The sequence below is a fragment of the Streptomyces sp. NPDC047049 genome (assembly GCF_040643995.1).
Taxonomy (GTDB): Bacteria; Actinomycetota; Actinomycetes; order Streptomycetales; family Streptomycetaceae; genus Streptomyces; species Streptomyces mooreae.
In genome coordinates this window covers 1-112274 of sequence record NZ_JBEYVM010000012.1, presented here as the reverse complement: position 1 = coordinate 112274, position 112274 = coordinate 1, and the positions used below count along the sequence as shown (strand labels likewise).

Here is a 112274-nt window from a genome sequence, read left to right as displayed (position 1 = left end):
TCCCTCCCCCGCCCGGACGAGCCCTGGTACGCCACCAACGGCGACATCTGGACCCGCTTCCCGCTCCGGGAGATGGCCGCCTTCCACCACGAGCGCGATGCCGAGGCCACCCTCGCGCTGGCCCGCCCCCGTATCCCCTGGGGCGCCGTGGAGACCGACGCGTTCGGACACGTCCTGGACTTCATCGAGTCGCCGCCCTCGCCGTATCTCATCAACGCCGGCGTCTATGTCTTCTCCGTCGCGTTCACGGGGCTCCTGCCCGACCGCGGCGACCATGAGCGCACCACCTTCCCGCGCCTCGCCCGCGAACGCCGGCTAGCCGGTTTCCCGCTCCCTCAGGGCGCCTACTGGCGTGCCATCGACACCGCCAAGGACCTCAGCGAGGCCGCCAAGGAACTGAGCGCGCACGGAGGTTGAGGAGGAGGGGCGCCCAGCCCCCCAACCCCAGCACCAGGGCACCAGCTCCCCCAGGCCCTCTCAGGCCCTCTCAGGCCCTCTCTCTGGCCCCCCAGCCCCCGCATGCAGGCCCCGGCAGGCCCCGTCCCTCCCCTGCCGCCCGTCGCGCTCTCCGCACCCGCCCCACACGCGCCTGTCCCCGACCGCTCCCCCTCCCCGTCACGGCCGGTGGATCCGAACCGTGCGGAAAGCGGGGCGATCGGGGACAGGTACAGGAACGGGCAACAGGCGCAGGGCCCCGTCAGCCCAGAAGCCCGCCGAGGCTCCCTCCCCCGGAGTCGCCGCCGGAGCCGCTGGAGCCGGTGCTTCCGGTGCCGGTGGTGCCGCCGCCGGTGCCGCCCGCCGAGGTCGGCACGTGGGTCGGTACCGGGTGGCGGGTCGGCACGGTCTGCTGGGGTGCGCTGGTGGTCGCTCCCGGCTGCTGGGAGAGGCCGCTGCTGCCCGCCGACCGTCCCGTGCCGGAGGTCGACGCGGACGGGGTGCCGGGCTTACGGGGCTTGTGCGAGGCGTTCGCCGAGGGGGTGCCGGGGCGCGGTGCGGCGCTGCCCCTGTGGCGCTGGCCGGGCCGGGCGGTGTGCTTGCCGGGGCGGGGCAGCGGGGAGCCGGGGAGGTTGTTGATGGCGGGCTCGCCGGGCCGCGGGACGGTGGCGACCGTCGCGGAGCGTACGGCGCCGCCGAGCAGCGAGCCGATCAGCAGGGTCAGTCCGGCCACCACCGCCGTCATCACCGCGCCGCGGCGCAGCACCCGGCGCCGCAGGTCGGCGACCTCGACGCGGGGGCCGAGACGCCGCCAGGCCTCGCCGGCCAGCCGCCCGTCCATGGAGTAGACGGGCGCACCCGCGATGATCAGCGGGCTCCAGGCGGCGAGGTAGATGATGTCGGGAGCGTCGTAGGCAGGGAGGGTGCGCCAGCTGACGGTCATCAGCAGCACCGCGGAGAGCAGCGCGCCGATGGACGCGGCGACCCGCTGCCACAGCCCGCAGATGGTCAGGACGCCGACGACGACCTGGAGGAAGGCGACGGTCAGACCGGCGCCGACGGGGTGCGAGACGGCGAAGTCGCGGAGCGGCACGGCCAGCGCCCAGGGGTCGAGCGACTGCAGCCACTTGACCATCGAGCCCCGCTCACCGCCCTCGAAGTAGACGGGGTCGCAGAGCTTGCCCATGCCGGCGTAGACGGAGATCAGTCCGAGGAAGATGCGCAGCGGCAGCAGGACGACGCCGAGGTTCATCCGGCGGCCGGGGTAGTACGCGTGCCGCACGCTGTCGGTGCCGCGCCGCTTGGCGCCGGGGTCGTAGCCGTCCGGTGCCTGGAACCGGTCGTCGTACCCGTCGTCGGTGGGGCCGCGGTCGCCGTAGGGGCTGCGGTAGGGGTGGTCCTGGTAGGTGTCGCCGTACGCGCTGCCCACGGGGCGTACGCCGCGCAGCAGCGGGGTGCGGTCGGAGTCGGCGGGGCCGCGCTGGCCGATCACGGTCGTGGCGGGGGCGGCGTCGCCGAGGCGGACCCGGGGCAGGACCTGGGTCGTGCCGACGTCCTCGCCCTGGCCGCCGTCGAGGCCGACGCCCGCGTCGCGCACCGCGTGCAGGAGTTGGGTGGTGGCGCCGGCCGCGCCGCCCGGTTCGGTGCGGCCGCTCCACACCACGGGCGCCCGGCGTCTGGCGCCGGCGGCCGGGCCGCGGAGGGCGGGGATGTGCGCGGCGTCGGCCAGGGCGCCGCGCGCCGCGGGCGCGGCGAGCTGTACGCGGAAGCTGGCGTGGTTGACGATGACCTGCGCGGGATCGCACGGCACCTTGACCGAGCTCAGGCCCGGCTCGTCATCGAAGCCCGGCGAGCGTCCCCCCGTAGGTGTGCGGGGTGTTCTGGTGTCCACGCTCATCTAACCGAGTGACCCCCGGTTAAGACACTGCCTTGACCGGGTCGATCTGTCCGAGACCCGTCAAAGGGTCACGCGAGACGGCACGGGCGCCCCACGGGACACGGGGAGGACACACGGAGGGTCAGGTCGTGCCCCGGGGTGTGGCACGGCTACGCACCGGCCCCGGGGCAGCCGGGGACTCAGCCGCGGCGGCGCGCCGCTTCCCACAGGACGACACCGGCCGCGACACCGGCGTTCAGCGACTCTGCGCCGCCCGGCATCGGGATCCGCACCCGTACATCACAGGTCTCGCCGACCAGCCGCGACAGGCCCTTGCCCTCGCTGCCGACCACGATAACGACCGGGCCGTCCAGCGCCTCGACGTCCTGCAGCTCCAGCTCGCCGTCCGCGGCCAGCCCGACGACCGTCAGGCCGGCCTTCTGGTACGACTCCAGGGTCCGGGTCAGGTTGGTGGCGCGGGCGACCGGTGTACGGGCCGCGGTGCCCGCCGAGGTCTTCCACGCGCCGGCCGTCATCCCGGCCGCTCGGCGCTCCGGCACGACCACGCCATGGCCGCCGAAGGCACACACGGAGCGGACCACGGCGCCGAGGTTGCGCGGGTCGGTGACGCCGTCGAGCGCGACGATCAGCGGGTCGTCACCGTCGTCGAAGGCGGCCGCGGCCAGGTCCTCGGGGTGGGCGTAGTCGTACGGCGGGACCTGCAGGACCATGCCCTGGTGGTTGAGGCCGTTGGTCATCCGGTCCAGTTCGGGGCGCGGCGCCTCCATCAGGTTGATGTCGCCGCGCTCCGAGGCGAGCTGCAGTGCGGCGCGCACCCGCTCGTCGGTGTCGATGAACTGCTGGACGTAGAGGGTGGTCGCGGGCACGCCGTCGCGCAGCGCCTCGAAGACCGGGTTACGCCCGACGACCAGCTCGGCGGTGCCCTTGGCGCCGCCGCGCCGCGGGGCCGGGCGGCGCGATGCGGCCTGCTTCGCCTGGGCGTTGGCGACGCGGTTCTTGACGTGTCCCTTGCGCGCGGAGGCGGGCGGGGTCGGGCCCTTGCCCTCCAGGCCCCGGCGCCGCTTACCGCCGCTGCCGACCTGCGCGCCCTTCTTGTTGGACGTGCGGCGGTTCCTGCGCTGGCTGTTGCCGGCCATGGGTCACCTGTTTCTTCACTGCTCTCGACGTCTCGCGACGTGGAGTGGGTACGTACGTATGGATTGAGTGTCGCCCGCGGCCACCGTGCGAGGCGAATCCGGGTGGCCGGCGGGGCGCGGGGCCGGGGTCAGGACAGCGACCAGCGCGGGCCCGAGGGGGTGTCCTCGATGGCGAGTCCGGACTGCTGGAGCTGGTCGCGGATGGCGTCGGCGGTGGCGTAGTCCTTGCGGGAGCGGGCTGCCTGGCGCTGTTCGAGGACGAGGCGGACCAGGGAGTCCACGACGCCGTGGAGGTCTTCTCCGCGGTCGGTGCCGCCGCCGGACCAGCGCTCGTCGAGCGGGTCCAGACCGAGCACCCCGAGCATCGCCCGCAGCTCGGCCAGCCGGGCCACCGCGGCTTCCTTGTCGTCGGCGGTCAGTGCGGAATTGCCCTGGCGGACGGTGGTGTGCACGATCGCCAGCGCCTGCGGGACGCCCAGGTCGTCGTCCATCGCCTCGGCGAAGGCCGGCGGGACATCGGCCGCGGGCTCGACGACCCCGGCCTTCTCGACGACCCGCTGGATGAACCCTTCGATACGGGCGAACGCCGCCTCGGCCTCACGCAGCGCGTCCTCGCTGTACTCGATCATCGAGCGGTAGTGCGGGGTGCCCAGGTAGTAGCGCAGCACGATCGGGCGCCAGCGCTTGATCATCTCCGAGACCAGCAGGGAGTTGCCCAGCGACTTGGACATCTTCTCGCCGCTCATGGTCACCCACGCGTTGTGGGTCCAGTACGCGGCGAAGTCGTCGCCGAAGGCCTTGGCCTGGGCGATCTCGTTCTCGTGGTGCGGGAAGATCAGGTCGATGCCGCCGCCGTGGATGTCGAAGGCGGTGCCCAGGTACTTGTGGGCCATCGCCGAGCACTCCAGGTGCCAGCCGGGCCGGCCGCGGCCCCACGGGGTCTCCCAGCTGGGCTCGCCCTCCTTCGCCGCCTTCCACATGGCGAAGTCGCGCGGGTCCCGCTTGCCGGTCTCCCCCTCGCCGGACGGCTGGAGGAGGTTGTCCAACTCCTGGTTGGACAGCCGGAGATAGTCCGGGAAGGACCTGACGTCGAAGTAGACGTTGCCGTCGGCGGCGTAGGCGTGACCGCGCTCGATCAGGCCGCGCATCATCTCGATCATCTCGGGGATGTGGCCGGTGGCACGCGGCTCGTAGGTCGGGCGCAGGCAGCCGAGAGCGTCGTACGCCGTATTGAAGGCGACCTCGTTCTCATAGCCCACGGACCACCACGGGCGGCCCTGTTCGGCCGACTTGTTGATGATCTTGTCGTCGATGTCCGTGACATTGCGCACGAACGTCACGTCGTAGCCGCGGTGCTCGAACCAGCGGCGCATGATGTCGAAGTTCAGTCCCGACCTGATGTGCCCGATGTGCGGGGCGGCCTGCACGGTCGCACCACACAGGTAGATCGAGACACAGCCCGGCGTGAGCGGGGTGAAATCGCGAATCTGCCGGGCGCTGGTGTCGTACAGGCGAATCGTCACGGAACCAGGGTAGTCGGAACGAGGCAGTGCCCCGCGACCCATTGGGCCACAGGGTGACGTATCCGTCATCGGCGTCCGGTTCGCCGGACGTGTCACCGCCTCCTGCGCGGACGGCGGGCTGCGTCAGATACTGCCGACCACCTTACGCGGCGTGATCCGGACGACCACCCGCTCGGCGTCCTTGCCCGCCTCCGGGTTGAACTCGGCGTACGGCTTGCCGGTGTACTTCCGCGACAGCTCGTCGATCAGCTCCTGCCCGCCCTCGGTGGTGAGGGAGGCGGCGCCGCGGACCTCGGCGTAGGTGTACGGGGCGTCGAAGGGCTGGACGACGACCGTGACCCGCGGATCGCGGCGGAGGTTGGCCTCCTTGCGCCGGCCGACGGTCGTCGAGATCAGCAGGTCGCCGCCGTCCCGCTTCACCCAGACCGGGGAGACCTGGGGGCTGCCGTCGGGCTGGATGGTCGCCACGGTCACGAAGACCGGAGTGTCGAGGAGCTGCTTGAGGTCGTCGGACAGGGTGGCAGTCACGAGCGGTCCTTCCTGCGGGCCTTCCGGGGACACGGATACTCCGATCCTCCCCTCAACACCCGTGCGGCGCCCGGCATTCCCACGCCATACGGGGGATGCCGGGCGCACACAGGCGCCGCGCACGCAAGGACGGACGCGCCCGCCGGTTACGTGCCCGCCGGTTCAGGCGGTACGGAAGACGATCGCCGTGGCGATCGCGGCCAGGCCCTCGGCGCGGCCGGTCAGCCCCAGCCCGTCCGAGGTCGTGCCGGAGACCGCGACCGGCGCGCCGACGGCCGCCGACAGCGCCTTCTGGGCCTCGTCCCGCCGCTTGCCGACCTTCGGGCGGACGCCGATGACCTGCACCGCGACATTGCCGATGGTGAAGCCCTCGGCCCGGACGATCCGGGCAGCCTCGGCGAGCAGCGTCACCCCGGAGGCGCCGGACCACTCGGGGCGGCCGGTGCCGAAGTGCGCCCCCAGGTCGCCGACGCCGGCCGCCGAGAACAGCGCGTCGCAGGCGGCGTGTGCGGCCACGTCGCCGTCACTGTGCCCGGCCAGGCCGTAGCCGTCGCTCTCCTTCTCGTCCCAGAGCAGTCCGGCGCACCACAGCTCGCGGCCCTGCTCGAAGGCGTGCACATCCGTGCCGATGCCGACGAGGGGGACGGCGACGGGCGCGCCGCCGGCCGGGGCGGCCCCGGCGGACTCGGGTCCGGTCTGCTCAGACATAGCCATCGGTGGCCCTCCTGCGGGCGAGTACGGCCTCGGCCAGGACCAGGTCCAGCGGCCGGGTCACCTTGAACGCTTCCTCATGCCCCGGGACGACCACGACCGGCGACCCGAGCCGTTCGACCAGCCCGGCGTCATCGGTGGCACCCTCGCCCTCGACGACGGTGTCATGGGCCTTGCGCAGGGTCGCCAGGTCGAAGCCCTGCGGGGTCTGCACGGCGCGCAGCAGGGCCCGCTCCGGGGTGCCGACCACCGGCTCCGGGGCGCCCTGCGGCTGCGGGTCGACCTGCTTGACGGTGTCGGCGAGCGGCAGCGCCGGGACGACGGCGGGCGCACCGTCGCGTACGGCGGCGATCACCGCGTCGACGGTCTCGACCGGGACCAGCGGGCGCGCGGCGTCATGCACCAGCACGACGTCGATGGTGTCCGGCAGCGCGGCCAGCCCGAGCTGTACGGACTCCTGGCGGGTCTGGCCGCCGGGGACCACCTGGAGGTCGGTGCGCTCGGCGAGCGGGTGCTCGTGGAGGAGGTGGCTGACCTCGGCGGCTCCGTCGGGCGGGGCGACCACCACGATGAGCGAGACGGCACGTGAGGCGGCCATCGCACGGACGGCGTGCACCAGCATGGGGGTGCCGCCCAGCGCGCGCAGCGCCTTGGGGGTGCCGGGACCGAGCCGGACACCACGGCCGGCGGCGGGGATCACCACGGCGGTGCGGATCGGACGGGAGGAATCTGGCATCGATGGCTCCGGAGTCCGGGGCGAGCCCGGAATTGACGCAGACAGGTTTGTTTCCTCGGGAGAGGTGGGTATGGCCCTGGGGGTAGCCCCGGCCGGAGGCTGGGGACGTGCCGGGCGCGACGCCTTGACCGGCCCCTTCCGTGACACCGGTCGAGGCAACTGCCCGGGCCCGGCACACACCGCAGGGGCCGGCAGTTGCCGGTCCCCGCAGGTCACAACCTCATAAGTCAAGGTCGCACAGCTCATGACCCGGTGCATGAGGCTCATGACGCAGCAGCTCACGACACAGCAGCTCGTGACCGACACAGCAGCAGATATGCCGCAGCGCCCGGCGACAGGCCGCTTCACTGGGAAACGGTCGTCACTCGGGCACCGCGGCATTGCTACGTCGTCGCTGCGCCGGATCTCGCCGGCGCATACGTCGTCAGGACGCGAGTACCTCGTCGAGCAGGGCCTCGGCCTTGTCCTCGTTGGTGTTCTCCGCGAGAGCGAGCTCGCTCACCAGAATCTGGCGCGCCTTCGCGAGCATCCTCTTCTCACCGGCGGACAGTCCGCGCTCCCGCTCACGCCGCCACAGGTCACGCACCACTTCGGCGACCTTGATGACGTCACCGGAGGCGAGCTTCTCGAGGTTTGCCTTGTAGCGACGGGACCAGTTCGTCGGCTCCTCGGCATACGGTGCGCGAAGCACCTCGAAGACCCGGTCCAGCCCGTCCTGGCCAACCACGTCGCGTACGCCGACGAACTCCGCATTGTCCGCTGGAACACGAACAGTCAAGTCGCCCTGGGCGACCTTCAGCACCAAGTAGGTCTTGTCCACGCCTTTGATCTGGCGAGTTTCGATGGCCTCGATCAGCGCGGCCCCGTGATGGGGATAGACCACGGTGTCGCCAACCTTGAACGTCATGTGACAGGTACCCCTTCCGTGGCTATCCATGCTAACACGGGAACGGACCGTTCTGAATGGCGTTTTCGCAGGTCAGGGCATATCTCGGGGCTTGACAACCACGACCGGAACGTGCTGCAAAGGGTCCCGGAAGGCGGGTATTCGCAGGTCGGAGGGGCTGCACGGGTGAGCGGAAACCCGCCCGCCACATACCGGGAGTGCGGAGATCGACAGGCGGAATGCCCCGCTTTGCGTAGATCCAGATGAGCGAGTTCCGCTACTCCGTTCGGCTGCCCCCGGCCCTTCGCGGACGATTCCTGAATTGATCACGATCCGGCATCCCGAAGAGTGTGATCAATTCCGCGAGGCCTTCACATTCCCTGCGAATACTGCTTTTCCCCGGCGGGAAACGCACGGGCCTGCACCCGAACGGCCGCTTGCCGAATATCCCTTCCCCGTTCCAGGGGCGATCCCGGTTCTTGAGAACGATCTCGGGGGATCTCGGCGGGTGATCGCAGCCGGTGATCACAGCGGATGCCCGCAGTGGGTGATCGCGGTCGCAGTCCGGCGTGCGGCCGGGCGTGTTGTCCGGCGGGTCCTCCCGGCCGCTGCCCGGCGGAGCTTGCGCCACCGCTCTTGATCCACCGTCAGTTTTCCGTGCTGGCATCCGCTTCGGGGGCCGGAAGACCGGGGCCGGACGGCGGTGGCGGGCCGTCGAGCGCGCTGGGGGCGGGTCGGGTGCGGCGGCGCGAGGGCGGCTCGGTAACCTAGCGGCGCTGACACACCCTTAGGGCGGCTTTACGCACCCGTCGTCATGACGCGTACGCAGGGCCGTCCCAGCCGCCCATCCGCGACCGGGCACGCACGTTCGGCCGCCGTAGCTCGTCAAGGAGATGCCGCCGCCGTGAGCCGCAGCCTTCGACGCGGCGTCCTCGCCGCCACCGTCCTTTCGCTCTCGATCGCCACGCTGTCCGCCTGCGGGGCCGGGAACGAAGCCCAGACGCTGCAGGTCAAGCCGGACAACGCCGCGACCACCGTCGACGGCATCAAGATCCAGAACATCAACGTGATCACGCAGCCCGACGTGAACGCCAAGGGCCCGGCCGTGGTGGCCGCGACGGTGTTCAACAACGGCGACAAGGACCAGAAGCTGACCGGGATCTCGGTCGACGGCACCGGCCAGTCGGCCAAGCTCTCGCCGGCCGGCGGTGGCTCGGGTCCGATCACCGTGCCGGCCGGGGGCTCCGTGGTGATCGGCGGCCAGGACAACGCCTCTGCCGTCCTGGCCAGCGGCCGCGAGGCCGTCAAGGACGGGAACGTGCAGCCCCTGACGTTCACCTTCACCTCGCTCGGCAAGGTGAAGGCCAGCTCCTACGTCGTCCCCGCGAAGAACTTCTTCCAGGGCTACGGCCCCTCGCAGCTGCCGCAGCCGTCCGGCTCGGCGTCGCCGTCCGGCTCCGCCAAGCCGTCGCCGTCGGGCAAGCCGTCCGGTTCGGCCTCCCCGTCCGGCTCCCCCTCGTCGTCGGCGCACAGCGGTCACTGAGACCGCCCGCGCGACGCGCGACGCAACGCCTCAGGGGCGCCCGTCCGATCCGGAGGGGCGCCCCTGAGGCGTACTCGGGCAGAGCGCGCGGGCGCGGCGGCCGGTGAGTGCCCGGCCGCTGCGCTGTGCGGCTCCGTGCTCGTACGGCTCGTGCGCTGTGCGGCTCCGTGCTCGTACGGCCCGGGTTTTACGGCTCGAACTTGTAGCCCAGGCCGCGGACCGTGACGAGGTAGCGGGGCGCGCCCGGGTCGGGTTCGATCTTGGCGCGCAGTCGCTTGACGTGCACGTCCAGGGTCTTGGTGTCGCCCACGTAGTCGGCACCCCAGACCCGGTCGATGAGCTGCATCCGGGTCAGCACGCGCCCGGCGTTGCGCAGCAGCATCTCCAGGAGGTCGAACTCCTTCAGAGGCAGGTCGACCTTGCCGCCGGAGACCGTGACGACATGGCGGTCCACGTCCATCCGGACCGGGCCGGCCTCCAGGGCCTGCGGGGTGACCTCCTCCGGCTCGCCACGGCGGCGCATCACCGCGCGGATGCGGGCGACCAGTTCGCGGGAGGAGAAGGGCTTGGTGACGTAGTCGTCGGCCCCTATCTCCAGACCGACGACCTTGTCGATCTCGCTGTCCTTGGCGGTCACCATGATGACCGGGACGTTGGAGCGGCCACGCAGCTGGCGGCAGACCTCGGTGCCGGGCAGGCCCGGCAGCATCAGGTCAAGGAGGACGAGGTCGGCGCCGTTGCGCTCGAACTCGTCGAGTCCGTCGGGGCCCGTAGCCGCGATGGCGACCTCGAAACCCTCCTTGCGGAGCATGTACGACAGTGCGTCGCTGAACGATTCCTCGTCCTCGACGACAAGCACTCGGGTCACGGAAGGACCTCCGGGGCTGGGTGAGCAGGGAGCGGATCGTTGAAGGTCTCGTACGGGCGGTCCTCGTCGTCGAGGCCCTCCGCGGAGGGGTCGGCGGGCCGTTCGCGGTCGCGTACGGCTCCGGCTTCCGGGAGACGCAGGGTGAAGGTGGAGCCCTGTCCCTCAGCGCTCCACACCGTGACCTCCCCGCCGTGCGAGGCGGCCACATGCTTGACGATGGCGAGGCCGAGACCGGTCCCGCCGGTGGCGCGCGAGCGCGCCGGGTCGACACGGTAGAACCGCTCGAAGACGCGGTCACGGTCCTTTTCGGATATCCCGATGCCCTGGTCGGTCACCGCGATCTCGATCAGGTCGCCGCCGGGCGCGGAGACCCGGCGCCCGGCGATCCCGACGCGGGTGCGCGCCGGGGAGTAGTTGACGGCGTTCTCGACGAGATTGCCCAGGGCCGCGGCGAGCTGGCCGCGGTTTCCCCATACGTGCAGGTCAGCGGCGCCGCCGACAGCCATGGTGATCTGCTTGGCACCGGCCTGCTGGCGGCAGCGGTCCATCGCCTCGGCGACCAGCTCGTCGACCCGGACCGGCTCGGCGTCCTCCAGCGGGTTGTCGTTCTGCACCCGGGAGAGGTCGATGAGCTCCTGGACGAGGTTGGTCAGGCGGGTCGCCTCGTTCTGCATCCGGCCGGCGAAGCGCTCGACGGCCTCGGGGTCGTCGCTGGCGTCCATCACGGCCTCGGAGAGCAGCGACAGGGCGCCGACCGGCGTCTTGAGCTCATGGCTGACGTTGGCCACGAAGTCGCGGCGGACCGCCTCTATCCGGCGGGCCTCCGTGAGGTCCTCGACCAGCAGCAGGACGAGCCGGGAGCCGAGCGGGGCGACTCTGGCGGAGACCGCGAGTGCTTCGCCGCGGCCGGTGCCGCGGCGCGGCAGATCCAGCTCGACCTGGCGTATCTCGCCGTCCCTGCGGGTGTCGCGGGCCATCGCCATCATCGGCTCGACGGCGAGCTTGCCGCCCCGGACCAGCCCGAGGGCGTAGGCGGCGGAGCTGGCCTTGACGACGGCGTCGGCCTCGTCGAGGACCACGGCCGAGGAGCGGAGCACCGACAGGACGGTGTCGACCCCGGGTGGCAGCACGGCTTCGGTGTGCAGGGAGGTACGGGTGGGTTTGGCCTGGTCGCGCTCGCTCCAGCGGAACGCCAGCATGGCGAAGACACCGGTACAGAGCCCGGCGATCGCAGCCACTGCGGCGACGGCCGCGTCCACGTTCATGACTCCAGGTTATGCGCCGGGTCGGACACTTCCCCAGCCTTGCGGGGCTCTGCTCGAACAGCCGTCGCCCAGAGTTCACCGTGCCGTCCGTGCTGGTTCACTCCGGAGGCCGGGGCGGGGCGGGCACCTGCCCGGCGGATGTCCCTAGGGGGACCGGCGCGAGCGCCCTGCCGCTCCGGCGCCCGGCCAGGTGAACCGCACCCCCGCCCCCGGGGCCGTGGATGCGTCGCCCAGAGTTCACCTTCACGTCGGCGCCGGTTCACCCCCGGTGGCACCGCAGGTCGCGCGGTGCCCGCAGGGTGACGGTGCGGGTGCCACGCGGTGTGCACCGGCACCCGGCCGGACACCCTGAGCGACCGCGGGGCCACGGCCCTCCGGACCACCGGCACCGCGGCGGGCCGGCCCCGTGGAGCACCGCCCCCTCCGGGCACGGGCCGCGCGGGCACCGGCCGTGAGAGCGTGGGCACAGGTCACCCTGCACCCCGTTCCACCTCCCACCACGCCACACCACCACATCGATGCGAGAGAAGGTCACAGATGCGGGACGCGTACCACGAGGAGCTGGATTCGATCGGCGAGGGCCTGGTCGAGATGGCCCGGCTCGTCGGCTCCGCGATCGGGCGCGCCACCACGGCGATACTCGACGCGGACCTCAAGCTGGCCGAGAACGTCATCGCCGCCGACGAGAAGGTCGACGACCTCCAGCGCGATCTGGAGGCCCGCGCGATCGCCCTGCTGGCGCGGCAGCAGCCGGTCGCCACCGACCTGCGGATCGTCGTCACCTCGCTGCGGATGAGCGCCGACCTGGAGCGCTCCGGCGACCTGGCCCAGCATGTGGCCAAGCTGGCCCGGCTGCGCTTCCCGGAGTCGGCCGTTCCGCAGGATCTGCACGCCACCATCCTGGAGATGGGGCAGCTGGCGCAGCGCCTGATGGCCAAGGCCGCCGAGGTCATCATCACCAAGGACGTCGATCTCGCGCTGCAGCTGGAGCAGGACGACGACGCGATGGACATGCTGCACCGCACCCTCTTCCAGCACCTGATGGACGACCGCTGGAAGCACGGCATCGAGACGGCCGTGGACGTGACGTTGCTGGGCCGCTACTACGAGCGCTTCGCGGACCACGCGGTCTCCGTCGCCAAGCGGGTCGTCTACCTCGTGACCGGTGAGCACGCCGACGAGATCGCCCCGCCGACGACGGTGGAAGGCGCGTAGTCGCGGAGGCGAGAGGGGTCGCCGCGGCGGCGGGAGGCGCGGCCGCGGCGGGGTAGGGAGGCGTGGCACCGGCTGCTCCCTGCGGCTGTCGTGCAGCTGATCACGGCAGCGCGAGGAGGGCATGGGCCCGCCCCGTGAGCCGTCGTGCGCCGTTGACGTGTGCCCCCACGCGCCGTTGACGCGCCTCGGCACCCGGGCTTGCAATGGGCACCAGGTGACCCCTAGGAGGCAATGCATGGCACCCATGGCGGACTCCCCCAACCCCGCGCTCCAGGACGCCCCGACAGCCGTCGGGCGTCCGCTGCTCCCTCTGCTCGGCGCCTGCGGCTGCGGCTCCGGCTGCAGCTGCGGCTGTCAGTCGGGCGGCCCGTGCCAGTGCGGCGGCGGCTGCTAGCCACCCTGCACGGCGTGGCGCCGCTGCGGCACACAGCGCCATTGCGACACAGCGCCATTGCTGCCCCGGCTGGATGCTCTTCCGGCCGGGGCCGTTGCTGATCGGTTGCTGATCGGTTGCTGATCGGTCGGAAGACCTGTCGGTCCCTCGGCGGCCGGTCAGAAACCCGGCCGCCCCGTGGCCCCGGTCAGCGGTAGGTCAGAGCGAGACCGACAGCCGATGGATCTCGTCGGCCTTGTGGCCGGCCCGCTCGTGAATGCGCTGCACGGCCCCCGCCGACGGCGCGTCCGACAGGCAGAAGACATCGCCGGACTCGGTGTCGGCCCAGGCGTGCTCGAAGGTCACGCCTTCCTCGCTCTGAATGGCGAGATCGGCCTGGTGCGCCGCCTTGATGTCATCGGGGCCGAGACCCTTCATACCGTGATGAACGTCCATGAATTTGGGCATCGGACTCATCCTTCCGTTCGCGGACGATCAGTACCCCCGGTGCTCCCCGCACCCCTCCCTCCATGCTGCATCCGGACGCCGCGGTCCTCGCCCCGACCTCAGCGGCTCACCTTCCGTGGTGCGACCGCGGCCGGCCCGGTCCGGCTCGGTTCGGCACGGCTCGGCACGGCACGGCTCGGCACGGCTCGGCTCGGCTCGGCTCGGCCAGAGGGGACCCGTACGGCCGGACTCCCCTGCCCCGACCGTTGAGAAAAAGCACTCATCGGGCCCCGTCGCCGGCCCGTAAGCTTCCGATGCGCCGGGCAACTCGGCCCGCGAGGCGGGGCCGAAGCCCTCCCCGCCGGGTGGGCCCTCCCCTCAGGACGGTCCCTCTCCGCAGGGTGGGGGGCCGGCGCCCTGCTTCGAGCGCCCTCCACGTGTACGGGCCGCCTCCCGACACGATCGCGGAGATCCGCATGCCCCTCGAAGGACCGCGCTACCTCCTCGTCCAGGCCCGCTCCGAGCCCTCCCCTCTGTACGAGCCGTACGAGCGCGGCACGTACGAGGACATCGAGTCCTTCACCGGCAACGTCCCGCTGGACGCCCCCTCCCTGGACCTACCGGAAGAACTGACGCACGCGCTGCGCTCATGGTCACTCTCCCGTCCACCGGCCGGTTTCCCCTCCCGCCCGGACCTGCGGAAGCACGTCAAGCAGGGCCTGGTGGCGGCTCGGCAACTGGCCACGCACCTCGGTCCGTCGTGGGCCGTGCGCTACTGGGACGAGCGCCACCGGACATCGAAGTGGGTGTGCTGGGGCTGCGAACGCCTGCACTGGGAGCGCGACAGCCACGGCACGCCTCCGCACCCGCTGGACCTCATCGTCGAGGGCGAGTTCCACTACGGCCCGCTGCGCTCCGAAGGATTCGGGGACTTCTTCCCCGATGACCCGACCGCCGCCCTGCATTTGTCCGACGGCCTCGTCACCGCTCTGTACGGCTGGGCGGACGAAATCGACACCACCCTGAACCTCCACATCCGCGACCGGGTGGAAGGCAAGTTACGACGACACCTGGCAGCGCCTGTTCCACGAGGGCAGAACCCTGTCCACACAGCTCGCCCACGAACTCGGCCCCAGCTGGACCGTGACCTACAAGGGCCTGGCGAACGGCGGCCTGGCCGCCATGACGTATGAGGTGTGGCAAGGGGACAGGGAATTGCCGGCGTGAGACGGGAGTGGCGAGCGTGACGGAGGGAGAACGGAGAGCGGACCCGTATACCGCCGCTTCACCAGTCCTGCCATGCTATGTCCCCGGATTACGGGACTGCGGGCATCCGGCCCAGCCCGACCCATCGGAGCCTCAGCTCCACTCCCGCACTCATGCGGGCTGGTAGTCCCGAAGAGCAATAAGCACACGCGCCATGCCCTCCCCAACCGCCTCGGTCAGCGCCGCTCGACGACTCCCATCATGCTGGGCCTACTGAGGCACACAATCTTGAGGCGATTTTCGGTCACATTTACGTCCGAGGTCCGCTGGCCGAGTTGAGATGCATTGAACTCACCTCGACTTACGCCACGTTGTGGAAACAAGCGTTCCACTGCAGCACGGAAGAGCGGCGGGAATGTTACACCATGCGTATGACACCAACGCAGATCACCGCTAACCTGACAGGTCGCAGGCTTGGGCCGTGACATCCGGGGGAGTCCTAATGCTGCATGGGCAGATGCTCTGCTACGGCGCTGCCGGTGGGGCACTGGTGTCACTCGTGACGCTCTATAAGCACCTGCAGATGCGGAACCAATGGCCCTGGCAGGTGAAAAACGGGCCAACAAAGCCGATGTACTTCACTGGCGAGATCATACGGGTCTTATTAGGCGCTGGCGTTGCATGGGGAATCGCCGCAACGGATCAGTTGGGCGTCTTCGGAGCAATCGTGGTTGGCGCGGGGGCGCCAGCCATCCTTGACAAGTGGCAGCGAGCAGCGCCCGGGCTCGCAATGACTCAGCACGCGGCAATGACGGAAACATCTCAGCAGTCAGGAGGAGCTAACCCTGGCGTAACGAGGATGACCGTAGGTCGTTCAACCGCTGAGGAAGGTGGCGTGTAAGTATGGGAACTCGTTTCTTAGACGCCCTGACCCATAGTGGGCCAGGGTACGAATTACCTCAAGATGACGTCTGGACTGAAGCACGCACGAGTTCCAGTCGTTTCATCGACGCATTAACTCACAGCGGTCCGGGCTACTCATTGCCGTCTGCGGCAGAGATGAACGAGATTGCCGAACTGAAGCGACGTAAGGCAAATGACCTAAACATCGCCTTGCTGGAGGGATTCGAGCACTTCCTCTACGCAAAAGGGCACTTGGAGGCTGCGTCCCGGGCAGAGGGTGCGGAAGAGAAAAAGAGTCAGCTTGAAGCAGCCGTGGCATGCCTGCGCGTTTACCTACGTCATGCCGATGGACCGATGGGCCTGGCTTTAGAGGCAGCACGGGAGGATTTAGGCCCTCTCGACCTGCGATCGAGGCTCATGATGCACCGTCTCGACCACGTCCTCCGGAGGCTGAAGGGCGCCGTCCAGAGCCTCTTGGGCGCCCTAGAGAGGCCAGGGAAGCCTAGAGAGCGGATAGCCCACCAGTCGCAAGTGGCCGTAAAGAAGGCAACGCGATCCATGGAGGTCCTCTGCCACGCTGTAGCCCGGTAATAAGCAGGAGCACCTACCCGCAGGTTCAACCACGGGGTCGGCCAGGGAAATTTCGGGGTCGACCCCACGAGCTTTATATGGAATATCTGGGAGCCAGTGGCCTTGCTGAGTGCGGCGAAACGGCTTTGAGGCGGCGCTGCTTTGGTGCGAGTGATCAGGCCCCGTAAGCTTTCGGCGCGTCGGGCAATCTGTGGACCTACCCGGTAAATAATGACGTTGGGACCGTGATCTTCGGGCGTCGCATCTAAGTGATTACCTACGGCCATGGAGCCGAGCGCCCCAACCACGACGTACTGGAGTCGGCTCCGGAAAGTGCGGCGCTGACCGGCTGCTGATCGTTGCTTTAAACGTCCCATCGAGGTATTGCCCCGCTCCCGTCACGTGCAGAGGTAGGGCGCTTCGTTGTCCTTTGCGGGTTGCGCCAGAGGGGACGAGCACAGATGGCGGCAACGCGCACGGCGGGCGGCTGATCGTCCTGGGACGCGCAGGCTGGGGCAGAGCACTCGGCTCTCGCGCAAAGGCATGTGAATCAGCCCGCCGTAGGCTGCCTGCATGATCCGTGTGGTGGCGTTCGACGTGGGAGAGACGCTGATCAGGGACGACCGCGGGTGGGGTGCGTGGGCTGACTGGCTCGGCGTCAACCGGCATACGCTGTCCGCCCTGGTGGGCGCTGTGGTTGCCCAGGGGCGGGACAACTCCGACGCGCTGAGGCTCGCGCGTCCGGACATCGACATCGGGGCCGAACGGGCGGCGATGGAGCGGGCCGGCCAGGGGGAGTTCCTGGATGAGTCGGATCTGTACCCCGATGTGCGCCCGGCACTGGCGGCGCTCCGGACGGCCGGGATGCGCGTGGTCGTGGCCGGCAACCAGACAGTCAGGGCGGGTGAGTTGCTGCGCGGGCTCGAACTTCCGGTGGATGGCCTTGCCACGTCTGGTGAGTGGGGCGTGGCCAAGCCGGACCCGGAGTTCTTTGCGCGTGTTGTCGAGCTGGCAGGCGTTCCGGCGGGGGAGGTGGTGTACGTAGGCGACCACCCCCAGAACGACGTCGTGCCGGCCCATGCTGCCGGCATGCGGGCGGGCCACCTGCGCCGTGGCCCCCTCGGGCACCTCTGGGCGGACAGCGATGCTGCACAGACCGCGGACTATCGGTTCACGGACCTGTTCGAGCTGGTGGACGTACTGAGGACGTGATGACTCAACTGCACTCGTCCACACATGAGATGCGAGGAGGGCTGATTGCACTCCCGGAGCGTGACGGTGAGGGTACGGTGCGGAGTGGCTGCACCGAACGGAGGCCGTATGGCCAGCATCGTGTACCACGGGGTGGGCCCACGCATCGCCTACGAACGTCGGATTGCCTGCCTGAGCCAGGCCGGTCTTGCCCGCGGCGCCCGTGTCTCGCTCGGAACGATTCGAAAGGTGGAGCGCGGTGAGCGGGGGGTGTCGGATGCGGTCCTGGAAGCCATCGCCGGTGCGCTCGGCATCGACCCCACCAGACTCTTACCGGAGCGGGCACTGCCGGACGATCGCGTGCATCAGGCGATGCCGGGGCTGTCGGCCGTACTCGCCGCATACGAGGAGCCGGGCGACGGGCCGTGCCGCGACCTGCCCGAGCTGCGCGAAGCTGCGTCCACGGTCGTCGGGCACAGACTGAGCGCGCAGTACGCGCGCATCGCCCGGTCCTCGCCGGGGCTGCTCACCGAGCTGTGCCGCGCGTTGGGCACCGCGGCGCCCGGCGACCGGCCCGAGGTGGCGCGGCTGGTGGTGGACGCCTGCCGAGCCGTGGACGCGGTGGCGTTCAAGCACGGGGCGAATGATCTCTCCGCGCGACTTCTCGACCTGATGAAGTGGGCCGGGGCGCAGACCCACGATCCGATCGTGGACGCGACGGTGGCCTACGTCCGGGCCGAACTGCACTTCGGCGCCGCGACACACGCGGTCGGTCTACGGGCCCTTGAGCGTGCGCTCGAACGCGCTCCGCTCACCGACTCGGCGGAGGCGCTGGCGGCCCGTGGCGCGCTGCACATGCGGGCCGCGGTTCTCGCCGGTCGCGCCGGTGGCGGCGACGCCGCAGACGTTCACCTCGACGATGCGCGGAAGCTCGGCGACCGGGTGCCGGAGGGTGTCTACCGGGGCACCGCATTCGGCCCGGACAGCGTCCGCGTACACGAGGTGTCGGTGGCCGTGAGCCTGGGCGACGGCCATGTGGGGCGCGCGCTGCGGTTGGCTCGCGAGTGGCGGCCGCCACTTGGTCTGCCGGCCGAGCGCCGGTCGGGTTTCTACATCGAGCTCGGCCGCGCCCAACTCTGGTCGGGCCGGCCCGATGCTGCCTTCGAGTCGCTGAAGATGGCCCGCCGGATCGCGCCGCAGCACGCCCGGGAGCACCGGTGGGTGCGCGAGGACGCTGCCACCCTGCGCCGCCTGAAGCGTGCGGATGCAGCATCTCTCAGCAGCTTCGCCGAGTGGTGCCACGCCGGGGCAAGCTCCTGAACGTACCCCTGGCAGGGGTACTTGAGGGGCAGCCGCGGGACCACTCTCTCCTTGAGCCCAACGGCACAGGGAGAAACCTTGACCGCAACGACAGCCCCAGCTGCCACCCGTCCCGACGCAGGAAGCACCGTCCGGCTGCAGAACGAGGCGGGTTGCAGGTGCCACGCTGCCCACAGCACACCCTTCATCATGTCGGCGAGAACGGTCACCACTCCGATCGGAGGAGGCATGCCGGCCCGGTTCGTGGGCTGCCCGCAGCACCAGCACCGGAGGTCGCAGTGACTGCGGCAACCGGCACGCCGGGCCGACGCGAGATCCAGGAAGCGATCCGGCATGCGCTGCGCCCCGGGCCGCCTCCGCCCTACCCCGAATTAGTTGTACTGGAGCGGACCTTTCTCCTTGTCATCGCCGAGCTGTACGGCGTGGTCGAGCGGCAGCAGCGCGGCCAGGCCGCGGACGGCCAGGGACGGGCCCGGCTGAACTCGATCCGGTACCAGACATCTGTCGGTCTGGGCGACGGCCTGATGTCTGCCCACATGCAGGTGCGCGCCCTCGCCCGGGACTGTCAGTGGCTGGCGGAGCAGCACAGCGCAGGGACCGCCGGCATCTCCGGAGGTGGGCAGTGACCACCGACTCCCCCCGTTGCGGCTGCGGCAGCAACCTCGACCTGCGGGACGTGATCCTCGACTCCGCCTCGGGGCCGTGCATCGTCATCACCTTCTGCGGCCGGTGCGCCCCCGGCGCGGTGCCACCGATACCGCCCGGTGTCGCGAAGATCCTCGCCCGGCGGGCCGGTGTCCACCTGCCGGACGGCCCGCCGACGAACCGTCCTTGAACTCCCACGGCGATGCGACGTCCGCTGGTCGTGGGAAGCGACTTCACCGCGTGGCTTCGGCAGCCGGCGGTCCCTTTGGTCTTGTGTGGCTCACCCGCTCCTCACAGGAGCACGCCGACCCGGCATTCACCAGGGCCGTCACACTCCGCCTGCGGCCCGGGGCCGTAGGTGGTGGTGCAGCAGGGCCGCCGCGCACACCACGACGGGGGCCGCGACGGCCGGTACGGTCCACCACGGGATGCCGGTCCACAAGGCCGGGAGCCCCGTCCCGACGCAGACGGCGGTGCTGGTGGTGAGCAGGATCCTGCCGTACGGATTCCAGGTGAACGGCTCGTAGCCGCGCGGTCTGACAAGGCGTGCCGCGCCGAATGTGAATGCCTGAGCTGCGAGGAGCGCGGCGAGCGTGCCGAGGGCGGCGTTCATCTGAAGCTCGTCACGGGGCGCATCGGCGCTGTTCTGCCGGACCCCGTCCTTGCTGAGCACCACGATGACACGGCGCCAGACAGTGGCGGTGACCCGGTCGCCCGGCTCCAGCTGCTCAAGGAGCGGTCCCGCGTCACCGAAGGTCACGGCTCCCCGCCAGAAGTCCTCGTCCTTCAGGGTCGCCTCGTAGGTGGAATTCTTCCCGGTCTTGATGACTGTCTTCACGACGGTGAAAGGCCGGGTGCTCAGGCAGTCAGTCGCTCCCTGCGCCGTGGCGGGAGCGGGACAGAACTCGGCTGCCCGGTAGTCCCGGTAGCGCTCTCTGTCGGCGGGCAACCACGCGGCGAACGCGACGAAGCAGAACGCCGCCGGTATCAGAGACAGCAGGATCAGCAGCACGCCCATGAACCGCGTCCGACCCGGCGACCGCCCGCCGGCACCGTCCTTGCCCGGCGGTCTGCCCGCGCCGTGAGCCCTCGCCCGCGCCGTTGTCATCGCCCGGCTCCCTCCGCCCAGCCTCCATCAACCAGACAGGGATACACCCAGCTCGCACGGCGTTCCGCGAGAATGCCGGCTTCCGTATTCCGGCAAACCCGGCACGGTGCTGTACGTCGCTGCCGCGCGGCACGGCGAAGCCCTCGTCCAGGTATCCCGGCGTGGGCTCGACCTGCCGTGCGCCCGGCAGGGTTCGAACCTGCCGTCTTCTGATCCGTGGAGCTCCGTGCGGGGCCGAACTCCCGTCCCTCGATGCTGACTTGTGGCAGCGTGCGGAGGGCCTTCTTCCGGTGGGCGGGGCCGAAAGATCATGCGAGAGTGGGCGCATGACGGCACCAGAGGTCACGGATGTGGCGGTCGACGAGGCCGAGGGGCTCGCGGTGGAGGGCCTGCGGTGGCTTACCGGGGCGGCGCGGGAGACCGCCGGCGGAGGCCTCGCCTGGGCGACCAGGCCCTCGGACGACGCGCTCAACCCGATGCTCTACAGCGGTACGGCCGGGATCGTCCCCGTACTCCTGGAGGCGTGGCGGCACTTCGGCGATGACGCCTACGCCGACACCGCCCTGCGCGCGGCCCGCAGCCTCGCGGAGTCTGTCGGCGGCATCGACGACGACTCGCTCTACTTCGGCCGCACCGGAATGGCCCTCGTCCTGCGGTCCGTTCATGACGAACTCGGCGACACGGCCGCCGGCGCCGCCGCGGACCGCGCGCTGGAACTCGTGCGGTCACGCTTCGACGGGGAGCGCTGGGGCGAGCTGTACGAGCTGATGGGCGGCAACGCGGGGATCGGCCTGGGTGCGCTCGTGGCCGGCGACGCCGAACTGGCCGTTCGCGCCGTGGAGCCGTATCTGCGGACGGGTGAGCAGACCCCGGCCGGTGTCCACTGGGCCCACCGCACCGGCGTCGACGCCCGTTTCCACCACCTCTCGCACGGCACGCTCGGCATCGTCCTGTCGCTTGCCAGGGTCGGCCGGGCCACCGGCCGGGCGGACCTGGTCGAGCTGGCGCTGGCCGGTGCCGCGGACGTAGTGGCGCGTGACGAAGCGGGGCCCGAGGGCTTTCTGGTGCTGCACTCCACTCCGCAGTTCCGCCCCGATGTGGTCGAGCCCATCAGCTACGGCTGGTGCCACGGACCGGCCGGCGACGCCCAGGTCTTCCGGCTGCTGCGGGACCTCACGGCCGACCCCGTCTGGCCCGCCTTGGCCGATCGCTGCTGGCACACGGTCACCCACTCCGGCCTGCCCCGGCGGCTGCGCCCCGGCTTCTGGGACAACAACGGCCGCTGCTGCGGCACCGCGGGCGTTCTGGCCCTGGCCTGCGACCGGCTCGTCGAACAGCAGGACCGGTACGACTTCGCCCACGTCCTCGTCGCGGACCTCGCCGCCCGCGCGATCCGGGACACCGACGGCGCCCGCTGGTCCAGCTTTGACCACCGGGCCACCCCGGGCGACCTCGAACCCTGCACCGGCTGGGCGAACGGCAACGCGGGCATCGTGCGCGAACTCCTGCGCTTCGTACGGCTGAGCCGCGGGGGCGATCCCCGATACGCGTTCGCCTGGCCGGACCAGCCTCCGGTGCGCGCTTAAGGGCTGTCCCGTAGGCGACGGTCCGGCGCTGGGGAGCCGACGCCGTGTCGTGTCGGACCGCAGCGAAAAGCCCCCTACTCGCGGAACACCGCAGGCAGGAGGCTTCTTGCGGGGGCCCTACTTCTTCTTGCCCTGGTTCTTCACTGCCTCGATGGCGGCCTTGGCGGCCTCCGGGTCGAGGTAGGTGCCGCCGGGCTTGAGCGGGCGGAAATCGGCGTCCAGGTCGTAGGCGAGCGGGATGCCGGTGGGGATGTTCAGGCCGGCGATGTCCTCGTCGGAGATGCCGTCGAGGTGCTTGACCAGGGCGCGCAGCGAGTTGCCGTGGGCCGCGACCAGGACCGTCTTGCCGGCGCGGAGGTCCGGGACGATGCCGTCGAACCAGTACGGGAGCATGCGGACGACGACGTCCTTCAGGCACTCCGTCTGCGGGCGCAGCTCCGGCGGGAGGCCGGCGTAGCGCGGGTCGGAGAACTGCGAGTACTCGGCGTCACGGTCGAGCGCGGGCGGCGGGGTGTCGTACGAGCGGCGCCAGAGCATGAACTGCTCCTCGCCGAACTCGGCCAGCGTCTGCGCCTTGTCCTTGCCCTGCAGCGCACCGTAGTGGCGCTCGTTCAGCCGCCAGCTGCGGTGGACCGGGATCCAGTGCCGGTCGGCGGACTCCAGGGCCAGCTGCGCGGTGCGGATGGCGCGCTTCTGGAGGGAGGTGTGCACTACGTCGGGGAGCAGGCCGGCGTCCTTCAGCAGCTCTCCGCCGCGGACTGCCTCCTTCTCGCCCTTCTCGTTGAGGTTGACGTCCACCCAGCCGGTGAACAGGTTCTTCGCGTTCCACTCGCTCTCGCCGTGGCGGAGGAGGATCAGCTTGTACGGTGCGTCGGCCATGGCGTCGAGCGTAATCCAAGTCGGCGCGGCACCTTGCGTGGGTCCAGGACCTGGGCATTCCGGCGTCGTTTGACGCTTCCCGTCAATTGGCTGGTGGCGGGGACCGGGCCCTGTGTAGGTTGCGTATGCGGCTTGAGCCACTTACATGAGCTGCTTGCGTGAGCCCCTTACGCGGCGGCGCGATCGGCTCGTCGTCGCTTCCCGCCCTCCCACGCCCCTTCCATGCACCGCGTCGCCGCCATCACCACTCCACGGGGGAACTGTCATGTCCGCATCCGTAGCGAAACCCTCCGGGACGGCGGCCCGTCTCAAGCGAGCCGCCCTCGAAAGCGTCTCCGGTCTCCCCCGGCAGTTCTGGTGGCTGTGGACCAGCACCTTGATCAACCGGCTGGGCGCCTTCGTCGCCACCTTCCTCGCCCTCTACCTGACCGTCGAGCGCGGCTACTCGGCCTCCTACGCGGGCCTGGTCGGTGCGCTCTACGGCCTCGGCGGGGTGATCTCGTCCGTGGGCGCCGGGGTGCTGACCGACCGGCTCGGCCGGCGGCCCACGATGCTGGCGGCGCAACTGTCGACGGCGGCGTCCGTGGCGCTGCTCGGCTTCATGGCGGACCCGGTCGCGATCGCGGCGGTGGCGGGCGTGGTCGGTATGACGACCAACGCCTCCCGGCCCGCCGTACAGGCGATGATGGCGGACATCGTCGCCCCGGAAGACCGCGTCCGCGCCTTCTCCCTCAACTACTGGGCGATCAACCTCGGCTTCGCCGTCTCCTCCACCGCCGCCGGACTCATCGCCCAGCACGGCTACCTGTCGCTCTTCCTGGGCGAGTCCGCGCTGGTGCTGGCCTGCGCGCTGGTCGTCTTCTGGAAGCTCCCCGAATCGCGGCCCGCCGCGGGGGCACCGGACGACCCGGATGGCCTGGACGGCCCGGGTGGCCCGGACGGCGGCGGCCGTGCGGCCGCAGCCCCCGTCTCGATGCTGACCGTCCTGCGCGACGGCCGCTTCATGACCGTCGTCGGCCTCAACCTGCTGCTCGCCCTGCTCTTCCAGCAGGCGTATGTCTCGATGCCCGTGTCGATGGGCCGGGACGGCTTCTCCAGCGCCGACTTCGGCCTGGTCATCGCGGTCAACGGCGTTCTCGTCGTGCTGTTGCAGATCCCCGTGACGCGCTTCATCGAACACCGCAGCCCGGCCATGCTCCTCATCGGCTCGGCACTGCTCACCGGTTACGGCTTCGGGCTGACCGCGCTGGCGGACTCGGTCGCCCTGTACGCGCTCGCGGTCACCGTCTGGACGCTCGGCGAGATCATCAACTCCCCGACCCAGATGGGCCTGGTGGTGCGCCTCTCGCCGCTGCACGGCCGCGGCCGCTACCAGGGCATGTACGCGCTGTCGTGGTCCATCGCCTCCCTGACCGCCCCTCTCCTCGGCGGCATGGTGATCGACCACTACGGTGCCGATGCGCTGTGGGCCGGCTGCGCGGCCGTCGGCACGGTGGCGGCCATGGGTTACGGGCTGCTGCTGCGGAGCCTGCCGGGGCAGCAGGCGGCGGTGGTCCGCTCGCCGCGGCCCGCGGATACGGGATCGTCCACGGAGGCGGAAGCGCCCCTGCGCCCGGGAGCCCGCGCGGACGCGGACGCGGAAGCGCCCACACGCGTGTAGGGCCGCGGCGGTGCGGAGGCGTTTGCACCCCCGCTGAGCCCGCGCGGATGCGGCCACGCCCTCGGTCGCGCCCTTCGCTGCCGCCGACCGGCCGACGGTCACGCCCGCGGCCGTGCCGCCCACCCGTGTGGCTGTCGGTGTCGCCGCCGTAGGTGCCGTCGTTGGTGACGGTGATGCGCGTGCGGGCCTCGGCCGAGGGCGGCACGCGCCCCTGACGTGGCATGGAGGAGCTATGAGGGTGCGCGGTTCAGGGGGGCGGAGGGCCCGGCGGTTCGTGGTGGCCGGGGCGCTGGTGGTCGCGGGGGTGCTGGTCGCGGTGCCGACGGGGGTCCGGAAGGCTGCCGGGGTGGCAGCGGCGGACGGGGCTGCCGGGGCGGACAGGGTCGCCGGAGCGGACGGGGTGGCCGGGCCCGGGGGCGGGGCTTCCCGGGTACCGGCCGACGGGCCCTCGGCCGAGGCCATGACGCTGCCCGCGCCCACCGGCCGGTACCTCGTCGGTACGGTCGCGCTTCACCTGACCCACCGGTCGCGCACCGATCCATGGGCCGGCCGGCGGACGCACCGGGAGTTGATGGTGAGCGTCCGGTACCCGGCGCGGGCGGGTGCCGGGCGGTATCCGACCGCGCCGCAGCTGTCGGCGCGCGAGGCGGCGGCGTTCGACGCGCGGAACAACTTCTCGGAGCAGGTGCCGCCGGGGAAGGTGCGGTGGGCGGCAACCCGCACCTCGGCGCACGTGGGGGCGCCCCTGGCCGCGGGCCGGTCTTCCCGGCGGTGGCTGCCGGTGGTGCTCTACTCCCCCGGCGTCGGCGATCCGCGCTCGTTCGGCAGCACGCTCTGCGACGAACTGGCCTCCCGCGGCTACGCGGTGGTCACCATCGACCACACCTACGAGGCGCCCGCCGTGGAGTTCCCGGACGGACGGCTGGCGCGCAGCGTGCTGGCGACGGAGTTGGCGAAGGCGCAGAAGAGCGGGCGGATCACGGAGTTGCTGAGAAAGGTCAGCGGGGTGCGGGTGGCCGATGTCCGCTTCGTCCTCGATGAGTTGGCCGAGCGGGGAGCCGCCTCGCCGGTGCCCGCCGGCCTCCGGCGGGCGCTGGATCTGCGTGCCGTCGGGATGTTCGGGCAGTCGGCCGGCGGGTTCACGGCGGCGCAGACGCTGCATGACGACCGGCGGATCAAAGCCGCGGTGAACCTGGACGGGGTGATGGGCTACACCCAGCGGGACGACGACCCCGCGAACCCGTCGACGGTCGGACGCGAGGGCGTGGACCGGCCGTTGCTGCTGATGGGGATGGCGGGGAACACCCATCACACGGTGGCGTCCTGGGGCGCGGTGTGGCGGCACAGTACGGGCACCTGGCTACGGGACCTGACGCTGCGCGGCAGCAGGCACGCCAGTTATACGGATGCGGAGGCGCTGGTGCCGCAGATCGCGCGGCGGGTGGGGCTGCCGCGCACCGAGGTGACGGCGCTGATCGGGACGGTCGACCCGGCGCGGGCGGTCGCGGCGCAGCGGGCGTACGTTTCCGCGTTCTTCGACCGGTGGCTGCGCGGGCGGGACGACGGCGGGCTGCTGGACGGGCCCTCGGGACGGTTTCCGGAGGTGCAGTTCGTGCCGTGAGGTGCAATTCGCGCTGTGCGGTGCAGTTCGTGCTGTGAGGTGCAGTTCGTGCCGTAGACGGCGGTGCGAGTCGGGAAGGGGCCGGGGGCCGGCCGGATTACCGGTCGGCCCCCGGGGACGCGGGAGCGCAAGGGCACGGAGCCGCAGCGCTCAGGCGGCCGTCCCGAAGTGCACGGTCTTCGCGGTCAGCAGGAACAGATCGGTGCGGCGGTCGATGCCTGCCGGGTCGGCCGGGTCGAGGAGCCGGTCCAGGGTGGACCGGTCCTCGGCGTTCAGGGTCTCGGCGAGCGTCTGGCGGGACCGTTCCAGGGACTGCCGCGCGAACCGCCGGGGCCCGTCGGCCAGGGGCGCGGGATGGTCCACGAGGAAGGTCCTGCTCCGCGCGTCGGTGAGCCCCGCGGCGCGCAGCATGCCGGGCCAGTCCTCGACCACCGCCATCGAGCCGGGCAGCTCGGCCCGCATCCGGCTGAAGCGGTCCGCCTGCGCCGCGTCGAGGCGTTCCTGCAGCCCGGGGCGTCCGAAACCGAGGTCCCGCGGGAGCCAGCGAGCCGGCAGGCCGCCCTCGACGACGGCCAGGACCCCGCCGGGTTCGAGCAGCCCGGCCAGCTGCTTCACCACGCCCTGCTGGTCGCCTACGTGGTGGAGCGCCTGCCCGGACCACACCAGGTCCGCCGGCCCGAGACCGGCCAGCCCCGCGGGGAAGTCGGCCTGCTGCGTGCGCAGCCGGACGCCGAGCCGTCCGGCCCGGTCCCCGGCGCGGGCCAGCAGTTCCGGGGCACCGTCCACCGCGGTGACCTCGGCCTGCGGGAACGTCGCGGCCAGTCGGCAGGCCGCGACGCCCGGGCCGCTGCCGACGTCCAGGATCCGGCGGGGGGCGAGGTGCGTCAGCTCGGCGAGGGCCTGCTGGACGTAGGGGCTGTGCGTCTCGCCCTCCAGCTCCAGCAGGTCGGCCATGGCGGCCCAGTCGAAGTCGGGGTCGGGGGTGTGGCCGTGGGTGTGGCCGTGTCCGTGAGCGTGGCCGTGGGTGTGGTTACCGCTCTGGGTGTGGTTACCGCTCTGGGTGGGGTTGCCGTCGTGGGTGTGGTCGTTGTCGGTCATCGCACCTTCTCCAGTTATTCGTGCTCCGCCGGCGCTTCCTCGGTCAGGTCCGCGTTCACCGCGGGAATTTCCTGGCGCCGACCATGCGCCAGGACCTTCGAGTCCGGCAAACATTGTTGCCGTTTCCGCAAAAGGTGCGGTGCACCCCGTTACACCTGGTCCTCCCCCGCCCCTGACTCAGCACCGCAGGCTCATACGGTGGTGGTACGACGCCACACGTCAGCACGGAACAAAGGAGCCTTGTGACCACTCCCCCGGGCGCTCATGCCGACCTCCACTACACCGACCACGGCAGCGGAAGCCCAGTGGTCCTGGTACACGGGGTGGCCGGCGGCATCACCACCAGCTGGGGGAGCTTGCCGGAGCGGCTGGCCGAACACCACCGCGTCATCGCCGTGGACAATCCGGGCTCGGGCCACAGCCCGCTCCCCGACGGCCCCCTGCAGCTGGACACCCTCGCCGACAGCATCGCGCTGACGGCCGAGCGCGCCGGTCTTGAGCGCTACACCGTCGTGGGCTACTCGATGGGCAGCGCCATCGCCGTACGCCACGCCACCCGGCACCCCCACCGCACAGCGGCCCTCGCTCTCCTCGCCGGTTTCGCCCAACCCGACCCCCGCCTACGCCTGGCCCTCCGCATCTGGCGTGACCTGCTGGACGTCGACGAGCGATTGCTCGGGCGCTATCTCCTGCAACAGTCGTGCGGCCCGGCCGGCCTGGCACAGCTGAACGGCACGGACATCGATCGCCTCGCGGAGGAGACGGCGGCCGGGCTGCCGCCCGGCACCCGGCGGCACATCGACCTCGCGCTGCGTCTCGACGTTCGCGATGACCTCCCCCGTATCGATGCGCCTGCTCTCGTCGTCGCCGCGTCCGAGGACATCCTCGTCGCCCCCAGCCATTCCGACGCCCTTGCCCAAGGCATCAAGGGCAGCCGCCTCGTCCGTGTACCGGCCGGCCACGACGCGCCGGCGGAACAGCCGGCGGCCATCGCCGCACACATCCACACCCTCACCCACCGATGACCCGACAGCTTGTCAGCCGCTCCTCGAACTCAAGCGGCCAGGCCGTTTCTGCCACCAGCGGGCGCCACGGTGGAGCCGCCCGTCCCTGGGGTCTGAGGGCTTTCAGAAAGTTGGGAGTCCGCGCGCCCTGCCGGCATGCAGCGGGCGAGTGGGAGGAGACCTACGACTCCCCGGCGCTCCCCCGCGTCAGATGCGTGAACGCGTCCAGGTTGCGGGTGGACTCGCCGCGCGACACCCGCCAGGCGTACTCCTTGCGGATGGCGGTGGCGAAGCCCATTTCCAGCAGGGTGTTGAAGCTGCCGTCGGCGTTCTCCAGGACCGTGCCGAGGATGCGGTCGAGCTCGTCGGGCGTGACGGCGGCCAGCGGGAGCTTGCCGACGAGGTAGACGTCGCCGAGCTTGTCGATCGCGTAACTGACGCCGTAGAGGCGGGTGTTGCGTTCGAGGAGCCAGCGGTGCACGGCCTCGTGGTTCTCGTCGGGGTGCCGGACGACGAAGGCGTTGATGGAGAGGGAGTGCCTGCCGACGATGAGCGAGCAGGTCGTGGAGAGCTTGCGGGTGCCGGGGAGCTTGATGACGTAGGTGCCGTCGGAGGGCGATTCCCATTCGAGCTCGGCGTCGGTCAGGGTCCGCTCGATCACGGCCTGCGCCGCCGGAACCGTCCCGGCAGCCGAGTTGCCGTTGCCGTTGCGGTTGCCCACTGCCCCGCTCGTCTCTCGCTCGTCACCCATGGAGGGATCGTAGGTGACGGCGGTGCTCCTGCATGGCGGCGGTGTAGACGTCACCCGTGGCCGCGGCGGCGGTGTCCCAGCCGAAGGACTGGGCGTGCCGGGCGGCGTCGGTGCCCATCCGGGCGGGCAGGGCCGGGTCCGCGACGAAGCGGCCGAGCGCGCGGGCGTAGTCGGCCGGATCATGGCCGTTGACGAGGAAGCCGCTGACGCCGTCGCGCACGGCCACCGGCAGGCCGCCGACCGCGGCCGCGATGACCGGGGTCCCACAGGCCTGGGCCTCGATGGCAACCAGTCCGAAGGATTCGCTGTACGAGGGCATGACCAGCACGGATGCGGCGCGGTACCAGTCGGCGAGCTGTTCCTGGCCGACCGGTGGGCGGAACTGCACCAGGTCGGCGATGCCGAGCCGGGCGGCCAGCTTCTGCAGCCCCTCGGGCTTGGCCAGGCCGCTGCCGCTGGGCCCGCCGACCACGGGCACGACCATCCGGGAGCGCAGCGAGGGGTCCTCGTCCAGCAGGGCGGCGGCGGCCCGCAGCAGGATGTCGGGCGCCTTCAGCGGCTGTATTCGGCCGGCGAACAGCGGGATGACCGCGTCCTGCGGCAGGCCGAGGCGGGCGCGGGCGGCGGCCCGGCTCTCGGCGACCTCGCCGCCGGTGGGCCGGAAGCGGTCCAGATTGACCCCGGGGTGCACCACGGCGACCTTGCCGGGCTCGGCCTCGTAATGCCGGGCGAGTTCGTCCGCCTCCTCGGCGGTGTTGGCTATCAGGCGGTCGGCGGCCCGGACGATCTGTGTCTCGCCGATCACCCGGGCGGCCGGCTCGGGGGCGTCGCCGGCGGCCAGCGCGGCATTCTTGACCTTGGCCATGGTGTGCATGGCGTGCACCAGCGGAACGCCCCAGCGCTCGGCGGCCAGCCAGCCGACATGGCCGGAGAGCCAGTAGTGGGAGTGCACCAGGTCGTAGTAACCGGGGCGGTGACCGGCCCAGGCCTGCATCACGCCATGGGTGAAGGCGCACAGCTGGGCGGGCAGCTCCTCCTTGGCCAGGCCCTCGTACGGGCCGGCGTCCACATGCCGTACGAGGACGCCCGGGGCGAGCTCGACGGCGGGCGGGAGGGTGCCGGTGGTGGCGCGGGTGAAGATCTCCACCTCGATGTTGATCGAGGCGAGCTTCCTGGCCAGCTCGACGATGTAGACGTTCATACCGCCGGCGTCGCCCGTACCGGGCTGGTGCAGCGGAGAGGTGTGGACGCTGAGCATCGCCACCCGGCGCGGGCGGCGTGCGCTGCCGGGCAGGCGCAGGCGGGCCTGCCCCGGGAACTGGCCGTGCGGCCGACTGCGGAGCCGGGACACGTGTGGGCTCACGTCGAGCTACCTCCTAGGCGGGGCGGACGGCACGCCTCCGAACCCCTGCAACAATGCACCGCGGCCATCCATTTCCGTCCGGCATGCCCTGGCGGCACTTTGCCAAAGCGTGACCAAGCGCGGGCCATGGGTGCCGCAGCGGGGCGGGGGGCCGAGGGTGCCTCGGCGGACGGCGTTCCGGCGCCCACCCCCTACCCTCAAGGACATGGCCCGCCGCCCCAGCGTCTCCCCCGTCCCCCAGATATCTCCCGGCTCCCCCGCCTCTCGGGTCTCTCCCGTTTCCCCCGGCTCCGCCGCCGCCCTGATCCCCGCGCAGTCCCGGTCCGCAACCGGGCAGGCCCGGCCCGTACCCGGGCAGTCCCGGACCGCAACCGGGCAGTCCCGGACCGGCCCCGGGCAGTCCCGGACCGGCCCCGGGCGCTCCCGGCCCGTGGGAAACGCCACCCGCGGGACCACCAACCCCAACCGGCTGCGCCGCATGGACCGCTGGATAGCCGCCGAGCACGGTGCCGTGCTGCGCCGCGCCGCCGACCCCGTGGCGGTCGATCTCGGCTACGGCGCCGCGCCCTGGACCGCGGTGGAGCTGCTGGGGCGGCTGCGGACGGTGCGCCCGGACGCCCGGGTCGTCGGCATAGAGATAGATCCGGCGCGGGTCGAGGCCGCCCGGCCGTACGAGCGGGCGGGGCTGGACTTCCTCCACGGCGGCTTCGAGGTACCGCTGCCGGGGCAGCGCAAGCGGGCGCCGGTCCTCATCCGGGCCGCGAATGTGCTGCGGCAGTACGACGAGGAAGAAGTGGCCGCCGTGTGGCAACGGCTCTGCGCACGGCTGGCGCCCGGCGGGCTGCTGGTCGAGGGCACCTGCGACGAGATAGGGCGCCGGCACGTCTGGGTGGCGCTGGGCCCCGAGGGCCCGCGCACGGTCACCTTCGCCGCTCGCCTCAGCACCCTCCACACACCCTCTGAACTGGCGGAACGCCTCCCCAAGGCGCTGATCCACCGCAATGTGCCGGGCGAGCCGGTGCACGCCTTCCTCCGGGACTTCGACCGCGCCTGGGCCACCGCCGCCCCGCTCGGCGCACTCGGCGCCCGCCAGCGGTGGCGCGCCGCCGTACAGGCCCTGGCCACGGACTGGCCGCTGACGGGTGACCCGCGGCGCCGGCGGCAGGGGGAGGTCACGGTGCGGTGGGAGGCACTTGCGCCCAAGGGGAGTGGGATGGGGAGTGCGCGCTGATCGGTCAGCAGCGCGGCCTTCGCCACGCGGTCGGTCAGCAGCGCGGCCTTCGCCACGCGGTCAGTCGCAACGCAGCCGTCCCTGCCCGTTCAGCAACACAGCCTTCGCTACGCGCTCAGCACCGGGTCCCCGAGGGCAAGGGCCCCCAGCTCCCGCAGCCGCCCCTCCGTCTTTGAGCCGCGCTCGGCCGTATACGTCACCAGCGCCTGGTCCGGGTCGGCGCTCAGCCGGAAGCTCTCGAAGGTGAGGACCAGTTCGCCGACGCGTGGATGCAGGAGGGACTTGGTGCCGCACAGGCACTCGGACACCGACTGGGTCTCCCAGATCCGCCGGAAGTCCCGGCTCCGTGCGAGGAGTTCATTGACCACCTCGCAGATCCGCGGGTCCTCGGGATGCCGTCCGCTCTCGGCGCGCAGATTGCCGACCACCTCCAAGGCCTTCGCCTCCCAGTCCGCGTGCAGGGCGCGGGCCGCCGGGTCGAGGAAGACCAGCAGCGCGGTGTTGCGCCGGTCCGGGGCGAGCGCCGGGAGGTCGAAGGAGATCCGGCCGCCGAGCGCGTTCCAGGCCAGGATGTCCAGGGCGCGGCCGAGGACCACCGCCGGAACGGTGGCCTCCATCGCGTCCAGGAGCCGCTGGATCTCGGGGCGTACGGTCTGCCGGGGCACGGCGCACGGGCCACCGTCCGGGCCCGGGGCGGCGACGCAGTCCGCCGGGCGCCGCCGGGGCGCCGCGACATTGTGCAGGTACGTCATTTCGCCGTCGGACAGCCGCAGCGCCCGCGCGATCGCGTCCAGGACGGAGTCGGAGATGGCGGGCGCGCGGCCCTGTTCGATCCGGGTGTAGTAGTCGACGCTGATGCCGGCGAGCTGCGCGACCTCCTCGCGCCGCAGGCCGCGCACCCGGCGGCGGTTGACCCCGTCGGGCAGGCCGAGCTCCGCCGGGTCGAGCGCCGCCCGGCGCACCTTGAGGAACGAGCCGATCTCGATTTCCGCGTGCAGCATCGGTCCAGTATGCGACGCACCGCGGACCGGGCGATTCCGCCGGCCCCAGGCCGGCAGCTGTCCCGTCCCCCTCCTTCTGTCCCACAATGCACCGCAGCGGCGGCGACGCTCGGATTGTCCCCGGAAAAGAATGGCTTCTCGATTGTTCCTTTCCATTCCCGCGACACCGGGCAGCCGCCCGCTACGGGCAGGGCGCGGCCTTGCCGGAACCGGACACAAAGAAGCCCCTCACACACGGCGAGGGGCTTCCGGTTTATCCAAAAAATTCACTTGGCCTTTTGGTACGCCTCACGAATCTCAGCGGGCACCCGCCCGCGGTCGCTGACGTTGTAGCCGCTCGACTTGGCCCAGGCCCGGATCGCGGCAGTGTCCTCATTGCTGGCCGCCGCCTTACGCGGCTTACGACCCTTCCCGGTCTTGCGACCGGCCTTCAAGAACGGACCGACGGCTTCCAGCAGCTGGTCGTAGCTGTCCGGACTCAAATCGATCTCGTAAGTCACACCGTCAAGAGAAAGCGTGTGGGTGGCAGCCTCGGTGGACTCTTCGCCCGTGAGGTCGTCTGTGAAGATGGTGATTACTTTCTGTGCCATGCAGGCAGTGTAAACCCATGAAATAGACCCACCGGCACTTTCCCCCGCCTGCTGGTGCGACTAACGGGTTGACGGGAAAAAATCCTCGGGCCGGCGCATCCTCATCTCCAGGAGGTACCCCGCGGCTCCCCGTGCGTTGATGGTCCCGTCCGCCATGGTCACCTCCGGTGTTCGCCATGGTCACCTCCGGTGTTCGCCATGGTCACCTCCGGTGTCGGTGTCACGCGGTCTTGAGGCGCGCCACCTCCCGCGCCCGTTCGGAAAGCTCCCGTACGGCGGGAAGCCGGCGATAGGGGCGCAGGCCGTCCCGCAGGGCGGCGAAGTGCTCGTCACCGCGGGAGCTGGAGACCCCGGTGTAGTCGTCCAGGAACCGTCCCCACACCTCGCAGGACTCCTCCACATGACGCATGGCGAGGAGACGTCGGGCCAGAAGCCCATTGCCGTGCACACGCCCTTGGCGTTCCGTCGCCGGACGGCAACGGTTCGACCGGCGCAGCGCCTTGACCGATGCGGGCCGGTCGCCCAGTTCCCACAGCACATGAGCGACGTGAAATGCGTAGGCGGCGCCGTCATAGCCACCGATGTGATCGTTGCAGCCATCCGCCCGCGAGAGCGCCACTTCAGCCTCCCGCAGCCGGGAGAATGCCTGGCGGCGGTCCTTCACCATCGCGGCGCCGTGTGCTTGTTGGCCCCGAAGGAACGCTGTGAGGCGAGGGCCCGCCACAGGGGCGGTTTCGGCGGCGGCGTCGGCCAGTTCCAGGGCTTTCGCGCCGTGGCCGAGGTGCGAGGCCTGTAAGGCCATACCCCGCAGGGTGCGGCAGTAGGTGAGGTGGTCCTCGGCGGCGCCCGCGAGCTTGAGGGCCTTGACGTAATACTTCTGCCCGATGCGGTGTTCCCGCTCGAACATGGCCATCCAGCCGGTGAGGTAAACAAGGTCGGCGGCAGCCGAGCGCATCGCCTTCTGGGCTTCCTGCGTGCCACCGGCTTTGAGGTAGGGGCCGACGGTATTGACGAGGAATGCGGCTGCCATCGGCCGCGCGTGACCTCCGCCGAGATCATCGAGGATGTCGGCGACCTTCTCCGTCATTTTCCGGACGGTCTGAACCTCGCCCCTGCCGATTCGGACGGTGACCCCGGCGGACGTCGCTTCGGTTCGCCCGGCAACGGCAACGTCCTCGAAGCTCGGCACGACCAGCACTGCCGAGTACAGGCCGGCGCCGAGTACCGCGCGCCGCGAGGGGTCCATGTCGGCCCGGCCCAGGTCCATCACCCCGTCGACCACGCCCAGCGGTTCGCCCGGCCCGGTGCTGTCACCGAGACCGGCCTCGTCCCACGCCACGGGGCGCTTCAGGAGCCGGGAGAGCGCTTCGGCGACCGCGCCGCGCGCCTCCTTCTTCGGCACAGATCCCTTCAGCCAATGGGACACCGCCGTCTTGTCGTAGTGCAGCGTCACGCCCCTCTCCGCGGCAGCCCGGTTCACCGCCCGCGCCAGCTGCGCGTTTCCGATGCCCCCTTCCCGCATGAGGCCCGCGAGGGCGAGGTTCGGAGTCCTTGACCGTGACGCCATCTCGTTTACCTCCGAGCCTTCAACCGGTTCAACCGTCTCTCCACTCTGCTCCCTTACCCCTTGGGCCGTAGGGGAGTTGAGTGAATATCGGCCGTCCGGAGCATCGCGCTTCGGCTGATTGACGGCCCCCCCTCACGCCCGTCCCCGAAAAGGCGGAGGGGCTACCGCACTCTGATGAGGAGATACACCGTGATCTCACACGTCACCATCGATCAGCGCGATATCGCCTACGACCCCCGCGCCCAGCAGGCCGCTCTGTCGGTCACCGTCCACCACCGCGACGGCGAGACCGAGCCGTCCGTCCTCGTCATGAGCCCGGGGCAGGTGGAGCTGTATGCGATCCAACTGGAGCAGGCGAGGGAGAAGCGGAAAGCTGCGCAGGAAGCCGCCTCCTGGTGAAACCCCCTTCTTCCCGCCCGAGTTCCTGCGCCTCAAGGGCTCCCACGGCGACCGCCACTTCGCTTCGTTTTCACCACGCCCGAAAAGGCGGCCGTGCTGCGCAATGAACCTGGCCGGGAGCTGCGCTGAACGCATACGATCCGGCACTTGAATCGTGAACTATCTCCCCCAGATGGTGGATGTACCTCCGGCTGCCCGCCCCTACCTTGATGGCGCCACGGCGGCCCGGGAGCACGGGGTGAACCGGTGTCCGGCCAAGGCCTTCGGCTTCGGGCCGGAGGCCGTGCCGCGGGTACCGCTCGTGGTCGCCCGACCCGGCTCGGCGCCAGGTGGTCGCGGTGCCGGAACCACGAAGAAAAGAAGAAGGGGAAGTGGCTCATGCCCACTGAACAAGTCCCGCGAAATGTGACGCGAAGAATGTCTGCGTTTCTTGCGGTCGCGCTCACCGTGCCGCTGTCACTGCTGGCCACCACGCCGGCTCATGCAGAAGACCCCTCGTGTGACAAGAGTTCCAGCACCGGGTGCATGACCCTCACCCCCGTGCAGCACGAGGTCGGGGGTCTGGGGAAAGTCGCGAGCCCGAATGGCAGCGTTGATCTCCTGAACGACGGCTCGTCGGACAGCAATGACGTCGTCCTGCGGCCCACGGACAAGGGCACGGTGCCGAGCGATCAGTGGAGCTTCAAGCCCAACCCCAACAACGACGGCAGCTTCCAGATCGCCAACAACATTCCCGGCAAGAGCGGCTGCGTCGAAATCGACGACAACGGCTACCTCACCATGACCACCACCTGCGATGCCTCAGACCAGAAACAGCTGTTCTACGCCCAACCGGTCAGCAACACCCCGGCCCATACCTACCTGATCCGACGCGTCGACAACGACCAATGCATCACGTCGCATTGGGACCAGTACGCCGTCCCCTTCGCCGGCGGTGACGCCCTCCAGATGAATTCCGTTGGCTGCGCCGATGGAGTGGGCGCCGGCGGAGGAGCCACCAATGAGCAGTGGACCGCGACTGCGGCCCCCGGTGACGGTGCAAGCGGCCCGACCGTCGATGACCTGGCGACGCAGTACGCGCTGACCCAGCGCAACAAGGGATCCGGCGTCATCACGCAGAGTTCGTACACCATCACCGATGACTCCCAGCCCGCTCACCTCGGGGACTACCAACTCGTTTCCACATCGAGTGACCAGGGCGGCCCCTCCCCCGTCTGCAAGAACTCCAGCGGACCCAGCGGCGGCAATCTGAGCTGCGCCTTGAACTGGTCGCAGGCCACAGCGGACACCATCACCGACACGAACACCCTCGGCGTCAGCCTCACGCTCGGACCGGGCAAAACCGACAGTGGCGATCTGAGCCCACTGAAGTCCGACGTCCAGATTGGCTACCAGCACACCTGGACCAAGACTCAGACCAGCACTGAGACAACGGGCGCCAGCCAGACCATCGATGTTCCGCCCGGCCAGACAGCGTGGCTGGCGCGAGCCTTGGCGATCAAGACGACCACCGGCGACTGGACATTCTCCACCGACACCGGGGCGACGTGGACGCACCACATGACCGTCAATCTGCCGGTGGAGGGCATCGACGGTGTTTACAGCGTCTTCGCGAAATGCACCACGGACTCCACGGACGCCGGGTGCATAGCCTCCAAGCCCGGTGGGGTGTAGTCAGCCGGAGCACGCCGCCGGTGTCCTTGCGGGCTGACTGATCCCGGCTGCCTCGGAGGTCCGAGGCAGCCGGGACCGGTGTGTGCGCGCGGCTTCCCCAGGGTTCCGGCTCAGGCATCACGCCAGATGCAGCGCCGCGAGCAAGGCGTCCACCAGGGGACGGTCCCGTTCCTGGGTGAGGCGGAGGCGGGCGTCGGTGGGCGAGAGCCAGACCATGCGGTCGACCTCGCTGTTCGGGGTGAAGGCTCCGGCGACCGCTTCTGCCGCCCAGTAGCGGACCTGCTTGGGGCGGCCGTCCACGAGGTAGCAGGAGGTGGGCAGCGGGGCTCCGGGGCGGCACTCCATGCCGGTCTCCTCCGCCACCTCGCGCACCGCGCCGGCCAGCGGGTCCTCGCCGCGCTTCAGCTTGCCTTTGGGGTGGGACCAGTCGTCGTACTTGGGGCGGTGGACGAGCGCGATCTCCAGCCCGTCCTCGGAGGCCGCGCGGCGCCAGAGGACGCATCCCGCTGCTCGAATGGGCTTCTGAGGCACTGTCACATCATCGCTCCTCTTCCCCTGCCCGGCCGTCAGCCGGCCCGTGTCCTCGGCGCTTCCGTCCGTTCTCAGCTCGTCCGTTCCGGTGTCCTGGGCAGCCACACGCGGCCGAAGGCGAAGCGGGCCGCCTCCACTTCGTGCCGCTGGTCGGCGTGCAGCACTCCGAGGGCGTATGCCGTGGCCGGGGCGATCCGGGGGGTGCGGGCCGCGGCGGCGGCAGCGGCGGCGGCCTCCGCGGCGTCGCGGTGCCACTCCAGCGCCCGGCCGGCCTCCGCCAGCCGGAAGCCGTCGTACTCCGGCGCCAGCACCTCCCGGGCGTAGCGGCTCAGTCGCACCAGCAGCCGGACCTGGTGCCAGGGCGCGTCCTGGCGCTGGTCGGCGGCGAGCGCGGCGGCGTTGTACGGGTAGCCGGCGCGGGACAGCGGCAGTGCGGCGGCCGCCTCCGCGAGCCGGCGGTGGGCCTGCTCGGCGAGTGGCGGCAGCGCCTCGGCGGCGGGCAGCTCGCCGGTCGTACGGGCGAGCGGCGCCTCGGAGGCGAGTACCGCCACGGAGTCGGCGACGGCGTGGAAGCGGGAGGAGCCCAGGGCCTGCAGCGCGGCGGTGTGGGCGCGGGTGCGGGCGAGGGTGAGCTGGCGGTCCAGCAGGGCTCCGGCCCGCGCCGCACCCGCCGCCAGGGCGCCGTCGGGATCCGGATCGGTGGCGGAAGTCGCGGCGGAACCGGTGGCTGTAGCTGCGGTGGAAGCCGCGGACGACGCGGTGGGCAGGGCGCCGCGGCCGGTGGCGGGACCCGTGGCGGTGGCCCTGACCGGGCCCGTGGCGGCGCCCGTACCCGGGCCCGTGGTCGTGCGGTCTCCCCGTTTGCCGCGGTCCGGACGGCGCTGTCGGTCGCCCCGGTCATCCCGGTCGGCGCGGCCATTCCCGTCGCCCCTGTCGTTCCGGTCGGCACGGCCATTCCGGTCGCCCCGGTCGTTGCGTTCCGTGCGGCCGGTCAGGCGTTGCAGTGCGGTCATCAGCCGTTCGCGGCGTGCGGCGCAGGCCTGTTCGCGGGCCAGGGCGCCGGACAGCCAGCCCAGTTCGGCGGTGAGCTGGTCGGCCCAGACCTCCTCGGTCAGCGGGCGGAAGGTGTGCAGGGTGGCGCTGATCCGGCGGGCGGCTCGGCGCAGCTGACGGGCGGCCTCGCCGGCGCCCTCCGCGTCCGAACCGCTCTCCCGGTGCAGGCGCAGGCTGCGCAGGAATTCCGCCGACTGCTGGTGCAGATAGCCGGCGAGGACTTCCTCGGCCGTACGCCCGGCGAGGGCGGCGCCGATGTCGGCGAGGTCGTCCGTCATCAGCGGCCGGTACGCCGCGCCGTCCCGGCCGCGGCCGGGGTCATCATCCACCCGTGGTGTGCCGTCGGCTCCTGGGTACGAGCCGTCCGCTCCTGGGTACGGGCCGTCCACCACTGCCGCACGGGCTCCGGGCGCTGGGCCGGGCTCGTATCCGGTGCCGAGGAGACCCGCGGGCCCTCCGGTCGGCTGGTCATGTCGCTGGGCCACGCCGGCGCCTCCGGGCGTCGATGAGCATTTCCTGAATGTTGCGCAGCGGCGCGCCGTCGGCGTCCGCCGCATGCCGGGTCCAGTCGCCGTCCTGGTCGAGGTGCCAGGAGGACGTGGTGTCCGACATCCCCGTCTCCAGCATCCGGTTGAGGGAGGCGCGGTGCGCCGGGTCGGTCACCCGTACCAGCGCCTCGATCCGGCGGTCGAGATTGCGGTGCATCATGTCGGCGCTGCCCAGCCAGACTTCGGGTTCGCCGCCGTTGCCGAAGATGAACACCCGGGAGTGTTCCAGGAAGCGGCCGAGGACGCTGCGGACCCGGATGTTCTCGCTCAGGCCGGTGAGCCCCGGGCGCAGCGCGCAGATGCCGCGTACCCAGATGTCGACCGGGACGCCGGCCTGGGAGGCGCGGTAGAGCGCGTCGATGACGGCCTCGTCGACCATCGAGTTGACCTTGATGCGGACGTAGGCGGGACCGCCCGCCCGCTGGTGCGCGATCTCCTTGTTGATGCGCTGTATCAGGCCGTCCCGCAGGGACTTGGGGGCGACCAGGAGACGGCGGTAGGTCTCGCGGCGTGAGTAGCCGGAGAGCCGGTTGAAGAGGTCGGAGAGGTCGGCGCCGACCTGCGGGTCGGCGGTCAGCAGGCCCAGGTCCTCGTAGAGCCGGGCCGTCTTGGGGTGGTAGTTGCCGGTCCCCACATGGGAGTAGCGGCGCAGCATCTCGCCTTCCTGGCGGACGACGAGCGAGAGCTTGGAGTGCGTCTTGAGGCCGACCAGCCCGTAGACGACATGGCAGCCGGACTCCTCCAGCTTGCGCGCCCACTTGATGTTGGCCTGTTCGTCGAAGCGGGCCTTGATCTCGACGAGGACGAGCACCTGCTTGCCGGATTCCGCGGCGTCTATCAGGGCGTCCACGATCGGCGAGTCACCGGAGGTGCGGTAGAGCGTCTGCTTGATGGCGAGGACGTCCGGGTCGGCGGCGGCCTGCTCCAGGAACGCCTGCACGGAGGTGGAGAAGGAGTCGTAGGGGTGGTGGAGGAGGACGTCGCGGGCGCGCAGGGCGGCGAAGATGTCCGGCGCGGACGCCGACTCCACCTCGGCGAGGTCACGGTGGGTGCCGGCGACGAACTTGGGGTACTTGAGCTCGGGACGGTCCAGCGCGCCGATCCCGAAGAGGCCGGTCAGGTCCAGCGGGCCGGGCAGCGGATAGACCTCGGCGTCGGAGATCTTCAGCTCCTGGACGAGCAGGTCGAGCACGGCCGGGTCGATGGACTCCTCGACCTCCAGGCGGACCGGCGGCCCGAAGCGGCGCCGCATCAGCTCCTTCTCCAGGGCCTGCAGAAGGTTCTCCGCGTCGTCCTCCTCGACCTCCAGGTCTTCGTTGCGGGTCACCCGGAACATGTGGTGCGCCCGCACCTCCATCCCCGGGAACAGCTCCTCCAGGTGCGCGGCGATGACGTCCTCGATGGGGACGTAACGCTGCGGGGAGGCCTCCAGGAAGCGGGAGAGCAGCGGCGGCACCTTGACCCGGGCGAAGTGGTCGTGGCCGCTGACCGGGTTGCGTACGACGACAGCCAGGTTCAGCGAGAGGCCGGAGATGTACGGGAAGGGGTGCGCCGGGTCCACCGCCAGGGGCGTGAGCACCGGGAAGATCTGCTGGCGGAAGAGGGTGAACAGCCGGGCCTGTTCCTTCTCGGTCAGCTCCGGCCAGCGGATCAGATGAATGCCCTGGTCGGCGAGTTCGGGGGCGATGTCCTGCTGGAAGCAGGCGGCGTGCCGGGCCATGAGTTCGCGCGAGCGGGTCCAGATCAGGTCCAGCACCTCGCGGGGCTGGAGACCGGACGCGGAGCGGGTGGCGACGCCGGTGGCTATCCGCCGCTTGAGTCCGGCCACCCGGACCATGAAGAACTCGTCGAGGTTGCTGGCGAAAATCGCCAGGAAGTTAGCCCGTTCGAGGAGGGGGGTGGCCGGGTCCTCGGCCAGTTCGAGCACCCGCTCGTTGAAGGCCAGCCAGCTGCGCTCCCGGTCCAGGAAGCGGCCGCTGGGCAGCTCCTCACCGTCCGCGCCGACCACGCCCTCGTCCTCGTAGGCGTCGGGATCGGCGTCCAGGTCGGGCTCCAGGCCGGGCACCGTGCCCCGGACCGCCTGCGGGCGGTGCGCGGCGATGGAGCCCACGGACGGCTGGGCCGAGGGCGCCGCGGCCCGCGGAGGCTGCGGGGTGGGCACCTCGGGCTGGGCCTGGGCGCTGGGCTGCTGGTTCATGAACCTATTCTTCCGCGTCCGGGGGGTTCCAGGCGCGTCAGACGGAGGCGGCGGCGCGAGATGGAGCCTCGGGTGGGGGCCGGTCGGCACAGCGGGCTGCATTCACCGATGCTCGCAAGCGACGTTGAATCACCGGTAACGCGGATATGGCGGCCAGGCAAGCGGGGTGCTACTCCCCGGCGTTGGGCGTGGTGCGTCGTCGGGGGCGGGCGGGGGCCGTTGCCGGGCCGGGACCAGGAACCCCGGCCGGGCGGCTCCTGCGGCGGTGTGCCCCGGAAACCGGGCCCGGGGGCCGCCGCCGGGGCGCGTCCCCCTGTGCCTCCCCCGGGGCAGCCTTTGTCACACGCATGGTGCCGCCCGGGTTGCGGGCCGCGCGAAAGGCGCCCGTGTGCCGGTGGGCCCGTGCGCCCGGTTCAGCCGTGCCGGCGCCGCATCACCCGGAAGGCGATCACCGTCAGCACCGCCGCCACCGCCAGCACGACGCCGGCCTCGATCCACGCCAGCGGCCAGTGGTGCGACGCCGGGTGGTGGTCCATGTACTGGCCGGCCACGTCGTGCTGCCGCAGACAGGTCTGGTAGCTGGGGGCCGGCTCGCAGGGCACGTCGGGCAGCCGCTCGCCGGAGCGGGTGTAGTGGCCCTGGCCGACGAGCCAGGCGTCGTCCGGCAGCTGGGCCGGGCGGCCGCCGGGGAACTTGGCCGTCTCGACCGGCAGCAGGTAGGGCCTGAGCTGGGCCAGCACCACCTGCAGCGCCACCACGGCGCCGAGCGTGACGCCCATCGACAGCACCGTACGGCGCAGCAGCAGCCCGGCCAGTGCGCCGACCGCCAGGGCCAGCAGGGAGTAGGCGACCGGCACCGGGCCGAGCGCGTGGAAGCCGAGGGTCGAGTACCAGTAGAAGCCGGAGACCTCGTCGCCGGCGACCTGCCAGAGCCAGCTGTAGGCCAGCGAGAGCCCCGTGGCGGCGGTCAGGACGACCAGCGCGGGCAGGCCGGTCTTCGCCGCCAGCCAGCGCAGCGGGCCGACCGACTGGGTCAGGACGAGCTTGTGGGTACCGGCCTCCAGCTCGCGGGCGATCAGCGGGGCGCCGAGGAACAGCCCGACCAGGACGGGCAGCAGCACCAGGCCCATCTCGACGAGCCGCAGGGACGGCCCGTAGGTGTCGCGGAAGGTGGTGACCGCCTCCTGGGTGTGGGCGCAGCGCGGATCGAGGGAGATCTGCGAGCAGCCGGCGATGTGGTGGGCGTCGATGAATCCGGCCATCTGGCCGCGCAGCACCGCGCACCAGACCGCGCCGCCGGCCGCCGCGGCCAGCAGCACGCCGAACACCAGCCGGTGCTGGCGCCACACCAGCCAGGCGAGGCCGCCCAGCGGTGCCAGGCCCGCCTCCCGGGTCCCGCCCGGATCGCCCGCTGTGCCGCGCCCGTTCGTGCCGGGGTGTGCCGTGGTGGTCATGCTGCCGCTCCCTTGCCGCTGTGGTGGTCGTGCCGTGTGCCCGCCGCGCCGCCCGGCAGGTCGTGCCGTGTCCCGGCCGCGCCGCCCGCCGGGCTGTTCCATCCGCTCCATTCGCTCCGTCCGCCCGTACGGCCTGCCGGGCGGGGCGGTCCGTTGCGCGGCATCCCGGGGATGCCCGGATTGCTGCCGGGCCGGCGCCGCCGCCGCGCCGGGGCCGGCTCCGCGCCCGGCTCGATCAGCGCGGGCGCGGCGGGCGCGTCGGGCGCGCGCAAGTAGGCCAGCAGAAGTTCCTCCAGGGACGGTTCCGCGGTCTCCCAGGGCCCGGCGTCGACCGGGCCCTTCCGCCGTACGACGGTGGTGAAGTGACGCCCTGACGTCTGGGTCTCGACGACCGTGTGCGCGGCGATCGCGGGCGGCAGCGCGCCGGCCCGGTGCGCCCCCCTCAGGAGGGCGTGCGCCCCGATGACGTCATCGACCTCGCCCGCGAGCCGCACCCGGCCGCCGCCCAGGAGCAGCAGATAGTCGCAGACCCCGTCGAGCTCGGCGAGCAGGTCCGACGACAGCACGACGGTGGTGCCGTGCTCGGCGGCCTGGGCCAGCAGCAGTGCGGTGAACCGGTGCCGGGCGATCGGGTCGAGCCCGGCCAACGGCTCGTCGAGGAGGAGGAGTTCGGGGCTCCGGGCGAAGGCCAGGGCGAGCCCGAGGCGGGTGCGCTGCCCGCCGGAGAGGGTGCCGGCCCGGGCGTCGAGGGGCAGCCGGCCCTCCCGGACGATCCGTTCGGCGCACGCCCCGTTCCAGCGGCCGGGGTTGAGCGCGCGGCCCATCCGCAGCGTCTCGGCGACCGTCAGCCGCGGATAGAGCGGCTTGCCCTGGGTGACATGGGCGGTCCGGGCGCGGACCGCGGCGCCGGCCGGGTCCTCGCCACCGATCCGTACGGTCCCCTCGCTGGGGCGGGTCAGCCCGGAGACGAGCGCGAGCAGGGTGCTCTTTCCGGCGCCGCTGGGTCCGACCAGTGCGCAGATACGGCCGGCCGGCAGCCGGAAGGTGCCCTCGCGCAGGGCCCAGCGGCGGCGGTGGCGCCTGCCGAGGCCGATCGCCTCGACGGCGGTGCGCCCCGAGGCCCGGCCGGCCACCTCATCCGTACCCACTGGCCGCATCACTCGTCCCCCTGAGCCATTCCACTAATTAAGTAGTGAAAGGGTGGGGGAAATGGGCTGCGCCTGTCAACCTCCGCTGCCTACGCTGCCGGCGTGCCCCCGCTTCCCACGCCCGTGACGCCGCCGCTGCCGTACACCCCCGACTACCCGATACGCACCGAACGCCTGGATCTGCGCCCGGTCATCCACGACGATTTCGCCGCGATCCACGCCTACCAGCGCCGCCCCGAGGTCTGCCGCTACCTCTACTGGGGCCCCCTCGACGAGGCCGGGTCCCGGGCCTCCGTCACCGCCAAGACCACCCGCACCGCGCTGCGCGAGTCCGGCGACGTCCTCCAGCTCGCCGTCGTCGTCCGCGAGAGCGGCACCCTGGCCGGCGACGTCACCTTCGTCTGGAAGAGCCGCACCCACCGCCAGGGCGGCATCGGCTACGTCTTCCACCCGGACCACACCGGCCACGGCTACGCCACCGAGGCGAGCCGGGCGCTGCTGAAGCTGGGCTTCGAGGGACTGCACCTGCACCGCATCCAGGCCGAGTTGGACGGGCGCAACACCGCCTCGGCCCGGGTGCTGGAACGGCTGGGCATGCGCCGGGAAGGCCATCTGCGGGAGAACGAATTCCTCGACGGGGAATGGTCCGACGAGGTCGTCTACGCGATGCTGGCGCGCGAGTGGCGGGCGCAGCAGGAAGAGCGCGCGCAGCAGGAAGAGCGCGCGCGGCAGCAATGACACAGCCGGGCGGACCCCGGTGGGCCCGCCCCGCTGCAGGTTCGTGCGGGTGAGCGGCCGTACGCCGCGCGCGCGCGTACGCCACTCGCTCAGCCGCCGCCCGGTCTCACCTCTCCGCCCGGACTCACGTCTCCGGGCGGTCCCGCCTCTCCGGCCCGTCTCACGTCTCCGAGCGGTACATCAGGTCCGTCTCGTGCGTGGCGAACCCCATCCGCTCGTACACGCTCACCGCCGCCGCGTTGTCCGCGTCCACGTACAGCATCGCCGTCGGCAGGCCCTGGCCGGCCAGATGCCGCAGCCCCACGGAGGTCAGCGCCTTGCCCAGGCCGCCGCCCTGGGCGCCCGGCCGCACCCCGAGCACATAGACCTCACCCAGGCCCTCGTCGGCGTGCACCTTGGTCCAGTGGAAGCCGACCAGCCGGCCGTCCTTCTCCGCCAGGAAGAAGCCCTTGGGGTCGAACCACGCCTCGCCCTTGCGGTCGTCCAGATCGCGCTGGATCAGCGAGCCCTGCTCCGGGTGGTGCGCAAAGGCCTCCGCGTTCACCTCCAGCCAGGCCTCGTCATCGGTGCCCGGCTGGAAGGTCCGCAGGGACACCCCCTCGGGGAGCACCGGCTCCGGCAGCTCCAGGTCCGTCAGCGAGCGCCGCATCTGGCGCAGCTCCCGGAACATCGTCAGCCCCAGGGTCTGGGCGAGATGCCGGGCGGCCGGATGCCCGCCGTGGGCCCAGACCCGCAGCCGGCGCCCGGACTGCTCCAGCAGCTCGCTGCCGAGCGCCCGGCCGTGCCCGCGGCCGCGGTGGCCCGGGTGCACCACCAGCTCGGCGGCCGGTGCCTCCACCGGATCGGTGTCCTCCAGCTGCCCGTACGCGACCAGCTCCTCGGCCTCGTCGCCACGCAGGTACAGCAGCACATGGCGTACGCCGGGGCGCGCGCCCCCGCGCAGCTGCAGCCGCCCCTGCTCGGACACGGCGGGCTGCCCGTCCGTACGGGCCGCCCGCTCGATCAGCTCGGCGACGGCCGTGGCCTCTTCCGGCGCGAGCTCGTCGACCACCTGGATCCGGCGGCCGGCCCGGCCCATCTCCTGTGCAGCGTCAGTCATGTGTGAAGCGTACGACCCAGTCGGGTTCACGGAGGGGCACCACCCGCGTTCCCGGAGGGGTACCACCCCCCGGCCCCGTACGGGCACCACCTGGGTTCCCGGAGCAGCACCCCCCAACGTTCCCCCGCTTTCCCCCCGTCCTCCCCGGCACCGGCTCGTCACCCGCCCCGCAACCAGCTCGTCACCCGGCAACCCCTGTCGCACTACGCGCGTCGACAATAAGCTGCCGTCCGCTCAGGACCATCCAGGAGGGGAACACATGCCAGCGACACCGCAACGGGGCCGCGCCCTGCGAAGATTGACGATCGGCGCCGCCGTACTGGCCGCCGCCGGGCTCACCGCCACCGCCCTGCCGGCCGGGGCCGACACCGGACACGCCGGGCACGCCGCCCGCGCCGGCCGCACCGTCGATGTGCAGCTGCTCTCCTTCAACGATTTCCACGGCAATCTCGAACCGCCGCAGGGCTCCTCCGGCACGGTCGAGGAGGCCCAGCCGGACGGCACCAAGAAGAGCATCCCGGCGGGCGGCGCGGAGTACCTGGCGCAGTCCCTGCGGACGGCCCGTAAGGGCCACCCCTACTCGGTCACCGCCGCGGCCGGCGACCTGGTCGGGGCCAGCCCGCTGCTGTCCGGGCTGTTCCACGACGAGCCGACCATCGAGGCGATGAACGGGCTGGGCCTCGACGTCACCTCGGTCGGCAACCACGAATTCGACGAGGGCCGGGCCGAGTTGACCCGCCTCCAGAAGGGCGGCTGCCACCCCAAGGACGGCTGCTACGAGAAGGGCAAGACGTTCCGGGGCGCGGACTTCCCGTACCTCGCCGCCAATGTCACGGACGAGAAGACCGGCACACCACTGCTGAAGCCGTACACCGTCTGGAAGCACAAGGGCGTCAGGATCGGCTTCATCGGGGTGACGCTGGAGGGCACCCCCAACATCGTCAGCGCCAACGGCGTCAAGGGCCTGAAGTTCCACGACGAGGTCGAGACGATCAACAAGTACGCCAAGGTGCTGAACAAGCAGGGCGTGAAGTCGATCGTCGCCCTCATCCACGAGGGCGGCCTGCCCGTCTCCACCTCGTACAACTACCACTGCGACAGCCCGGGTCCCGGCGACGGCATCTCCGGTCCGATCACCGACATCGCCAAGCACGTCACCCCGGCCGTCGACGCGCTGGTCACCGGCCACACCCACCAGGCCTACGCCTGCACCATCCCGGACCCGTCCGGCCGGCCGCGCACCGTCACCTCCGCCGCGTCCTACGGCAAGCTCTACACCGACACCACGCTGACTTACGACCGCCGCACCCGTGACATCGTGCGGACCAGCGTCAAGGCGCCCGGCGCGGTCAACCACGTCGTCGACCGCACCCAGCCCAAGGCCGCGGACATGACGTCGCTGATCACCCGCTGGAACAAGCTGGCCGCACCGGTCGCGGCCCGCCCCGTCGGCCACATCTCCGCCGATATCGCGGGCCGCGGCGCCGCCGCCCCCGAGTCACCGCTCGGCGATGTCATCGCCGACGCCCAGCTGGAGGCCACCAAGGCGGGCGACAAGGGCGGCGCCCAGCTCGCCCTGATGAACCCCGGCGGGGTGCGCTCCGACCTCGCCTTCAAGGCGTCCGGCGCGGAGGGCGACGGGGTGGTCACCTACGGGGAGGCGTTCACCGTCCAGCCCTTCACCAACATGATGAACGTCGTCGACCTCACCGGCGCCCAGCTCCTCACCGCACTCCAGCAGCAGGTCAGCGGCCCCAACGAGGCCTCCCCGAAGATCCTCCAGATCTCCAGGGGCCTCACCTACACCCTCGACATGACCAAGTCGGGCGCCGCCCGCATCGTCAAGGACTCGGTGAAGCTCGACGGCACCGCCCTCGACCCCGCCAAGACCTACCGCGTCGCGATGAACGAATTCCTGGCCGGCGGCGGTGACGGCTTCGCCGCCTTCAAGGACGGCAAGAACAAGTACGTCGGCCCCTCCGACCTGGACGCCTTCACCGGCTACCTGACCGCCCACTCCTCGGCCGACAGCCCCCTCACCCCGCCGAAGGCGGACCGGATCACGGTCGTGAAGTAGACCGCGGCAGCCGGCCGGCGCACCTCGCAGGGCCGCCGCCACAGGGCCGCCGCCACCGGCCGTTCCCGTGGCGGCGGCCCGGTTTTCTCAGCTCAGCCGGGTCGTGGCGTACGCCAGGATGGCGTCCCGCTGGTAGGCGGCCAGGCCCGGCGCGATCGACTCGTAGGCCGCGCGCCACGGCTCGTTCTCCACGCAGGCACGCCCGAGCGCGCGGTACTCCTCGGCGGATACGGCGAGGAGCTCGGAGAGCGCCCGGTACTGGGCGTCGATCTCGGCCTGCACGGATTCGGCGTCCGCCGGGGTGCCCGCGGCCATCAGCTCGGCCAGCCGGATCATCTGGGCCGTGCGCTCACGGCGTCCGGCCTCGACCTGGGCCTCGCTCATCGTCGCGGTGTGCCGGTCGATCGCCTCGGCCAGCTCCGGGAAGCCGTGCAGGGTCGCCTGGTACTGGGCGGGCTGGATCCCCTCGAAGAGGTTCTCCGGTCGGTTGATGGTCATGGGTTTGCCGTCCCTCCTGGAATGCTCCAGTTCGGTGATCGTGCGGGCGACGGTGCCGGCCAGGGCGTCGAGCCGGTCGCGCTCGGCGAGCAGGCGACGGTGGTGGCCCCGCAGCGCCTCCACCTCGTCGACCTGCGAGGACAGAACCTCGCCGATCGCGGGCAGCCCCAGTCCCAGCGCCCGCAGGACGAGGATCTGCTGCAATCGCAGCAACTCGCCTTCCTCGTAGTAGCGGTGGCCGTTGGTACCGATCCAGGCGGGCGGCAGCAGACCGATCTCGTCGTAGTGCCGCAGCGTCCGGGCCGTCACGCCCGACATCCGGGCGACCTCCGCAGTCGGCCAGGCCATCGCCGCCTCCCCTCACGAGTGCTTCACCGGGCCGGTGTTTCCGGCCCTGGTCAGGACGGTAGGAGCTGCCGCTGCGTCAGCTTCAAGTCCCCGCAGCCGGAATCCCGGCGCATCGCCGTCGCGGCCCCTCTTGCCGGTTGCCCGATTAATGACGATCATGGAACGGTCTTCCCGCGACGTCATGGGATGACTGCGCTCTTCGGTTCGTGGGGCCGAATGGACCGGACGGATCCCGGCAAGACGCACGCTGTCGGCTTGGCCACCAAGAGGCGTGACGGTCATTCAGGTCACCCCACAAGCGCGGCAAATTTTTATCAAGACCGGCGGGACAAACCTCGCGTATCCGACTTACTGCCGGTACAACTTGCATCCAAGGGTCCCGCCCGTGGTCAGATGTACGAATGCGATCCCCCACACGCATATCTTCACCTTCGCCCACGCCCGTCAGCAGGCCGCAGTCCGACACCGCCACGACGGGCGACCCGGACGGCCCCACGGGCGACACCAGAAAGCTCGACATGGTCAACCCGTACGCGGATCTGGCGGCCCTCGCCGACCCAGAGCCGGAGCCTGAACCGGAGTGGGGATCCGGCTCGTTGGACGCCGCCGACGCTCCCCACCGCCGCACGTACCTCAACGAACGCGACGACAGTGACGACCCGCTGGGCCTCGGCCTGCGCTCGGACGACGAGACGGACGGCGAGGCCTGGAAGCCGCCGAACCACCGCCGCAAGAAGCGCGGCCTCAGCCGGTTCGCCGCCATTCCATTCGCCCTGAAGCTGCTGGTCACCGCACTCGTCGGCGTCTCCTTCCTCGGACTCTTCGACCGGTTCGCGGTGCTGTACGCACAGAATGCCGCCGCAAAAAAGGTGAAGGATGCCCTGCATCTGAACGCCACTCCCGAGGTCGATATCGAGGGATTCCCGTTCCTCACCCAGGTCTTGGGCAAGCACGTCGACCAGGTGAAGGTCACCATTCCCGACCTGGCCGCCGACCGGGTTTCGCTGGCGAAATTCGAGGCCACCGCCAACGACGTACGTCTCGACGGTGATCTGCCCAGCTCCATCAAGGGCGCCACGATCGGGAAAATGCACGGCAGCGTGCTGCTGGCCTTCGACGACATGAACCGCGAACTGGGCGCCTCGCAGGTGAAATTCAGCGAAATGGGCCCGAATTCCGTGCGCGCGGTCGGTCAACTGCCGATCGCCGGCCATGATTTGCGGGTACGGGCCGAGGCGCGCATTCAGCGGGCCGGCGACCGCGGCATCTCCACCGACATCAGCCGGATGCGCCTGGACATCGGTGACATCGCCGTCTACCGCCCCGGCACCGGCAAGGAAGAGGGCCTGCGGCTGACCCGCAAGACCGCCGCCGAGCTCAGCCGGCAGGCCGCCAAGGTCAAGGCGATGCTGAGCATCCCGGCGATCGTCGACCGGATCGGCATTCCCAAGCCCTACATCCAGGAAGCGCTGCAGAACGAGGAGAAGCTGCACGAGCTGACCGGGTCGCCGCGCTTCGTCCAGAACCTGATGAAGGTCAACCTCGTCGATGTGGTCGCGGACCACCCCTGGCTGCTGCAGAAGGTGGGCATCGACCCGAAGATCCTCGGCACGCTGACCGGGCTCACCAAGCCGCAGCTCGCGGACCGGCTGTCGCTGTCCTTCCAGCTCCCCAAGACGCCCGGGAACGTCCGGCTGCGGCATATCTCCGTGGAACGGGACGGCATCCGCGCCGACCTTTCGGGGTCGAACCTGCCGTTCGGGGACGCGGCGAAGAAGCCGGCGGAGAAGAAGTAGACAAGACGGGAAGTAAGGGCTCGTCGCCCCGACAGGGGCGGGAGGCAGGGGCGGCGTCTTGGGGGACGCCGCCCCTGCGGCGTTCCGTTCCCGGGGCGCCGCCCTCGCTCCGATCCGTTCCCGGGACTCGGCCCCTACTGCGCCTCCGGCGGCGGACCCTGGGGCCTCGGCGGCTCCGGCATCCCCGGCTCCGGTATCCCCGGCGGCGGCGTCGCGGCGCCCGGCAGCGTCAGTACCGCCTCCGTGCCGCCGAGGTCCGCTGACCGCAGCCGTACGGCGCCGCCCGCCTGTTCCGCCGTACGCGCCACGATCGACAGCCCCAGGCCGCTGCCCGGCAGGCTGCGGGCGGACGGCGAGCGCCAGAACCGCTCGAAGACATGGGGCAGTTCGTCCTGCGGAATGCCCGGCCCGTGATCGCGCACGGTCAGCTCGCCACCCGCCAGCCGGACCTCGACGGTGCCGCCGGGCGGGCTGAACTTCACCGCGTTGTCCAGCAGGTTCACCACCGCCCGCTCCAGCGCGGCCGGCTCGGCCCGTACGTACCAGGGGGCGAGGTCCGCCGCGATGGTCAGGGACGGGCCGCGCAGCCGGGCCCGCTGCAGACCGGAGCCGACGATCTCGTGCAGCGCCACGACCTCGATGGCGCTCTGCCCCGGCGCCGGGGGCCGCGACAGCTCCTGCAGATCGCCGATCAGCGCCGCCAACTCCCCCATCTGCGCCTTCACCGAGGCCAGCAGCGCCGCCTTGTCGGCCGCCGGGATCGGCCGGCCGGCCTGCTCGCTGCGCACCAGCAGGTCGATATTGGTACGCAGCGAGGTCAGCGGCGTACGCAGCTCATGGCCCGCGTCCGCGATCAGCTGCTGCTGGAGATCGCGGGAGGCGGCCAGCGCGGCGGTCATGGCGTTGAAGGAGCGGGAGAGCCGGGCGATCTCGTCCTCGCCGTCGACCGGGATGCGGATGGTCAGGTCCTGGGTGCGGGCGACATGTTCGACGGCGCCGGTCAGCCGGTCCACCGGTTTGAGGCCGGAGCGCGCGATGACCAGTCCGGCCGTGCCCGCGCCGATCACGCCCAGCCCCGCGACGGCCGTCAGCAGCAGCGCCAGGCGGTTCAGCGCGCCGTCGACCTCGGTCAGCGGACGGGAGATGGACACCGCGAACTGCACCCCCTGGACGCCGATGTGCTTGGTCAGCACCCGGACGTCCGTGCCGTCGGGGGTGACCGCGTCGTGCAGGGTGTCGCGCTGCACGCCCTGCGCCACGGCGACGTCCGAGCGCTGCACCTGCACGGGCTGGGAGTTGGGTCCGATGCAGCGTGAGCCGTCGACCTGGACGATCTGGACGTTGAAGTACGAGGGCGGAGCGTTCTTGCTCTCGGTCGGGTCGGTGGGCCGGCACTCGGTGTAGGTCTCCTGCAGATATCCCGCGGCGATGCCGACGTTCTGCAGCGAGTTGTCCACCTCGTCGCGCAGCTGGGCCCGGGTGAGCAGCCAGCAGGCCAGGGCGGAGACCGCCACCGCCACCGCCACCGCCACCGCGGTGAGCAGGGTCAGCCGCGAGCGCAGCGGCAGCCGCGCGATCCGGGCGCCGAGCCGGCTGTGCGCAAAGCCCGTGCCGGGTGCGCCGTGCGCGGGGGCCGGTCCGGTCATTCCGCGCCGCCGTCCGCCCGCAGGACGTAGCCGACCCCCCGCACGGTGTGCACCAGCCGCGGCTCGCCGCCCGCTTCCGTCTTGCGGCGCAGATACATCACGTACACATCGAGGGAGTTGGAGGTGGGCTCGAAGTCGAAGCCCCATACGGCCTTCAGGATCTGCTCACGGGTGAGGACCTGCCGTGGATGCGCGAGGAACATCTCCAGCAGGGTGAATTCGGTACGGGTCAGCTCGACCTGCCGGCTGCCCCGGGTCACCTCGCGGGTCGCCAGGTCCATCCGCAGATCGCCCAGGCTCAGCGTCTCGCCCTCCTCGGGCGGAGCACCGGCCTGTGCCGCGTACGAGATGCGGCGCAGCAGCGCGCGGATCCGGGCCAGCAGCTCGTCCAGCTCGAAGGGCTTGACGAGGTAGTCGTCGGCGCCGGCGTCCAGCCCCGTGACCCGGTCGCCGACGGTGTCACGGGCGGTCAGCATCAGGATCGGCACCCGCACCCCGTTCGCCCGCAGCCTGCGGGCGGCGGTCAGCCCGTCCATCCGGGGCATCAGGACGTCCAGCACGATCAGCTCGGGGTCAAACGCCGCGACCTTCTCGACCGCGTCCAGGCCGTCCACGGCCTGCTCGGTGACGTACCCCTCGAAGACCAGTGAGCGCTGCAGGGCCTCCCTGACCGCGGGCTCGTCGTCGACGATCAGGATGCGGGCGGGATGATCACCGTGCTCGGCGGGGCTCATGCGTGACTACCTCGGGTGGGAAACGGAACGGCTGGTGCTCAGCCTTGCACGGCGCGGGCCGTCTGACAGGGGGAGACGCGAGAGGGGCGCCGCGGACGGCATCCGGGGAGCCCCGCACAGGGCCGGGGCGGGACCGGGGCGCGCCGATGGCACGCGCCGGCGGTCGCCGGGGTACGTCCCGGCGACCGCTGGGGGAAGGGAAAGGGCGTGGTCAGACGCCGCTGTTGCTGCCACCGCCGCCGTCACGCAGTGCGTCCAGGTCCTCCTTGACGGTGTTGATCGGGATGGCGAAGCCGAGGCCGATGCTGCCGGCCGTGCTGCTGTTCGCCGAACTCGGCGAGTACATCGCCGAGTTGATGCCGATGATCTGCCCCTGCATATTGATCAGGGCGCCACCGGAGTTGCCCGGGTTGAGCGAGGCGTCGGTCTGTATCGCCTTGTACGAGGTCTTCGAGGAGCCGGTGTCGCCGTTGTAGTGGTTTCCGCCGAACTCGAACGGCCAGCCACCACCGTCGTCCGGCCCGCCCTGCCCCTGGTCCTGCCCCTGACCCTCCTCCTTGGGGACGGTGACATCCCGGTTGAGGGCGGAGACGATTCCGCTGGTCACGGACCCGGTCAGGCCCTCCGGCGAGCCGATCGCCACCACCTGGTCGCCAACCGTGATCTTGTCGGAGTCGCCGAGCGACGCCGCGGTCAGCCCCTTGGCGCCGCGCACCTTGACCAGCGCCAGGTCCTTGCCGGGGTCGGTGCCGACGACCTCGGCCGTCTTCCGGCTGCCGTCACTGAAGGTGACCGCGACCTTGCGCGCCCCCGCCACCACATGGTTATTGGTGACGATCTCCCCGCCGCTGGTGACGACGACACCGGAGCCGGTGGACTCACCGCTGCCGGTCCGCGCCTTGATCTCCACGATCGCCGGGCTGACCGCCTTGGCCACCCCCGAGACGCCGCTGCCGCCGGCCTTGCCCGCGTTGACGAGCGGAGTGGAGGGGCCGCTCTGTACGGTCTGGGTGGTGGCCCCGGCGATCAGTGCCGCGCTGCCGCCCCCGATGAGACCGGAGACGAGTGCCACCGCCGCGATCAGCGCGACCGGCCGGCGGGCCCGGCGCCGTGACCCGGGTGCGTACCCGGGCGGCGGGGGGAACGTCTGCTCCCCCGCGCCAGGGGCGCAGGGACCCGCTGCATGGCCGTGCTGCCGGCCGTAGTGGTCGCCGTACCCGAACGGCCCGTCCGGGGGCATCTCATCGCCGCTGCGGCGGTAGCTCTCGGTCATGTGGACAACTCTTCCGCCGGTCCATGAGAGCAGCGTGAGAACGCCCTGAGAGACCCGACAGAACCGTATATGCCCGGTATAAAGACAGTCCGGTCGGCGGACGGGGAAAGCCTCCGTCAGCCGCCACACCCACAGGACCGCCGGACCACCAGCCGCGACGGAAACTGCCGCAGCCGCTCCCGCCGGGAACCGACGATCCGCAGCCCGTCGTCGAGCACCAGATCCACCGCCGCGCGCGCCATCGCCTGGCGGTCCGAGGCGACCGTGGTCAGCGGCGGATCGGTCAGCCCGGCTTCCTTCACATCGTCGAAGCCCGCGACCGCCAGCTCGCCGGGCACATCGATCCGCAGCTCGCGGGCGGCCCGCAGCACCCCGATCGCCTGGTCGTCCGTCGCGCACATGATGGCCGGCGGCCGGTCCGGGCCCGCCAGCAGCTTCAGAGCGACCTGGTAGGCGTCGTAGCGGTTGTACGGCGCCTGGAAGTAGCGGCCGTCCGTGGACTTCCCGGACTCCAGCATGGCCCGCCGCCAGCCCTCGACGTGGTCGGTGACCGGGTCGCCGGACTTCGGGGTCTCCTCCGTGCCGCCGAGGAAGGCGACATAGGGATGGCCGTGCTCCAGCAGATGCCGGGTCGCCAGCTGCGCGCCCCAGACGTCGTCGGTCATCACCGCGACGTCGTCGATGGCGTCCGGCCTGCGGTGCAGCAGCACCACCCGGGCGTCCCAGGCGTCGATCTCGGCGGCGGCGTGCTCACTGGGCCCCTGGCTGATCAGGATCAGCCCGGACACCCGCATCCCGAGGAAGGCACGCAGATAGTGCACCTCGCGCTCGTCGAGATAGTTGGCGTTGCCGACCAGAACCATCTTTCCGCGCTCGGCGGCGGCCTGTTCGACGGCGTGCGCCATCTCCGCGAAGAACGGCTGCCGGGTGTCCGGCACGATCAGGCCTATGAGGTCGGTACGGCGGGACGCCATCGCCTGCGCGACACGGTCCGGCCGGTAGCCGAGCTCCTGGATGGCGGCGAGCACCCGCTCGCGCGTGGCCGGAGCGACCGGCCGTGGTCCGTTGTTGATGACGTAACTGACAACGGCGGTCGAGGTACCCGCCAGTCTTGCCACATCATCCCGCGTCACCTTGGCCACGCGCGGCAGTCTACGCGGGTGGTGCAAGGGCGTGTGCGGCAGTTCTCCGCGGGTTCACGGGCCTGCCGCACCACTCCGCTACCTGCGCCCGGCCCGTACGCCGTGCGGGTCCGCGCCGGCGGCCACCGCCTTACCGGAGCCGTCACCGCTCTCCGGCGCGCGGCGCTCGGCCGGCGCCGCGTCCGGGGCGGGCTTCGCCGCCTTCGCCGCGTCGTCCTTGGCCTTGGCCTCCTTGGCCTTGGCCTCCGCCGCCCGCTCCGCCTTCTCCGGCGTCACGAAGCGGTAGCCGACGTTACGGACCGTGCCGATGAGCGATTCGTGCTCGGGGCCGAGCTTGGCGCGCAGCCGGCGGACATGGACGTCCACCGTCCGCGTACCGCCGAAGTAGTCGTAGCCCCACACCTCCTGCAGGAGCTGGGCCCGGGTGAACACCCGGCCCGGGTGCTGCGCCAGGTACTTCAGCAGCTCGAACTCCTTGAAGGTCAGGTCCAGGACCCGCCCCTTCAGCTTCGCGCTGTAGGTCGCCTCGTCCACCGAGAGATCGCCGTTACGGATCTCCATCGGGCTGTCGTCCGTGGTGATCTGCTGGCGGCCCATCGCCAGCCGCAGCCGCGCCTCGACCTCGGCGGGGCCCGCGGTGTCCAGCAGTACGTCGTCGATCCCCCAGTCCGCGCTGACGGCGGCGAGTCCGCCCTCCGTCACGACCAGGACCAGCGGGCAGCCGGGCCCCGTGGACCGCAGCAGCTGGCACAGCGACCGTACGTGCGGGAGGTCACGGCGGCCGTCGATCAGTATGACGTCGGCGCCTGGCGTGTCGATGAGAGCCGGGCCCTCGGCGGGAGCCACCCGGACGCTGTGCAGCAACAGGCCGAGCGCGGGAAGCACCTCCGTCGACGGCTGGAGTGCGTTGGTCAGCAGCAGAAGTGAACTCACTTCCGACCACCTACCCGCATCTCGGGGTGTTCCATCCTCTGCGTGCGGTCCTGCCTGCTTCGCTCGCCCATGACGTCTGGTTCCTCCTCGGTCCCTGCGACGGGGCTCCCGGCCTCGGCCGGGGGAGTCTGCGGCACTGCTTCGTACGGTTCCCTCAGCCACGCGACGGGGGTGGCTGAAAGCACAAAAGGACCCGGGGGCAACGCTGCCCGGATCCTTCTTGCCCAGCAGAATAGCTCACATGGCCTCCCGACCGGAGGCGGAGTTTGCAGCTTTTTGTGTTTCTCCGGTCACTTCGGGTGGTCGGCGGGCCTCCGTGTTGACCGCCGTCGGCGCTGGTTTCCCGGGCTCCCGCACCCCCCGGTCGGCCCCCATCTGAAGGGGATCCGGCCTTCTCGGCCGGGGCGCAGCGGACCGGCCCGCACGGGGCCTCGCCGACGCGGCGAGGGGCCGCACAATTCTTCTGGGCACCGTCCCACGATGTGGACTGGCCTCCCACGTTTTTGTCTTTCCCGCCGTGGGGGTTGCTCGCCGTTTTTCGCCCGCTGCGCGGTGCGCCCGCCGTTGGCGCCTGCGGCGGGCCGGGTCCGCTGCGCGGGGCTGTGGGTGCGGGGACGGGCCTCCGGGGCCGGTGTGTGGGACTGCTTCGCTTTACGTCCCACACACCGGCCCCTCCGGCCCGTCCCCTCCCGTGGGGGAGTAAGTGACGGTGGGTGGGGGCTGGCCACGGTCGTCGCCTTGCAACCCCCTACTGGTCGTTCCCGGATAACCCATGTTTCTCGTGATCACCAGGCGCACCGGACCAGCCACGTCCACCCCCACCGGCCTTCAACCCACCCCCCACGGGAGGGGACGGGCCGGAGCGGGTGGGGTGCCGGACGTAAAGCGAAGCAGTCCGGCACCCCACCCGCGCAGGCCCGTCACCGCACCCACAGCCCCGCGCAGCGGACCCGCCCCGCGCAGCGGGCGACAAACGGCGAGCAACCCCCACGGCGGGAAAGCCGAAAACGGCCCGAGGCAAAGCGCAGCGGAACGGCGGGAAAGCCAAAAACGGGGCGAAGGCAAAGCGCAGCGGAACGGCGGGCGCACCCGCGCAGCGGGGCGAAAAACGACGAGCAACCCCCACGGCGGGAAAGCCGAAAACGCGGGATCAGCCCGTAATCGCCTCCGCGAACTGCGCCGCATACAGGCGCGCATACGCGCCGTTCGCGGCCAACAGGGCATCGTGCGGCCCCTGTTCAACGATCGCCCCGTTCTCCATGACGAGGATGACATCCGCATCGCGGATCGTGGAGAGGCGGTGGGCGATGACGAAGCTGGTGCGGCCGGTGCGGAGTTGGGCCATGGCGTGCTGGATGAGGACTTCGGTACGGGTGTCGACCGAGCTGGTGGCCTCGTCGAGGACGAGGATCGCGGGTTCGGCGAGGAAGGCGCGGGCGATGGTGATCAGCTGCTTCTCGCCGACGGAGACATTGCTGCCCTCGTCGTCGAGGACCGTGTCGTAGCCGTCCGGCAGGGTGCGTACGAAGCGGTCGACGTGGGTGGCGCGGGCGGCGGCCACGATCTTGTCCATCGGGGTGCCCGCGGGGGCGCCGTAAGCGATGTTCTCTGCGATCGTGCCGCCGAAGAGCCAGGTGTCCTGGAGGACCATGCCGATGTGCGCGCGCAGTTCCTCGCGCGACATCGCGGCGATGTCGGTGCCGTCGAGGGTGATCCGGCCGCCGCGTACCTCGTAGAAGCGCATCAGGAGGTTGACGAGGGTGGTCTTGCCGGCGCCCGTCGGGCCGACGATCGCCACCGTCTGGCCGGGGTGGACGGCCAGCGACAGGTTCTCGATGAGCGGCTTGTCCTCCGCGTAGCGGAAGGAGACGTCCTCGAACGCGACCCGGCCCTCGATGCGGTCGGGCCGGGCCGGCCGCTCGGGGTCGGGGGCCTGCTCCTCGGCGTCGAGGAGTTCGAAGACCCGCTCGGCGGAGGCGACACCGGACTGGACGAGGTTGGCCATCGAGGCGACCTGGGTGAGCGGCTGGCTGAACTGCCGGGAGTACTGGATGAAGGCCTGGACGTCGCCGATGGACAGGGCGCCGGAGGCGACGCGGAGGCCCCCGACCACGGCCACCAGGACGTAGTTGAGGTTGCCGATGAACATCATCGCGGGCTGGATGATCCCGGAGATGAACTGGGCCTTGAAGCCGGCGGCGTACAGGGCCTCGTTCTGTTCGCGGAACAGCTCGGCGGACTCCCGCTGGCGGCCGAAGACCTTCACCAGGCTGTGCCCGGTGTACATCTCCTCGATGTGCGCATTGAGCTTGCCGGTGGTCTTCCACTGCTGGACGAACTGCGGCTGGGCGCGCTTGCCGACCTTGGTGGCGACGACGACGGAGACCGGGACCGTGACCAGGGCGACCAGCGCCAGCAGCCACGAGATCCAGAACATCACGACCAGGACCCCGACGATGGTCAGCAGCGAGGCCACGATCTGGCTGAGGGTCTGCTGCAGCGTCTGCTGGATGTTGTCGATGTCGTTGGTCGCCCGGGAGAGGACTTCACCGCGCTGCTGCCGGTCGAAGTAGCTCAGCGGCAGCCGCGCCAGCTTCTCCTCGACCTGTTCGCGCAGGCGGAAGACCGTGCGCTGGACGACGCGGGTGGCGATCCTGGCCTGGACGAAGCCGAACAGCGAGGCGCCCACGTAGATCAGGGTGACCCAGAGCAGGATCCGGCCGACGGCGCCGAAGTCGATGCCGTGGCCGGGGACGACCGGCATCGCGGCGATCATGTCGGCGAGACCGCCCTGGCCGTGGGCGCGCAGCTGGTCCGCCGCCTGGGCCTTGGTGAGGCCGTCGGGCAGCTGGCGGCCGATGATGCCGGACATGATCAGGTCGGTGGCGTGGCCGAGGACCTTGGGGCCCACGACCGTGAGCGCCACGCTCAGGACGCCCAGCGCCAGCGCGGCGGACATGACGGCGCGCTCGGGCCGCATCTGGGCCAGCAGCCGTTTGCCGGAGCCCTTGAAGTCCATCGACTTCTCGGTGGGCTGGCCGCCCATCATCCGGGCGGGCCCGACCGCGGGGGCCGGGCCTCGTCCCGGGGCCGCCTGAGGTGTCTCCCCGGGGGCCGCCGGAGTCTCGGCACGGGGGGCCGTCCCCTTGTCCGCGGTGGTCACGCCGCCTCCTGCTCGGTGAGCTGGGAGAGCACGATCTCCCGGTAGGTCTCGTTGCCGGCCATCAGCTCGGTGTGGGTGCCGGTGCCGACGACCCGGCCTTCGTCGAGGACGACGATCCGGTCGGCGCCGCGGATGGTGGCGACGCGCTGGGCGACGATCACCACCGTCGCGCGGTCGGTCTCGCGGGAGAGCGCGGCCCGCAGGGCCGCGTCCGTCGCGTAGTCCAGCGCGGAGAAGGAGTCGTCGAAGAGGTAGATCTCGGGGCGGCGCACCAGGGCGCGGGCGATCGCCAGCCGCTGGCGCTGGCCGCCGGAGACATTGCCGCCGCCCTGCGCGACGGGCGCGTCCAGGCCGCCTTCCATCCGCTCGACGAAGTCCCGCGCCTGGGCGGTCTCCAGGGCGTGCCACAGCTCGTCGTCGGTGGCGTCCGGGTTGCCGTAGCGCAGGTTGGTGGCGACGGTGCCGGAGAAGAGGTACGGCTTCTGCGGGACCAGGCCGATGGCCTTGGCCAGCGTCTCCTGGTCGAGGGTGCGGACGTCCTCGCCGTCGACGAGGACCGTGCCGCCGGTCGCGTCGAACAGCCGCGGGACGAGGCCCAGGAGGGTCGACTTGCCGGAGCCCGTGGAGCCGATGACGGCGGTGGTCTCCCCGGGGCGGGCGACCAGTGAGATGTCCTTGAGGACCGGCTGTTCGGCGCCGGGGAAGCGGAACTCGACGCCGCGCAGCTCCAGTTCGCCGTGGCGGCGGAGTTCGGTGACGGGGTGCTGGGGCGGAGTGACGCTGGAGTCGGTCCCCAGCACCTCCTGGATGCGCTCGGCGCAGACCTCGGCGCGCGGCAGCATCATCACCATGAACGTCGCCATCATGATCGACATCAGGATGTACATCAGGTAGCTGAGGAACGCCGTCAGCGCGCCGATCTGCATCGACCCGCTGTCGATCCGCAGCCCGCCGAACCAGACGACGGCCACGCTGGAGAGGTTCACGATCAGCATGACCAGCGGGAACATCATCGACATCAGCCGGCCGGCGCGGAGCGACACCTCGTAGAGATCGGTGCTGGCCCCGGCGAACCGCTCGCGTTCGTGCCGGTCGCGGACGAAGGCGCGGATGACGCGGATGCCGGTGATCTGCTCGCGCAGCACGCGGTTGACGGTGTCGATACGCTCCTGCACCCCGCGGAACAGCGGCCGCATCCGGCGCACGATCAGTGAGACGAGAATCCCGAGGACCGGGACGATGACCAACAGGAGGCCGGAGAGCGGCACGTCCTGATTGAGCGCCATGACGACGCCGCCGACGCACATGATCGGCGCCGAGACCATCATCGTGAACGTCATCAGCACCAGCATCTGGACCTGCTGGACGTCATTGGTGGTGCGGGTGATCAGCGACGGCGCGCCGAAGGTGCCCATCTCGCGGGCGGAGAAGGACTGCACCCGGTCGAAGACCGCGGCACGGATGTCCCGGCCGAGCGCCATGGCCGTACGGGCACCGAAGTAGACGGCACCGATCGCGCAGACGATCTGCAGCAGGGTGACGGCGACCATGAAACCGCCGACGCCGAGGATGTAGCCCGTGTCCCCCTTCACGACACCGTTGTCGATGATGTCGGCGTTGAGGGTGGGCAGATAGAGGGTTGCCAGGGTCTGGATCAGCTGAAGCAGCACGATCACGGATATCGAGCGCCGGTGGGGCCGCAAATGCGCCCGTGCGAGTCGGACCAACACGACATGAGCCTAGGCGAACACTTGCCCACGGCAATCGATTTTCCGGCGTACGTCCTGTACGGCCGTGGAGCCTTTGCCAGAACTTGCCCGGAGCCGGATCACCCGCCGCGTAGGCCATCATGGAGGCGGCAACGACGGGGTCCCGCCAAGACGGGGGCGTCCCCCGACCGACACGACGAAGAGGCCGCCGTGACAACAACTGGCACCGTGCGCTACTGGGCCGCGGCCAAGGCCGCCGCCGGCACGGCAGAGGAGCCGTATGCGGCCGCGACGCTCGCCGAAGCGCTCGACGCGGCGCGCACGGCGCATGCCGCGAACCCCGAGTTCGCGCGCGTCCTGCTGCGCTGCTCATTCCTGGTGGACGGCGATCCGGTCGGCACCCGTGACCACCGGGCGGTGCCGCTGGCCGAGGGCGGCACCGTCGAGGTCCTGCCGCCGTTCGCGGGAGGGTGAACACACGACCATGAGCGACAACCAGCCGCAGCACCGCCATCCGTACGAGCCGCACGATCCCTACGCCCAGCAGGCCCCTTACGGGCAGCAGGCACCGCAGTCCGCGCAGGCCCCCTACGGGCAGCAGGCGCCGTACGAGCCGCAGGCTTCCTACGGACAGCAGCAGCCGCACGGGCACCAGGCGGCGCACGGACAGCAGGCGGCGCACGGGCAGACGTCCCCCTACGGGCAGGGTCAGCAGGCCTACGACCCCTATGCGCAGCAGCAGCCGCGGCCCGAGCAGTACGGGCAGGGCACGCACGGACGCGGCCGGCCGGGTCCCGACCCCTACGGACGTGACCCGTACGGGCGCGGCCAGTACGGGTACGACGCCTACGGTCAGCAGCAGCCGCAGCAGCACCGGCAGCCGCAGCAACCACAACAGCCGCAGCCGCAGCAGCCACAGCGGCCGGCCCACGGCCAGGACGGCTACGGCGCCCCGCACCTGGCGGAGACCGCGCCGCTGCCCCTCCAGCACCAGACCGCCCGCCCCGCGGACGAGCCGTACGCCCGCCGGCACCCCCAGCAGGCCCAGCAGGCCCGGCCGGCCGCCGCCCCCGCACCGGCCGCGAGCGCGCCGGTCTCCACCGCCCCGGTCTCCACCGCGTCGGTCTCCTCCGCGCCGCTCGCTCCCAACCAGCGCGCCCGCGCCGAGGGCCGCTCGCCGATCATCCCGCCCGGGATCCAGCCGGCCGCGCTGACCGCCGGGCTCGCCCTGCTGCTGGCCCTGACCGCGTCGCTGGGCCGTCCCGTGCTCGCCGTACCGGTGGCGCTGCTGCAGGCCGTCACCGCCTCCGGCTGGTTCCGGCTCAACGGCATGTGGCCGGCCCGCCAGGGCATCGCGCTCGCCTTCCTGGGCGGCCTGACCACCGATGTCGCGCTGCTCGCCACCGAGCGCGCGAGCGCGCCGCTGGTCGGCATCGGCACGCTCGGGGTGTGGTGCCTGCTCGTCCTCGTCCTGCAACTGCGCAATCGCAGCAGCGCCGACGAGCGGATGTACGCGCTGACCGCGGGTCTGACCTCGTCCGCGCTCGCGGTGCTGGCCGCCGGCCACCTCGCGGCGAGCCCGCAGGCGGTGGTGGCAGGCGCCTGCGCGGTCGCGGTGGCCACCCTCGCCCGTGCGCTGCCGCTGCCCTCCGCGGCCTCCATCGCCATCTGCCTCGTGGCCGCCGCGGGCGCCGGTATCGCGGCCGGGCAGCTGACCGGCCTCGGCGCGTCCGGTGCGCTGCTGGGCCTGGCGGCCGGCGGCTGTGCCCTCATCGGTCTGCGGGTGGCCAGCTACGACTACCCGTCCCGCTTCGTCCACCTGACGGCGGGCGTGGCCCTGCCGCTGGCGCTGGCCGCGCCCGCGGTGTACGTCCTGGGGCGGGCGCTGGGGTAACCCCCGGGGGCCCTCGATGCCGTGAGCGGCACCGGGCGGCGGCCGCCGGAAGCGCCCCTGGCGCGTTCCGGCGGCCGCCGCTGCCGTTTCCCGGACCACGTCGTCTAGGCTCCCCGGAGCGCAGGCAGGGGGCCTGCACGGACACGGCCGGGATGATCCGGCCCAGGTGTGGGGGTAGTGGTTCGATGCGTGCACTACGTGTGCTGTTGGTCCTTCTCGTCATATTCGGCGGGCTGTTCGTCGCCGCCGACCGGGTGGCGGTGAACCTGGTCGAGGACAAGGCCGCGGACAAGATCCGCAGCAGCCAGGGGCTCGACAAGACCCCGGAGGTCTCGATCAAGGGCTTCCCGTTCCTGACCCAGGTCGCCGGCCGCAGCCTCGACGAGGTGGACGCCGAGCTCGGGGGCATCGAGGCCCGCGCCCAGGGGCATGCGCTGCGCATCGACCGGCTCTCGGCGCAGTTCCACGAGGTCGGGCTGACCAGCGACTACACCTCCATAGAAAGCGCCGCCACGGCCACCGGCAACGCCCGGATCAACTACGCCGACCTGACCAAGGCGGCGGGCGGCGGCGTCACGATCGGATACGGCGGGCAGAAGGGCGGCCGCGGCCAGGTCAAGATCTCGCCGAAGATCCCGGTCCTCAGCTCGCTGGACGTGACCGGCTCCATCACGATCGTGGGCGGCAACACCGTCCGGCTGCGCGCCGACGGGCTCCCGGCGGTGTGCCGGGCCCTGCCGGGCTGTGAGAGCAAGGTGCGCGCCCAGACCGACCACGACTGGAAGCTGGACCAGCTGCCCGGCAACCTGAAGCTGGAGAAGGTCGTGACCACGCCCGAGGGGCTGTCGATCTCCGCCGCCGGCAAGAACGTCAAGCTTCCCGGCTGACCGGTCGTCCGAGACTCATCGGACGTCCCGGACCGACCGGATGTCCCCGGCTGACCGGACGTCCTTGGCGGGCCGGACGTCCTTGGCGGGCCGGACGTCCTTGGCGGGCCGCCCCACCGGCCCGTCGGCACCGGCCCGCCGGCACCGATCGGCCGCCCGATCCGCCGCCCGATCCACCACTCGTCCACTTCCTGAGACGACCGAGTCCGTACGCCAGACCCCCCACCGGCGTACGGACGTCCGGGGCTCGTGAGCCCCTATATGGAAACACCATCGATCCCACATCGCGGACAAACGCGTCTCGCCATTCGACACGCCGGTGACACGCCCCGCTCCGCGTCCCTACGATCGGTGCCATGCAGAGCTCATTGAGCGGTCTCCGTCCGCGGGGACGTGCGGTACTGACGAAGCGGCGGGCAGTAGACCTGTGCCGCGTCGCCGCCATGCTCTGTCGCCCTGCCTGACGGGCTCTTCGCACCCTCCCCCAGCTCCGCTGGGAGGTGTCCCCAGCCCGGCCGGCCACTGCGGCCGCACCCTCACGCGTACCGGCGCAGCGCCGCCCCGGAACCCCGTCCGGTCTTCACCGGCGCGCACCCCGGCATACCCGTGTGCCCTCTCTGCCACTGCCCCCCGTAACTGCCCCGGAGGAGAAGAACATGAGCCGTAGCGACGTCCTCGTAGACGCCGACTGGGTCGAGGCCCACCTCGAGGACCCGAAGGTCGTCCTCGTCGAGGTTGACGAGGACACCTCGGCCTACGACAAGAACCACATCAAGAACGCCGTCCGGATCGACTGGAAGCAGGACCTCCAGGACCCGGTCCGCCGCGACTTCGTCGACCAGGAGGGCTTCGAGAAGCTGCTCTCCGCCAAGGGCATCGCCAACGACGACACCGTGGTCCTCTACGGCGGCAACAACAACTGGTTCGCCTCCTACGCCTACTGGTACTTCAAGCTCTACGGCCACGACAGCGTCAAGCTGCTCGACGGCGGCCGCAAGAAGTGGGAGCTGGACTCGCGCGACCTGGTCGACGGCTCCGAGGTTCCCCAGCGTCCGGCCACCGACTACAAGGCCAAGGCCCAGAACACCGCCATCCGCGCCTTCCGGGACGACGTCGTCGCCGCGATCGACAACCTCAACCTGGTCGACGTGCGCTCCCCCGACGAGTTCAGCGGCAAGCTGCTCGCCCCGGCGCACCTCCCGCAGGAGCAGTCGCAGCGCCCCGGCCACGTGCCCAGCGCCCGCAACATCCCGTGGTCGAAGAACGCCAACGACGACGGCACCTTCAAGTCGGACGACGAGCTCAAGGCCCTCTACGAGGGTGAGTCGGTGGACCTGGCCAAGGACACCATCGCCTACTGCCGCATCGGTGAGCGCTCCGCGCTGACCTGGTTCGTCCTGCACGAGCTGCTCGGCCAGAGCAACGTCAAGAACTACGACGGCTCCTGGACCGAGTACGGCTCGCTGGTCGGCGTCCCGATCGAGCTCGGCGCCAACAAGTAAGCAAGCAGCTTCTCTCTCACCCCTCAAGGAAGTACCCCTATGTGTGGAGCACAGGCAGGCGGCCCGGACGCCTCGACCATCAAGCCCGGTGAGACCACGATCCAGGGCAGCGTGACCCGCGACGGCGAGCCCGTCACCGGATACGTCCGCCTCCTGGACAGCACCGGTGAGTTCACCGCCGAGGTTCCCACCTCCGCGACCGGACAGTTCCGCTTCTACGCGGCCGAGGGCACCTGGACGCTGCGTGCGCTCGTCCCGGGCGGCACCGCGGACCGCACCGTCGTCGCCCAGCAGGGCGGCCTGGCGGAGGTCGCCATCGCTGTCTGACGGTCGAAGTGGCCGCGCTCCGTAGCACCGGGGCCCTCGCCACGAGCCGTACGGCCGGAAGGGCCGCACCCCGGAGGTTTGGACGCCTTGGCCGGGGTGCGGCCCTTTTGCGCCGTGCGGGGCGCCGTGCGGGGTGCCGTGCGGGGTGCCGCCCGGGCGCGAACGGCGTCTCCCCCGCCGACTTCTGTCCTGCCCCGCGCGGACTTACCGTGGATTTATGGACGCGCACCGCCGGTCGCCCGTACAGCGCCGCCATCGCAGGTACTTCGTCCTGATGGGCGTGTGCCTGGTGCTGTTCGTCCTGGCCTGGGGCGTGGTGCGGCTGTGGTCGGTGCCGGCCGCGGTGGGCATGTGTGTGGTCGCCATGGTCATTCCGCCGGTCGCGGCGATCATCGGCAACCGCCGGGAGCCCGGTGAGCGCTGGTGGGACGAGTCCGGCGACCCGGAGTCCGACCGCTGGTGGCGCGAGCTGGACGACCGGGGCGACGACAAGCACACGCAGTAGCCGCCCCGGGACGCCGCGCCCTCAGTACACCAGCGCCTGGACGTCGTCCGGCATGATCTCGCTGACGAACAGCTGGGAACCGGCGATCCCGGCCCCCTCGATCAGGTCCTTCTGCTCGATGTCCCGCCGCGCCGCGCACTGGGTGCAGACGGTGATCGCGCCGCCACCGGCCCGGATCCCGTCGATCAGCTCCGGCAGGGGGGCCGCATGCGGCAGCTCGAACTCCGCCGCCCGCCCCGGGAGCGCGAACCACACCGATTCCCCGGTCAGCCACAGCGACACCTCGACACCGCTGGCCACCGCCACCGCCGCCACCGTGAACGCCTGCGAGCACCGCTCGGGCGCATCCGCACCCGCCGTCACCTTGATCACGAGCTTCTTCGCCATGAGGCAAGAGTAGGGGCGGCGGACCTCACAGCGCCGTTGTCACCGCCGCCGACTAGACTCTCAGGCGGTCCGTTACACCCTCACTCCGTTCAGGGAGCGCGCTCGTGCTTGAGGCATTCTTCACCACCCTGCTGGTTCTGGTCGCCATCGGCGTGATCTCGTTCGCCGGCCTGACCTGGAAGAAGCTGTACCAGGGCCAGCGCTGAGCATTCGCTCCCCAGCCCCCGGCGGGTGGCAGCCCCACCCACCAGCCTCCACGGAGCGCCGTGCGCGCCCCTGTCGGTTCCCCTCCACATAGATCGCCTGAGCTCTCATGATCGAGATCCCGTCCGACCTGAACCCGGCCCTGGTGCCGCTCGCCTTCCTCCTCGGCAACTGGGAGGGCGCCGGCGTCGCCGAATTCCCGGGCACCGAGAAGTGCAACTTCGGGCAGGAGGTCAGCTTCAGCCACGACGGCCGTGACTTCCTGGAGTACACCTCGCACAGCTGGGTGCTCGACGCCGAGGGCAAGAAGGTGCGCCCGCTGGAGAGCGAGAGCGGCTACTGGCGCATCGACGCGGACCGCAAGGTCGAGATCGTGATGTGCCGCGACCAGGGCGTGGTGGAGGTCTGGTACGGCGAGCTGGCCGACCAGAAGCCGCAGATCGACCTGGCCACCGACGCCATCGCCCGCACCGCCGCCTCCGGCCCGTACAGCGGTGGCAAGCGGCTCTACGGCTACGTCAACAGCGACCTGATGTGGGTCGGCGAGAAGTCCACCCCGGACGTGCCGCTGCGGCCGTACATGTCGGCGCATCTGAAGAAGGTCGCCGACCTCAAGGAGTGGGCGGAAAGCCTCCCCGAGGACACTCCGGACGGGGTCTCCTTCTTCCGTCCCGACGGCACGCCCTACAACCCGTAAGCGCGACGGGAGAGCCCCGCTCTCCTCGCCGGCACCCCACTCCTGGACGACGGTCGGCTGGGAGACCGTCGTCCTGACGCCGCATAGGGGCGGGGGCTGACGCGGCGTACGGACGGTGGCTGAGACCGCACCCCGGGAGACGGCCTGACGCGGCAGCCCACGGCCGCCCGCCCTCCGTCCTCCTACACTGGCTGTGTGGTGACCACCGACTGGCAGAGCGACCTCCGCAGGCGCGGATACCGCCTGACCCCCCAGCGCCAGCTCGTGCTGGAGGCTGTGGACAGGCTGGAGCACGCCACCCCCGACGACATCCTCACCGAGGTGCGCAAGACCGCGGGCGGGGTGAACATCTCCACGGTCTACCGGACCCTGGAACTCCTCGAAGAGCTGGGCCTGGTCAGCCATGCCCACCTCGGCCACGGCGCCCCCACCTACCACCTCGCCGACCGCCACCACCACATCCACCTGGTCTGCCGGGACTGCTCGGACGTCATCGAGGCGGATCTGTCGGTGGCCGAGCCGTTCACGGCGCAGCTGCGCGGACAGTTCGGCTTCGAGACGGACATGAAGCACTTCGCGATCTTCGGACGCTGTGCCGCCTGCCGTGAGAAGGCCGCCGAGGGCGACGGCTGAGACAGTCGCGAGCGGGTCGTAGGCTGGCCTCATGCTGCGACCATCACCCGCCAGCCCCCTGCTGTCGCTGCCCGGCGCCGTCCCCGCCGAGGCTCCGGACGAAGGCGTCGCCGCGCACTACGGAGACCTCTTCCGTGAACAGCGCGCCCTCGCCGACGGCTCCGGCTTCGTGGACCTCTCCCACCGCGGCGTGGTCACCGTCACCGGCCCCGAACGGCTGAGCTGGCTGCACCTGCTGCTCACCCAGCACGTCAGCGAACTCGCGCCCGGCCATGCCACCGAGGCGCTGATCCTCTCCGCGCACGGCCACATCGAGCATGCGGTCTACCTCGTCGACGACGGCGAGACGACCTGGATGCACACCGAACCCGGCCGGCAGGAGGCGCTGATCGCCTACCTGGAGAGCATGAAGTTCTTCTACCGGGTCGAGGTCGCCGACCGCACGGACGAGATCGCCGTCGTCCACCTGCCGGCCGGCTCCATCGCCGAGGCGCCCGGCAGTGCCGTCGTCCGCGAGACCGCGCACGGCCGCGATCTGTTCCTGCCGCGCGCCGAGCTGGAGCAGTTCGCCCTCGGTTTTATGCCTGGGGGTACCTCCCGGACGAAGTCTGGGGGAGGGCCGGCGGCCGGTGTCCTGGCGCTGGAGGCGCTGCGCGTCGAGGCCCACCGCCCCCGGCTGGGCCTGGAGACCGACCACCGCACCATCCCGCACGAGCTGGGCTGGATCGGCACCGCCGTACACCTCCAGAAGGGCTGCTACCGCGGCCAGGAGACCGTCGCCCGGGTCCACAACCTGGGGAAGCCGCCGCGCCGGCTGGTCTTCCTGCACCTGGACGGCAGCGAGGTCCATCTGCCGCCGCACGGTGCCCCCGTCCGTCTCGCCTCGGACGGCGAGGAGGGCCGGCAGCTCGGCTTCGTCACCACCTCGGCCCGCCACCACGAGCTCGGCCCGATCGCGCTCGCCCTGGTCAAGCGGAATGTCCCGCCGGACGCGCAGTTGATGGCGGGCGGCACGGCGGCGGCGCAGGAGACCGTGGTCGAGCCGTAGAACGCCCCGCCCGGCGCGGCCGGCCCGCGCCGGGCTCCCCCGGGAGGCCGCCTACACCTCCACCAGCACCGTGAACGGCCCGTCGTTGGTCAGGGACACCTTCATGTCCGCGCCGAACCGGCCGGTCTCCACCTGGGCGCCCAGCGCGCGCAGTTGCGCCACGACCTCGTCGACCAGCGGCTCGGCGACCGGCCCCGGGGCCGCGGCGTTCCAGGTGGGGCGGCGCCCCTTGCGGGCGTCACCGTAGAGAGTGAACTGGCTGATCACCAGCAGCGGCGCGGCGGTGTCCGAGCAGGACTTCTCGCCCTGCAGAATCCGCACCGACCACAGCTTGCGGGCCAGCTGCGCCGCCTTCTCGGGGGTGTCCTCGTGCGTGACCCCCACCAGCACGCACAGCCCCTCACCGACGATCTCCCCGACCGTCTCGCCCGCCACCTCGACGCGTGCGCCGTCAACCCTTTGCACCACAGCTCGCATACCCGCCATCATGCCGGGCGGCCCACCGTCTTCGGACAGCCGTGCCCCTCCGGGGGCCGTTCGGGTGCCATGGCCCTGCGGAAGGACCGCCCAGAGTGGCACGATGCGTGCACGTGGTGCGTTTCATGGACAACATGCCCAGGAAGCGGCACCGGACGAGGGGACGGAACGACCCATGAGCACTCTCGGCGCCGGACAGACACCCGGTCCCGTACCAACCACCCGTACGACACCGACCGGCCGGACGACGTCCACCGCCCCCACGCCAGACACCGCACGTCCGCCCGGCACGCCACCACCCCCCACCGCCCTGACGACGACCACGGCAGCGGCTCGCGTCGAGCCCCCCGGCACCGAGGACGGCCCCATGCCCACGGCAGGCCAGGCGCAGCACCCCCGCCCCCCGCAGCAGCGCGACCGCTGCCGTCCGGCCGCGGCGCCCGAGCTGTCCGGCCTGGGGCTGCCGGAGCTGCGGGTGGTACGGCGCGACTCACAGCAGGAAGAGGCCGATCTCAGCTATCTGCGACGGCTGTTGCAGGGCCGGATCGACATCCTGCGCGCCGAGATCGCCCGCCGGTCCGCGCAGCACTCCCCGCTGCTCGACCGGCTGCCGGAGATCCTGACGGACCTGCCGTCCCGGCACCGCTCCTCGGCACGGCATGTCACCGTCGGCACGCCGCACAGCGAGGAGAACCGCAGGCTCGCCGAGGAAATCCTCGGCGAGGTCGAGCTGTCCGACCTCACCGCGCGCACCGACCAGGAACTGCAGGAGGCCATGGGCCGGCTGATCCGCTACGAGCAGCAGGTGTCGCGTCGCCGTCAGTCACTGCAGCGCACCGCCGACGATTGCAGCGCCGAAATCGCCCGCAGGTACCGTGAAGGCGAAGCGCAAGTAGACGACCTGCTGTCCTGACCGGGCCACAAGCCTTCGGGGGGCGACGGGTCACTCCCCGGAAGGCCGCCGATGACCTCGCCCACTCCGATATCCGCACCGACCCCGGAGGCCGGCGCAGCATCCGGCGCGGCAGCCGGTCTGTCGTCGCCGGTGTCCCCCGTGCTCGCCGAGGTCGTCCGCTCCGGCTTCGTCGAGGGCCGGCACCGTGGGTCCCTGGTGGTGCTCGCGGCGGACGGCAGCGTGGAGTGGTCGCTGGGCGAGGTGACCGCTCCCGTCTTCCCCCGCTCCACGAACAAGCCGATGCAGGCCGCGGCGGTGCTGCGGGCGGGGCTGGATCTCTCCGGCGAGCGGCTGGCGCTGGCCGCCGCGAGCCATTCCGGCGAGCCCTTCCACCTCGATCTGGTGCGGACCATGCTGGCCGAGCACGGGCTGACCGCAGGGCAGCTGCAGACGCCGGCGGACCTGCCCCTGGACCCGGAGGAGGCGGAGGCGTACCTCGCCGCCGGACGGGTCCGTGACCGCCTCACGATGAACTGCTCGGGCAAGCACACCGCGATGCTGGCCGCCTGTGCGCGCAACGGCTGGCCGCTCGGCTCGTACCTCGACCAGGCGCACCCGCTGCAGCAGCTGGTGGCCGAGGGGGTGCGGGCCGCGAGCGGCGAGGACGTCGCGCACATCGGCACGGACGGCTGCGGTGCGCCGCTGCTCTCGCTCTCCCTGACCGGCCTGGCCCGCGCCTTCCGGTCCTTCGTGCTCGCCGAGCCCGGCAGTCCTGAGCGACGGGTCGCGGATGCGATGCGCGCCCACCCGGAGTACGTTGCGGGCACTCGGCGGCCGGACACCTGGCTGATGCAAGCCCTGCCGGGCACGCTCGCCAAGATGGGGGCCGAGGCGGTCCAGGCGCTGGCCCTCCCTGACGGCCGTGCGCTCGCCTTCAAGATCGACGATGGTGCGGGCCGCACTCTGGGGCCGGTTCTCGCCCGGACGCTGCGTCTGATGGGGGTCGACTCCGGGGTGCTGTCCCGGCTGGAGGATGCGCCGCTGTGGGGCGGCGGGGTACGGGTGGGGGAGATTCGGGCGGCGTTTTGAGGCCGGGGCTTGCCCGGCACGACCTGGGGTACTCGGGGCGTGAGCCACCGTACGGCGCGCCCCCGCGCCCGCTGCCCCATGGGCGCCGGCCTGCATAAGGTGGCGATGACACAGTGCAGGCACGCACCACCCACCACAGCAGGAGGCCGGCGACCATGAGCGACGCGAATTCCGAGCCGCAGGGGCCCGAGGCGATCGAGCACGCGCACGACCCCGAGGTGCTGCAGCTCGCGGCGAAGGTGTTCGACCTGGCACGGCACGGCGACACCGACACCGTCGCCGCATACGTGGACGCGGGTGTCCCCGCCAATCTGACGAACGACAAGGGCGACTCGCTGGTGATGCTGGCGGCGTACCACGGTCATCCCGCCACCGTGGAGGCCCTGTTGCAGCGCGGCGCCGACGCCGACCGCCCCAACGACCGGGGCCAGACCCCGCTCGCCGGCGCGGTCTTCAAGGCCGAGGACGAGGTCATCAAGGTCCTGATGGCACACGGCGCGGATCCCTCGGCCGGCAGCCCCTCGGCCGTCGAGACGGCCCGGATGTTCGAGAAGCCGGAGCTGCTGAAGCTGTTCGGGGCCCAGTGACCCGAGGGCTGCTCGCCCGTGGACGAGGCCCAGGCATGGCCTGCGCCCTTGACCTCAAGCTCACTTGAGGTCCTAGCGTCAGTGGTCGGCGGCGCTTTGCCGCTCACGTGTCACGCCACGAAGGGCCCCGCATGTCCGAGCATCCCTACCGTCTCGCAGTGATCATCGCCAGCACCCGGGAGGGCCGGTTCGCCCCCGTCATCGCGAACTGGTTCTCCCGGCACGCGGAGACCCACGCGCATATCGACCTGGACGTCATCGACCTCGACACCGTCCGCCCGTACGAACTCCGCTACGGAAGTGAGGAGTTCGAGTCGTTCGCCAAGCGCGTCGACGAGGCCGACGCCTTCGTCGTGATCACCCCGGAGTACAACCACTCGTTCCCGGCCCCGCTCAAGCACGCTATCGACCTGCTGCACCGCCAGTGGCAGGCCAAGCCGGTCGGCTTCGTCTCGTACGGCGGGATCTCCGGCGGTCTGCGCGCCGTCGAGCAACTGAGGCTGGTTTTCGCGGAGTTGCACGCCACCACGGTCCGCGAAACGGTGAGCTTCGCGCTCTCCGGCAACCTCTTCGACGAGGCGGGCAGCCTGCACGACCCGGCCCCCGCCGCACAGGCCGCCGACACCCTGCTCAACCAGCTGACCTGGTGGGCGGTGACCCTCCGCGAGGCCCGCGCGACCCGCCCGTACGGCGGCTGAGGCCCGTCACCACAGAGCCGCTGCCGGATCACCGCCGCACCGCCGTCGCGAGATGCACGTTCATCGCGCACGGAATGCTGCCGTCCGGCAGCGCTGCCGCCGCCGACTCCGCCTCGAAGCGGGCCCGTAGACCCGCGGTGACCGCGGCGTCGAGCGGTCCGATGTCGTAGAGGGAGCCGACGGTGCGCCAGATCTGCTCGGGTGGCCCGGACAGATCGATCCGTACGGTCTCCCACTCCACGGGACCGAATCCGGCCGCCCCGAAGACCTCGTCGAAGCCCTCGTGGCTGCGCAGCCGCGGGTTCCCGAGCGGCGGGGTCCGCTGCTCCGGCGGCGCCGCCTTGAACAGCGGCTTCGCCAGCCGCACAAACCTCTCGTACGCCTCGCCACCGGCCGCCCCACCGCCCACCACGACGGCGAGCGTCCCGCCCGGCTCCAGCACCCGCGCCAGTTCCGCCGCGACCTGCTCCGCGTCGCTCATCAACATCAGCGCCATATGGGAGACACAGCCGTCGAAGTACGAGGTGTGAAAGGGCAGTCGCTGTGCCCGGCCGGCGCGGAGGTCCGCCCGCGCGACGCCGGGACGGCGGCGGGCCAGCGCCAACTCCTCGGCGGACAGGTCGATCCCGGCGAGCCGGCGCCGGGCGCCCGCCTCCCCGGTGGCGAGAAGTTCCAGCAACAGCCCGTCGCCACAGCCGAGATCCAGCACCCGGCCGCACGCCGCCACCCGGTCCCGCAGGATCTCGTAACTGGAACGGCCGTCCCCGGCCCGCCCGTGCGCCATCGCCCGCGCGGTCACCGCGGGATGCGCGGCGTGAAAGGCGCGCAGAAAGTCTTCCCGGTCCCGGTCCATCGCCATCCACCGACCTTAGAAGCCGGCGGCCCCGCGACCTGCCGGATCTGACCGAATCCGGCCAGATCCGGCAGGCCCGCCCCCTCAGCCCTGTCAAACCCTCTCAGCCCTCGGATGGCCGCTCCTGGAGTGCCCAGCCGTTGCCGTCCGGGTCGCTGAAGTAGACGAACGAATTCCACGCACCACCGGGGCCGTCGGCCATCGCCCCGTCCTCCACATGCTGCACGGGGCCGGCCGCCACACCCCGTTCGACCAGTTGCGCACGGGCCGCGGCGATATCGGAGACCACCAGCTGGAGCCCCTGCACGGAACCGGGCTCCCCCTCCGTGATCCCGTCGCCCGCGCCGATCACGATCGAGCAGCCCGACCCCGGCGGCGTCAGCTGCACGACGCGCACCGCGTCCCCGACGCACATGTCATGATCGACGGCAAAGCCCAGCTGCTCGCCGTAGAAGTGCTTGGCCCGCTCCACATCGGCAACCGGAACCGGCACCAATTCGAGCTTCCAGTCCATGGCGCGCCGCCTTTCCCTACGGCCAACGGCCCGCAGCAGCGACCGCCGGCACCGGCCCCCTCACGCTGCAAAAAGTTTAAAGCCGCCTCCTGCGGCAGTGCTCGCGGCGGGGCTACTCAGGCAGCGGACGGTCGTCGACGACGTGCTTCATGACGAGGGTGGAGGTCAGGCGCTGGACGCCCGGCAGTCTGGCCAGGCGCTGGTCGTAGAGCTGCTGGAAGGCGGACAGGTCGGTGGTGGCGATGCGCAGGAGGTAGTCGGGTTCGCCGAACAGGCGTTGGGCCTGGAGCACGTGGGGGACGGCGGCCACTGCCTCCTCGAAGGCGGTGACGGTGTCGCGGTCCTCCCAGCGCAGCGTGGCGAAGACGAGGGCTTCGAAGTCGAGGCCGACGGCGGCCGGGTCCACGACGGCGCGGTAGCCGCGGATCGCGCCTGCGCGTTCGAGGTCGCGCAGGCGGCGGTGGCAGGGCGACACGCTCAGCTGCACGCGGGCGGCGAGCTCGGTGACCGTGAGACGACCGTCCAACTGCAGCTCGGTAAGAATCTTCCGATCCAAGGCGTCCATGAAGAAGATTCTCCCTCAGCAGGCGCGATCATGAGGTAAATGTGGAAACATTTTCGGGCAGATCGGACCTAACCTTCCCCTCGTAGCGCAGAACGCGGAACGTGAGAGAAGGACCGGTCCATGGACACGACCACGCTGGCGGCTTTCCTGGCAGTGGATCTCCTGCTGGTGTTCACCCCTGGTGCGGACTGGGCCTATGCGATCGGGGCGGGGCTGCGGGACCGGTCGGTCGTTCCGGCGGTCGCGGGGCTGATAGCCGGGTACGCGGGATACACGCTGCTCGCCGTCGCGGGTCTGGTGGTGATCGTGGCGAGCTCTACGACCCTGCTCACCGCGCTGACCGTCGCGGGGGCGGGCTACCTGGTGTGGCTCGGCTGCAGCGTGCTGAGGCAGCCGGCCACGTTGACGGCCTCCGGTGCGGCCATGGGCTCCTCCCGCTTGCAGGTCATGCTCAAGGGGGCCGGGACCAGCGGCCTCAACCCGAAGGCGTTGCTGCTGTACTTCTCGCTGTTCCCGCAGTTCATCGACCCGGCGACGGGCTGGCCCGTCGCCGCGCAGACGGGACTGCTCGGCACGCTCCACATGACCGCATGCGCCGTCGTCTACCTCGGCGTCGCCGTGCTCGCCCGGACCGTCCTGAAGACCCGGCCGTCCGCGGCCCGCGCGGTCACCCGGTGCTCCGGCGCCATGATGATCGTCATCGGCGGGCTCCTGCTGGTGGAAAGCCTGGCAGGCTGACGGACCCGCTCCTCGCTTCGAGCGGAGGGGGCGGACTTACGTTCCCCCTCTTCCTCCCCTCCCCCTCGCCTCACTCCTCATGCGGGCATGGCACGTCGGCGACAGTTGCCCGCCTGGCCGTCAGCGGTTGACGAAGGTCATGCTGGCCTCGTCGTACCGCGTACCGGCGATCCCGGCGGCCGGCGCCGCGGCGTCGATCGCGGCGAGTTCTTCGGTGGTCAGCTCCACGGCGAGCGCCCCGAGGTTTTCCTCCAGGTACTTCACCCGGCGGGTTCCGGGGATCGGCACGACGTCCTCCCCACGGTGCTGCACCCAGGCCAGCGCGAGCTGTCCGGCGCTGACGCCCTTCTGTGCAGCGAGCGCGTCCAGCTGCTCGACGATGGCCAGGTTCTGCTCCAGGTTGCCGTCGGCGAAGCGCGGCTGGCTGCGGCGCAGATCGGACTCCGGCAGGCCCTCCACCGAGGTGTAGCGGCCGGTCAGGAAGCCGCGCCCGAGCGGGGAGAACGGCACCAGACCGATACCGAGTTCACGGCACACCGGCGCGATCTCCTGCTCCAGATCGCGGGTCCACAGCGACCACTCGCTCTGCAGCGCGGCGATCGGATGCACCGCATGCGCCCGCCGCAGGGTCGCCGCGCTCGCCTCGGACAGCCCGAGGTGCCGCACCTTGCCCGCCGCGACGAGTTCGGCCATCGCACCGACGGTCTCCTCGATCGGCACGTCGGGGTCGACGCGGTGCTGGTAGTAGAGGTCGATGTGATCGACCCCGAGCCGGCGCAGCGATGCGTCGCAGGCCTCCCGTACGTAGGCGGCGTCGCCGCGGATCGCGGTCGGCTCACCGAGCCGGTTGGCGAACCCGAACTTCGTCGCCAGCACCACCTCGTCCCGCCGGCCGGCGATCGCCCGGCCTATCAGCTCCTCGTTGTGCCCCGCCCCGTAGAAGTCGGAGGTGTCCAGCAGGCTGACACCGAGGTCGAGCGCCCGGTTGATGGTCGCGATCGACTGCGTGTCGTCCGACGCGCCGTACCCATGACTCATCCCCATGCAGCCGAGCCCCTGCGCGGAAACCACCAGCTCGCCGAGGCGACGCGACGGGATGTTCATCGTGGTCATGCTGCTGCTACCTCCTGAACGTACGGTGGACGGACCCGGGGCGCTGAGCCTCTGAGTCGCCGAGCCTCTGCCGCTGGCCCCGTCCTGATTGCCGAACTCCGGGCCCGTAGCGGGCTTGTGCCGGAGTTACGTCCCGGACGGTATGAGTTGGAGCGCACTTCAAGTCAACACGGCATCGGAAGGGGGTTGGTGGGCTGTCCTCCGTGAGCCGTCGGCCGTCGTCAGTCTTGGTCTCAGCCGCCGTCGCCCGCTATGGCCCGCAGGGCCTGACAGTGTGCGGCGAAGGCGGTGCGGCCGGCGGGCGTCAGGGCGAGCCAGGTGCGCGGGCGCTTGCCGACGTACCCCTTCTTGACGGCGACATAGCCGGCCTTCTCCAGGGTGGCCACCTGCCGCGACAGGACCGAATCGCTCACCTCGACGGTGTCGCGGACAAAGGCGAACTCTGCCTTTGCGGCAGCCGCGAGCGTCGCCACGATGGAGAAGCGGACCGGTGCGTGGATGACGTCGTCGAGTGCGTGTCGCGGATGTGCCCCGTGAAGCGGGTCGGTCACCGCCGAGCCTCCAAGTAAGCGCCTATCAGCCCGGGAAGGGCAACCACCAGTGCGCCGGGCACCCACCATGCCAGGGCTCCCGGGAACCACATGGTGCCGGGGAACAGCACCGCGCCGTAGAGCAGAACCCAGGACGCGATCATGATGCCGTGCCTCCATCCGAACCCGCGCCGGGCCACGCGCTGCCGGGCCGCATAGACCGACAACCCGGTGATCGTGACGCACCAGAAGCCGACGCCGATCGCCAGACCGTAAGGCCGGCCCAGCAGTCCGATGCAGAGCACCAGGACCGCGGAAGCACAGCCGTAGACCAGTTGGTACCCGACGTACCACCTCGTGCCGTCCCGCACCGTCGAGCTCAGCTTCCGCGCACGGGCCAGTGCGGCCGCTGCGTCCTGCGAGGCGTACTCCGCCATATCGTCCCCCCCGACAACTGGTGCTGCTCCGGCTTCCTGCATTCAGCGTGACAAGTACTTTCCGATATGACAAGTACTTTCCGGCCATTCGCGGCCGGCGCGAAGTCCCCTCCGTCCGCGAGCCGTTGCTCCGTTGGACCGTCGCTCCGCCTCGGCGCTCCGTCTCCCTGCCCGCAGCCGCCCACCTGCGCGTCGCGGTCCAGGTCGGGTAATGTTGCGCCCTCAGTAGTGGACCGACCCAGGAGGTGAGACCGATTCCCCGCCAGATCAGGCAGGCGCTCCCGGCTCACGCCTCTGCGGTCCCTTCGATGCAGGTGACCGTCCGACACACGTGAACCCGGGGAAGCGCCGTCGGCGCCCCGAAAGGCTCACATGTCGTCGTTTCAGATGTCGCCCCACCCGTCACCGCTTCCCTCCACCGCCCTCTCTCCCTCTTCCTTCCCGGCCCCCGCCTCCGCGCCGCTCTCCCGTTCCGCCGTCGTCGCCACGCTGCGCGCCGCCGGCTGTGTCTTCGCCGAGGACGAGGCGGAACTGCTCCTGTCCACCGCCCGTACGGCGGACGAACTCACCGCCATGGTGGAGCGGCGCACCTTCGGCCTGCCGCTGGAACACGTCGTCGGCTGGGCGGAGTTCCACGGGCGACGGATCACCGTCGATCCCGGGGTCTTCGTACCGCGCCGCCGCACCGAGTTCCTGGTGGGCCAGGCCGTCGGCCTCGGCCGGCGGACCGCCGAGCGCACCGGGCGGCCCACGGTCGTCGTCGATCTGTGCTGCGGATCGGGCGCGGTGGGCGCGGTACTGGCCGCGGCCCTTCACCGGGTCGAGCTGTACGCCGCCGACATCGAGCCCGCCGCGGTGCGCTGCGCCCGCCGCAACATCACCGCGGCCGGGGGCCGGGTCTACGAGGGCGACCTCTTCGATGCGCTCCCCGCCAACCTCCGGGGCCGAATCGACATCCTGGTGGCCAACGTTCCCTACGTGCCGACCGAGGAGGTCGGGCTGTTGCCGCCCGAGGCCCGTGAGTTCGAGCCGCTGGTGGCGCTCGACGGCGGTACGGACGGGCTCGACGTCCTGCGGCGGGTGACCGCGGCGGCCCCGCAGTGGCTGGCACCGGGGGGCCATCTGCTGGTGGAGACGAGCGAGCACCAGGCACCGCGGGCCGTCGAGGCCTTCACCCGCAACGGGCTGCTCCCCCGGGTGGCCGGGTCCGACGAGCTCTACGCCACGGTCGTCATAGGGACCCGGGAGCCTGAGCCCGGTGCCTCCTACCTCCCGGACACCGCCACCACCTGCTTGCCCACCACGCCGCCCCGCTCGAAGGCCTGATGCGCCGAGGCGATGTCCGCCAGCGGGTACACGCTGTCGACGACGGGCCGCAGTGCGCCGGAGGTCACGTAGCCGGCCAGGTCACGCAGCACAGCGGTATCGGGGTTGGAGCTCAAGGTGCGGATGCGGCGGGCGCCGTGCACGCCCGACGCGGCGATGGCCGCCATGGAGGATGCCGACAGCGCGATGGTGGCCATCCTGCCGTCGTGGGTCAGCCGGCGCCGGTAGGAGTTCAGTTCCGAGCCGACGGTGTCCAGGACGACGTCGAACGGTCCGATCCGGTCCGGGGTGGTGGTGCCGTAGTCGAAGACCTCGTCGGCGCCCAGCTCCCGCAGCGCCGCGCCGTGGCGGCCCCGGGACAGTGCGGTGACGTGTCCCCCCATGGCATGGGCGAGTTGTACGGCTGCCGTGCCGACTCCGCCGGCGGCGCCACGCACCAGGAGGCGTTCACCGCTCGCGAGGTGCAGGGTGTCCCGCAGTGCGGCCAACGCCGTCGTTCCCGCCACGACCAGGGAGGCCGCCTCCACCGGCGAGAGGTCTGCCGGGGCGGGGCCGACGCGGCTTGCGGGGACCACGACGTATTCGGCGGCTCCGCCGACGGCGTTCCGCTTGAGCGGGGGCACCGTGCCCCACACCCGGTCTCCCACCTGGTACTGCGGGACGCCGGCACCGGTTGCCGTGACGACACCGGCGAAGTCCAGTCCCACACCGATCGGGAACCGGCGCCCGGACACGATCCGCAATCCCCCGGCGCGCACGATCGTGTCGAGCCCGTTCACGCTCGACGCCTCGATCGACACCAGGACCTCGCCCGCACCGGGGGCTGGACGGTCAACTTCGTTGACCCTGAGGACATCCGGGGCGCCGTAGCCGGTGATCTGAGCGGCCTTCATCTCATTTCCTATCGGTAGGGGGTTGCCGGTCAGGGCCTTGGGCCCCGAGGGGGCGTGGTGGCCGGACACCGACACACGCCATCAATCATCCAGAGCGTGTGATTTCTTTGTATCACACGCCTTGGATGATTGATGGCTCACTGGCGGGCCCTTGTGGCTTGAATCACACGACTCGTATGATTCGTGGTTAGGATGGGCGTATGCAGCAGCCCCTCCACCGCCGCCGGCCGACCCCGAGCAACCCGCGCGTCCAGCGCACCCGCAACCGCGTACTGACCGTCGCCCGTGAACTGCTGCCCCAGGTCGGACCGGCCGGGCTGACGTACGCCCTGCTGGCCGAGCACGCCGACGTCACCCGCCAGACCCTCTACCGCCACTGGCCCCACCGGGCCGCGCTGCTCTTCGACCTGATCCTGGAAGGCCCCGACCTCGGCAACTACCCCGAGCCGGGCAGCGACGTACGCACCGTTGCCGTCGGCTGGCTGAGGAGCCTGCGCGACGGCATCAGCGAACCGGCCATCCGCACGGCAGTACTGGCCATCACCGCCCAGGCCGACCACGACCCCGACAGCGCCCAGGCCCTGGTGCGCATCGGCCAGGACCGCCGCGCGGCCCTGAACGCACTCCTGGAGCCCTCAGGCATCCAGATCGACGACACCGAACACACCCTGCTCTACGGGCCGGTGCTCGCCAGGCTCTTCCTCGACCGCGGCCAGGTGACCGACGAGTTCATCGACACCGTCGTCACCCAATGGCTCACCACGCTCGAAAGCAGTCGGTGCCCACGCTGATCCGCCGGGGCCGGGATCACCGCTCGGATAGACCTGCCGCCCATAGTGCTCAGATCTGCCTTGCGGGCTCACGTGCTCCCGTGGAACTACTTCACGCGACCTTCGGCAAGCTCGATGACCACCTCGGCACCGCTGCCCGCCGCGACGCCCAGCCGCAACCGGGCACCGAGCAGGAGCGCATGCCCCACCGCGATCGACAGCCCCAGCCCACGGCCGGTGCCACGATCAGAGGCTCCCGTACGGAACCTGCGCGGGCCGTCCTGCAACAACTCCTGCGGGAAACCCGGGCCGTGATCGCGTACCACGATCCGGGTACCGGCCACCGTCACCTCGACCGGAGCCCGGCCGTGCTTGACGGCGTTGTCGAGCACAATCGCCAGGATCCGCTGCACCCGGCGCGGATCCGTCACCACCCTCCGGCCCTCACCGACGACCGTGACGGACACCGTCCGCCGGTCACCGGGATCGGGAATTCGCGCCACGACGCCGCGCACAGCGGAGGCCAGATGCACGGGCTCCCGATGCAGGCGCTCTGTTCCCGCGTCCAGCCGGGACAGTTCATCGAGCTCTTCCACCAGGGAGCTCATCCGCTGTACGCCGGCGCGCACCATCTCCACCCCGCGTGGGTGCGGTAGCAGATCGGAGGCGGCGACCAGACCGGTGACAGGAGTGCGCAGTTCATGCGCGACCCCGGTGGCCAGTTCCCGGTCTTCCGCCTTCCGCCGCTCAAGGGAGGATGCGAGGTGGCGAAGGGCTTGGCTCAGCACGCCGACCTCGTCCCCGCCCGCGCGCGGGCGGGAGGCTGGGCCGGCCGGTGGGCCGGACACGATCCGGCGCGCCGCGACGGCGCCGAGCCGCACCCGCCGGGTCAGACTGTGCGCCGTGAACCACACCAGCACCGTGCCCAGGGCGATGGCTGAGAGGCCCAGCGGCACCAGGGCCCGGTCCGTAGCGAGGGGCGGCGTGTCCTGTTCCAGGGAGGCTGCCGGGATGGACAGCACCTTGCCACTCACTCCGGTCGCCGCGTAGACCCGGGGAGCGCTGCCGCTGCTGATGTACGTGCCGGTCGAGCCCCGCCTGGCCGCGGCGGTCAGCGCGTCAGGCAGCGAGCCGTCGTCCAGGCTCGCGCCCGGTGCCAGGGTGCCGTCCCGTTGGTAGCTTTTCAGAGCCGACGCGAGCAGCTCCTGCTGGTGTTCACGGGCATGGGCCTCTCGTACCACTGCCAAAGGCCGGGCAATGAGGAGCCCGAAGACGCACACGGCGAGGGTCACGACAAGGGCGATCGCGAGCGCGACCCGGCCACGGATACCCATCACATGGCTGAGCCCACGGTGCCGTGCCCGCATGTTCCGGACTCCCTTTCACACCACTGAGCGGCTGTAACCGACGCAATCGCCTTCTACCGGGAAAGGAGGGCAAAACAGCGCCCTGGGTTGCCTGTCGGGTGCATCAGAAGCGCATGTGGTGGGGCCGCAGCCCTTGGCCGCCGTGGGGGTATGTCTACGCCGGCGTGGATTGGTGGCACGTCATGGTCGGCGTCGAGGGCGCGCCTCCCAGCGGTGGGATCCAAACGAAACCGCCCAGGGCGGCACCCCCAGGGGACAGGGGCCCCCTGCCCCCTGCCCCCTAATCCGCGGCGGCGGGTTCCGGCACGTCACCCGGACGCGTGCGCGTACCAGGCACAGCCGACCGCCGTTCCTCATGCCGCCCCAGCGCCGCAAGCGTCAGGGTCACCGTGACCGATCCGGCCGCCAGCAGCGTCATCGCCGTGGCCGGGGAGGTCAGTTGGGCCAGCGTGCCCGCCACGGCGGCGCCGATGCCCTGCAGGGTGGACATACCGACGAAGTGCAGGCCGAGGGCCTGGCCCGCGAGGTCGTCGGGGGTGAGGGACATCAGGCGTTCCTGCAGGACCAGGCTCGCGGCGAAGCCGACGGCGGCGACGGCAGCGGCCACGGCCGACAGCGCCACTCCCGGCCGCAGGAAGAAGAACAGGTACGGCGTCGCCAGCAGCAGGCGCAGTGGGACCGCGAGGCGGGGGCGCCACGCGGGCGGCACCAGGCGGCCCACCGTCACATCGCCCACGAACATGCCCAGCGCCCCGCACGCGAACAGTGTCCCGGCCGCCCCGGGGGCGTAGGAGACGAAGAGCGAATCGCAGCCCACCACCAGGCCGTTGGGGATCCACAGGCCCAGGTACGTCAGGCGGCGGGGGCGCGAGGACCACAGGAGGGCGTTGGTGCGCCAGGTCGCCGAGGCGGACGGGCGGCCGGAGAAGCGCGGCGGGCGAGCCGTGAGGCCCAGACGGGTACCGAGAGCCGACAGCGCGTACAGCGCCGCCGCCAGGAGCAGGCACGTCCTCGGCGTCAGGAGCGCCAGCAGCGCGCCGCCCGTCGCGAAACCGGCCACCTGCATCAGGCCCCAGAGCATGTTGAACACGGAACGGCCCAGGACATAGCCGTCCTTCGGCAGCATGTCGTTGAGCAGTCCCGCGCGCACGCCCCCGCCCAGGGAGGCGATCAGGCCCTGCGCCAGTACGACGGCGAAGACCGCCCCGACCGGCAGGCCGGGCAGCGCGAGCACCGCCGTACCGGCCGCGAAGCCGAGGGCGAGGCCGGTGAGTGCCGTGCGCGGGCGCAGGCGGTCGGCGCCCGAGAGCAGGAACGTGGCCCCCAGCACCTGCGCCAGTTGCGGGCCGAACATGCTCACCGCCGACAGGAGCGGGGAGCCGGTGGCCCGGAAGACCAGCGTGCCGAGGGCCAGACCGCCGATCGTCTGGGCCGCGGCATGGGCGGCGAAGGAGAGCAGGAACGGGGTGAACTCCGGCGTGCGGAACAGGGTGCGGTAGCTGCGCATGCGTCGGAGTCTCGAAGCGGCCCGGGGGCCGTGGTTATTGTTTCGCCGACACACGAAAGGTCGTTCCGCATGGGCTTGTGGCAGATCGACACCGACACCCTCGCCCGCAGCCGGTTCGTGCTCTCGCCGTTCGCCGAGACGTTCGCGAGCCTGAAACTGCTGTACGCGGGGACCGGCGCCCACCCGGGCGAGGAGGCCTGGCTGCGCGCCCACCTGCCCGGCTACCGCGCACGTCTCGCGGCCGACCCGGTGACCGCGCCGCTGGTGCGGGTGGCCCTCGGCACGTCCTGGATCGCCGACTTCATCTGCCCCACCTCGTGCGTCGGGGAGAGCTTCGAGGACAGCGTGGCCCGTGTGCGGGCGGCCGGGGCCGGGCAGGCGCGTGCCGACCTCCGGGTGTCCCTCCGGGGCCCGCTCCCCGACGTCCTGGAGCGGGACGATCTGCCCGAACGGGCGACCGCGCTCCTGACGTATGTCTGGGAAGAAGCCGTACGGCCGTACTGGGAGCGTCGGCGACGCGTCCTGGAGGCCGACATGGTCGCGCGGACCACGCGGGTGAGCCAAGGCGGCTGGGCGGCCGTGCTGGACGATCTGCGGCCGGGGACGCGGTGGCTCGGGGAGAGCGGGTTCCAGGTCAACCTCCACGCGTATCCGCCGCGGGAGATCGCCGCCGGGGCCGAGCTGCTGTTCATGCCGGTGACGCCGAGGGCCGGGTGGGTGTCGTGGGAGGGCCGGGAGCGGTACGCCGTCGTCTACCCGTGCCTCGGGGTGCTCGCCGAGGACCACGACCGCCGGCCGGTCCCGGCCGGCCTCGGGGCGCTCATCGGGACCGCCCGGGCCCGGTTGCTGGTGCTGCTCGGGACACCCCTGAGCACGACCCAGCTGGTCGCCGTGACCGGGCAGGGACTGGGATCGGTGGGGCGGCATCTGCGCGTGCTGCTGGACGCGGGGCTGGTGGGCCGGCGCAGGGCCGGGCGGTCGGTGCTGTACGGGCGGACGGCGGCCGGGGACTCCCTCCTGGAGGCGTCGGGAGCCGGGATGGGCGACCGGTAGCCGCTCGCGGCCTCTCGCCCCGGCCCCCCTCGGCCACCCCCACCCACACCACTTCTGCTAGCACTACGCTTGCAATAGTTAGCACTTCCCGGCACCATCGAGGTATGGCATCACTCAACGTCGGCAATCTCGGCGAGTTCTTGCGGGAGCAGCGGCGCACGGCGCAGCTGAGTCTGCGGCAGCTCGCGGATGCCGCCGGGGTGTCCAACCCGTACCTCAGCCAGATCGAGCGCGGCCTGCGCAAGCCGAGTGCGGAGATTCTGCAGCAGCTCGCCAAGGCGCTGCGGATATCCGCCGAGACGCTGTACGTCCAGGCCGGGATTCTGGACGAACGGCAGGGTCTGGACGGGGTCGAGGTGCAGACCGCGATACTCACCGACCCGGCGCTGAACGAGAGACAGAAGCAGGTCCTGCTGCAGATCTACGAGTCCTTCCGCAAGGAGAACGGGCTCGGGAGCGGCGGCAAGGACACCGCTGTGAGCGGACCTGAGGACGGGCGCGACACGGACTCCCTTGAGACAGAGGCCGACGGCGGCCCGCACGCCACCTGAGCAACCGATTTCGTTTCCAGGAGGAATAACGTCATGGCCATCACCCCCGATGACCTCCGCAAGGCCCTGACCGACGCGACCCCGCTGTACGCCCTGGCCGGCACCGTCGACCTGGCTGCCGAGAAGCTCGGCGAGGTGCCGCAGTTCGTCGAGAAGATCCGGGTCGAGGCGCCCAAGCGCTTCGAGTCCGTCCGCAGCACCGACCCCAAGGACGTCCAGGCCCTGGTCACCAAGCAGGCCAAGGACGCCAAGGAGAAGCTGACCGAGCTGCTGGGCTCGCTCGACGGCGACATCAAGAAGGTCCGCGACCAGGCGCAGGAGCTGGCGCTGCAGGGCGTGGGCCGGGCGGCCGAGGCCGTCGTGAAGACCCGTGAGGGGTACGAGGAGCTGGCCGAGCGCGGTCGTGGCGCGGTGGCGACCTGGCGCGGCGAGGCCGCCGACCAGGTCGAGGACCTCGCGGTGGCGATCGAGCCGGAGCCGGCGCCGAAGCAGGCCGGCAAGAGCGGGGCGAAGGCCCAGCCCGCCACGGGGACGAAGAACCAGAGCACGAACGGCGCCAAGGCGGAGACCAAGGCCACCCCCTCGGCGCAGCCCAAGCAGGCCGCCGCGAAGAAGCCCGTCGCGCAGCGCAAGCCGACCCCCGCGCCGCCGCAGGGCAAGCCGGCCGCGGCGCCGGCGAAGAAGGGCACCCCGCCGTCCGCCAAGTGAGGACACCGGGCACACCCCCCGCGGCGGAGTGAGCTCGCTCACTTCTCGCCGAGGCCCCCGTTTCACGGGCCGGGCCGGGCACACTTCGGGTGCCCGGCCCGTTGTCCGGGTACGGTGGGGCCGCACGGGCGGCAGTCGGGCCGCCGCAGACACGAGACGACACGACTGGCGAACGGGCGGTGTAAGGCGTGCTGATTTACGGGTTCCAGAGCATTCTGAGCTGGGTGCAGCTCGCCCTGGGCGTCTATGCCGCCGTGATGCTGATCGACGCCGCCGTGCGCCGCGAGGACGCCTATCGCGCCGCGAGCAAGCAGACCAAGGGCATGTGGCTGATCTTCCTCGCCCTGGCCACGGCGCTGCTGTTCATTCTCCCGATCATGTCGTTCCTGCCGGTCATCGGCGTGATCGCAGTGATCGTCTACACCGTCGACGTACGCCCGGCGCTCCGGGAGGTCACCGGCGGTGGCCGCGGGCCCCGGCGCGGGGGCTCCAGCTCGGACGGGCCGTACGGGCCGTACAACGGCGGGCGCTGAGCAGAAGGCGGGACGGGAAGCGGGACGGGGAGGCCCCCGGGACGGGAAGGCCCCCGAGAGGCCCCCCGGCCCCTCGACCGGCCCCTCGATCATGGGCCGCGACCCATACCCCGGTCCGGCCGGCCCGTACCCCCGCTCCGGCCGCCCTAAGACACGCCCTACCGCCGGTCCAGCAGCAATACGGCCACGTCGTCCGTCAGCTCGCCGCCGTTCAGATCGCGTACCTCTCTGACCGAGGCTTCCAGCAGCTCTTCGCCCGTGAGGCCGGCGGCCATCTGCCGGCTCACCAGCTCGGTCATGCCCTCCTGGCCGAGGCGCTGGTTCCCCTGGCCGATCCGGCCCTCGATCAGGCCGTCGGTGTACATCATCAGGCTCCACGAGCCACCCAGCTCCACCTGCCGGCGCGGCCAGCGGGCGTGCGGCAGCAGGCCGAGCGCCGGGCCGCCGAATTCGTACGGCAGCAGCTGCGGAGGCTGGCCGGCCTGGGCCAGCAGCGGTGCGGGGTGGCCGGCCAGGCACAGACCGGCGCGGCGGCCGTCCGCGGAGATGTCGACGGTGCACAGCGTCGCGAAGATCTCGTCGTCCGCCCGCTCGTGCTCCAGGACCTTCTGGAGCGTGGCGAGCAGTTCGTCGCCGGAGAGTCCGGCGAAGGTCAGCGCGCGCCAGGCGATGCGCAGCTCGACGCCGAGGGCGGCCTCGTCGGGGCCGTGGCCGCAGACGTCGCCGATCATCGCGTGGACGGTGCCGTCCGGGGTGCGGACGGTGTCGTAGAAGTCGCCGCCGAGCAGCGCACGGCTGCGGCCGGGGCGGTAGCAGGCGGCGAAGCGCAGATTGGAGCCGTCGAGCAGGGGCGTGGGCAGCAGGCCGCGCTCCAGGCGGGCGTTCTCCTGGGCGAGCATCCGCGACTCGGTGAGCTGGCGCTGCGCGAGGTCGGCGCGTTTGCGTTCGACGGCGTAGCGGACCGCGCGGCTGAGCACCGCGCCGTCCAGCTCGTCGCGGAAGAGGTAGTCCTGGGCGCCGACGCGGACGGCGTCGGCGGCGCGCTCGGCGTCCGTCTCGTAGGTGAGGACGAGGACGGCGTGCGAGGTGGCCATCCGCAGCACGTCGCGCAGCATGCCCAGCTCGTCGTCGGGGGTGTCGCCGTGGCCCGGGTCGCGTTCCGTGCGGTCGCCGGGCGCCCGCGGGGGAAGGTCGAGCAGGATGCAGTGCACATCGTCGGTGAGCAGCCGCCCGGCCTCGGTGAGGTTACGGGCGGTCCGCAGACGCACCTTGCGGCCCGCCCAGTCCCACATATCGGGGACATGGCTGTTGGGGTCCTCGCCGATGAGGAGCAGGGTCAGACCCTGGTGGGCGGGCGTATGGCCGGCCGGAACCGGCTGTGCGGCCGACTGCGGCTGCTCGGGCTTCTGGAAGCCGTGGGAGCCCAGAGGGGCCGACGGCCGGCCCACGGCGGTCGCCGGGGCGCTCACGCCCTGGGCCGTCGTGTCCCCCGCGCCCGGCGCGTCGGCGACCCGCGCGGTGTCCGCGCAGGCGCCGTCCACCGGTCCTGCCTGGTGCGGCAGCACGACCGCCCGCTGGTGCGGTACGGGTACGGGCATTGGTCTGCTTCCTTCCCTCCCCCCGAGGGGTGCGGCGGAGCGCCGACCGGCGCACCACCGTGCCCGGCTTCCCGCCGCTCGTCGGTCAGTGGAGCGGGGCACACCGGGCACTGCCAGGCGACCATAGCGCCAGTACGGAGTGGGATGGAATGCCCGGCGGCAATCGGCCATCGTCATATGCCGCACCCGATAAGCCATTTGACCTGGGGAGGGCGGAATGCGGAATGACGAACATCACCCCGCCCGGGTGCTTTCCGCTACGCGACGACAACTCTCGGACAGGAAACAATCCGGTCATTTATCGCGCGTGTGATCCGCGCCATCGTGTCAGCCGTCACCGTCCGGGCGGACGACACCGAGGATCGGCATCGAGCCGGCGCCGGTGATCGTGACCTGCCGGCCGGGCCGCGGCGCATGCACAATCGCGCCGTCACCGAGATACATCCCGACATGGCTGGCATCGGAGAAATAAATGATCAGATCACCCGGCCGCATGTCCTTGAGCGCGACGTGGGGCAGTTGGCGCCACTGCTCCTGCGAGGTCCGCGGAATGGTCCGGCCGCCGGCCTGCCACGCCCGCAGGGTCAGCCCGGAGCAGTCGAAGGTGTCCGGCCCCTCCGCGCCCCACACATAGTCCTTGCCGATCTGTGCGGTGGCGTACGAAATCGCCTTCTTGCCGAGCGCCGAGGCCTTGTTGCTGATGTCTTTCAGTACGCCCGAGTCCAGCCACTTCTGCTGCTGCTTGAAGGCCAGCTCGTCCTCCAGCTTCTTCAGCCGGTCCTTTTCCTTGGCGGCCAGCCGGGATTCCAGCTCCTTTGCCTCGTCGATCTTTTTCTTGATGTCCCGCTGGGCGCTTTCCTTCTTCTTGCGGTTCGCCTCCAGCTTCTCCCAGCGGTCCGTGGCCGCGTCCGAATAACCCTCCAAGTCGCCTTCCAGATGCGACAGTTGGCTGATCATTCGCTTGGCCGCCAGCTGCCCCTTGCGCGCCAGGGTGGCATTGTCGAGAAAGCCCCCGGGGTCGACGTTGAGCATCAGCTTCGCCTCGGCGGGCATTCCGCCGCCGCGGTACTGGGCGCTGGCCAGCGCGCCCGCCCGCCGCTTGAGATTGGCCAGCTGCCGCTGGGTGCTGTCGATGCTCCGCGCCAGCTTGACGATCTCCTTCTGCTGGAGATCGACCTGTTCCTTGGCGGCGTTATAGGCATCGGTGGCCTGCTCGGCCTTGCGGTAGAGGGCGTCGATCTTTTTGCGCACCTCGTCGAGGCGCCGGGCGTCGGCGTCGGTGTCCGCGGCCTTTTTGGCACCGGTGGCCCGTCCCGCGTCCGCGGACTGGTTCTTCGGGTCATCGGCGTAGGCGGCCGTCGCCGTGCCGCCGAGCAGCCCCATCGCGCACAGGACGACGGCGGTGCATGTCACGAGCCGACCGCCCCGTACGCCCCATGGCCCCCGTACACCCCATGCCCCCCGCCCGGCCTGCCCACCCCGTACGTCCCGAACGCCCTGCCGTGCCCCCTGGCTCCCCACCAGCCACCTCCGGTCGTTCCGCACCGATTCGCGTATTCCTACAGGCGCGGATGCTGCCATACCGGCTGGTAATTCAACAGGGCGACGGGCCGTTTCGCACGGGCTGGCGAGCACTTCTCCCCCGCACCCACCCGATGGCCGAGGTTCACCGTGCGTTCACTCCTCTCCATCGGCCGCTTTACCTGATCTGCCTAATTTCAGCCGTACCGAGTGCGTGTCTCGCCTGATGTGCAAGCGCGACACGGCCCTTCGGCATCGCAGAACGCGACAGCCGCCAGAAATCCTCATCACCTCGCACGCCGACGAAGCGGCGCGCCCCAGGAAGGAACTTTCGACAGTGAAGCTTCAGCGCAAGAACCGGGTTCGCGCCCTCGCCGTTGGCGCTCTCGCCGTCTCGGGTGCCCTGGCCCTGACGGCGTGCGGCTCCGACAACACCTCCGGCGCCGGCGGCGGTGCCGCCGCCAAGCCGTCGAACATCAAGTGCGGGGGCAAGGGCAAGCTGCTCGCGTCCGGCTCCTCCGCGCAGAAGAACGCCATGGACGTCTGGGTGCAGGCCTACTCGGGCGCCTGCAAGGGCACCGAGATCAACTACCAGCCGACCGGCTCCGGCGCGGGCGTCACCACCTTCCTGCAGGGCCAGACCGCCTTCGCGGGCTCCGACTCCCCGCTCAAGCCCGACGAGATCACCAAGTCGAAGCAGGTCTGCAAGGGCGGCCAGGCCATCGACCTGCCGATGGTCGGCGGTCCGGTCGCGATCGGCTACAACGTGCCCGGTGTGGACAACCTCGTGCTGGACGCCCCGACCCTGGCGAAGATCTTCGACTCGAAGATCACCAAGTGGAACGATCCCGAGATCAAGAAGCTGAACCCGGGCGCGAAGCTCCCGGACCTCAAGATCCAGGCGTTCCACCGCTCGGACGACTCCGGCACCACCGACAACTTCACCAAGTACCTCAAGGGCGCGGCCCCCGGTGACTGGAAGCACGAGCCGGCGAAGAAGTGGGAGGGCACGGGCGGCCAGGCGGCCTCCGGCTCGGCCGGCGTCTCCTCGCAGGTCAAGCAGACCAGTGGCGCGATCTCGTACTTCGAGCTGTCGTACGCCACGGCCGGCAAGATCCCGACGGTCAAGCTGAACACCGGCGCCAAGGCCCCGGTCGACGCCACCGTCGACAACGCCTCCAAGGCGATCTCCGAGGCCACGCCGGCCGGCAAGGGCAACGACCTGGCGCTGAAGCTCAACTACACCACCAAGGCCGAGGGCGCCTACCCGATCACCCTGGTGACCAACGAGATCGCCTGCGACAAGGGCAACAAGCCCGAGACGCTGGCCGCCACCAAGTCCTTCCTGACCTACATCGCCAGCAAGGACGGCCAGAGCGCGCTCAAGCAGCTCGGCTACGCCCCGCTGCCCACCGAGATCGCCGACAAGGTCCGCAAGACCGTCACCACGCTCTCCTGACCCACCGGGCGGCGGCCCGCAGACCGCCAGGCCAAAAGGGGCCCCTTCACCAGGGCCCCTTTCGGGCCGCCGCCCGTCCGGTGCACCGCCGCGCCGTGAGCCCCCGCCGGGCTCCGCAGACCGGAGAATCCATGAATTCAGCTACTTCACCCACCGACCACCCGCCCCTGCCAGGGAACGACGGCCACTCCGCCATCTCCGGCAAGGCGGTCCGCCCCGGTGACCGGATCTTCCTCGGGCTCTCCCGGGGCTCCGGGATCGCCCTCCTGGTGATCATGGCCGCCATCGCGGTCTTCCTCACCTACCGCTCCGTGCTCGCCATCTCCGGCGACAAGGCCAACTTCTTCACCACCCTGGACTGGAACGCCACCGGGACCGACCCGAAGTTCGGCATCGCGGTCCTCGCCTTCGGCACCGTCGTCAGCTCGGTGGTCGCGATGGTCATCGCGGTCCCGGTCGCGGTCGGCATCGCGCTGTTCATCTCGCACTACGCCCCGCGCAAGCTGTCCGCACCGCTCGGCTACGTCATCGACCTGCTCGCCGCGGTGCCCAGCATCATCTACGGCCTGTGGGGCGCACTCTTCCTCGTCCCGCAGCTGAGCGGCCTCTACACGTGGCTGGACGACTACCTCGGCTGGACCGGCATCTTCTCGTACGGCGGCGGGGCGGCCCGTTCGCTGTTCACCGTCGGCATCCTGCTCGCGATCATGGTCCTGCCGATCGTGACCAGCGTCAGCCGCGAGGTGTTCCTGCAGGTCCCGAAGATGCACGAGGAGGCCGCGCTGGCGCTCGGCGCCACCCGCTGGGAAGTCATCCGGATGTCGGTGCTCCCCTTCGGCCGCTCCGGCATCATCAGCGCCTCCATGCTGGGCCTGGGCCGTGCGCTCGGCGAGACGATGGCCGTCGCCACGGTCCTCTCGCCCAGCTTCCTCATCAACACCAGCCTGCTGGACCCGGGCGGCGGCACCTTCGCCCAGAACATCGCCAGCAAGTTCAGCGAGGCCGACCAGTTCGGCCAGGACGCCCTGATCGCCTCCGGCCTCGTCCTCTTCGTGATCACGCTGCTCGTCAACGGCGCGGCCCGCCTGATCATCGCCCGCCGCAAGGAGTACTCGGGAGCCGCCGCATGACTGAGCGAAGCGAAGGAATCAACAAGAGGTGCGCGCCTTGCGAATGCTGTGCCTCGCGAAGCGAGGTGGCGGCATGAGTATCACCACCGATCGCCCCGCGGTCTCCCACGGCGACACCCCGCTGCCCGTCTCGCTCAAGCAGGCCCGGCTCCCCCGCTGGACCCCGCCGGTCCTCGCACTGGTCGCGGCCGGGGCGGGCTGCGGCATCGGGCCGGTCGCCGGCCTGGACAGCCCCGTCCAGTGGGGCCTGATCGCCGCCCTGCTCTTCGTCCTCGGCACCTTCGCGCTGGCCGCGGCCGTCGAGGGCGGCCGGCAGGCCAAGGACCGGCTGGCCACCTGCCTGGTCTGGATGGCCTTCCTGATCGCCGTCGTACCGCTGGCCTCCCTCCTGTGGGAGACCGTCGCCCGCGGCACCAAGGTCCTGAACGGCTACTTCCTGTCCCACTCCATGGGCACCACCCCGGACGCACTGCCCGGCGGCGGCATCAACCACGCGATCATCGGCACCCTGGAGCAAGTCGGCCTGGCCACCCTGATCGCCGCGCCGATCGGTCTGCTCACCGCGATCTACCTCGTCGAATACGGCCGCGGCCGGCTCGCCCGCGCCGTCACCTTCTTCGTCGACGTCATGACCGGCATCCCGTCGATCGTGGCCGGCCTGTTCATCCTCTCCGTGTGGATCCTGATCCTCGGCTTCGGCCCGTCCGGCTTCGCCGGCGCGATGGCCCTGGCGATCCTGATGATGCCGGTCGTGGTCCGCTCCACCGAGGAAATGCTCAAGCTCGTCCCGAACGAGCTGCGCGAGGCCTCGCTGGCCCTCGGCGTGCCCAAGTGGCGCACCATCCTCAAGGTCGTCCTGCCGACGTCGATCGGCGGCATCACCACCGGCGTGATGCTCTCCATCGCCCGGATCACCGGTGAGACGGCACCCGTGCTGCTCCTGGTGTGGGGCGCGAAGACGATCAACAACAACCCCTTCGAAGACGCCCAGCAGTCGCTGCCGCTCTACGTTTTCCAGCAGTGGCAGCAGGGTTCCGAGGCCTCGTACGACCGCGCATGGGCCGCGGCACTGGTCCTCATCGCCTTCGTCATGATCCTCAACCTGGTGGCCCGCGGCATCGCCCGCTGGAAGGCCCCCAAAACCGGCCGCTGACACAGCCCCGGCGACAGAAAGAAGCAGTGATTTCCATGGCCAAGCGAATCGACGTCAGCGGCCTCTCCGCGTACTACGGCGGCCACAAGGCCATCGACGACATCTCGATGACCGTCGAGCCGCGCTCCGTGACGGCCTTCATCGGCCCGTCCGGCTGCGGCAAGTCGACCTTCCTGCGCACCCTGAACCGGATGCACGAGGTCACCCCCGGCGGCCGCGTCGAGGGCAAGGTGATGCTGGACGACGAGAACCTCTACGGCTCCGGGGTCGACCCGGTCGCCGTCCGCCGCACCGTCGGCATGGTCTTCCAGCGTCCCAACCCGTTCCCCACGATGTCGATCTTCGACAATGTCGCGGCCGGTCTGCGGCTGAACGGCTCGTACAAGAAGAGCGAGCTCAAGGACATCGTCGAGAAGTCCCTCAAGGGCGCCAACCTCTGGAACGAGGTCAAGGACCGCCTCAACAAGCCCGGCTCGGGCCTGTCCGGCGGCCAGCAGCAGCGGCTGTGCATCGCCCGCGCCATAGCCGTCGAGCCGCAGGTGCTGCTGATGGACGAGCCCTGCTCGGCGCTCGACCCGATCTCCACCCTCGCCATCGAGGACCTGATCGGCGAGCTCAAGGCGCGCTTCACGATCGTCATCGTGACGCACAACATGCAGCAGGCGGCGCGCGTCTCGGACCGTACGGCGTTCTTCAACCTCGCCGCGGTCGGGCAGCCCGGCAAGCTGGTCGAGATCGACGAGACCGAGCGGATCTTCTCCAACCCGTCGGTCCAGGCCACGGAGGACTACATCTCCGGCCGCTTCGGCTGAGCGCCGAGCGCGCGGCCCGGCCGCTGCGGCCGGGCCGCCCCCACCACGTCCTGCGGTGCTGCATGGCGGTGCCACCGCAAGGCGAAGGGCCCGCCCCTCTTCCCGGGGGCGGGCCCATTTAGTGTGCTCCGAGTGCCGTCGGATGCGCTGTTTTCCTGCGCCCGGTGGCCGGGCCGGTCAGCCGAAGGCCAGCCGGATCAGCCAGAACGCGAGCGCCGCGACCAGCGCCGCCGCCGGCATGGTGATGAACCAGCCCATCACGATGTTCTTGGCGACGCCCCAGCGCACCGCGCGCGGGCCCTTGGTCGAGCCCACACCCATGATCGCGGAGGTGATGACATGGGTCGTGGAGATCGGCGCCTGGAACATGAACGACGCGGTGTACATGACCGAGGCCGCGGTGGTCTCCGCGGCGAAGCCCTGCGGCGGGTCCAGCTCGATGATGCGGCGGCCCAGGGTGCGCATGATGCGCCAGCCACCCGCGTACGTGCCCAGCGAGAGGGTGAGCGCACAGGCCAGCTTGACCCAGATCGGGATGGCGTCGTTCGCGTCCTCGACATCGGCGATGACCAGGGCCATCACCACGACACCCATGGTCTTCTGGGCGTCCTGCAGACCGTGTCCGAGCGCCATACCGGCGGCCGAGACGGTCTGGGCTATGCGGAAGCCGCGCTTGGCCTTGTGCGGGTTGGACTTACGGAACATCCACAGGATGACGACCATCACCAGATAGCCGAGCACCAGGCCGATCACCGGCGAGATGAACATCGGCAGGACGACCTTCTCGATCACGCCGCCCCAGATGACCTTGGTGCCACCGGCGAGCGCCGCCCCGACCATGCCGCCGAACAAGGCGTGCGAGGACGAGGACGGCAGGCCGAAGTACCAGGTGATGAGGTTCCAGACCACCGCGCCGAGCAGCGCGGCGAAGAGAATGCCCATCCCCTGGTTGCCCTGGGGAGTGGCGATCAGCCCTTCGCTGACCGTCTTGGCGACCCCGCTGCCGAGAAACGCACCGGCGAGGTTCATCACGGCGGCCATCGCCAGCGCCGCGCGCGGGGTCAGTGCCCGCGTCGAGACCGAGGTCGCGATGGCGTTCGCGGAGTCGTGGAAGCCGTTGGTATAGGTAAATCCGAGCGCGACCGCAATGGTCACGACGAGCGCGAAGGTCTCCATGGGCGGCGCTCAGGACTCCTTGACCGCGATGGTCTCGACCGTGTTGGCGACATGCTCGAACGCGTCCGCCGCCTCTTCCAGGATGTCCACGATCTGCTTGAGCTTGAGGACCTCGATGGCGTCGTACTTGCCGTTGAAGAGGTGCGCAAGCAGCTTGCGGTGGATCTGGTCGGCCTGGTTCTCCAGGCGGTTGACCTCGATCCAGTACTCGGTGAGGTTGGTCATGGTCCGCAGATGCGGCATGGCCTCGGCGGTCAGCTCGGCCGCCCGCGCCAGCACCTCGATCTGCTGGTCGATGCCCTTGGGCAGCTCCTCGACCTTGTAGAGGACGACCAGGTCGACCGCCTCTTCCATGAAGTCCATGATGTCGTCGAGCGACGAGGCGAGGTTGTAGATGTCCTCGCGGTCGAACGGCGTGATGAACGAGGAGTTCAGCTGGTGGAAGATCGCGTGGGTCGCGTCATCTCCCGCGTGCTCCGCCGCCCGCATCCGCTCGGCGATCTCTGCACGAGCGGAGGCGTCCGCCCCGAGCAGTTCCATCAGGAGCTTGGAGCCCGTGACGATGTTGTCCGCGGAGGCGGCGAACATGTCGTAGAAGCTCGTCTCCCTGGGGGTCAGACGAAAGCGCACGTGAAATCCTCGGGGTGCATCGGATTCGGTCGAGTTGATGCTAGGCGCATCATCCAGCCACAGCTAACCGGCATTCCTTCAGTGTCGCCCATCGTGCAGCATGCTCTGCACGGGGTACCACAGGTGCCCGCAAAGTTCGGTACCATATACCCACCAGGGGTATATAGATCGCCTAGATACCACGGGAGACGGCCATGACGACCACGGACGCCGACACCACCGGCAGCGCCGCAGCCGCCGCGGCCTGCCACCCCCGGCAGCCGGACACCGACCCCCGGGGCGCAGCTCAAACCGTGACCGATAACGCAGAGACTTCGGCGACATCCGGCCCCCACGGCTACGCACAGCAGAAGGACGCACACATCAAGCGACTGCGCCGGATCGAGGGCCAGATCCGCGGACTGCAGCGCATGCTCGAAGAAGACGTCTACTGCATCGACATACTCACCCAGGTCTCGGCGAGCACGAAGGGCCTGCAGTCCTTCGGCCTCCAGCTGCTGGAGGAACACCTGCGGCACTGCGTCGCCGACGCAGCGGTCAAGGGCCCCGAGGCCATCGACGCCAAGGTCCAGGAGGCCACCAAGGCCATCGAGCGGATGCTGCGCACCTGAGCCGGCCCGCCCTACGGGCGAACGACGGGGCTTCGAAGACCGGCCCTAGCCGGGAGGGCATCCCGCGGGCCCGGCCCGGTGGCACCCCCGGTCCGCGCCGTCGCAGCCCTCCCCGTCGACCTCCAGCACCTCGTCGATGCGGTCCGGACTGAGCCGGTCCTCGCTGGCGGCCGCGGCCGCGATCATCAACTCACCGGTCAGGTCGATCTCGACGAGGGCTACGTGGTCCTGGACCGTCGTAGGGCGGTGTCCGGCCACGTACAACACCTCCTCCTTCGAGCGCCTTCCCACGCCTTGGGTGGTTACCGTCAGCGTAAGGACGGGCGCACGCTCCGCGCATGGCACGGATGGACCATTTCCGCCATCCGGCAAGCGCCCCCGTCACATGCCCTGCTTCGCCGCCGCACCCGGCCCTACGGCGCGGGCGAAGCGATCTTCCCCGCGTAGATGTCGCGTTCATCCGGCAGGCGGACCGCGACCCTCGTCCCGAAATCCGACAGCTCCGTGGTGGACGTCACCGCGGCCCCCTTCGGTGCGCCGTTGGCATAGCGGAACCACTGGCGCACCTTGCGCAGCCGCCCGTCCTCGTCCAGGTACACCTCGAACGGCACCGCATCGGTGGTGAACCCCTGCTCCGCGGCGACCAGCGCGGGCCTCGTACGCGCTGACGCCTGCTGGGCGGCCGCCTGGATGTCCGTCGTCCCGCGGTAGTGCCGCACCCGCACGCCGTCCAGCCGCTCCTCGCCCTGGTACGTCACCTCCCGTGCGCCGCGCAGCAGTTCCGCCGCGGCCAGCGGATCGGTCGCCCCGCCGGTGACCAGATTCCCGTCGCTCAGGGCGGCGGTGGCCACCCGCACCCACTTGTCGGCGGGCACCCCGGCCCCGCGGTTCTTCATGAACAGCGCACCGGGCGCAAGGATCTCGGTGACCGGCTGATGGCCGCCGCCGGCCCGGCCCGCGGGATCGGGCAGGACGACCCGCAGCCGGCCCGTGCTGGTGGCGAAGTCGTAGCCGCCGGTGCCCCGGATGGCGACCCGGGTGCCGCCGCTGACCGTCTCCATGGACGTACGGACCCGGGCGGAGCCGGCCCGCAGCAGGGCGGCGGCGCTGCCCTTGACCTCCGCGGCGGCAGCGGACCGGCCGGACGGCTCCTGGTCGTCGGCCGCGGCTCCGTCCGGCGAACAGCCCGTCGTCAGCAGCCCGACCGCCAGACCCGTCCCGCACGCCACGGCCGCGACGACCACGCCGCCGCCTCGCCACTCCTGCACCACCATCGCGTACGAGCCCCCTCGGCCGCTGTCTTCGGGAACGGCCTGGGGGGCCGGTCCGCTCGGGAGGGTCACCCGGTCCGCCACCGCCGCATCTGACGTTCCGTCGACCGCCCGGTTCAACGACCGTCAAGGGGGCTCGTCACGCAAGGGCACCTGGGACGCGTAGCGTGACGGGGTGCCCCACCGAGCTCCCCATACGACCTCCACCACCGAGAGCGGTTCCTTCTGCACGGCCCGCTGCACCTGCGGCTGGCGGGGTCCGGCCCGCCGTGCCCGCTCCCAGGCGCGGACGGATGCCGAGCGCCACCTGGCCGACGTGGCCGCCGGACCGGATGCGGGCACCCACCCCGAGCGTCCCCTGGAATGAGGGAGTCCGTTCCGGGAACCCCCAACGCCCTTACGGCATCTGCCTAGTGAGGGGAGTACGCGCACCGCACCGGTAACGGACGACACCGGACAGTGCGGAGCAATCCCGGGCACAGCGCAACGCGAGGGCAGTACGCCGCCGCGGCCGCCCGGTGCGGCCTTCCCTGCACGCGCCCCGTGACCTGCGGCCGGGCCGACGGCAGGCGGGGCAGGACCATATCCATGACATCGAGGGGGATTCATCCCAGTGAAGCGGCGCACACTCCTGCAGGCGGGCGGCGGACTGGCGGCGGCCTCGGCGGCCTTGGCCACCGGCTGCGACAACAAGACCGGCAAGGCGGGTGCGGCGTCCGCCGCCTCGGACACCGGCGCCGCGACCGGCTCCGCTGCGGCCCGGACCAATGCGGCCTCCTCCGCGGGCGCCGCCGTCCACAGCCGGGCCTCCCAGGCCTCCTGGACCGCGCTGGGCAAGAGCCTGGACGGCAAGCTGGTGCGGGCCTCCGACGCCGCCTACGCGACCGCCCGCCGCCTGTACAACACCCGCTACGACACGCTGAAGCCGTCGGCCATCGCCTACGTCGAGCACCCGGCGGACATCGCCGAATGCCTCGCCTTCGCCCGGCGCAACGACACGCCGGTCGCCATCCGCAGCGGCGGCCACTCCTACGCCGGCTGGTCCAGCGGCAACGGCAAGCTCGTCATCGACGTCTCCGCGCTCTCCAAGGTCGGCGCGCCGTCCGGCGGCACCACCGCCATCGGCGCCGGCGCCAAGCTCATCGACGTCTACGAAGGCCTCGGGGCGCACGGCGTGACGATACCCGGGGGCTCCTGCCCCACCGTCGGCATATCCGGCCTCACCCTCGGCGGCGGCCACGGCGTGGTCTCCCGTGCGTACGGGCTGACCTGCGACAGCCTCGTCGGCGCCACCCTGGTCACGGCCGACGGCAAGACCGTCGACTGCGACAAGAGCCGCCATTCCGACCTCTTCTGGGCGCTGCGCGGCGCCGGCAACGGCAACTTCGGCGTGGTGACCGAACTCCGCTTCCGTACGCATCCGGCGCCCCGCGCGGTGATGGCGTACCTCACCTGGCCGTGGTCCAAGGCGGCGAAGGTCGTGGCGTCCTGGCAGAAGTGGGGGCCGGTGCAGGCCGACGAGATCTGGTCCGCCTGCCATCTCGACGCCCGCCCCGGCAACACCCCCTCCGTCTCCGTCGCGGCCTTCTCCCTGGGCAGCTACGGCGACCTGAAGAACGCCCTCGACAAGCTCGCCGACCAGCCGGGCGGCCCCGGCCCCGCCAAGAGCGTCCACCTCACACCGACCGGCTACCTGGACGCGATGGAGTCGTACGCGGGCTGCTCCTCCAAGTCCACCGCCCAGTGCCACATGCCGGGTTCGCTGCCCGGCCACACCGGCGCCGGGCAGCTGGGCCGCGAGACCTACGCGGCCCGCTCGCACTTCTTCGACCGCTCGCTGTCCACGGCCGGCATCCGCACGCTGATGGACCAGATCGAGGCGGGCGGCCGCAAGGGCGTCAACGGCAATGTGGCGCTGACGGCGCTGGGCGGCGCGGTCAACCGCGTCGGGCGCACCGACACCGCCTTCGTCCACCGCAGCTCGCGGTTCCTCGCCCAGTACTTGACGTCCTGGCCGGCGAACGGGTCGTCCGCCACCCGCACAGCGTGGCTGAATTCCTTCCATGACGCGATGCGCCGTTACTCCTCGGGCGCCGCCTACCAGAACTACACCGACCCCGGCCTGACCGACTGGAAGTCCGCCTACTACGGCGCCGCCGCCACCCGGCTCGCCCAGGTCAAGCGCACCTACGACCCGCAGCGGCTGTTCAGCACCTTCCCGCAGGCGCTCTGACACCGCCCGGCACGCCAGCGGACACACGGACGGCCCGGCCCCCGCGAGGGGCCGGGCCGTCCGCATCCGCCAGGTCTTCGCTCCCGGGGGCCGCCGGACCGGTGCGTGCCACCCGGTCCGGCGCTCCCTCAGGCCGCCAGGTCCTTGTCCCGCTCCTTCTGTCCCCGACCCATCGCCGAGCCGGTGGCCACCACCCGGCCGCCCTCGGCGTCCGGCCCCGCGGAGCCGTCCGCACCCGGTGCCCGCACCAGCCAGGCCAGCTTCGACCGGGCGATCGCCGTCGTCAGCGGCACCAGCAGCGCCTGCGCGAGCGGCGCGAGCAGCAGCGCGACGGCCGTGCCCAGCGCGAAGCCGCCGATCACGTCGGTCGGGTAGTGCACGCCCATGTAGACGCGGCAGAAGCCCTCCGCGAGCGCCAGCGCGATCCCGATCAGGCCGTACTTGCGGTGGGCGAGGAACAGGCCGACGCCGACCGCCATGGTGAGCGTCGCGTGATCGCTCACGAACGAGAAGTCGCTCTTGCCGGGGATCAGCACTTCCAGCCCGGCGTGGTCCTTGAACGGCCGGGGCCGCTCGACGAAGTTCCGGATCGGAATGTTGGCCAGCAGCGCGAGGCCCGCGGCCAGCGGCGCCCACACCAGGCCCGCCACGGCGGACGGTGCGCCCGGCCGGCGGCGCGCGGACCACCAGGCGATCAGACACAGCACCCCGAGGCCGGCGATGATGCCGTACTCGCCGATGTACTCCATGGCCTTGTTGACCCAGTGGGGGGCGTCCTTCGCGAGACCGTTGATGCCGTCGAGCACGTCGACATCGGGGTTCGGCCCCTCGAGTGCGAGTCCAGCCATCTGCCGCGGCCCCTTATCTTTCGCGCGCGCGAGCGCCGTCGTGTGCTGCCTGCCCCCGTGGTCGTCGAGCGTGTGCCGTGTCGAGCCGCTCCGCTACGTCCCCACGCCAAGGAAACGCGATGTCCACCCCAGCCGTTCCACTCTCTACCGGATGATCACCAGGACGTTATCGAAGCTTGATTCATCACTGCAGTTCAGGGCCCTATGTTCACGCAGCGTTCGTACCGGGCAGCGCTTTTGCGCCATCGGACGTGACGCGGGTGGCACCGATGTAGTCCGGCGTATCGATCTTGTCGAACCGGATCACGGCCCCGGTGTACGGCGCATTGATCATGTACCCGCCACCCACATAGAGCCCCACATGGTGGATCGACCGGGGGTCCTTGAGGTTGTAGGCGAAGAACACCAGGTCACCCGGCAGCAGCTCGTCCCGCTTCGGATGCGGTCCGGCGTTCCACTGGTCGTTCGCCACCCGCGGCAGCTCGATGCCCACGGAGCGGTACGCCGCCTGGGTCAGCCCCGAACAGTCGAACCGCCCGCCCTGCGCCGCCGTTCCCGTGCCACCCCACAGATAGCGCGTGCCGAGCTTCTCCTGCGCGAAGTAGATCGCCCCCGCGGCCTGCTTCGACGGCGCCACCGGACCCGAGGGCGCCTCGAAGCTCTTCGCGAGCGTCGTGATCGTCTTCACGTAGTTCTGCGTCTCGCGGTACGGCGGCACCCCGTTGTACTGGATCACGCGGTACGCCCCCGCGTTGTACGCCGCGAGCATGTTGTGCGTGTCGTTGCCCGGCGCGCTCTTCACATAGCCGGCCAGCTCGCAGTCGTACGAGGCCGCCGACGCGATCGCGTCCTGCGGGTCCCACACGTCCTTCTTGCCGTCGCCGTTCCCGTCGACGCCGTGCGTCTGCCACGTCCCCGGGATGAACTGCGCCATGCCCTGAGCGGCCGCCGGGCTCTGCGCCCGCGGGTTCCACCCGCTCTCCTGGTAGAGCTGCGCCGCCAGCAGCGCGGGACTTATCGCCGGACAGAGCGTCCCCCACTTCTGCACCAGGGGCTGGTACTCGGCCGGCACCGCCCCCTTCGCCAGCCCGAGCGCCCGCCCGCCGGCCCCGGCCAGCCGGGCCGCCACCGTGTACGTACCGATCACAAGCAGCCCGAGCAAGCAGAGCACCAGCCCTGTCCCGAGCCCTCCGGCCACCCAGTATTTCCGCACGCCCCAACCCTCCCCCATTCAGCCCCGGTTCACTGCCTTTTTCCGGCCGCTCCGCGCGCGCCGTGCCGCTCCGGCGCGGCACGGCGGCGCATGACCCGGCGCAGGGGGCGCTCCGGCCCGGAGGCGGAAGCTGCTCCCGACGGCCCCCGGAACACCGCCGGATGAGCGACACTGCCTCAAGAGCCCGGCGACGGAACGAGGTCCGCCGACCGGCACGACGACAGCAGATGACCACCACCCGAACGGCCGGGCCGCAACGGCACGCCGGACCGGCCACCACTCTTTCCGATGATCATTGCCCAGGGGTGACCCCCGTGATACACACGGTGATACCGGTCGGTTCAATGGACGCCGTGCGCCCACACATCCACGCGACTCCCACGGGATCCGTCAAAGAAAGCCGCCAAGACGACAGCTGACGGTCCGTTCGTCAGCGAAGATAGAGAGCGACCCGCGCCGCGTCGGCACGGGCACACAACTACCCACCAAGGGGCGGTGAGTTCACACATGTTCATTGCGGCCGAAAAAGGCGACATCACCACCATCATCGGCGGAATCGCCCCGGACTGGGGACCGTTCGGGAGCCTGGGCAACGAGGCCCGCGTGATGGTCGAAGTGGTCATGGCGGTGGCGATCCTGCTCTGCCTCGGCATCGCGATCTGGGGCGCCGCCAAACAGCGCATCGGCGCCACCGCGCTGCGCGACACCTTCAGCGCCGAGCAGGGCAAGGGCCTGATCGTGGCCGGCCTCACCGGCGTCTTCATCATCGGCTCCCTGGGGACGCTGTTCACCATCGTCTACGGCATGGCGGTCTAGGGCACCCACACCCGAGGGCCCACCGGGGCCGTTCGAGCGGTGCACACCCCCGCCCGCACCCGGCCCCGGACCGCTCCCCCTGCGCCCCCGCCCGCCATCTCTCCGCCGTCCCGTGCCCCTACTCGCTCCCACCGGCCCCACCTTCCTGCCGAGGCCCCATGCTGACGCCCCCTCACGCCCGGCCCGACGGCCCCGCCTCCCGCGCCCGGGCCACCCCCGCCACCAGCGGACCGATTGGGCGGGCCGCCGCACGGGGACAGGTGGACCCGAAAGCAACAAGGCGCAAGAAGGCGACGGCAACCAGGGAGCGGGCGATGAGCACAAATGCCTCAGAGTCCCCCATTCGCCGCTGCCGTACCGCATCTGAGGACCCGTCACGGTGAGATGTACTCGTATCGCTGCACCCGAGCCGCCGCCCGCGCGGCTACGGTCATATGAGGGCGGCACAACTACGGCACGCACGGCGACGGCGGCAGAGGGGGCACAGGCGCGATGAGTCTCAGTGACGACGGCGGCTACGGCGGCGACGGCCACCGCGGTCCCGAGACGGGCCAGACACGGACCAGACTTCCCGACAGCGACGGTGACATCTACGGCTCGGGACGACGGCCTCGCGCCGGCATGTCCAGCCGCAACCTCGTCACCATCGTCGGCGTGATCGTCCTGCTGCTCGCGGCCATCGCCTTCGCCAACCGCGGCGGAAGCGGCAACAGCGAAACCCCCTCCGGCGACTCCCCCAAGGACACCGACCAGTCCCAGCCCACCGCCCCCACCGGCACCAAGCCGGTGACGGGCAAGAACGGGGGGATCGCGTCGGGCTTCGCCAAGACGGAGCAGGGGGCGCAGTCGGCGGCGGCCAATTATGCGGTGGCGTTGGTTTCCGCCAACATCCTGAAGCCCAACGAACGCCACGCGATCGTCAAGCAGGCCTTCGCCCCCGCCAAGGTCAACGAGATGCAGGGCAAACTCGACGCCGCGTACTCGACCGCCTTCCTCAAGAAGCTCGGTCTCGACGCGAAGGGCAACGCAGCTCAGGGCATGACCTACATCTCACGCACGGTTCCCGTCGGCACCAAGCTCGTGAAACTCACGGGCGACACCGCGAACCTCGAAGTGTGGTGCACGGGCCTGTTCGGTACGGCCGGCGCGAAGTCGACCACTCCGGTGACAAGTGACTGGTTCACCATGCGGCTCCAGCTGACGTGGGCAAGTGGCGACTGGAAGGTCGAGGGCTTCTCCCAGCAGGACGGCCCCGCCCCGGTCAATGGGGACAACAAGACGTCCGGTGCCGACCAGATCGCCAAGGCAGTCGAGCAGTACGGAGGGTTCACCTATGCGCGGTAACCGAAGGCGTGCCCTCACCGTCACCGCTGCGCTGGCGTCCGTACAAACCGCTGTGTTCCTGCTGGCCACGCGCGTCCTGGCGGCACCCAACCCCAGCCCGTCCCCCAAGGACAACTGCGACCTGATCGTCGGCCCCGCCAAGAACTACTGCCAATCCGGCGACAAAGCCGGCTCCGGCGCCCCCAAGCCCCCCGGCGGCCTCACCGACAACAACCCCCTCGACCCCCTCGACTCCCTCGCCAAGGGTTGCGCCAAAGCCGCCGCCTGGATCGTCACCAAGCTTTCCGACGCGGTGAAGGCCACCTCCCAGGTCGACTTCACCAACACCGCCTTCCTGCGGCAGTACGCGGTCGTCTTCGCCGCCTCCACCATCCTCACCCTGGTCCTGTGGCTCCTGGCGGTCGCCAAGCGCGCGGTGCGCGGGGTGCGGCTCACGGAGGCGATCAGTGAGGCGGTCGGGTTCCTCTGGCTGACCGTGCTCGCCTCCGCGTTCACCCCGCTGATCCTCTACACGATCGTCTCGGCGACCGACGGCGTCACCGAGATCATCGCGAAGGGGACCGGGGCGCAGACCGACACCTTCTTCGGAGCGTTCTCGCAGGCGCTCACGAAGGGCACGGACATCGGCGGCGGCCCGATCATGCTGATCGTGGTGTCGCTGGTCTCCGTGCTCGCCGCCGGTGTGCTGTGGCTGGAGCTGGTGATCCGGGCCGCGCTGCTGTACGTCGGGGCGCTGCTCGGCACCGTCGTCTACGCCGGGCTGGTCGACAAGAACATGTGGGGGCACGTACGCCGCTGGGCGGGCATCATGATCGCGGTGATCATGGTGAAGCCGGTCATCGTCATCGTGCTCGGCATCGCCGGTGCGCTCTCCCACGACAAGGGCCCGAACGCCTTCTCCGCCGTCGTCTCCGGCCTCGCGATCATCGTCCTCGCCATCTTCGCCAGTGCGGTGATCTACCGCTTCGTCCCCGGCTTCGGCGACGAGATGGTCTCGGCCCGTACGAACAAGGGCCGGGCCACCGACGGCAGCCAGGCCGCCGCGATGATCTCCTCGCCCGCCACGCTGGTGTCCCAGGGCATCAAGACCCACAGCTCCCGCCGGTCCGGCGGCGACGGCGGCGGGCAGCAGGGCGCGCAGGGCGGCCAGTCCCGGCCGGCCGACGCGGTGGCCGGCGGTGTCGCCGCGCACAGCTCCCGCACCGGCGGCGGCCGCTCCTCGGCCCCCGCCACCCCCCCCCCCCGTACGAACCCCGGCCCGGGCAGCAGCTCCCGCACCGGCAAATCAGCAGGAGGTGAGGGGCGTTGAGCACGCAGTCCCACCCGATCGCGCCACGTCGCACATACCTGATCGGCCGCGCCCGGCCCAACGCGATCGTCGGCAAGAACCGCGAGACCGGTGAGATCGCGCTGATCATCGCGGGGGCGTTCCTCGGCATGATGTGCGGGCTGCTGGTGCCCATGCTGCCGCTGCGGATCGCGTCCCTCACCGGCTTCCCGGTGCTGGCGCTCGCCCTCGTCTACGTGCCGTACAAGGGCCGTACGTTCTACAAGTGGTTCGAGATCCGGCGCAGCTTCCGCCGGACGGTCCGCCGCGGTGCCACCTACCGCTCCGGCGCCGCCGAGGCGGGCGTCCGGCTGGACGGCCGGGAGATCGAGATCGGCCCGCCGCCCGGCATCGGCCGGATCAACTGGCTCTCCGCCCCGTTCGGCCCCGACGAGATCGCGGTGCTGCTGCACGCCGACCGCAAGACGGTGACAGCGGCCATCGAGATCGAGGGGCCGGGCGTCGGCCTGCGCGACAGCGAGGACCAGGAGGCGCTGGTCGACCGCTTCGGGACGCTGCTCAAGCATGTGGCCAACGGCGACGGCTTCGTGACCCGGCTGCAGATGCTGGCCCGGACGCTGCCGGCCGACCCGGACGCGCACGCCAAGGACGTCGCCCAGCGCGGCGACAAGAACTCCCCCGACTGGCTGCAGGACTCCTACGACCAGCTCCAGTCGATGGTCTCCACCTCCTCCGAGCAGCACCGCGCCTACCTCGTCGCCTGTATGCACTACACCCGCGAGCTGGCCGCCGAGGCACACACCATGGCGCGCGCCGCCCATATGCACCAGGGCGGACTGCTGCGCAAGAAGCTGGACCGCGACGCCGGCCTCGCCGTCGTCATGGCCCGCGAGCTGACCGACATCTGCGCCCGGCTCGCCGAGGCCGACATCCGCGTCCGCCAGCCCCTCGGGCAGGCCCGCCTCGCCTCCCTCGTGCACTCCATGTACGACCCGGACCACCCGATCGACCACATCCAGGCAATGAGCAAGCGCAATGCCTGGCCGGCCGAGCTGGACGCGATGGAGCCGACGTACCTCCAGGCCAAAACGCGGGAGTCGACGACCCGCGCGCCGTGGTGCCACGCCACCGCCTGGGTCAAAGAGTGGCCGCTGACCCCGGTGGGCGTCAACTTCCTCGCGCCCCTCCTGGTGCACACCCCGGACGTGATCCGTACGGTCGCGGTCTGCATGGACCTGGAGCCCACCGAGATCGCCATCGAGCGGATGCTCACGGAGAAGACGAACGACGACGCCGAGGCCAGCCGCGCCGCGAAGATGAACCGGGTCGTCGACCCGCGGGACGTCGCCCACCACGGCCGCGTCGACCAGCGCGGCGAGGACCTGGCCTCCGGCGCCGCCGGCGTCAACCTCGTCGGCTACCTCACGGTCTCCTCCCGCTCGCCCGAGGCGCTCGCCCGCGACAAGCGCACCATCCGCGCCTCGGCCGGCAAGTCCTACCTCAAGCTGGAGTGGTGCGACCGCGAGCACCACCGGGCGTTCGTCAACACCCTGCCGTTCGCGACCGGAATCCGCCGCTAAAGCCGCTGGGAGGCGCGTACGTCATGGCCATGCTCGATCCGCTCGGAGCGCTCACCGACGCGTTCACCAGCTTCCTGTTCGGGAAGGTGGAGACGACCCGGCTGCCCGTACGCACCTCCACCGGCCAGGCACAGGCGGTCTATCTGCCCACCGCGGCCCCCGGCCTCGGCGACTCCGGCGTGATCATCGGCCGTGAGGTCTACAGCGGCAAGGGATACATCTACGACCCCTTCCAGCTGTACGGACAGCAGCTGCCGGCCCCGCACTGGCTGGTCCTCGGCGAGTCCGGCAACGGCAAGTCCGCGCTGGAGAAGACCTACGTCCTGCGGCAGCTGCGGTTCCGCGACCGCCAGGTCGTCGTCCTGGACGCCCAGGGCGAGGACGGCGTCGGCGAGTGGAACCTCATCGCCGAGGAGCTGGGGATAACCCCCATCCGCCTGGACCCGACCGCCGCCCTCAACGGCGGCATCCGCCTCAACCCCCTCGACCCGTCGATCACCACCACCGGCCAGCTGGCCCTGCTGCGCACGATCATCGAGGTCGCGATGGGCCACGGCCTGGACGAACGCTCCGGCTTCGCCCTCAAGGTCGCGCACGCCTACGTGACCGACACCATCACCAACCGCCAGCCCGTCCTGACCGACATCGTCGAGCAGCTGCGGCACCCGGAGGCGGAGTCGGCCGAGGCGATGAATGTCGACATAGACGACGTCCGGGCCTGGGGCCTGGACGTGGCGCTGGTCCTCGACCGGCTCGTCGACGGTGACCTGCGCGGGATGTTCGACGGGCCGACCTCGGCGGGCATCGACCTTGACGCACCGCTGATCGTCTTCGACCTCTCGCACATCGACCGCAACTCCATCGCGATGCCGATCCTGATGGCGATCGTCGGCGTCTGGCTGGAACACACCTGGATCCGCCCCGACCGCAAGAAGCGCATCTTCCTGGTCGAAGAGGCCTGGCACATCATCAACTCGCCCTTCGTCGCCCAGCTCTTCCAGCGGCTGCTGAAGTTCGGCCGGCGGCTCGGCCTGTCGTTCGTGGCCGTCGTCCACCACCTCAGCGATGTGGTCGACGGCGCCGCCGCACGGGAGGCCGCGGCGATCCTCAAAATGGCCTCGACCCGCACCATCTACGCCCAGAAGGCCGACGAGGCACGGGCCACGGGACGGGTGCTCGGCCTGCCACGCTGGGCCGTCGAGATCATCCCGACCCTCACCCCCGGCATCGCGGTCTGGGACGTCAACGGCAATGTCCAGGTCGTCAAACACCTCATCACCGAGGCCGAACGCCCGCTCGTCTACACCGACCGGGCGATGACCGAGGCCTCCGCGATCTCCGAGGCGTCCGCCCTGCCAACGGACGAGGCGCGGGCCCTCCAGGCGGCGGCGGACGCCGAGGCCGAGGCGCGCGCCGAAGCCATGGCGATGGAGCGGCAGTGGAGAGACGAGTCGAGCGAGACGGTGGCGTGACGCGCGGATACGACGACGAACGAGGCGCCGACCGGGGCTACTACCGCGATGCTCCCCGTGGCCGGGGACGCGGCATCCCCGACTCCCTGCTGGTCGGACTGCTCGCCTTCCTGCTGGGCCTGACCCTGCTGGTGTGGACCGCGACCGGCCTGGCCGGCCTGTTCACCCACGGCGCCTGGCCCGACGGCGTCACCTACCCCGGTACGCCGATGGCACTGCGGCACCTCGTCTCGGCACCGCACGACATGGCCGCCGCCTGGCCCGACACTCCCAAGGACCAGCTCTCCGGCTACGGCCTGTTCTGGGGCATCCTCATCGGCGAACTGATGGTGCTGCTGGTCCTGACGATCTTCACCCTGGGGACCGTCACCCGCTATCGCGCCGTACGGGCGGCACGACGAGCGAAGACCAGGGAGGCCCTGGGGCTCCGGGATTCGGCTATCGGCGCCGGCGAGACGGGACGGAACGCGCGGCGGGCCGGGGAGGCACAGCAGGCCGGGGAGACGCGGCCGGCCGGCGAGGCACCGGACGCCCCTCGCGGCGCGGTCCGGGAAACGGCCCCCACCACTCCGGGAACCCCGGAGCCCCCGCCGCACAGCGAACACGCGCCGACCGGCCCGGCCGTACCGTCCACACCCGTCACGCAGGCCACACCCACCGCACCGCCCCCTCCACCCCTTCAGCCCCTCGACACCGCGCACACGGCCACCGCCACCGGCCCCGTCCCCGAACAACGCACCGCTCCCCCGGCCGCCCCGGCACTCCCGGGCACCGAGCCCCCCGACGCCCGCACCGAACCCGCCCTCCCCCGCCTCCAGTTCGCCACCGACCGCGCCGTGGCCCTCGCGGCCTCCCTCACCACCGCGGCCGCCGCCCCGGGCCCCCTGATCGTCGCCACGACGGACCCCACCCTCTGGTCCGAGACCAAGGACACCCGCGCCAAGCTCGGCCCACTGCTGACCTACGACCCCACGCACCGCCTCGACACCCCGGCCCGGCTGCGCTGGTCACCGACCTCCGGCTGTACGGACCTCGCCACCGCCGCCGCCCGTGCCACCGCCCTGCTGGCCCCCGTACGCCCTCCCGGGGCGCTGGACTCGGCCGTCGCGGACGCCGCCCAGACCCTGCTGCGCTGCTGGCTGCACGCCGCCGCGGTGGACGGCCGCCCGTTCCGCCAGCTCCACCGCTGGGCGCACACCACCGGCGCCGCCCAGGAACCCGTACGCATCCTGCGCACCAGCACCAAGGCCTCCGGAGGCCAGGCCGGCGAGCTGGAGTCGGTGCTCACCGCCCACCCCGAACGCCGCGAAGCGGCGCAGCAGTTGGTGGGGCGGGCGCTGGCCTCCCTCTCCTCCATCCACATCCGGGACGCCTGCAATCCACTTCGAACGGATTCGGCCCTCCTCGAATCATTTATCGATGAGGGGGGAACGCTTTACGTGGTAGGCGACCCCATCGAGGATCCGCGTACCGACCCGGGTGCGATGCCCTTGCTCACCGCACTCCTCTCGCACGTGGTCGAGCACGGCCGCCGCATGGCCGAACGGTCATCTGACGGTCGGCTCGACCCACCACTCACCCTCGTCCTGGACGACATCGCGGCCCTCGCCCCCCTGCCCGCGCTCCCCACCCTCCTCCAGACGGGCCACAGCCGCGGACTGCTCACCCTGGCCACCATGCGCTCCCAGGAACAGGCCCGCGCCCGCTGGCCACATAAATCCCTGCCGGCCTGACAGCCGCCCGGACTCAGTCCCGCAGCAACTGCGACGCACACCACGCCAATTGCTCATCCATCGCGGCCGACCGGCTGCCGGCGATACCCGACCGCAGCAAGGCCGCCCCTTCCACCAGCGCGACGAAGGTCTCCGCCCGGGCCCGGCAGAAGTCACCCGGCCAGTCCGGCCGCCCCTGCCGGACGAACGCCTCCACGTGCGCGACGTACTTCCGGTAGAACTCCCGGACCACCATGGCAATGTCCTCGTCCCGCGCCGCCAGCGCCCAGACCTCGACATAGAGCCGCACCAACTGCGGATCCTCCTGCTCCGCGAGGAGCACCGCCACCACCTCGCCGGGGTTCGCCGCCCCGTCAGGGCTTTCGAGGGCCGACGGATCGTCGCGCACCGTCCGCAGCCCCGTCGCCTCGGCCAGCCTCTCCAGGGAACGGTCCAGCGCCCGCTCCAGCACCGCCTTGATCAAATCGGCCCGGGCCGGGAAGTAGTGCTGCAGATGCCCGACCCGCACCCCCGCCGCACCGGCAATGGCCCGCAACGACGCATCCGCCCCCTTGGCCACCAGTACGGCCTCGGCCGCATCGAGCAGCTGCGTACGCCGCACACTCCCCTGCCGCGTCAACGCCGAAGCCTTCCCCTCACCCAAGCCCTGCCCCTCCATCCTTTTCCCTTCCTCCCTCTCTCCTCCGTCCTCCCTTTTCCTCTCCTCCCTCACGCCACCTCGACCCGCACGCCCGCCTTCTCCAGGGCGGGGATGACGTCCTGCGGCGTCGGCACCATCTCGGGAAAGGCCACCCCACGAGGTGCCGCGGCGCCGTCCGTTCCCAGCGCCCGGCGCAGTCCCAGCAGCCCGCCCAACGCCGTCAGATGGGCCTGTCCGGCGGGATCGGCGACCGTCGCCGTACGCCGCTCGCCGCTCCGCCCGTGCACATCGATCCGCAACAGCGCGCTCCCGCCCTCACCCGGCGCATACAGCATCGACCGCCGCACCGACTCGAACCGGTCGCCACGCCCCCACCGGAAGAACCCCGTCCGCTTGAGCGCCAGCAGCACGGACGTCGAGGAGTTGGCGCTGAAGCCGATCCGGGTGACGGCCGTGTCCACGCCGAGCACCAGCGGCAGCGTGAACTGCTCCGGCGTATCGATCCGCGCCACCTTGGTCCGGTGCCCGCCCACCACGACATGCCCCACCCCACTGAGCGGCATGATCATCCGCCGTCGCCCGCCCTCGGTCACCTCGTAATCGAGACCGAGCCGGTCCATGAACTCCACCGAGTCGGCCCCCGCCCGGTCCTTGAGGTCGTAGCGAATCGCGATCTCGACCGCCGAGGCCCCGCCGAGCTCCGCCGCCAACGCCGCGGCGACCAGCCCGCTCACCCCGCCCATCCAGCCGGATGACAACAGCACCGGAGCCCGGGGCGCCTCCACGGCCGCCACCGCGACGGCCCGCTGGAGCCGCGTCGTCCACCGCGTGAGGTCCACATACGGCACACCACCCCGGGTCGCCGCCAACAGCACCCGGTCCGCGGGGTCGTTCACCGCGCTGATCACGGCCCGCACCTTCGCCGAGAAGGGCGCCGGGTCACTCAGGTCCCACCGTCGCACCTGGGCCCCAAGCTCTTCGGCGAGCGCACGACCGCGCTCCGGGGTACGCCCGGTCAGCACCAGCGGCCAGTAAGGCGCCGCAAGCCGGGCCAACTCTCCCCCCACGGTGCCGTATCCGCCCACCACTAGCACCGGGCCCGTCAGCTCTAACTGGATGTCATCGTCCACGCGCCCGAGATTAGGTCACATGACCTAGAAGCACAATGTCACCGAGGCCCAGCTCCCCGCGCCGGCCCATCGCTCGCTACGGCTCGGCGAGCCCCCACGACCACCATGCCGCCTTCAGCTACCGACGGACGGATCTCTCAGTTGCTTACCGTGCCCTGAACGCAAAAATGCCTCGTTCCCCGAGTCGAAACTCGGGGAACGAGGCATTATCAAAATTTGTTCGGCGGCGTCCTACTCTCCCACAGGGTCCCCCCTGCAGTACCATCGGCGCTGAAAGGCTTAGCTTCCGGGTTCGGAATGTAACCGGGCGT

At 71.1% G+C, this 112274-nt stretch carries 107 protein-coding genes and 1 rRNA gene (1 of these 108 running past the window's edge); 53 read left to right on the top strand and 55 right to left on the bottom strand.

The window, feature by feature from the left end; translation table 11 throughout:
• Positions 1–417: the 3' portion of a nucleotidyltransferase family protein gene (locus ABZ851_RS24825; RefSeq protein WP_361131402.1), read on the top strand. 312 nt of this gene lie to the left of the window's left edge; only the last 417 of its 729 coding nucleotides appear in the window; its start codon lies off the left edge, out of view; it ends in the stop codon at positions 415–417.
• 280 nt (positions 418–697) lie between these two features.
• Here ABZ851_RS24825 and ABZ851_RS24820 read toward each other — a convergent pair whose 3' ends face one another.
• The 7 genes from ABZ851_RS24820 to ABZ851_RS24790 form a co-directional block, all read right to left on the bottom strand.
• Positions 698–2332 carry a DoxX family membrane protein gene (locus ABZ851_RS24820; RefSeq protein ID WP_361131399.1) on the bottom strand — a complete coding sequence of 545 codons (1635 nt, stop codon included), beginning with the start codon at positions 2330–2332 and terminating at the stop codon, positions 698–700.
• A 179-nt stretch (positions 2333–2511) separates the two neighbouring features.
• The gene (rlmB, locus tag ABZ851_RS24815; RefSeq protein WP_088799321.1) at positions 2512–3468 is read right to left on the bottom strand and encodes a 23S rRNA (guanosine(2251)-2'-O)-methyltransferase RlmB; all 957 of its coding nucleotides are present in this window, start codon (positions 3466–3468) and stop codon (positions 2512–2514) included.
• 128 nt (positions 3469–3596) lie between these two features.
• Positions 3597–4991, bottom strand: a complete 1395-nt coding sequence (cysS, locus tag ABZ851_RS24810; protein ID WP_361131395.1) for a cysteine--tRNA ligase — start codon at positions 4989–4991, stop codon at positions 3597–3599.
• Positions 4992–5114: 123 nt separating this feature from the next.
• A complete protein-coding gene (locus ABZ851_RS24805) occupies positions 5115–5519 on the bottom strand; it encodes a PPOX class F420-dependent oxidoreductase (protein WP_088799319.1) in 405 nt (134 codons plus the stop codon).
• Between the two features lie 162 nt (positions 5520–5681).
• Positions 5682–6233 carry a 2-C-methyl-D-erythritol 2,4-cyclodiphosphate synthase gene (gene ispF, locus ABZ851_RS24800; RefSeq protein ID WP_336050444.1) on the bottom strand — a complete coding sequence of 184 codons (552 nt, stop codon included), beginning with the start codon at positions 6231–6233 and terminating at the stop codon, positions 5682–5684.
• Positions 6220–6966, bottom strand: a complete 747-nt coding sequence (gene ispD / locus ABZ851_RS24795; RefSeq protein ID WP_361131391.1) for a 2-C-methyl-D-erythritol 4-phosphate cytidylyltransferase — start codon at positions 6964–6966, stop codon at positions 6220–6222. The genes ispF and ispD overlap by 14 nt, the downstream gene beginning before the upstream one ends.
• A gap of 424 nt (positions 6967–7390) precedes the next feature.
• On the bottom strand, positions 7391–7873 hold the full coding sequence (locus ABZ851_RS24790) for a CarD family transcriptional regulator (protein WP_003953493.1): 483 nt from the start codon (positions 7871–7873) through the stop codon (positions 7391–7393).
• 883 nt (positions 7874–8756) lie between these two features.
• Here ABZ851_RS24790 and ABZ851_RS24785 point away from each other — a divergent pair.
• Complete coding sequence (locus ABZ851_RS24785; protein WP_361131388.1) at positions 8757–9395, top strand: DUF461 domain-containing protein; 639 nt, start codon at positions 8757–8759, stop codon at positions 9393–9395.
• Between the two features lie 187 nt (positions 9396–9582).
• Here the strand turns inward: ABZ851_RS24785 and ABZ851_RS24780 are convergent, their stop codons facing one another.
• Together ABZ851_RS24780 and ABZ851_RS24775 are read right to left on the bottom strand one after the other, a co-directional pair.
• Positions 9583–10263, bottom strand: a complete 681-nt coding sequence (locus tag ABZ851_RS24780; RefSeq protein ID WP_086721180.1) for a response regulator transcription factor — start codon at positions 10261–10263, stop codon at positions 9583–9585.
• Entirely contained in the window at positions 10260–11528 is a 1269-nt protein-coding gene (locus ABZ851_RS24775) for an ATP-binding protein (RefSeq protein WP_336050447.1), read from the bottom strand. Before ABZ851_RS24775 ends, ABZ851_RS24780 begins: the two co-directional genes overlap by 4 nt.
• Positions 11529–12065: 537 nt before the next feature.
• Here ABZ851_RS24775 and phoU point away from each other — a divergent pair.
• A complete protein-coding gene (gene phoU / locus ABZ851_RS24770; RefSeq protein ID WP_361131383.1) occupies positions 12066–12743 on the top strand; it encodes a phosphate signaling complex protein PhoU in 678 nt (225 codons plus the stop codon).
• Positions 12744–13335: 592 nt separating this feature from the next.
• Here phoU and ABZ851_RS24765 read toward each other — a convergent pair.
• The gene (locus tag ABZ851_RS24765; protein ID WP_361131381.1) at positions 13336–13584 is read right to left on the bottom strand and encodes an SCO4226 family nickel-binding protein; all 249 of its coding nucleotides are present in this window, start codon (positions 13582–13584) and stop codon (positions 13336–13338) included.
• 455 nt (positions 13585–14039) lie between these two features.
• On the opposite strand from ABZ851_RS24765, the gene ABZ851_RS24760 reads away from it, so the two are divergent.
• The 6 genes from ABZ851_RS24760 to ABZ851_RS24735 all read left to right on the top strand — a co-directional run bounded on the left by ABZ851_RS24760 (position 14040) and on the right by ABZ851_RS24735 (position 19588).
• Positions 14040–14756: a hypothetical protein gene (locus tag ABZ851_RS24760; RefSeq protein ID WP_361131378.1), complete on the top strand. Its 717-nt coding sequence runs from the start codon at positions 14040–14042 to the stop codon at positions 14754–14756.
• Between the two features lie 1072 nt (positions 14757–15828).
• Positions 15829–16263: a hypothetical protein gene (locus tag ABZ851_RS24755; protein ID WP_361131375.1), complete on the top strand. Its 435-nt coding sequence runs from the start codon at positions 15829–15831 to the stop codon at positions 16261–16263.
• Positions 16264–16815: 552 nt separating this feature from the next.
• The gene (locus tag ABZ851_RS24750) at positions 16816–17454 is read left to right on the top strand and encodes an HAD family hydrolase (RefSeq protein ID WP_361131372.1); all 639 of its coding nucleotides are present in this window, start codon (positions 16816–16818) and stop codon (positions 17452–17454) included.
• 108 nt (positions 17455–17562) lie between these two features.
• Positions 17563–18753, top strand: coding sequence for a helix-turn-helix transcriptional regulator (locus ABZ851_RS24745; protein WP_361131369.1), 1191 nt, complete (start codon positions 17563–17565; stop codon positions 18751–18753).
• 278 nt (positions 18754–19031) lie between these two features.
• Positions 19032–19379 (top strand): DUF6415 family natural product biosynthesis protein, encoded by a 348-nt coding sequence (locus ABZ851_RS24740; RefSeq protein WP_361131366.1) that lies wholly within the window; start codon positions 19032–19034, stop codon positions 19377–19379.
• Positions 19376–19588, top strand: coding sequence for a hypothetical protein (locus ABZ851_RS24735; RefSeq protein WP_361131363.1), 213 nt, complete (start codon positions 19376–19378; stop codon positions 19586–19588). Before ABZ851_RS24740 ends, ABZ851_RS24735 begins: the two co-directional genes overlap by 4 nt.
• 138 nt (positions 19589–19726) lie before the next feature.
• Here ABZ851_RS24735 and ABZ851_RS24730 read toward each other — a convergent pair whose 3' ends face one another.
• Positions 19727–20416, bottom strand: a complete 690-nt coding sequence (locus ABZ851_RS24730) for a hypothetical protein (protein ID WP_361131360.1) — start codon at positions 20414–20416, stop codon at positions 19727–19729.
• 416 nt (positions 20417–20832) lie between these two features.
• Here ABZ851_RS24730 and ABZ851_RS24725 point away from each other — a divergent pair, with 416 nt between their 5' ends.
• A complete protein-coding gene (locus ABZ851_RS24725; RefSeq protein ID WP_361131357.1) occupies positions 20833–22092 on the top strand; it encodes a lanthionine synthetase LanC family protein in 1260 nt (419 codons plus the stop codon).
• 117 nt (positions 22093–22209) lie between these two features.
• On the opposite strand, the gene ABZ851_RS24720 is transcribed toward ABZ851_RS24725, so the two are convergent.
• A complete protein-coding gene (locus tag ABZ851_RS24720) occupies positions 22210–22971 on the bottom strand; it encodes a phosphoglyceromutase (protein ID WP_088799309.1) in 762 nt (253 codons plus the stop codon).
• 265 nt (positions 22972–23236) lie between these two features.
• Here ABZ851_RS24720 and ABZ851_RS24715 point away from each other — a divergent pair, with 265 nt between their 5' ends.
• Positions 23237–24631: an MFS transporter gene (locus ABZ851_RS24715; protein WP_361131354.1), complete on the top strand. Its 1395-nt coding sequence runs from the start codon at positions 23237–23239 to the stop codon at positions 24629–24631.
• Positions 24632–24869: 238 nt separating this feature from the next.
• Positions 24870–26252, top strand: a complete 1383-nt coding sequence (locus ABZ851_RS24710; RefSeq protein WP_361131351.1) for a hydrolase — start codon at positions 24870–24872, stop codon at positions 26250–26252.
• Positions 26253–26402: 150 nt separating this feature from the next.
• On the opposite strand, the gene ABZ851_RS24705 is transcribed toward ABZ851_RS24710, so the two are convergent.
• Complete coding sequence (locus ABZ851_RS24705) at positions 26403–27350, bottom strand: methyltransferase domain-containing protein (RefSeq protein WP_361131348.1); 948 nt, start codon at positions 27348–27350, stop codon at positions 26403–26405.
• Between the two features lie 242 nt (positions 27351–27592).
• On the opposite strand from ABZ851_RS24705, the gene ABZ851_RS24700 reads away from it, so the two are divergent.
• Positions 27593–28375, top strand: coding sequence for an alpha/beta hydrolase (locus ABZ851_RS24700; RefSeq protein ID WP_361131345.1), 783 nt, complete (start codon positions 27593–27595; stop codon positions 28373–28375).
• A gap of 160 nt (positions 28376–28535) precedes the next feature.
• On the opposite strand, the gene ABZ851_RS24695 is transcribed toward ABZ851_RS24700, so the two are convergent.
• Both ABZ851_RS24695 and mshA read right to left on the bottom strand, forming a co-directional pair.
• Positions 28536–29105, bottom strand: a complete 570-nt coding sequence (locus tag ABZ851_RS24695) for a YbjN domain-containing protein (RefSeq protein WP_361131342.1) — start codon at positions 29103–29105, stop codon at positions 28536–28538.
• The gene (gene mshA / locus ABZ851_RS24690; protein ID WP_361131339.1) at positions 29098–30468 is read right to left on the bottom strand and encodes a D-inositol-3-phosphate glycosyltransferase; all 1371 of its coding nucleotides are present in this window, start codon (positions 30466–30468) and stop codon (positions 29098–29100) included. The genes ABZ851_RS24695 and mshA overlap by 8 nt, the downstream gene beginning before the upstream one ends.
• Positions 30469–30946: 478 nt before the next feature.
• Between mshA and ABZ851_RS24685 the strand changes: the two genes are divergently transcribed.
• Positions 30947–31699, top strand: a complete 753-nt coding sequence (locus tag ABZ851_RS24685; protein ID WP_361131619.1) for a class I SAM-dependent methyltransferase — start codon at positions 30947–30949, stop codon at positions 31697–31699.
• A gap of 107 nt (positions 31700–31806) precedes the next feature.
• On the opposite strand, the gene ABZ851_RS24680 is transcribed toward ABZ851_RS24685, so the two are convergent.
• The 3 genes from ABZ851_RS24680 to ABZ851_RS24670 all read right to left on the bottom strand — a co-directional run bounded on the left by ABZ851_RS24680 (position 31807) and on the right by ABZ851_RS24670 (position 34812).
• The gene (locus tag ABZ851_RS24680) at positions 31807–32700 is read right to left on the bottom strand and encodes a helix-turn-helix transcriptional regulator (protein ID WP_361131336.1); all 894 of its coding nucleotides are present in this window, start codon (positions 32698–32700) and stop codon (positions 31807–31809) included.
• A 266-nt stretch (positions 32701–32966) separates the two neighbouring features.
• On the bottom strand, positions 32967–33290 hold the full coding sequence (locus ABZ851_RS24675; RefSeq protein WP_129294814.1) for an Lsr2 family protein: 324 nt from the start codon (positions 33288–33290) through the stop codon (positions 32967–32969).
• A 220-nt stretch (positions 33291–33510) separates the two neighbouring features.
• Positions 33511–34812: a hypothetical protein gene (locus ABZ851_RS24670; RefSeq protein WP_361131616.1), complete on the bottom strand. Its 1302-nt coding sequence runs from the start codon at positions 34810–34812 to the stop codon at positions 33511–33513.
• A 234-nt stretch (positions 34813–35046) separates the two neighbouring features.
• Between ABZ851_RS24670 and ABZ851_RS24665 the strand changes: the two genes are divergently transcribed.
• Complete coding sequence (locus ABZ851_RS24665) at positions 35047–35256, top strand: hypothetical protein (RefSeq protein WP_336050465.1); 210 nt, start codon at positions 35047–35049, stop codon at positions 35254–35256.
• 417 nt (positions 35257–35673) lie between these two features.
• Positions 35674–36930 (top strand): hypothetical protein, encoded by a 1257-nt coding sequence (locus tag ABZ851_RS24660; protein WP_361131331.1) that lies wholly within the window; start codon positions 35674–35676, stop codon positions 36928–36930.
• Positions 36931–37047: 117 nt separating this feature from the next.
• Here the strand turns inward: ABZ851_RS24660 and ABZ851_RS24655 are convergent, their stop codons facing one another.
• The 6 genes from ABZ851_RS24655 to ABZ851_RS24630 form a co-directional block, all read right to left on the bottom strand.
• Positions 37048–37467: an NUDIX hydrolase gene (locus ABZ851_RS24655; protein ID WP_361131328.1), complete on the bottom strand. Its 420-nt coding sequence runs from the start codon at positions 37465–37467 to the stop codon at positions 37048–37050.
• Between the two features lie 65 nt (positions 37468–37532).
• The gene (locus tag ABZ851_RS24650; RefSeq protein ID WP_361131325.1) at positions 37533–38792 is read right to left on the bottom strand and encodes a CHAD domain-containing protein; all 1260 of its coding nucleotides are present in this window, start codon (positions 38790–38792) and stop codon (positions 37533–37535) included.
• Positions 38792–38986, bottom strand: a complete 195-nt coding sequence (locus ABZ851_RS24645) for a hypothetical protein (protein WP_361131322.1) — start codon at positions 38984–38986, stop codon at positions 38792–38794. The genes ABZ851_RS24650 and ABZ851_RS24645 overlap by 1 nt, the downstream gene beginning before the upstream one ends.
• The gene (locus ABZ851_RS24640; RefSeq protein ID WP_361131319.1) at positions 38983–41259 is read right to left on the bottom strand and encodes an RNA degradosome polyphosphate kinase; all 2277 of its coding nucleotides are present in this window, start codon (positions 41257–41259) and stop codon (positions 38983–38985) included. The genes ABZ851_RS24645 and ABZ851_RS24640 overlap by 4 nt, the downstream gene beginning before the upstream one ends.
• 413 nt (positions 41260–41672) lie before the next feature.
• Positions 41673–42713, bottom strand: coding sequence for an ABC transporter permease (locus tag ABZ851_RS24635; RefSeq protein WP_361131316.1), 1041 nt, complete (start codon positions 42711–42713; stop codon positions 41673–41675).
• The gene (locus ABZ851_RS24630) at positions 42710–43870 is read right to left on the bottom strand and encodes an ABC transporter ATP-binding protein (protein ID WP_361131613.1); all 1161 of its coding nucleotides are present in this window, start codon (positions 43868–43870) and stop codon (positions 42710–42712) included. Before ABZ851_RS24630 ends, ABZ851_RS24635 begins: the two co-directional genes overlap by 4 nt.
• A gap of 93 nt (positions 43871–43963) precedes the next feature.
• Here ABZ851_RS24630 and ABZ851_RS24625 point away from each other — a divergent pair, with 93 nt between their 5' ends.
• Positions 43964–44599, top strand: coding sequence for a GNAT family protein (locus ABZ851_RS24625; RefSeq protein ID WP_361131313.1), 636 nt, complete (start codon positions 43964–43966; stop codon positions 44597–44599).
• Between the two features lie 160 nt (positions 44600–44759).
• Here ABZ851_RS24625 and mshD read toward each other — a convergent pair whose 3' ends face one another.
• Positions 44760–45698, bottom strand: a complete 939-nt coding sequence (gene mshD, locus ABZ851_RS24620) for a mycothiol synthase (protein ID WP_361131310.1) — start codon at positions 45696–45698, stop codon at positions 44760–44762.
• Positions 45699–45957: 259 nt separating this feature from the next.
• Here mshD and ABZ851_RS24615 point away from each other — a divergent pair, with 259 nt between their 5' ends.
• Positions 45958–47775: a bifunctional metallophosphatase/5'-nucleotidase gene (locus ABZ851_RS24615; RefSeq protein ID WP_361131307.1), complete on the top strand. Its 1818-nt coding sequence runs from the start codon at positions 45958–45960 to the stop codon at positions 47773–47775.
• A gap of 87 nt (positions 47776–47862) precedes the next feature.
• On the opposite strand, the gene ABZ851_RS24610 is transcribed toward ABZ851_RS24615, so the two are convergent.
• The gene (locus tag ABZ851_RS24610) at positions 47863–48621 is read right to left on the bottom strand and encodes a MerR family transcriptional regulator (protein WP_361131304.1); all 759 of its coding nucleotides are present in this window, start codon (positions 48619–48621) and stop codon (positions 47863–47865) included.
• A 401-nt stretch (positions 48622–49022) separates the two neighbouring features.
• On the opposite strand from ABZ851_RS24610, the gene ABZ851_RS24605 reads away from it, so the two are divergent.
• On the top strand, positions 49023–50417 hold the full coding sequence (locus ABZ851_RS24605; protein WP_361131301.1) for a DUF2993 domain-containing protein: 1395 nt from the start codon (positions 49023–49025) through the stop codon (positions 50415–50417).
• A 134-nt stretch (positions 50418–50551) separates the two neighbouring features.
• Here ABZ851_RS24605 and ABZ851_RS24600 read toward each other — a convergent pair whose 3' ends face one another.
• The 7 genes from ABZ851_RS24600 to ABZ851_RS24570 form a co-directional block, all read right to left on the bottom strand.
• Positions 50552–52063 carry a HAMP domain-containing sensor histidine kinase gene (locus ABZ851_RS24600; RefSeq protein WP_361131298.1) on the bottom strand — a complete coding sequence of 504 codons (1512 nt, stop codon included), beginning with the start codon at positions 52061–52063 and terminating at the stop codon, positions 50552–50554.
• Complete coding sequence (locus ABZ851_RS24595; protein WP_361131295.1) at positions 52060–52797, bottom strand: response regulator transcription factor; 738 nt, start codon at positions 52795–52797, stop codon at positions 52060–52062. The genes ABZ851_RS24600 and ABZ851_RS24595 overlap by 4 nt, the downstream gene beginning before the upstream one ends.
• A gap of 211 nt (positions 52798–53008) precedes the next feature.
• Positions 53009–54070: a trypsin-like peptidase domain-containing protein gene (locus ABZ851_RS24590; RefSeq protein ID WP_361131292.1), complete on the bottom strand. Its 1062-nt coding sequence runs from the start codon at positions 54068–54070 to the stop codon at positions 53009–53011.
• Positions 54071–54186: 116 nt separating this feature from the next.
• Positions 54187–55212, bottom strand: coding sequence for a LacI family DNA-binding transcriptional regulator (locus tag ABZ851_RS24585; protein WP_088799286.1), 1026 nt, complete (start codon positions 55210–55212; stop codon positions 54187–54189).
• A 78-nt stretch (positions 55213–55290) separates the two neighbouring features.
• The gene (locus ABZ851_RS24580; RefSeq protein ID WP_336050485.1) at positions 55291–56145 is read right to left on the bottom strand and encodes a response regulator transcription factor; all 855 of its coding nucleotides are present in this window, start codon (positions 56143–56145) and stop codon (positions 55291–55293) included.
• A gap of 1150 nt (positions 56146–57295) precedes the next feature.
• On the bottom strand, positions 57296–59191 hold the full coding sequence (locus ABZ851_RS24575; protein ID WP_361131610.1) for an ABC transporter ATP-binding protein: 1896 nt from the start codon (positions 59189–59191) through the stop codon (positions 57296–57298).
• Positions 59192–59304: 113 nt separating this feature from the next.
• Positions 59305–61038: an ABC transporter ATP-binding protein gene (locus ABZ851_RS24570; protein ID WP_361131288.1), complete on the bottom strand. Its 1734-nt coding sequence runs from the start codon at positions 61036–61038 to the stop codon at positions 59305–59307.
• A 207-nt stretch (positions 61039–61245) separates the two neighbouring features.
• Here ABZ851_RS24570 and ABZ851_RS24565 point away from each other — a divergent pair, with 207 nt between their 5' ends.
• The 7 genes from ABZ851_RS24565 to ABZ851_RS24535 all read left to right on the top strand — a co-directional run bounded on the left by ABZ851_RS24565 (position 61246) and on the right by ABZ851_RS24535 (position 66132).
• Positions 61246–61491, top strand: coding sequence for a MoaD/ThiS family protein (locus tag ABZ851_RS24565; protein ID WP_088799282.1), 246 nt, complete (start codon positions 61246–61248; stop codon positions 61489–61491).
• A gap of 10 nt (positions 61492–61501) precedes the next feature.
• Positions 61502–62911 (top strand): hypothetical protein, encoded by a 1410-nt coding sequence (locus ABZ851_RS24560; RefSeq protein WP_361131286.1) that lies wholly within the window; start codon positions 61502–61504, stop codon positions 62909–62911.
• 185 nt (positions 62912–63096) lie between these two features.
• The gene (locus ABZ851_RS24555; protein ID WP_361131283.1) at positions 63097–63798 is read left to right on the top strand and encodes a DUF2993 domain-containing protein; all 702 of its coding nucleotides are present in this window, start codon (positions 63097–63099) and stop codon (positions 63796–63798) included.
• A 356-nt stretch (positions 63799–64154) separates the two neighbouring features.
• Entirely contained in the window at positions 64155–64262 is a 108-nt protein-coding gene (locus ABZ851_RS24550; protein ID WP_360054210.1) for a putative leader peptide, read from the top strand.
• 192 nt (positions 64263–64454) lie between these two features.
• Complete coding sequence (locus ABZ851_RS24545) at positions 64455–65300, top strand: sulfurtransferase (protein ID WP_336054078.1); 846 nt, start codon at positions 64455–64457, stop codon at positions 65298–65300.
• A gap of 39 nt (positions 65301–65339) precedes the next feature.
• The gene (locus ABZ851_RS24540) at positions 65340–65627 is read left to right on the top strand and encodes a DUF1416 domain-containing protein (protein ID WP_030085405.1); all 288 of its coding nucleotides are present in this window, start codon (positions 65340–65342) and stop codon (positions 65625–65627) included.
• Positions 65628–65844: 217 nt separating this feature from the next.
• Positions 65845–66132, top strand: coding sequence for a DUF3099 domain-containing protein (locus tag ABZ851_RS24535; RefSeq protein WP_086718475.1), 288 nt, complete (start codon positions 65845–65847; stop codon positions 66130–66132).
• Positions 66133–66153: 21 nt separating this feature from the next.
• Here ABZ851_RS24535 and ABZ851_RS24530 read toward each other — a convergent pair whose 3' ends face one another.
• Positions 66154–66519, bottom strand: a complete 366-nt coding sequence (locus tag ABZ851_RS24530; protein WP_086718474.1) for a DsrE family protein — start codon at positions 66517–66519, stop codon at positions 66154–66156.
• Positions 66520–66832: 313 nt separating this feature from the next.
• On the opposite strand from ABZ851_RS24530, the gene ABZ851_RS24525 reads away from it, so the two are divergent.
• The 3 genes from ABZ851_RS24525 (at position 66833) to ABZ851_RS24515 (ending at position 69101) form a co-directional block, all read left to right on the top strand.
• Positions 66833–67420: an FABP family protein gene (locus ABZ851_RS24525; protein ID WP_088799278.1), complete on the top strand. Its 588-nt coding sequence runs from the start codon at positions 66833–66835 to the stop codon at positions 67418–67420.
• 195 nt (positions 67421–67615) lie between these two features.
• Complete coding sequence (locus ABZ851_RS24520) at positions 67616–68053, top strand: Fur family transcriptional regulator (RefSeq protein WP_088799277.1); 438 nt, start codon at positions 67616–67618, stop codon at positions 68051–68053.
• Between the two features lie 31 nt (positions 68054–68084).
• Positions 68085–69101, top strand: coding sequence for a folate-binding protein (locus tag ABZ851_RS24515; protein WP_361131275.1), 1017 nt, complete (start codon positions 68085–68087; stop codon positions 69099–69101).
• A 51-nt stretch (positions 69102–69152) separates the two neighbouring features.
• On the opposite strand, the gene dtd is transcribed toward ABZ851_RS24515, so the two are convergent.
• Positions 69153–69578, bottom strand: a complete 426-nt coding sequence (gene dtd, locus ABZ851_RS24510; protein WP_088799275.1) for a D-aminoacyl-tRNA deacylase — start codon at positions 69576–69578, stop codon at positions 69153–69155.
• 175 nt (positions 69579–69753) lie between these two features.
• Between dtd and ABZ851_RS24505 the strand changes: the two genes are divergently transcribed.
• The 4 genes from ABZ851_RS24505 (at position 69754) to ABZ851_RS24490 (ending at position 72847) form a co-directional block, all read left to right on the top strand.
• Positions 69754–70491 carry an ABC transporter substrate-binding protein gene (locus ABZ851_RS24505; protein ID WP_361131272.1) on the top strand — a complete coding sequence of 246 codons (738 nt, stop codon included), beginning with the start codon at positions 69754–69756 and terminating at the stop codon, positions 70489–70491.
• Between the two features lie 51 nt (positions 70492–70542).
• Positions 70543–71562: an asparaginase gene (locus ABZ851_RS24500; protein ID WP_361131269.1), complete on the top strand. Its 1020-nt coding sequence runs from the start codon at positions 70543–70545 to the stop codon at positions 71560–71562.
• A 155-nt stretch (positions 71563–71717) separates the two neighbouring features.
• A complete protein-coding gene (locus ABZ851_RS24495) occupies positions 71718–72149 on the top strand; it encodes an ankyrin repeat domain-containing protein (protein ID WP_336054081.1) in 432 nt (143 codons plus the stop codon).
• A 131-nt stretch (positions 72150–72280) separates the two neighbouring features.
• Positions 72281–72847, top strand: a complete 567-nt coding sequence (locus tag ABZ851_RS24490) for an NAD(P)H-dependent oxidoreductase (protein WP_361131266.1) — start codon at positions 72281–72283, stop codon at positions 72845–72847.
• 28 nt (positions 72848–72875) lie between these two features.
• Here ABZ851_RS24490 and ABZ851_RS24485 read toward each other — a convergent pair whose 3' ends face one another.
• The 3 genes from ABZ851_RS24485 to ABZ851_RS24475 form a co-directional block, all read right to left on the bottom strand.
• Positions 72876–73706 carry a class I SAM-dependent methyltransferase gene (locus ABZ851_RS24485; RefSeq protein WP_361131263.1) on the bottom strand — a complete coding sequence of 277 codons (831 nt, stop codon included), beginning with the start codon at positions 73704–73706 and terminating at the stop codon, positions 72876–72878.
• A 97-nt stretch (positions 73707–73803) separates the two neighbouring features.
• Positions 73804–74214 carry a VOC family protein gene (locus ABZ851_RS24480; protein ID WP_336054084.1) on the bottom strand — a complete coding sequence of 137 codons (411 nt, stop codon included), beginning with the start codon at positions 74212–74214 and terminating at the stop codon, positions 73804–73806.
• Positions 74215–74326: 112 nt separating this feature from the next.
• Entirely contained in the window at positions 74327–74779 is a 453-nt protein-coding gene (locus ABZ851_RS24475; RefSeq protein WP_088799269.1) for an Lrp/AsnC family transcriptional regulator, read from the bottom strand.
• A gap of 120 nt (positions 74780–74899) precedes the next feature.
• Here ABZ851_RS24475 and ABZ851_RS24470 point away from each other — a divergent pair, with 120 nt between their 5' ends.
• Positions 74900–75517: a LysE family translocator gene (locus tag ABZ851_RS24470; protein WP_361131258.1), complete on the top strand. Its 618-nt coding sequence runs from the start codon at positions 74900–74902 to the stop codon at positions 75515–75517.
• Positions 75518–75637: 120 nt separating this feature from the next.
• On the opposite strand, the gene ABZ851_RS24465 is transcribed toward ABZ851_RS24470, so the two are convergent.
• From ABZ851_RS24465 to ABZ851_RS24455, 3 genes are all read right to left on the bottom strand, one after another.
• Positions 75638–76630 carry an aldo/keto reductase gene (locus ABZ851_RS24465; RefSeq protein WP_361131255.1) on the bottom strand — a complete coding sequence of 331 codons (993 nt, stop codon included), beginning with the start codon at positions 76628–76630 and terminating at the stop codon, positions 75638–75640.
• 233 nt (positions 76631–76863) lie between these two features.
• Entirely contained in the window at positions 76864–77181 is a 318-nt protein-coding gene (locus ABZ851_RS24460) for a transcriptional regulator (RefSeq protein WP_088799266.1), read from the bottom strand.
• On the bottom strand, positions 77178–77597 hold the full coding sequence (locus tag ABZ851_RS24455) for a hypothetical protein (RefSeq protein WP_361131252.1): 420 nt from the start codon (positions 77595–77597) through the stop codon (positions 77178–77180). The genes ABZ851_RS24460 and ABZ851_RS24455 overlap by 4 nt, the downstream gene beginning before the upstream one ends.
• Positions 77598–77969: 372 nt before the next feature.
• Here ABZ851_RS24455 and ABZ851_RS24450 point away from each other — a divergent pair, with 372 nt between their 5' ends.
• Positions 77970–78923 carry a putative protein N(5)-glutamine methyltransferase gene (locus ABZ851_RS24450; protein WP_361131249.1) on the top strand — a complete coding sequence of 318 codons (954 nt, stop codon included), beginning with the start codon at positions 77970–77972 and terminating at the stop codon, positions 78921–78923.
• On the opposite strand, the gene ABZ851_RS24445 is transcribed toward ABZ851_RS24450, so the two are convergent.
• Positions 78863–79816: an NADP-dependent oxidoreductase gene (locus ABZ851_RS24445; RefSeq protein ID WP_361131246.1), complete on the bottom strand. Its 954-nt coding sequence runs from the start codon at positions 79814–79816 to the stop codon at positions 78863–78865. The genes ABZ851_RS24450 and ABZ851_RS24445 overlap by 61 nt on opposite strands.
• A gap of 200 nt (positions 79817–80016) precedes the next feature.
• On the opposite strand from ABZ851_RS24445, the gene ABZ851_RS24440 reads away from it, so the two are divergent.
• Positions 80017–80607 (top strand): TetR/AcrR family transcriptional regulator, encoded by a 591-nt coding sequence (locus ABZ851_RS24440; protein ID WP_361131243.1) that lies wholly within the window; start codon positions 80017–80019, stop codon positions 80605–80607.
• 86 nt (positions 80608–80693) lie between these two features.
• Here the strand turns inward: ABZ851_RS24440 and ABZ851_RS24435 are convergent, their stop codons facing one another.
• Together ABZ851_RS24435 and ABZ851_RS24430 are read right to left on the bottom strand one after the other, a co-directional pair.
• Complete coding sequence (locus ABZ851_RS24435) at positions 80694–81953, bottom strand: HAMP domain-containing sensor histidine kinase (protein ID WP_361131240.1); 1260 nt, start codon at positions 81951–81953, stop codon at positions 80694–80696.
• 280 nt (positions 81954–82233) lie between these two features.
• Entirely contained in the window at positions 82234–83460 is a 1227-nt protein-coding gene (locus tag ABZ851_RS24430; RefSeq protein WP_361131237.1) for an MFS transporter, read from the bottom strand.
• A gap of 69 nt (positions 83461–83529) precedes the next feature.
• Between ABZ851_RS24430 and ABZ851_RS24425 the strand changes: the two genes are divergently transcribed.
• The 4 genes from ABZ851_RS24425 (at position 83530) to ABZ851_RS24410 (ending at position 86305) form a co-directional block, all read left to right on the top strand.
• Complete coding sequence (locus ABZ851_RS24425; protein ID WP_361131235.1) at positions 83530–84513, top strand: helix-turn-helix domain-containing protein; 984 nt, start codon at positions 83530–83532, stop codon at positions 84511–84513.
• A gap of 104 nt (positions 84514–84617) precedes the next feature.
• Complete coding sequence (locus ABZ851_RS24420; RefSeq protein ID WP_088799259.1) at positions 84618–85064, top strand: helix-turn-helix transcriptional regulator; 447 nt, start codon at positions 84618–84620, stop codon at positions 85062–85064.
• 33 nt (positions 85065–85097) lie between these two features.
• Positions 85098–85772: a hypothetical protein gene (locus tag ABZ851_RS24415; protein ID WP_361131232.1), complete on the top strand. Its 675-nt coding sequence runs from the start codon at positions 85098–85100 to the stop codon at positions 85770–85772.
• 188 nt (positions 85773–85960) lie between these two features.
• A complete protein-coding gene (locus tag ABZ851_RS24410; protein WP_030992697.1) occupies positions 85961–86305 on the top strand; it encodes a DUF2516 family protein in 345 nt (114 codons plus the stop codon).
• Between the two features lie 158 nt (positions 86306–86463).
• On the opposite strand, the gene ABZ851_RS24405 is transcribed toward ABZ851_RS24410, so the two are convergent.
• Together ABZ851_RS24405 and ABZ851_RS24400 are read right to left on the bottom strand one after the other, a co-directional pair.
• Positions 86464–87903 (bottom strand): SpoIIE family protein phosphatase, encoded by a 1440-nt coding sequence (locus tag ABZ851_RS24405; RefSeq protein WP_361131228.1) that lies wholly within the window; start codon positions 87901–87903, stop codon positions 86464–86466.
• Positions 87904–88230: 327 nt separating this feature from the next.
• Complete coding sequence (locus tag ABZ851_RS24400; RefSeq protein ID WP_361131225.1) at positions 88231–89316, bottom strand: NlpC/P60 family protein; 1086 nt, start codon at positions 89314–89316, stop codon at positions 88231–88233.
• Positions 89317–89761: 445 nt separating this feature from the next.
• Here ABZ851_RS24400 and pstS point away from each other — a divergent pair, with 445 nt between their 5' ends.
• From pstS to pstB, 4 genes are all read left to right on the top strand, one after another.
• A complete protein-coding gene (pstS, locus tag ABZ851_RS24395) occupies positions 89762–90883 on the top strand; it encodes a phosphate ABC transporter substrate-binding protein PstS (protein WP_361131222.1) in 1122 nt (373 codons plus the stop codon).
• Positions 90884–91014: 131 nt separating this feature from the next.
• On the top strand, positions 91015–92013 hold the full coding sequence (pstC, locus tag ABZ851_RS24390; protein ID WP_361131219.1) for a phosphate ABC transporter permease subunit PstC: 999 nt from the start codon (positions 91015–91017) through the stop codon (positions 92011–92013).
• A gap of 73 nt (positions 92014–92086) precedes the next feature.
• Positions 92087–93166, top strand: coding sequence for a phosphate ABC transporter permease PstA (gene pstA, locus ABZ851_RS24385; RefSeq protein ID WP_361131216.1), 1080 nt, complete (start codon positions 92087–92089; stop codon positions 93164–93166).
• Between the two features lie 35 nt (positions 93167–93201).
• Positions 93202–93978, top strand: coding sequence for a phosphate ABC transporter ATP-binding protein PstB (pstB, locus tag ABZ851_RS24380; protein ID WP_088799252.1), 777 nt, complete (start codon positions 93202–93204; stop codon positions 93976–93978).
• A gap of 177 nt (positions 93979–94155) precedes the next feature.
• Here pstB and ABZ851_RS24375 read toward each other — a convergent pair whose 3' ends face one another.
• Both ABZ851_RS24375 and ABZ851_RS24370 read right to left on the bottom strand, forming a co-directional pair.
• Entirely contained in the window at positions 94156–95154 is a 999-nt protein-coding gene (locus ABZ851_RS24375; RefSeq protein WP_336054101.1) for an inorganic phosphate transporter, read from the bottom strand.
• 9 nt (positions 95155–95163) lie between these two features.
• Complete coding sequence (locus ABZ851_RS24370) at positions 95164–95784, bottom strand: DUF47 family protein (RefSeq protein ID WP_042162406.1); 621 nt, start codon at positions 95782–95784, stop codon at positions 95164–95166.
• A gap of 194 nt (positions 95785–95978) precedes the next feature.
• On the opposite strand from ABZ851_RS24370, the gene ABZ851_RS24365 reads away from it, so the two are divergent.
• Positions 95979–96395 (top strand): metal-sensitive transcriptional regulator, encoded by a 417-nt coding sequence (locus ABZ851_RS24365; RefSeq protein WP_088799250.1) that lies wholly within the window; start codon positions 95979–95981, stop codon positions 96393–96395.
• Positions 96396–96440: 45 nt separating this feature from the next.
• On the opposite strand, the gene ABZ851_RS24360 is transcribed toward ABZ851_RS24365, so the two are convergent.
• A complete protein-coding gene (locus ABZ851_RS24360; protein WP_361131607.1) occupies positions 96441–96659 on the bottom strand; it encodes a hypothetical protein in 219 nt (72 codons plus the stop codon).
• A 149-nt stretch (positions 96660–96808) separates the two neighbouring features.
• Positions 96809–97669: a hypothetical protein gene (locus tag ABZ851_RS24355; protein WP_361131210.1), complete on the bottom strand. Its 861-nt coding sequence runs from the start codon at positions 97667–97669 to the stop codon at positions 96809–96811.
• Positions 97670–97841: 172 nt separating this feature from the next.
• Between ABZ851_RS24355 and ABZ851_RS24350 the strand changes: the two genes are divergently transcribed.
• Together ABZ851_RS24350 and ABZ851_RS24345 are read left to right on the top strand one after the other, a co-directional pair.
• Positions 97842–98033 (top strand): hypothetical protein, encoded by a 192-nt coding sequence (locus ABZ851_RS24350; RefSeq protein ID WP_361131207.1) that lies wholly within the window; start codon positions 97842–97844, stop codon positions 98031–98033.
• 246 nt (positions 98034–98279) lie between these two features.
• The gene (locus ABZ851_RS24345; protein ID WP_361131204.1) at positions 98280–99899 is read left to right on the top strand and encodes an FAD-binding oxidoreductase; all 1620 of its coding nucleotides are present in this window, start codon (positions 98280–98282) and stop codon (positions 99897–99899) included.
• 128 nt (positions 99900–100027) lie between these two features.
• Here ABZ851_RS24345 and ABZ851_RS24340 read toward each other — a convergent pair whose 3' ends face one another.
• Together ABZ851_RS24340 and ABZ851_RS24335 are read right to left on the bottom strand one after the other, a co-directional pair.
• Positions 100028–100747 (bottom strand): phosphatase PAP2 family protein, encoded by a 720-nt coding sequence (locus ABZ851_RS24340; protein ID WP_093492044.1) that lies wholly within the window; start codon positions 100745–100747, stop codon positions 100028–100030.
• 208 nt (positions 100748–100955) lie between these two features.
• Complete coding sequence (locus tag ABZ851_RS24335) at positions 100956–101960, bottom strand: bifunctional lytic transglycosylase/C40 family peptidase (protein WP_361131200.1); 1005 nt, start codon at positions 101958–101960, stop codon at positions 100956–100958.
• A 507-nt stretch (positions 101961–102467) separates the two neighbouring features.
• Here ABZ851_RS24335 and ABZ851_RS24330 point away from each other — a divergent pair.
• The 6 genes from ABZ851_RS24330 to ABZ851_RS24305 all read left to right on the top strand — a co-directional run bounded on the left by ABZ851_RS24330 (position 102468) and on the right by ABZ851_RS24305 (position 110193).
• Positions 102468–102776 (top strand): hypothetical protein, encoded by a 309-nt coding sequence (locus ABZ851_RS24330; RefSeq protein ID WP_031067282.1) that lies wholly within the window; start codon positions 102468–102470, stop codon positions 102774–102776.
• Between the two features lie 492 nt (positions 102777–103268).
• Entirely contained in the window at positions 103269–104120 is an 852-nt protein-coding gene (locus ABZ851_RS24325) for a hypothetical protein (RefSeq protein ID WP_361131197.1), read from the top strand.
• Entirely contained in the window at positions 104110–105429 is a 1320-nt protein-coding gene (locus ABZ851_RS24320) for a hypothetical protein (RefSeq protein ID WP_361131194.1), read from the top strand. Before ABZ851_RS24325 ends, ABZ851_RS24320 begins: the two co-directional genes overlap by 11 nt.
• Positions 105426–106988, top strand: a complete 1563-nt coding sequence (locus ABZ851_RS24315; RefSeq protein ID WP_336054108.1) for an SCO6880 family protein — start codon at positions 105426–105428, stop codon at positions 106986–106988. Before ABZ851_RS24320 ends, ABZ851_RS24315 begins: the two co-directional genes overlap by 4 nt.
• A gap of 29 nt (positions 106989–107017) precedes the next feature.
• Positions 107018–108460 carry an ATP-binding protein gene (locus ABZ851_RS24310; protein WP_361131603.1) on the top strand — a complete coding sequence of 481 codons (1443 nt, stop codon included), beginning with the start codon at positions 107018–107020 and terminating at the stop codon, positions 108458–108460.
• Positions 108457–110193, top strand: a complete 1737-nt coding sequence (locus tag ABZ851_RS24305) for a type VI secretion protein (RefSeq protein ID WP_361131191.1) — start codon at positions 108457–108459, stop codon at positions 110191–110193. Before ABZ851_RS24310 ends, ABZ851_RS24305 begins: the two co-directional genes overlap by 4 nt.
• Before the next feature lie 13 nt (positions 110194–110206).
• Here the strand turns inward: ABZ851_RS24305 and ABZ851_RS24300 are convergent, their stop codons facing one another.
• The 3 genes from ABZ851_RS24300 to rrf all read right to left on the bottom strand — a co-directional run.
• On the bottom strand, positions 110207–110812 hold the full coding sequence (locus tag ABZ851_RS24300; RefSeq protein ID WP_361131188.1) for a TetR/AcrR family transcriptional regulator: 606 nt from the start codon (positions 110810–110812) through the stop codon (positions 110207–110209).
• An 89-nt stretch (positions 110813–110901) separates the two neighbouring features.
• Complete coding sequence (locus tag ABZ851_RS24295) at positions 110902–111963, bottom strand: saccharopine dehydrogenase (protein WP_361131185.1); 1062 nt, start codon at positions 111961–111963, stop codon at positions 110902–110904.
• Between the two features lie 218 nt (positions 111964–112181).
• Positions 112182–112274 (bottom strand): 5S ribosomal RNA (gene rrf, locus ABZ851_RS24290); the annotation flags it as partial.

What these genes read in the sequence shown, in the direction of transcription:
- ABZ851_RS24820 (WP_361131399.1), bottom strand. Translation starts at nt 2,332, where the DNA reads ATGAGCGTGGACACCAGAACACCCCGCACACCTACGGGGGGACGCTCG.
- rlmB (WP_088799321.1), bottom strand. Translation starts at nt 3,468, where the DNA reads ATGGCCGGCAACAGCCAGCGCAGGAACCGCCGCACGTCCAACAAGAAG.
- ispF (WP_336050444.1), bottom strand. Translation starts at nt 6,233, where the DNA reads ATGGCTATGTCTGAGCAGACCGGACCCGAGTCCGCCGGGGCCGCCCCG.
- ispD (WP_361131391.1), bottom strand. Translation starts at nt 6,966, where the DNA reads ATGCCAGATTCCTCCCGTCCGATCCGCACCGCCGTGGTGATCCCCGCC.
- ABZ851_RS24790 (WP_003953493.1), bottom strand. Translation starts at nt 7,873, where the DNA reads ATGACGTTCAAGGTTGGCGACACCGTGGTCTATCCCCATCACGGGGCC.
- ABZ851_RS24775 (WP_336050447.1), bottom strand. Translation starts at nt 11,528, where the DNA reads ATGAACGTGGACGCGGCCGTCGCCGCAGTGGCTGCGATCGCCGGGCTC.
- phoU (WP_361131383.1), top strand. Translation starts at nt 12,066, where the DNA reads ATGCGGGACGCGTACCACGAGGAGCTGGATTCGATCGGCGAGGGCCTG.
- ABZ851_RS24765 (WP_361131381.1), bottom strand. Translation starts at nt 13,584, where the DNA reads ATGCCCAAATTCATGGACGTTCATCACGGTATGAAGGGTCTCGGCCCC.
- ABZ851_RS24760 (WP_361131378.1), top strand. Translation starts at nt 14,040, where the DNA reads ATGCCCCTCGAAGGACCGCGCTACCTCCTCGTCCAGGCCCGCTCCGAG.
- ABZ851_RS24755 (WP_361131375.1), top strand. Translation starts at nt 15,829, where the DNA reads ATGAACGAGATTGCCGAACTGAAGCGACGTAAGGCAAATGACCTAAAC.
- ABZ851_RS24750 (WP_361131372.1), top strand. Translation starts at nt 16,816, where the DNA reads ATGATCCGTGTGGTGGCGTTCGACGTGGGAGAGACGCTGATCAGGGAC.
- ABZ851_RS24745 (WP_361131369.1), top strand. Translation starts at nt 17,563, where the DNA reads ATGGCCAGCATCGTGTACCACGGGGTGGGCCCACGCATCGCCTACGAA.
- ABZ851_RS24730 (WP_361131360.1), bottom strand. Translation starts at nt 20,416, where the DNA reads ATGGGCGTGCTGCTGATCCTGCTGTCTCTGATACCGGCGGCGTTCTGC.
- ABZ851_RS24725 (WP_361131357.1), top strand. Translation starts at nt 20,833, where the DNA reads ATGACGGCACCAGAGGTCACGGATGTGGCGGTCGACGAGGCCGAGGGG.
- ABZ851_RS24720 (WP_088799309.1), bottom strand. Translation starts at nt 22,971, where the DNA reads ATGGCCGACGCACCGTACAAGCTGATCCTCCTCCGCCACGGCGAGAGC.
- ABZ851_RS24715 (WP_361131354.1), top strand. Translation starts at nt 23,237, where the DNA reads ATGTCCGCATCCGTAGCGAAACCCTCCGGGACGGCGGCCCGTCTCAAG.
- ABZ851_RS24705 (WP_361131348.1), bottom strand. Translation starts at nt 27,350, where the DNA reads ATGACCGACAACGACCACACCCACGACGGCAACCCCACCCAGAGCGGT.
- ABZ851_RS24695 (WP_361131342.1), bottom strand. Translation starts at nt 29,105, where the DNA reads ATGGGTGACGAGCGAGAGACGAGCGGGGCAGTGGGCAACCGCAACGGC.
- ABZ851_RS24685 (WP_361131619.1), top strand. Translation starts at nt 30,947, where the DNA reads ATGGACCGCTGGATAGCCGCCGAGCACGGTGCCGTGCTGCGCCGCGCC.
- ABZ851_RS24680 (WP_361131336.1), bottom strand. Translation starts at nt 32,700, where the DNA reads ATGCTGCACGCGGAAATCGAGATCGGCTCGTTCCTCAAGGTGCGCCGG.
- ABZ851_RS24675 (WP_129294814.1), bottom strand. Translation starts at nt 33,290, where the DNA reads ATGGCACAGAAAGTAATCACCATCTTCACAGACGACCTCACGGGCGAA.
- ABZ851_RS24670 (WP_361131616.1), bottom strand. Translation starts at nt 34,812, where the DNA reads ATGCGGGAAGGGGGCATCGGAAACGCGCAGCTGGCGCGGGCGGTGAAC.
- ABZ851_RS24660 (WP_361131331.1), top strand. Translation starts at nt 35,674, where the DNA reads ATGTCTGCGTTTCTTGCGGTCGCGCTCACCGTGCCGCTGTCACTGCTG.
- ABZ851_RS24650 (WP_361131325.1), bottom strand. Translation starts at nt 38,792, where the DNA reads ATGACGGACGACCTCGCCGACATCGGCGCCGCCCTCGCCGGGCGTACG.
- ABZ851_RS24645 (WP_361131322.1), bottom strand. Translation starts at nt 38,986, where the DNA reads ATGACCAGCCGACCGGAGGGCCCGCGGGTCTCCTCGGCACCGGATACG.
- ABZ851_RS24640 (WP_361131319.1), bottom strand. Translation starts at nt 41,259, where the DNA reads ATGAACCAGCAGCCCAGCGCCCAGGCCCAGCCCGAGGTGCCCACCCCG.
- ABZ851_RS24635 (WP_361131316.1), bottom strand. Translation starts at nt 42,713, where the DNA reads ATGACCACCACGGCACACCCCGGCACGAACGGGCGCGGCACAGCGGGC.
- ABZ851_RS24630 (WP_361131613.1), bottom strand. Translation starts at nt 43,870, where the DNA reads ATGCGGCCAGTGGGTACGGATGAGGTGGCCGGCCGGGCCTCGGGGCGC.
- mshD (WP_361131310.1), bottom strand. Translation starts at nt 45,698, where the DNA reads ATGACTGACGCTGCACAGGAGATGGGCCGGGCCGGCCGCCGGATCCAG.
- ABZ851_RS24615 (WP_361131307.1), top strand. Translation starts at nt 45,958, where the DNA reads ATGCCAGCGACACCGCAACGGGGCCGCGCCCTGCGAAGATTGACGATC.
- ABZ851_RS24610 (WP_361131304.1), bottom strand. Translation starts at nt 48,621, where the DNA reads ATGGCCTGGCCGACTGCGGAGGTCGCCCGGATGTCGGGCGTGACGGCC.
- ABZ851_RS24605 (WP_361131301.1), top strand. Translation starts at nt 49,023, where the DNA reads ATGCGATCCCCCACACGCATATCTTCACCTTCGCCCACGCCCGTCAGC.
- ABZ851_RS24600 (WP_361131298.1), bottom strand. Translation starts at nt 52,063, where the DNA reads ATGACCGGACCGGCCCCCGCGCACGGCGCACCCGGCACGGGCTTTGCG.
- ABZ851_RS24595 (WP_361131295.1), bottom strand. Translation starts at nt 52,797, where the DNA reads ATGAGCCCCGCCGAGCACGGTGATCATCCCGCCCGCATCCTGATCGTC.
- ABZ851_RS24590 (WP_361131292.1), bottom strand. Translation starts at nt 54,070, where the DNA reads ATGACCGAGAGCTACCGCCGCAGCGGCGATGAGATGCCCCCGGACGGG.
- ABZ851_RS24575 (WP_361131610.1), bottom strand. Translation starts at nt 59,191, where the DNA reads ATGGGCGGCCAGCCCACCGAGAAGTCGATGGACTTCAAGGGCTCCGGC.
- ABZ851_RS24560 (WP_361131286.1), top strand. Translation starts at nt 61,502, where the DNA reads ATGAGCGACAACCAGCCGCAGCACCGCCATCCGTACGAGCCGCACGAT.
- ABZ851_RS24555 (WP_361131283.1), top strand. Translation starts at nt 63,097, where the DNA reads ATGCGTGCACTACGTGTGCTGTTGGTCCTTCTCGTCATATTCGGCGGG.
- ABZ851_RS24550 (WP_360054210.1), top strand. Translation starts at nt 64,155, where the DNA reads ATGCAGAGCTCATTGAGCGGTCTCCGTCCGCGGGGACGTGCGGTACTG.
- ABZ851_RS24545 (WP_336054078.1), top strand. Translation starts at nt 64,455, where the DNA reads ATGAGCCGTAGCGACGTCCTCGTAGACGCCGACTGGGTCGAGGCCCAC.
- ABZ851_RS24540 (WP_030085405.1), top strand. Translation starts at nt 65,340, where the DNA reads ATGTGTGGAGCACAGGCAGGCGGCCCGGACGCCTCGACCATCAAGCCC.
- ABZ851_RS24535 (WP_086718475.1), top strand. Translation starts at nt 65,845, where the DNA reads ATGGACGCGCACCGCCGGTCGCCCGTACAGCGCCGCCATCGCAGGTAC.
- ABZ851_RS24530 (WP_086718474.1), bottom strand. Translation starts at nt 66,519, where the DNA reads ATGGCGAAGAAGCTCGTGATCAAGGTGACGGCGGGTGCGGATGCGCCC.
- ABZ851_RS24525 (WP_088799278.1), top strand. Translation starts at nt 66,833, where the DNA reads ATGATCGAGATCCCGTCCGACCTGAACCCGGCCCTGGTGCCGCTCGCC.
- ABZ851_RS24515 (WP_361131275.1), top strand. Translation starts at nt 68,085, where the DNA reads ATGCTGCGACCATCACCCGCCAGCCCCCTGCTGTCGCTGCCCGGCGCC.
- dtd (WP_088799275.1), bottom strand. Translation starts at nt 69,578, where the DNA reads ATGCGAGCTGTGGTGCAAAGGGTTGACGGCGCACGCGTCGAGGTGGCG.
- ABZ851_RS24505 (WP_361131272.1), top strand. Translation starts at nt 69,754, where the DNA reads ATGAGCACTCTCGGCGCCGGACAGACACCCGGTCCCGTACCAACCACC.
- ABZ851_RS24500 (WP_361131269.1), top strand. Translation starts at nt 70,543, where the DNA reads ATGACCTCGCCCACTCCGATATCCGCACCGACCCCGGAGGCCGGCGCA.
- ABZ851_RS24495 (WP_336054081.1), top strand. Translation starts at nt 71,718, where the DNA reads ATGAGCGACGCGAATTCCGAGCCGCAGGGGCCCGAGGCGATCGAGCAC.
- ABZ851_RS24490 (WP_361131266.1), top strand. Translation starts at nt 72,281, where the DNA reads ATGTCCGAGCATCCCTACCGTCTCGCAGTGATCATCGCCAGCACCCGG.
- ABZ851_RS24485 (WP_361131263.1), bottom strand. Translation starts at nt 73,706, where the DNA reads ATGGCGATGGACCGGGACCGGGAAGACTTTCTGCGCGCCTTTCACGCC.
- ABZ851_RS24480 (WP_336054084.1), bottom strand. Translation starts at nt 74,214, where the DNA reads ATGGACTGGAAGCTCGAATTGGTGCCGGTTCCGGTTGCCGATGTGGAG.
- ABZ851_RS24475 (WP_088799269.1), bottom strand. Translation starts at nt 74,779, where the DNA reads ATGGACGCCTTGGATCGGAAGATTCTTACCGAGCTGCAGTTGGACGGT.
- ABZ851_RS24470 (WP_361131258.1), top strand. Translation starts at nt 74,900, where the DNA reads ATGGACACGACCACGCTGGCGGCTTTCCTGGCAGTGGATCTCCTGCTG.
- ABZ851_RS24465 (WP_361131255.1), bottom strand. Translation starts at nt 76,630, where the DNA reads ATGACCACGATGAACATCCCGTCGCGTCGCCTCGGCGAGCTGGTGGTT.
- ABZ851_RS24455 (WP_361131252.1), bottom strand. Translation starts at nt 77,597, where the DNA reads ATGGCGGAGTACGCCTCGCAGGACGCAGCGGCCGCACTGGCCCGTGCG.
- ABZ851_RS24450 (WP_361131249.1), top strand. Translation starts at nt 77,970, where the DNA reads ATGTCGTCGTTTCAGATGTCGCCCCACCCGTCACCGCTTCCCTCCACC.
- ABZ851_RS24445 (WP_361131246.1), bottom strand. Translation starts at nt 79,816, where the DNA reads ATGAAGGCCGCTCAGATCACCGGCTACGGCGCCCCGGATGTCCTCAGG.
- ABZ851_RS24440 (WP_361131243.1), top strand. Translation starts at nt 80,017, where the DNA reads ATGCAGCAGCCCCTCCACCGCCGCCGGCCGACCCCGAGCAACCCGCGC.
- ABZ851_RS24435 (WP_361131240.1), bottom strand. Translation starts at nt 81,953, where the DNA reads ATGCGGGCACGGCACCGTGGGCTCAGCCATGTGATGGGTATCCGTGGC.
- ABZ851_RS24430 (WP_361131237.1), bottom strand. Translation starts at nt 83,460, where the DNA reads ATGCGCAGCTACCGCACCCTGTTCCGCACGCCGGAGTTCACCCCGTTC.
- ABZ851_RS24425 (WP_361131235.1), top strand. Translation starts at nt 83,530, where the DNA reads ATGGGCTTGTGGCAGATCGACACCGACACCCTCGCCCGCAGCCGGTTC.
- ABZ851_RS24420 (WP_088799259.1), top strand. Translation starts at nt 84,618, where the DNA reads ATGGCATCACTCAACGTCGGCAATCTCGGCGAGTTCTTGCGGGAGCAG.
- ABZ851_RS24415 (WP_361131232.1), top strand. Translation starts at nt 85,098, where the DNA reads ATGGCCATCACCCCCGATGACCTCCGCAAGGCCCTGACCGACGCGACC.
- ABZ851_RS24405 (WP_361131228.1), bottom strand. Translation starts at nt 87,903, where the DNA reads ATGCCCGTACCCGTACCGCACCAGCGGGCGGTCGTGCTGCCGCACCAG.
- pstC (WP_361131219.1), top strand. Translation starts at nt 91,015, where the DNA reads ATGAATTCAGCTACTTCACCCACCGACCACCCGCCCCTGCCAGGGAAC.
- pstA (WP_361131216.1), top strand. Translation starts at nt 92,087, where the DNA reads ATGAGTATCACCACCGATCGCCCCGCGGTCTCCCACGGCGACACCCCG.
- pstB (WP_088799252.1), top strand. Translation starts at nt 93,202, where the DNA reads ATGGCCAAGCGAATCGACGTCAGCGGCCTCTCCGCGTACTACGGCGGC.
- ABZ851_RS24375 (WP_336054101.1), bottom strand. Translation starts at nt 95,154, where the DNA reads ATGGAGACCTTCGCGCTCGTCGTGACCATTGCGGTCGCGCTCGGATTT.
- ABZ851_RS24365 (WP_088799250.1), top strand. Translation starts at nt 95,979, where the DNA reads ATGACGACCACGGACGCCGACACCACCGGCAGCGCCGCAGCCGCCGCG.
- ABZ851_RS24355 (WP_361131210.1), bottom strand. Translation starts at nt 97,669, where the DNA reads ATGGTGGTGCAGGAGTGGCGAGGCGGCGGCGTGGTCGTCGCGGCCGTG.
- ABZ851_RS24340 (WP_093492044.1), bottom strand. Translation starts at nt 100,747, where the DNA reads ATGGCTGGACTCGCACTCGAGGGGCCGAACCCCGATGTCGACGTGCTC.
- ABZ851_RS24330 (WP_031067282.1), top strand. Translation starts at nt 102,468, where the DNA reads ATGTTCATTGCGGCCGAAAAAGGCGACATCACCACCATCATCGGCGGA.
- ABZ851_RS24325 (WP_361131197.1), top strand. Translation starts at nt 103,269, where the DNA reads ATGAGTCTCAGTGACGACGGCGGCTACGGCGGCGACGGCCACCGCGGT.
- ABZ851_RS24320 (WP_361131194.1), top strand. Translation starts at nt 104,110, where the DNA reads ATGCGCGGTAACCGAAGGCGTGCCCTCACCGTCACCGCTGCGCTGGCG.
- ABZ851_RS24310 (WP_361131603.1), top strand. Translation starts at nt 107,018, where the DNA reads ATGCTCGATCCGCTCGGAGCGCTCACCGACGCGTTCACCAGCTTCCTG.